Here is a 114,520-nt window from a genome sequence, read left to right as displayed (position 1 = left end):
GCCGGTTCGCGGAAGCACCCGGTTCGGGTCCTCCTTAGTATTGGCCGCCTTCAAATCATCGCTTTCCATGACGATATGCTCGATCAACTGCAGCCCGCTGAAGCTGCGGACATCGATGTTCAGTGTCATGCTTTCTTCCAGATGCCGGTTCACGGCGAAGATGGTCAGCTGGCCCTCTTCCTCGTTGAACACGGCTACCGATTCAAGATAAGGGACATCTGTGAAGTCCTTCGAATCGTATTTCGGCGCGTTGACATTGGAGAGAAGGACGGTCCCTCTGCCGAAATTGGAGGCATGCAGGAACGGATAATAAGTCGTCTGCAGCCAGAGTGCGCCGCCCGTATCGGTCATAACTGGGGCGATGGTGTTGATCAGCTGCGCCAGGCAGGCCATCTTGACCCGGTCGGCATGCTTCAGAATCGTAATCAGGTAGCAGCCGACAGCCAGGGCGTCTTCATGATTGTAATTGTCCTCGAATTCCGGCGGAGCGATCTGCCAGCGTTCATTGGCACGGCTGGTACCGACCGTCTTCCAGACGTTCCATTCGTCGAGGGAGAGCATGATCTTCTTGTTGCTGCGTTTCTTGGCCTGGGCGAAGTCGCATACGGCCGTCACGCTGTCAATGAAGCGGTCGAGATCAAGGGAGCTGGCCAGGAAATTCGCGGTATCACCTGCATTGTTGTTGTAATAGGCGTGCAGGGAGAGATAATCGACCTGGTCATACGACAAGTCCAGCACTGTAGCTTCCCAGTCGGCGAAGGTCGGCATGCCGCGCGATGAGCTGCCGCAGGCTACCAGTTCGATGCTCGGATCGACCCAGCGCATCACCTTGGCAGTCTCATTGGCCAGGCGGCCGTATTCGACAGCGGTCTTGGCACCGATCTGCCAGGGACCGTCCATCTCATTGCCAAGGCACCAGGTCTTGAACTTATGCGGCTCCTGGTAGCCGTGCGCGATGCGCAGATCGCTCCAGTAGGAGCCGGAAGGGTGATTGCAATACTCCACCAGATTGCGGGCGGCATCCATCCCGCGCGTGCCGAGGTTGACGGCCATCATCACTTCGGTGCCGGCCAGCCTGGCCCAATCGGCGAATTCATTGGTGCCGACTTCATTGGTTTCGGTCGTCCACCAGGCCAGCTCCAGCAGACGCTTGCGCTCCGCCTTCGGGCCGACGCCGTCTTCCCAGTTGTACCCTGATACGAAGTTGCCGCCGGGATAACGGATGATCGGCACGTTCAGCGCACGGATGGCTTTCAGCACATCCCGGCGGAAGCCGGCAGCGTCTGCTTCGGGGTGGCCGGGGTCATAAATTCCGCCGTATACCGCCCGGCCCAGATGTTCGATAAAGGAACCGTATATCCGCGGATCTACTGCGGATACGGTGAAGTTGCGGTCGATAAGCATGGTGGAGCGAATAGTCATGGAATAACCTCCAATTAGGATTAGTATATAAGTTAATCGATTATAATTGAATTCCTAATATATTCGTATCATAATAGGGATTAATAAACAAATCTTAATTACAGGATTCGTATAATACATAATTCAACAGGGGTTGATAACATGCAGCTCACCACAAATACCGACTCGCTTCGCGTGTATGAAGCATTGGCAAGCGAAGTGCGCTTGAAGATCATCGACAAGCTGTTTGAGAAAGAAAGCCATGTCAAGGAACTGGCGGGCGAGCTGTATCTCAGCAGCGCCGTTGTCAGCGGCCATATCCGGAAGCTTGAGGAAGCGGGCATTGTCGGAAGCCGGATGGTCCGGGTAGAAGGCGGAACCTACAAGATGTGCTATATCCGGACTGAGTATATGCAGGTCAAATTATCTCCCGCCAGTCCGGAGACATTGTCCTTCCATGAGCTATCCTTACCGATCGGACAGTACACCGACTATGAAGCCTGGCCGACCTGCGGACTTGCAACGATCCAGTCCGTTATCGGCCAGTATGACAATCCGGCCTGTTTTATGGACCCGAAGCGGGTGGATGCAGGCATTCTGTGGTTTGCCAAAGGCTGGGTGGAGTACAAAATCCCTAATTATCTGCATAATGACGAGGCACTGCATGAGATTGAAATTTCCCTGGAACTTGGCTCGGAAGCGCCAAGATTTAATGAGAACTGGCCTTCGGACATCCGCTTCTGGCTTAATGGCGAACTGCTCGGGGTGTGGACAAGTCCGGGCGATTTCGGGAAGAAGCGGGGGCAATTGACACCGGAATGGTGGCATGCGGATGTCAATCAATACGGCTTGCTTAAGGTGCTGCGGATTAAGAAGGACGGCACTTATGTGGACGGGCAGAAAATATCCGGCATTGGCCTCGGGGATATCGACACGGGGGCGATGAAGTGGACCTTCCGCATCGCGGCAGAGGATCAGGGACGCCGGCGGGGAGGTCTTACACTCTACGGCAAAGGCTTCGGCAATTACAATCAGGACATCATGGTACGCATGTATTATGTTTAGCAGGAAATGAACTCATATAGTTCAAAATGAAATAAACGCAAAAAAAGCGGGATTTCCGCTTTTTTTGCGTTCAAACGCGGGGAACTTTATTCCATTATTTGATACACTCTGTGCATATTTGGGAGGCAGGGCTTGGCACATACGTTTACACCAGTATAATCAAGCCTGCTAAATATGCAGAAATGCCCGGATATGCAGTACACCCGGAGGAAGTCATGTGTTGCATTCATAGGGAAAGGGGATGATCTCAAGGCCTGGGAGTAGTTAGCGCAGATGAAGACAGAAAGACGGATGTGCGCAGGTAATGCTGGTTAGGTGTCCGGATGTTCCCCTGATTGCTAAAATGAATTTTAGGTCAATAGGAGGAGTTAAGTAGATGGGTATAAAAGCTGTCTCCATCAAAAAACCGATGGTTGCATTCTGTATGGCATTTCTAATGCTCTTTTCCCTTATCGTTCCCCCGGCTCCGGGATATGCAGCGTCTGGCTCCGGTCTGCCGGCCCGGCAGGCAGAATACCTGGACCGCGGCCTGATTGCGGTTCTGGTTGACAACGGCGTGTATCTTAGCTGGAGATATCTAAATACGGACTCAGATGAAATCGCTTTCAATGTATACAAAAACGGATATAAGGTGAATTCCGCGCCGATCAGCGGCTCTACGAATTATGTGGATACGACCGGCGCAGACAGCTCCCAGTATCAGATATCCACCGTCATTGACGGCAAGGAAGAGATGCAGCCGGCGACGGTACCGGTCTGGCACAATAATTATCTGCCGATTCCACTGGACAAACCGGCTGACGGCCGGACCAAGGACGGCGGAACCTACTCCTACTATGCCGGCGATGCTTCAGTAGGCGACCTGGACGGCGACGGTGAATACGAGATCGTCTTCCTGTGGAGCCCCAGCAATTCGAAGGACAACTCCCAGGCTGGCTATACCGGCAACGTCTATATCGATGCCGTTAAGCTTGACGGAACGAAGCTGTGGCGGATTGATCTGGGTGTCAACATCCGGGCCGGAGCGCATTACACGCAGCTGATGGTGTATGATCTGGACGGCAATGGCAAAGCCGAGGTGGTCGTGAAGACAGCGGACGGCACTAAGGACGGTCAAGGCAAGGTGATCGGCGACGGCAGCAAGGATTACCGCAACGACGGCGGATATATCCTCACAGGCCCGGAATACCTTACGCTGTTCGACGGACTTACGGGTGCGGCGGTTTCTACCGTTGACTACATCCCTCCAAGAGGCGATGTCAGCTCATGGGGCGACGGATACGGCAACCGAGTCGACCGGTTCCTGGGAGGCATTGCTTATCTGGACGGCGTGAAGCCAAGCGTAGTGATGGCTCGCGGCTATTATACCCGCACGGTGCTGACAGCCTACGACTATACCGGCGGGCAACTGGTTCCACGCTGGACGTTTGATACGAAAGATGCCGGCCAGCAATATGAAGGTCAGGGTAACCATAACTTAAGTGTGCTTGACGCCGACGGCGACGGCAAGGATGAAATCATGTACGGCGCCCTGGCCATCGACGACGACGGCAGCCTGATGTACAGCACCGGACTGGGTCATGGCGATGCCATGCATGCCGGCAGGCTCGACCCGAACCGGGACGGCTACCAGATTGTCAGCGTGCATGAGCATTCGAATGCCGAATACGGGCTGGAGATGCGCGATGCCGCGACAGGGGACATTCTCTGGGGGCAGTACACCGGGAAAGATACCGGACGCGGAATGTCGGCGGATATCGACCCGAATTATCCGGGATACGAATCCTGGGCCAGCACCATTGTCGATGGACAAATGGATCCCTTGTCCCGCGTTTATGCGGCTAACGGAGAAGTCATTTATGAAGCGGACGAAGTGCCGAAGAGCGCCAACTTTGCGATCTGGTGGGACGGAGACCTGCAGCGCGAGCTGTTCGACCACGAGTGGGACAACAGTGCAGCCAAGGGCATTCCGCTTGTTTACAAATGGGATTATGAGAGTAAGCAGCTGAAGGAAAACTTCCGGGCAACCGGCACCCTGACGAACAATCACACCAAGGGCAATCCGGCCCTGCAGGGAGATATCCTGGGTGACTGGCGCGAGGAGCTGCTGCTGCGCAGCGAGGACAGCTCGGAATATAGACTGTATACAACAACCATTCCTACAAGCTACCGGATTCCTACGCTGATGCAGGACCCGGTATACCGGTTGGGCATCGCCTGGCAGAACGTCGGCTACAACCAGCCGCCGCACACGGGCTTCTATCTCGGTACAGAAGCGACCGAATTCCCCAAGGCCAATCTGACGCTTACGGGTGGTGAAGAAGCTTTGCAGCCGGTCTATCACTTTGGCTTCGGTACCGATCCGGCAGCAGGTACAACCGCCGTGCAGGATACCCAATATACAACGGAAGCGGGATACGGGTTCGAGAATGCGAGCGGAATTACGGTGGGTGCGGGCAGCGCCACCCTTCCGGAAAATGCTAAATTCGCCGTAGACCTGCCGAATGCCAACTACAAAATAACCCTGAAGCTGGGGGATGAAACACGCGCCTCCAATGTGGGCGTCAAGTCCGAGTTCGTTCAGAAACTGGCTGCGACGAGCGTTAACGCGGGAGAACCGAAGGTCTACTCCTATGATGTTGCGCTGGTAGACGGTCAGCTGGAGTTTATTTTCTCCGGCACAGCCATTGATGTACAGGAAATCCTTATTGAGAAATACCCGGAGAAGACGCCGGGAGCAGCTGCGACCATTTATATGGCCGGCGATTCGACGATGCAGTCCTACAGCGACATGCAGGCGCCGCAGGAAGGCTGGGGCCAGGAGTTCGGGCGTTATTTCGCAAACGGAGTCGTGGTCCAGAATGAGTCGATCGGCGGCAGAAGCAGCAAGTCGTTCATGGTGGACGGCCGTCTCGACAGCATTCTGCAGCGGATCAAGCCGGGAGATTACTTCTTTATTTCCTTCGGCCATAATGATGCCAGCGCAGGTATTCCGGAGCGGTATGCGTCACCGGCGGATTACAAAACCTATCTGGCCCGTTATGTAAACGGTGCCATTCAGCGCGGCGCAATGCCTGTGCTGCTTACTCCGGTAGGGCGCAGAGACTTCAATACAATTACCCAGGAGTTTAATGTCAGCTTCCCGGAATATGTGCAGGCAGCCAAGGAAGTGGCAGAGGAGCTGGACGTTACGCTGATTGATTTGAGCCAGCTGAGCATTGCCTACTACGACAAGATTGGTCTGGCGGCTACGGAGAAGCTCTTCCTGTATGCCAATCCGGGCGAGTATCCGAAGTATCCGAACGGCGTGAACGACAATACGCATTTCAGCGGCTACGGTGCACAGGTCATCGCCGGACTGGTTGCGGGAGCGGTAAAGGAGCTGGAGCTCGGCATCTCGCCGTTTGTAATTGATCCGGACCTGGAAGAGCCGGAGCCGGAACCGGAAATTCAGGTCTACGAGGAAGACTTTGAAGGCGATCAGGCCGCTGTGGAATATGCGATGGTCAATGCCACTGGCATCGCCGGTACGATGGCAGGAACGGTTGTAGACCAGAGCGGAAACAAAGTCCTGTCTGTCGCCGGGTCGGGGTCCGGTAACCGGGCCAAGGTGTTCCGTCTGTTCGATGCGGTGAACGGGGACATTGTTCATGTGAATTTCGACTGGCATTCGGGCAATGTGAGCGCCTTCCCGTCGGAAGGCCATCTGACACTGCAGGACGCGAACGAGAATATTATTCTCACGCTGCTTACGAAGACCGGCACAACGGATCCGGGCACGAAAATCCATTATTATTCCGGCCCGTATACGCCTGATTATGGGACCGGAAGCACAGCTGTTCCGGAAGGCGGAACCGCTACAACCCTTGCGAAGAACCAGTGGGTCAATGTGGATGCAACGATTAATTTTGCCGAGAAGACGATCGACTTGACGTTGACGAGCCTGGCGAATCCGAGCCTCACGCAGACGATCGAGGATATCGAAATGTATCCGGGCGTCTACACCAATAATGTAAGAGCCATCCGCTTCCTCGGTACGAGAAAAGGCGGCGGCGGCACGCTGAACTGGACTACGCAGATTGACAATGTAAAGATTGAAGGCACGAAGCTGGAGCAGGAGGCGGGAGATCAGACGGCGCTGATTGCCCTGCGTGATGAGGTAAAAGCACTCGATCTGTCGGGTTATACCGAAGCGTCTGTAACCGTGCTGAACAAAGCTTTGGCAGCGGCTGAGGCACTCATCGGCACAGAAGCGACGCAGGCCCAGGTCGATCATGTCTTTAACATGCTGACGGTGGCTAAAGACTCGCTGACCAGCGAACCCGCAGGCGAGATCAGCAAGTACCAATTCGATTTTGGTTCCGGCAGCACAGCGGACGGGTATATGAAGGTTGACGCTAAGCGGGCCTATTTGGAAGGCAATGGCTACGGCTTTGCCGACACCGCTCTGGTGGAGGATGAGAACCGGGAAACCGGAGATGCCTTGACCGAGGATTTCACCCGTGTGAACGGTACCTCCTTCCTTGTGGAAATGGAACCGGCCAATTACCGTGTAACAATGACTGTAGGCGACGTGCAGGAATCGACGAATACCGGCGTGACCATTGAGCAAATGCCGAAAATGCCGGTGACCACGGTGGCCAAAGGCCAGTTTACTGAAGTCACATACGATATTGCCTTGATCGATGGGGTGTTCGACTTTGCCTTCTCCGGCGGCACGCCGAAGATCAATGCCTTGACGATCGAGCGTCTTCCGGAGAATGGTGCGGGCGATCAGCCTGTCCTTTACCTGGCGAGCGACTCCACGGTAGCCAATTATGCGGAGAGCTACCGTCCGCAGGCCGGATGGGGCGAAACGCTGGGCGGTTATTTTGACCTGGATGAGATCAGTATCGATAACCGGGCCGTCAGCGGCTTAAGCAGCAAAACGTTCCTCGTGGGCGGATATCTCAACGACATTCTGCTGGACATTCATGAAGGGGATTATCTGTTCATGCAATGGTCCCATAATGATTCCACGCCATCGCGTCCGGAACGATACCTGACACCGGAGCAATTCAAGGTGTATCTGAAGGACTATATCAACGGCACGCTGCAGCGGGGGGCCACTCCGGTCCTGGTAACTCCTGTGAACCGGCGTGATTTCACCGGAGACGTGCTGAACAAGAGCTTCCCGGATTATGTGAAGGCCATGAAAGAGACCGCGCAGGAAACCGGCACCCTGCTGGTAGATCTTAACCAAGCAAGCTGGGAGTACTTCCAGGAGCTCGGTCCTGAAGGCACCAAATCCATCTTCATGTGGGTAGGCACGACCGAGGACAACACCCATCTGCAGATGAATGGTGCGATCAAGGTATCTGAAATGGTGGCAAGGCTGGTGCAGGAGCTGAATATTCCGCTGTCCGAGCTGGTGACTCTGGAAGAGGAGCCGGCGGATGGAAAGGCGCCGCATACAACCGCAGCGGTGGAAGGGGAATCGCAGGGAGAATGGTACACTTCGGCAGTGCAAGTGAAGTTTACCGCGGCTGATGAAGATTCCGCTGTCGAAGCGACATACTACAAGGTCAACGCCGGTGAAGCGGTAAGCGGAACCGAATTGACCTTGAGTGAAGAAGGCAGCCACACCGTGACGTACTGGAGCGTCGATGTGGACGGCAACAAGGAGAACGAACAGACGTTGTCCGTAGCCATCGATCTTGCACCTCCAGCCCTTGAGATTCAAGGGCAGACAGAATACACGATCGACCAGCAAGTGGAAATAGGTTATACAGCCTCCGATTCGGTATCCGGTGTACCGGCGCCGGGCGGCGTAGTGCTGAGTGCTCCGGCCTATACACTGGAGCCGGGACTGAATACTGTAACCGCAGAAGTATACGATCTGGCGGGTCATACGCAGACCGTTGACTTCAGCTTCGGCGTTACGGCCACCTTCGCCAGTCTGGCGGAGCTGACGCACAGCTTTGCCGCCGGGTCGGCAGATCCGGATGCAGCAGCGGTTGCCGGACAGCTGAGCGCAAAGCTGCTGGAGGCGGAACAGGCCGCGACTGCGCATCAAGGCGCGAAGGTGCGGCAGCTGCTGGCAGCCTACAGCAATGACGTCAGCGCTGTCGGCGGAACTGTGTTCACAGCCGAGCAGGCAGCTGCACTGGGCAAGTGGGCGTCCTGGCTGAGCCAAGCGACACCGCTGGCGAGCGGCGCTCCCGGCATGCCGGTGCTGTCTGACAACAACGGCCACGACACAGGACTGAAAGACGGGGATTACACTGTCACAATGAATCTGTGGTGGGGCAATAACGGCAGCCGCTTCAAGCTGTATGAGAACGGCGAGCTGGTGAAGGAGGTCTCGCTGGTTGACCAGTCGCCATCGGCCCAATCCGTCAAGATCGACATTGCCGGCAAGAAGAACGGCACCTATGTCTATACCGGCGAGCTAATCAATGCACTGGGCACAACGAAGAGTGCGCCGCTGACGGTCACCGTTACGGATGCCTCTCCGGGGCAAGCGGTGCTCTCCAACGACAACTGGGACGGTGACGGCAGCTTCAAGGTCACCATGAACCTGTGGTGGGGAACGAATGCTACCGAATATGAGCTTTATGAGAACGGCGTCCTGGTCGACTCGCAAAGCCTGGAGGCCCGCACACCGGGCGCCCAGTCGGCGGTAACCGCCATTTCGGGCAAGGCTAAGGGAACCTATGAGTACGTAGCCGTGCTGCGCAATGCAGCAGGGGAGACCCGCACCGCGAAGATGGTTGTGACGGTGCGGTAGCAGGTAGCTGTAAATATGCGATACACACTGAAGGGCAGCCCGGGATGGGCTGCCCTGTTTTGCAGTATGCGCGGCAAAATGAAGAAACTCTAATAACCCGCTACATGTTAGTGCCTTGGCCGCATCAGTTTGCAGCTATGGACCCACTTACTGGAGCATAAGGGCTGGGGATGTCCGCGCACACAGACCTTGGACTTGGCTCGGTCATGGTATTAGGTGGATAATCGCCAACTAATTTTATCCATGCAGGTGTTATCACTCATCTAGTTGGAAAATCGCTACTTAATAAGGATGAGAATTGATTTCCAAGCCGATTTGACCAATTTAAGTGGCGATAATCCAATAAGTGTGCTGAAACCTCGTAAGAACGGCAGTATTAGTGTGCGGAAATCGAACTAAACTTTGACTGCATAGTAAATCGGTCTTTAAGGGGAAAAGTTAGTAAGCATAATCTGCAATTTTCATGGAGGTAGCATGTACATCATGCCTTAAATCATCCGTTAAGTTCGCGGCATGCCAGATTGATTCTTGTCCAGCTTACGCCTCTATTGGCGCTGATAAAAAGTCTTTAATGGATTCTTCAAATTTAAAAATCTCCAGAATGTCGTAATTTCTATTAGAAATATTGATCCCGTATTCCGGTTTGCTTGTTTGTCCAGGCTTGTCATAAATACGGTCCACAAACACCTCGTTAGGGACCTCCCAAGCCGCAGAAGGAATTAAGAAAAAATCAGGCATTCGGCCTTCTTTGAAAATTAAGAGTGCCAAGTACAAATTAGGATTACTGATATTGAACTTGCTCTTCTGGGCAAAAACGTACCCAGTTCCTCTTAATGACTTGACTTGGATTTCCGAGAATCGACCCATTTTATCTTTCACAATAAAGTCTATTCCCCGATCATCTACCTCTGAAGAAAATACCTCGAGTCCGTATGATGCAAATTCCATCTTGGCAAAGTATTCTGCGTATCTCCCAAGTTGTAATGTGTTAAGTACAGTCCAGTTCATGTTTGGCAAAGGTATTCCACCTTTCTGAATACATTAGTTTAATGCATGAAAATTCTCAACGTTTGGTATCCCCGAGGGTGATAGTCACACTATCCTCCCTACCTATTCCTTGGGCACAACATACTCAGAAAGTTTGATTCCTTTGCTTACTTCTGTGGCGTATGATAGGCTAATCCCCGAAGCGGAAACAATTTCTTTTACATTGAAATCATTTCTGAGGATGACATGCGCATACTTTACGCCGAACAAGTGAATCTTTGCAACTTGATAACCGTGAGGAGCGCTTCGATACATATCACCGAGTATTTTTCCAAGTTCACTAACTGTCATTTGGTTTACCTTCCTTTGGGTTTTTTCTTTTGATTAACGGTAGGCTTCTACAGGTTATATCGCAAATCCTGCCTAACAGGGTAAATTTAAAGCTAGAGTGCCGCCTGCGTTTTCTGATTGCAGTGTCCGCAGCTGCAAGTTGTGCTTCTAATGGGAATTTCATTAAAGTTTCTTGCTGAAATCGTTGGATCTATCTCGAAAAAGAGGAGGTGAGGATCATACGCTTTTTACTTATTGTCAAAGCCACAAAGAACTCGGAAGCCGGAAATCTCCCGAGCTCACAGCTCATTGAGGCCATGACGGAGTACAATGAGGAGTAAGTTAAGGCAGGCGCGCGGGTTATGGCTAGTCTTCATCCAAGTTCAAATGGCATTCGTCTTTCGTTTCCAGAACCGGGGGGAATTCCGGTGGTTACGGATGGTCCATTTACTGAAACGAATGCATGGATAGCCGGGTTTATTCTAATTGAAGTGAAATCAAGAGAAGCAGATCCGTTCAAGAGTGGGACTCCGTAAATAACGGACAATAAACAAAGCTAAGGGCCATCCGGCGCAGGATGGCCCTTAGCTTTGCTGACTTATACTGACCGCAGCCGTCTAATCTACTTCATGCTCTCCCAGAAGTTCTGAAACGCCCCCGGCTCCACCTCAAAGAACACCTGTGCATTGCCGTAACGCACCAGGCCCTGGCCGAAGAGCGTCAGCTCGACGCGGGTCTGATCCTCCAGCGTCAGATAGACCACCTTGCGGTCCTCGCTGTCGTAGATGCCTTGCTCCATCAGCGGCTCGGCGGCCAGCGGCCGAGCTGCCAGCAGGGCTGCCACGAAGCTGTCCAGCGCTTCGCCGGTATCCAGCGGGGCAAGCTGCTGCAGGCCGTTGTTCCAGCTGGCGAAGCTTTCCCACTGTGCCGAGGCGATGCGGCCTTCGAGGTTCAGCTTGCCGATCAGGTCGGCGCCGCTGCTGACGGTGATGCCGTTGGCCTGCTCGTAGAGCTCGGCAAACACCTGGCCGTCCACTTCTGTATAAGACATGATCCGGAAGTTCGTGTCATAGCCCTTCACGGCGTAGATGTCCGTCTCGCCGATATTAGAGGCCAGCTCAATATAGGCGTCCTCGCCGCTCCATTCATCAATGCCGCCGGTGGTGCGGCCGAGCTTGTCGCCGCGCAGCGCCGCTGCATCGGCGGCATCGATGCGGGTGGTCGCCTGGGTATAGACGTTGCCTTGATACACGACCAGCGCGATCATGTTCATCTGCGCTCCTGAACTCATATCCGGCAATTCCAGCTTGGGAATCACTACGGCGCTTCCGGTTGCGTTGCCGCCGCCGGTGCCCGGTGTAACAAGCGCTACCTCGCTGGAAGCCGGCCCCGATCCGTTCATCTGCTTCCATACCGCCGGAGCGGATAATCCGATGCCGGCGGCCAGCACGATGCTGGCTGCAATATATACGCTCTTGCGCGGGCGTTTGGGGTGCTTGCCGCGGCTATTCAATTGTTCTTCCAGTCTTGTCTTCATCTCTTCACTTGGCGTCATCGAATCCACCGCTTTCTTGTATTTTGTGCGAAACTCCTGCTCTTTCATTACACTTCGGCTCCTTCCAGTTCCAGTCTTAGCAGCTGCCGTCCCCGCTGAAGTCTCATCTTCACCGCGGACTCGCTGATCTCCAGAATGCTGCTGATTTCCTGGACGGGAACATCCTCGTAATAATACAAATGGATGACCGCTCTATACTTTACGGGCAGCGACAGCACGAGCTGGAGCAGCTCCAGCTCCTCAGGCCTACCTGCGGCTAGAGCCGGCTCTGCACCGTCAAGCTTAATCTCGCGCTTACGCCAGCTTCTGCCCAGCATGCTTTTGCAGTGATTGGTGATCACCCGGATCAGCCACGCCTTCTGGTGCTCGGCGTCCTTGAAATCGGGTGCTTTTTCCATCAGCTTGATGAAGGTATCCTGTGTCGCTTCCTCCGCATCCTCCCGGTTTCCGAGGTGGGCCATGGCAATGCGGAACAGCATGCTGCCATATGTTTCAAAGCTCTTCATCACATGAGTTTCCGGCCGGGTCATGCTTGAATGCTGCATGTTGCTCTGCCCTCCTTTACCTATAACACTGTTAAGGACGGTGTCCGGTCACATTTTGTTAAAGGAAGGAGGAAAAAATATTCACTGCGGAATCAAGCGCTGCCGTGTGCCCGCCCGCTCCGGTTCATGCAGACCGCGCTAGACTGATGATAGGTCAGGGCAGGGCAGGGTTATTGCCTATCTTCATGGAATATATAGCAGGAGTGGAAAATTATTTATTTACCAGAAGGGGTTGTTGACAGAAGTGATAGGGATACGCAATTCAGTCAGGAATACCATGCGAAGGCCAATTCGAAAGCTCCTCCGCCCGCCATTAGTAGCCGGCTTGCTGGCCGCTATACTTGTACTGAGCCAGGCAGCAGTGCCTGTGTATGCGGAAGACGGAGTGAAGGAGACTATGCCGTCCGGGACAGCGTTGTCTTTACTGGAGACGGTGACCGATCTGTTTGTCCGGAGCAATGAGAAGACGACAGCGGCCGTAGCGGTAGCATACGTTAATGAGGGCCGGACAATTTTTGACAAAGCCTACGGCATGGCCGATATGGAACACGGGACGGAGGCCAATGCGGATACAGTGTTTGAATGGGGTTCATGCACGAAGCTGCTGGTGTGGACCAGTGTAATGCAACTGGTGGAACAAGGAAAGCTCGATCTGAACGCCGATATCCGCGAATATCTTCCCGGGGGCTTTCTGAGCAAGCTGAAATACGATGATCCGATCACCTTATTGAACCTGATGCACCATACTGCAGGCTTTCAGGACCGGATCACGGATATGTATTACAATTCCGAGACGGATTTGCTTGAACTGGGAGAGGCGCTGGACCGCTTTGAGCCGGGGCAGGTGTACCGGCCGGGAGAGACGGTGGCGTACTCCAACTACGGGGCCGCACTGGCAGGCTATATTGTGGAGTTGCAAAGCGGCAAGCCGTTCTATACATACGTGAAGGAGCATATTTTTGACGTGCTGGGTATGGAGCGCACAGCCATTCATCCGGCACAGCACGATAATCCGGCAGTGGCAGAGGCCCGGAACAGCATCCGGGGCTACACAACTGGCCTGAAGTATATGCCTGAAAACAGAGGCTTTATAAATCTTTATCCTGCAGGCGCTGCGATTGGAACGGCGGGAGATGCGGCGAAATTTCTGGCGGCGCTGATGCCGGCCGGCGGCGGTGCCGGTCCGCTGTTTCAGAAGGAAGCGACATTGCAGGAAATGCTGTCGCCAAGTCTGAATTATGACGGTACCTCCATTCCGCGCATCGCACACGGGTTCTTCATTAACCAATATGCGGTTCCGGCGCTGGAGCATGGGGGAAATACCGTCGGATTTTCCAGCAGGTTTGTGTTCGATCCCGCTTCCGGATTCGGAATGGTGGTGATGACCAACCAGAATGGCGAGGAAGTATATAACACCGGGCTTGTCGAAAAAATCTTTGGTGCCAGCATATCCGCCGCACAAGCCTACACCGGTCAGATGCCGGAAGTGGCTGAAGTGGAAGGGGTGTATCTGCGCGCAAGAAGAATGGTCTCCGGCTATGCCAAAATATTGACTATGACTAACTTCCTTACAGTGACAAAAGTCAACAGCCAGTTCTACAAAGATCAGAACGGCGTTAGCTTCATTCAGACCGCACCGTACGAATATCTCCCTGTCGGCCATTCGGGGGTGCAGGTTTTTTCACAGGAAGCAGGAAAGGTCGTGAAGACCTCCAATACCTATGGGGATTATTACAAGGTTTCAAATTTCACGGCGCATATCGCCACAATCTCTTTGTTCGTTCTGGGCATCGGGCTTTTGTATAATGTGGTGGCGCTGCTTGGCGAACTCATTAAATGGATATTCCGTAAAATGAAAACACCAGCTAAACCGCAGATGGGTCCAAGCTTCACCAAGCATCACCTGTGGATGAATGCCGCCGGCGTCATAGTGACCGCTAATCTCGCCGCTTTAGTTTACAGGACCATAAATTACACGGCATATTCGGCAATTCTGATTCACCTGATATTGAACATCCTCTATGTTGTTCTGGCTGCAGCCTATGTGATTCTGCTGGCGCTCAAGCTTAGGCGGGCAGACGGCGGACGCTTCCGCAAGACCGTCTATATCCTGACCGGGCTTACCGGACTGCTCTTTGCCGTATTGATTGTTGGCTGGGATATGTACTATTAATTTCGGACAGGAGTGAAGAGGAATGGCAGACCAAGCTGTAATTGAATTGCTGCAATCGTACGGACTGGACCGGATCGAACAGGAGATCATCGCTTATGCTGCGGAAGCTGTCCGGCTGCGGACTGAACAAGAAGAGGACGAACTCATCGGCATCGGCTGCTCCAAGCTTGGCGGCCGGCCGGATCTGCCTGAAGCGGAGCACTGGCCGCAATACGAAGGCCGGTCTTTGCATTTTCTCGCCCAGATCCATCTGGACCAGGCTGCCGGACTTGGCGAAACGAAGCTTCCCGGCAAGGGCTTGCTCAGCTTCTTCTATGATGCGGTGGAACAGCCGTGGGGATTTGATCCCGGAGACCGGGGAAGATGGAGCGTGCTTTATACGGAGGGACTTCAGGAGCTGGAGCGCAAGGATGAGCCGACGGAGATTACGGAGGCGGGCTCCTTCCCGGCAGCCAGATTCACCTTCTCCAGACAGACCGATCTGCCGGACGGGGAATCGCTGCTTATACACCGGCTGAACCTGACTGCGGAAGAACGGGAACGCTACTGGAAAATGTACGGGAAAGTACGGGAGCTTAACGATGCTTCAGGCTATGTGCATAAGCTGCTGGGGCATCCCGATTCTATCCAGGGCGACATGCTGCTGGAGTGCCAGCTGGTCAATGACGGCCTTTATTGCGGAGATGCCACCGGCTACAACGATCCGCGCCGGGAGCTGCTGGAGCCTGAAGCTGACCGCTGGAAGCTGTTATTTCAGCTGGATTCCGAGGAGGAGAGCGGAATGATGTGGGGCGATGTCGGCAGGCTGTACTTCTGGATTACGGAGAAGGATCTGCTGCAGAGGGATTTCAGCAAGGTATGGGTGGTCCAGCAGTGCTGCTGAATTAGTAAGCTGGAAGACTTTGGCTTCTGTTCTGTTGGGATTTCCTGTATACTCCCGGCAGGGAGGGATTTTATGAAAAAAATTGGTTTTTGTTTCATGATCGGCCTGGTGCTGACAATGCTGATGAGCATCGCGTCCGCCGCCGCGACGATTATGGAGCTTAGTGACAACGGCATCATGATTGCCCAGGGATTGGCGTTTCTGGCCATGGGCGTTGGCGTAACCCTGTATATGCGCAAAAGGGACCGCAGCATGGCAGCCTTCGGATTCGGCAAATGGGATATCCGCGAAGACGGCAAAGCGCTGTATTACCTGCCGCTGCTGGTTATCGCGCTGGTGCAGCCGGTCATGGGCGGTTTCGATCCCAAGCTGACTGCGGCGAAGATATTGCTCGTGCTCGTCTTTTCGGCTCTTGTCGGTTATACCGAAGAAGCGGTATTCCGGGGGATCATGCGCGAGAAGCTGCGCAGCCGCGGCGCCGGATTCTTCATCGTCTTCAGCTCGCTCTTCTTCGGAGTGCTGCATATGGCCAATGCCCTCAGCGGCAAGGATGCACTGAGCACGTCCCTGCAGATCGTTAACGCGCTGCTGATCGGCTTCATTCTGGCTCTGCTGCTGGAGCTTACCGGCCGGATCGTGCCGCTGATCCTGTTCCACTTCCTGTTCGATGCACTGGCCCAGATGACCAATCCGGCGATTGAGAGCCATGAAGTCCTGGTTGTGTCTGTACTTAACGTCATCTATCTGGCGTACGGCCTGTATCTGATATACGCGTTGCGCCGCGGAAAGGCCACTCCTTATACGGTGACGGCAGCCTGACAGCTTTCCGGCTCCGCATTTTTTGTACATACCCGATAAGTAATCAAAACATCCTGTGCCAGCTAGAACGGCACACGCTGGCTGTATCATTTACTGGTGTCAGATCGGCGAGAACAGCATCATCGGCGCCGGAAGCGTGTTCACCAAAGATATCCCACGCAGGTACAAGAGAAAGGAGCGCTCCACGTATGGGTGCGCTCCTTATATACCGGGGTCCCGGCAAAGGAACTGAATCGGTTCATGCCAAAGCCTATAGACTCAGAAAATATAGTTGTAGACGCTTCATTAAGCTAATGGGCAGGATTGCGTAATGGTAGGATCATGATTTCTATAGGTAGTAATCCCAAAAGATGGATGCACCATGGTAAAATACTTATAGAAATTTACATGGGGGAAAACATGCCGATGACACATGATCAGTTTCTCGAGAACGTAAAGCTATTGTTACAAATGCATTCCGAAGGTCATCTTGGCGGTGAAGTAATGCCTGAGGATGTTCTATTAGGTGTTGTTCCCAATGAAGAATTAATGAACGTGCTAACTCTTGGAATGTCTTTAAATTATCAAAGAAACTCGTACGCCTTATGGCAGGCTATTCTTCATACGTATAACAATAATAATTCAAGGTGGATCTTTAATCCACGTTTAGTCTATGAAAACAGTATTGATGATTTGCGAACTGTTTTGGTTTATCACCGAGTTGCTCTACAACCAAATCGTCACCCGGAAATATGGAAAAAGGTATCGAAAGGTATTGTCGATTCTTCTCATAGAGGTGATGTGTTTGGACTAATTGATTCTGTTAACTTCGATATAGCGGTGTTAAAAAACATAATACAGAATAAAAGGAAGTCTGAATTTCCTTATCTTTCTGGACCTAAAATCTTTAATTACTGGTTATATGTGTTGGAGTCTTATACAGCAGTTAAGTGGAGATCTCGTAACCTTATTACAGTAGCTCCTGACACACATATATTACAAGCAACCGTAAAATTAGGATTGTGTACTTCCGAAGTATTAAACGGCTCGGCAGAGGATAGGCAAAGGGTTGCTGAAATATGGGAAGTAGCGCTGTTAGGTAGCGGATTAGCACCAATCGATGTTCATACACCACTTTGGTTATGGAGTCGTGCAGGTTTTCCTGAATTGTCTACAAATGTTTCGTTGTTTCGTTGTTAAGCTAACGGGCGGATTAACGTAAATCAGATCAATCACCCAATGACGGACGTACAGGAATGAATCATATTCGGAATAAGAACTGTCGGAGTTTCAGAAAGGCGGGGGGATTCGATCATGGGTGAAAAGGTTGTTACAGCCATATTAAATAATATAGTTTGGTGCGGAATAGTATGCGAGACGCACGGTATTACTGCAACTTCAAGTAACCATATTTGGAGGACAACATCGAAAGCGCCGACGTTTTACCCGGACTTAATTACATCAAACAGGTGTGTAACTATTGATGAGGTAATGGACATCATTGGTGGTAATAAAGATATATCTTCCATCAAAGATAGTTTTGCTAATCTCGATATGTCACCTTTTGCTTTTGAAATGTTATTTACAGCCGAATGGATCTATCATGCTCCGGTAGCTAAATTGGAGCCCGTTCAACCGGGATGGTGCCATGTCACAACAGAAAAAGATCTAGCAGATTGGACATCCGTCCATGGATCCGAAAATGTGATTAGACCCGAACTTTTAGAGCGCCCTGATGTAAAAATTTATTTAAATAAGAAAAAGGGTGAAGTGGCCGGATTTATAGCTAGCTTAGGTGCAAATGCTGTGGGGATATCCAACGTATTTTCAAGTGTTAACAACGATAATGTGTGGTCTGACATTCATAAAATAGTCGCATTTGATTTCCCGGGGTTACCCATGGTGGGATACGAACGAGGTGATGGTCTTACAGCAACACTTCAATTGGGATGGACAACTGTAGGTTCGCTTAATGTATGGGTGAGATCGAGTGATTGATTGCGCTAACAGGAAACGATAGTTTTATACAGCATGCAGATTAAAACCTCTCCTTAGAAGCAAACTAGAATTAATAGCTTCTAAAGGGAGGTTTTCTTATGAACTTAAATGAATTGTGGAATTTGTATGAGGCTGACAAACGCATTCCTAAGTTTTTGATTGGGGAGGGAGAAAAGATCAACACCTGGACAGCCGTGAGGATTCCTGCCTTTCGACTATACGCACAACTCCGCGGCGAACGAAGGCGCTGATCGACATAATCATCGCTTTGCAGGAGTTACTGGGCAAGCGATTCCAGTCGGAAATGGAAAACATGTACATTTTGTAACAGGACAAACGACATTAAATGATGGTCATGTTCACCAATTTTAATTCGCTACATGAATTCAAGCACCTCTTATTTAATATAAAGCGTTCAGTCTAATACTTTATTTTCACCGAACAATTGCACCTTTTCGACCAAGCTCATCTCGACGCACATCAGAATGAACGCGCCTGCGCCGTGCAGATCGTTCTCGCTGGTCGGGCGGGCGATATAATGGGCGTAGTCGCCGATGCCGGTGCCGATGCAGATGTTGCCGATCACCACATGGCCGTTCTCGTCGAACTTCAGCGTGTCGATGACGCCCTGATAGCCCTTCCAGGCGTATTTCAGATATCCGGCGTCCAGATAACCAAGCCTCACGGCCTTGGCGATGGCATGAACGAACAGAGAGGTGCAGGAATTCTCCAGCCAATTGTCCGGCCGGTCTCCCTTATCGATCACCTGGTACCATAAGCCGGTCGCCTCGTCCTGATAGCGGGTCAGGGCAACCAGCAGGTCCTGCAGAATGCTCACGAGCGCCGGCTTGTCTTTGTGATCCTCCGGCATATGCTCGAACATTTCCAGCAGCGCAACCGGATACCAGCCGATGGCGCGGCCCCAGAACTCCGGCGCCTGTCCGGTGGCCGGATCGGCCCAGAAGGCTTCCTTGGTCTCATCCCATCCATGGTACAGCAGCCCGGTAGCAGGGTCGAGCGTATGCTTGTGCATCAGGAGGGCCTGGCAGGCCATCAGGTCGAAGTATTCGGGTGCGCCGAAGGCTTCGCCGTACTGGACGGCAATCGGTCCCGCCATATATAATCCGTCCAGCCACATCTGGTTCGGATAACGCTCTTTATGCCAGAAGCCGCCGGAAGGATTGGTCGGCATTGCCGGGATCAGCGGTACGAGGTAACGCAGGGCTTGTTCATATCTGCGGTCGCCCGTCTGCTCCAGAAGATTGAACAGCAGAACCCCCGGCTGGATATCATCCAGCTCCTTCGGGTTATGGTGCTTGATGCTGCCGTCCGGAAGCACCTGGCTGTCTACCCATGCCTTAAGATACTCCAGATACTGCGGTTTCTTCGTCGCCCGCCAGCATTTCTCCATCCCCGACAGGAAGACGCCCTGATGGTAATGGAAGCGGTCCGGCGGCAGCAGCTCCGGTTCAAATTTGGCCATCAGCGCTTCGCAGGCCTTCTCCGCCCAGTCGATCGGGCTAAGCTCAGTATGCGGTTCCTGTACGCGGTTTGATTCGGATACATTCATTTTCATGGTTGCCTCCCTCTTGGATTTAAGGCTATAGTAGCACAAGAAAATGTACATATTTTGCTAGAATACTTTGTTTCTTCTTATATCTTGCGGCAATCGCCTGGAAGGTTATAATAAAAGAAAATGCAGAAAAGGTGGACGACCAGTGGCAGATATTCATTATGAGAACGGTGATGGGACGTTTACCGTCTCCCACCGGAAGGCGCGCAGCCATCACATGCCGGTCAGCCATTTTCACAGCACCTATGAAATTTTCTATTTAATGGACGGCAAGCGGGAATTCTTCATCAAAGACCGGACGATGGTGGTCAGCGCCGGGGATGTGATCCTGATCGCGCCGAATGTGCTGCACCGGACGGCCAATACGGAGCTGCCGGGACATGAACGCCTGGTCGTTAATATCCATGAGAGCCATATGGCTGCGGTCAACGGCGCTTATGCGGATGTACTGCAGCCGCTCTTCGAGCATGATTACCTCATTGCCCGCTGTCCGCTGCAGGAGCTGCTGGCGATCGGAACGCTGGCCCAAAGGGTTATTCGGGAGATGCAGGAGATGAAGCCCGGCTATGAGATGTATGCGCAGACGCTGGCGCTGCAGCTGCTGATTATCTGCTGCCGCCATATCGCGGATACCCGTACGGAGCAGCTGGAATCGCCCAGCCCGATGCATGAACGGATTTCCGGGGTTGTCCGCTACATCAACAGCTACTATATGCACGAGCTGTCATTGTCACTCCTGGCGGAACAGTTTTATGTGAGCCCGTATTATTTGAGCCGTTTTTTTAAGGAAGCGACCGGCTTTACGTTCGTGGAGTATTTGAACAGCGTCCGCATCAAGGAGGCGAAGAAGCTGCTGGAGTCATCAGCGCTGAAGGTCCATCAGATTGCCGCCAAGGTCGGCTTTGGCAGCGTCACCCATTTCGGCAGGGTGTTTAAAGAGGTGACGGGGCATGCCCCGCTGTTTTACCGGAAAGGGAGGTAGGGGGCTAACTTTGCCCTATTCGGGTTTCCTCCAAGAAACGGATGAATTTCTTTAAGACCTGGGATTGTGTCTTCCTAAGTTTAATCAAGAAGGTAACTCTAACGGGTTCGCATAACTCCTCGTACTGAATGGATTGCAGTTCCTTGCGGCTATAGGCGATATCTGCCGGAATGACACTGATCCCCAGCCCGTCGTTCACCGCCTGCAGAATGGATTCGAGGGAATCCAGTTCCATCACCGCCCGGTTCTGCATATGTTCATCCTTAAAGATATCGAGCAGTCTATTTCTGTACACACAGCCCGTATCGCTGTTCATGAGTAAAGTCTGCCTGAGAGGCTCCTGACCCGGATGAAGCTTAGGGGAAATGATCACAACCTTCTCTTCATAAGTATATACCGGCTCGAACAGTGCCTTATTATAAGGACCATTTACAAAGATGCCGTCCAACTCTCCGTAAGAGAGCATTTCTTGTAACCGTTCCGCAGAATTCGTTCTCAGCTTTACATCAATAGGGTTATCTCGCAGGAACGAAGAGAGCCACTCAGGAAGGCGGAGCGCGGAAATTGTCTGGGTTGCGCCTATCGCCAAAGAATGCTTCCATTTTGCCGGATTGACCGCCGATTTGGCTTCATCCATCAGCAGCAAAATCTGCCGGGTGTACTCAAGGAATTGATTTCCCTCTTCAGTAAGGGTTACTCCTCTATTGTTGCGTATCAATAACCGGACACCCAGCTCTTCCTCCAGGCTCTTGATTCTCTGGCTGATATTTGATTGCACGTAATCCAGTTTTCCGGCAGCCTTTGAAATGGACTTCAGCTCGGCAACCTGCTTGAAAATCCTTAAATCATGACTTTCCATACCGCATTGCCTCCACGGGTATCATTTGTAATGATATCCTCTTTATTTTTCCGAATTATACCTCACAACCATGCAAAAGTATAATGAACCTATCCAAATGAAGGCGGGGATGAGTGCAATGGATTTGCAGGATAAAGTGATTCTCGTGACGGGCGGCGGAACGGGAGTGGGAAGAGCCACGGCTTTAAAGCTGGCGGCTAAAGGCGCAAAAGTTGCGGTGAATTATAGCCGGTCTGAACAAGAGGCACATGAGGTTGTTTCTGAGATTGAAAAAAGGGGCGGCACCGGCTTCGCTTACCAGGCGGATGTAGCCAGCAAACAAGAAGTCGATGCTTTAGCGGCCTGCATAGCCGGGCGTTACGGTACGATTGACGGTTTAGTCAATAACGCGAGTATTACTGCCCAGATCGCGATGGATAACTTAGAGGCAGCGACGGATGAAGTGTGGGATTCTCTGTTCAGTGTAAATGTAAAAGGGATGTTTCACTGTGTACAAGCGGTTGTCCCTTATATGAAAAAGCAAAAGTCGGGGGCGATTGTGAACATGGGCAGTGTGGCAGGAATTACCGGAATCGGCTCCTCTATCCCTTACGCAGCTACGAAATCCGCTATACACACCATGACAAGGTCGCTGGCTATCGCGCTCGCTCCTGATATCCGGGTGAACTGCATCTCTCCAGGTGCTGTGGATACAAGGTGGTGGGCAGGGCATGAAGAGAAAATGATTCGCCTGGCCGGAAACCTCCCGCTGCAGCGGATTTCCACTCCGGACGATATGGCAGAGGCGGTTATTTTTCAGCTGACCCAGGCTTCGGTTACGGGTCAAGTCTTTACCATTGATAACGGACAAACACTCTGCTAGGTTTAAATCAAACTCTCTATGTTGCCAGCAGAAAAATAAATGCCTTTTTTCAAAAATGGATTCACAATAAAACAAGATAACGGCCATACAATGATTGTAGAGCCAGTGAATGATTCATTCACTGGCTCTTGAAGTGAAACATAACCAATTCACTACAAATAAAAGGATGCGATCAAGCATGCTGCGAGTAAAACATAGCCGGCCCCTGCTTCTGTTGTTATTCACATGTCTATGTATATCAGGCTGTCAGGGGAATGAATCCGCTAACCGCTATACCAAGCCCGAAAATTATATTACTCACGATAATTCACGCTTCAACTTCAGTGTCGATTTCCCCGATGCCTGGGAATATACACTTGATGGAATGGAGAACTACAAGCCTGAAGATACAGGATTACCGGAAGAATTGCCGCAGGCAGGTGTTGAAATTATTTTTGACAATGATCCCGAGCAAAGAATCTTTGTTTATGGCCAAAACGGAACCATTACCTGGGACGCCAGAGAGAACACCGTTGTGGAAGAAATCGTCACAGGCAGCGGTTTAAAAGGGAAGAGTTATACGGATCTGAGTGACAATAACCTCGATATTTATTTTGTGTTTGATGACAATAATTTCCCTGGATACAGATCGCGATCAGTAGGCGGAATTATCCGCATGAATAAAGACGTTTATGATCGAAACAAAGATGATATCGAGCTTATGATGAAGAGTATAAGGATTATTAATAAAGGCAGCTAACAAGCCCCAGATCATGAAGCAACGCCCCGCAATCACAAGCGCTGCCTTTACAGCAAGTCAGCAATTTATGTCCGGTCATTGGGGCCGGGCTGCGGTACACTTTAGGCAAGCTCTCCGGCGGAAGGAGAATGTTTGCTGCGCGGTTGCCGGAGACATGGTTAAGGGGGAATATCATGATCCAAATTGCAGATGCTTCATTGGCAGCGCTGGCGAACCGGTTCGGAACACGTATGGATGACCTTACTTATGTCGGCGGGGGCAAGGAAGAATCGGACGGCGTGCTGTATGCTTACCGGGACCCCGGCGCTTCCGCGGATATGGTGCTGAAGATTCTGGCCATTCCGAAAGCAGATGAGGCTAGGGCCTTCAAAGAAATCGATGAGCGCACCCGATTTGTTTATTTTCTGGGTGAACAGGGGATGGAGATCACTCATCCGGTGCTCAACCGGAATGGCAACCTGCTGGAGACGCTGGAAGCGGACGGACATATTCTGACGGCGTATACGATGCACCGGATTGCGGGGAACACACCGAAACGGGAAGAACGTACCAAGGATTTCTACATAAAATATGGACAGACGGTCGGCAAGCTGCACCGGCTCACGCAAAGCTACCCGAAATGGAAGGGCAATGCTCCGGACGGGGACGGCGAGGTGCTGAACTGGCGCGATGAATGGAGCTTCTTCTACAACTGGTGCAAGGACGAGGAAGTGAAGCAGGGCTGGCAGGAGGTGCGCAAGGAGCTGGAGCGGCTTCCGGTAACACGGGAGAGCTTCGGGTTTATCCACAATGATCCCCATATTGAGAACATTATGCTGGACGGCAGCGGCAATGTCATTCTGATCGACTTTGATGTGGCCAATTATCACTGGTTCGCCAATGATATCGCGATTGCCTCACAGTTTCTGCTGTTCTCGCCCGCAGGCGGGATGAGCGGTCCGTTCCAGGATTTCGGCGCGTTCAAGTCCTTTTATCAGCATTTTATGGACGGTTACGAGCGGGAGAATCACCTCGATGCCCTCTTTCTGGCGCGGCTGGAACTGTTCATCAATTACCGGCGGCTGCTGATGTACACTATATCGCAAGGTTGGCTGGAGAGCCATCCGGAGCAGCAGACCTCATGGAAAAAGATGATTGCCGAAAGCGGGCCGCTGGGAATCTTCGGCTGATGAGTTGAGCTCATGGCAGCAAGCCGGTCCGGCGAGCGGACGATAAGGGAATACAAAGGCGTGAGCAACACAAAGAGGGCTGCCCAACGGACAGCCCTCTTTGTGTTTGCTTATGACAATTAAGAGAATTGGAACCACTGCAGATCAAACCGGCTGCCCGGCAGGAACAGCACGGTTACGGTCTGTTTGCCGGTTACCGGCGGCTCCAGTACAAATTTCCTTTCGGTATACCCCTCAGCCCCGGCGAACTCGATCAGCTGCTTGGAGTCGCCGTCTTCTCCGCTGAACAGGAAATGCAGGGTGTTGTGCTCCAGGGCGGAACGTCCGCAAATGGTCAGACGCGTTGCCCCGCTCTCACCGAAATCCATTCCCTCATACACCAGGGACACGTTGTTGCCGATGCCCTCGATGGCGTTCTCCCTGACGGTGAACGAGTCGCCGTAGATCCGGCTGTTCTCCAGCGCGCTGAGACGCTCGAAGGCTTTCAGCTTCGGCAGGAAGCGGAAGCCTTTGAGATGGATTTTGCGCCGCAGGAGGAAGGTCAGGGAGGTGACTCCGCGCAGACGCCGCGGCAGCCTGTAGGTCTCTTCCTGATACACGTTCCACTGCGTCGGCTTCTGGTAGCGCACCTCGGCCACCAGCTCTGCGCCCGGCTCACCGGGGAGACCCTCCCAGATCTCAATCGGGAATTCCTCGCTGTCCAGCGAGAAGACCGGCAGCACCAGCTCGTCTGCGCCGTAATCGCCGAAATCGATCCGCTCGAAATGGATCAGGCTTTCGCCGTCCCGGGCGGTGGCTGCGCCGCGTTCGTTGCCGTTCGTAAGGTTGCGGCTGGCGGCGCTGTGGTAACCGCCGGACACCAGCTCATACGGATTCAGGAACGGCTGGCCGAAGCCGGTCAGCTTGAATTCCATCTGCGCGTAGAGCCGGACGCCGCCGTCCCCGCCGTTCGCGGTGCCGCAGCGGATATAGACATCGCCGTCTCCCAAAGCGGAGATGACGGCTTCTTCGCCGTTGACCTGGATGGCGGCACTGTTCGCATCGATGCCCGCTGCGTTGGTGATCCGCCACTCCACCTCACGGAAGGTGGCATTCTCCGGATGTAGCTTCACGCGCACTGGCACGAATGGCCGCTCCGGGGTGATGTGATTGCCTTCCGGGCAGATGATTTCCAGCTTGCGTACCGGAATATCCAGCTCGGCCGAAGCTGAAGCAGCGTCCGGCGCGGCATAGGCCTCCAGCGGGCAGTCGGCATAGAGATGGCCGTCCTCATGGTCCGGTTCTTTGCTATCCGGCAGCACGGCCTGGAGCGTCAATTCACCGGCAGTAAGCCCCGGCGAGACAGCACGGACGTTCACAGGACCGGCGTCCCGTGTGGCCGCAATGACGGCGAGCAGCTTGCCGCTGAACATTCTGCGGCTTACGCCTTTATAGGCGTCGTAATCGGTGCTGTCCCCGTTGTCCAGGCCGATCAGACGTCCCGGACCCTCGACCGTAAAGCGGACACGGTTGTTGGCATTCTGGACGATGCGCCCTTCAGCGTCGGCGGCGGTCACGGTCACGAAGATCAGGTCCGAGCCGTCGGCGGCCAGCGTCGTCTTGTCCGGCGTGAGGATCAGGGCTGCCGCATCGCCGAAGGAGGTCTGTTCATCCGTGGCAATGATCCGGCCCTCCCCGTCATAGGCGACGGCGCGCAGCACGCCTGGAGTATAGGGGAGCTGCCAGTTGCCGACCAGCTGCTTGCCCCGGGCATGGTCGATATCGAAGGAACCCTGCGACTCGCCGTTCAGGAACAGCTCGATCCGTGGTGCGTTGGAGGTCACGCGCACATCAATAAGCTGTCCCTCCGAGAAATCCCAGTACGGGAAAATATGAATCATCGGATGACTCCGGTAGTCGGTCCATTCCGCCTGATACACATAGAAGGAATCCTTCGGAAAGCCCGCCGTATCGATCTGGCCGAAGTAGGAATTCTTCGTGTGGTACGGCGTAGGCTCGCCGATATAGTCGAAGCCGGTCCACAGGAACTGCCCCAGCGAGAATGTCGCGTCGCGGTCGGAGATGACGCAGGCTTCGGTGCTGCGGGCTCCCCAGCTGGTCGAGCTGTTGCCGAGGGAGGAGCACTGCTCGTCATCGTCCGCGAGGATCGGCTGGGCCAGCGGAAAATGGTATACGCCGCGGCTTTGCACCGTGGAGCAGGTTTCGCTGCCGTAAATGAACCAGTCGGGATGCTCCCGGTGGTGCTGCTCATAATACTTCTCTCCATAATTGTAGCCGGCGACCTTGACAATATCCGCGCATTTCCGGGCATTCTCCCAGGGCATGAAATTGGAGCCGATCGTGACAAAAGCGTTGACCCGCGGATCGTGCAGGAGCACTTCCTCCATCAGCTCACGGGTAATCTCCTGGCCGCGGGCATCGGCATGGGTATCGTAAATTTCATTGCCGATGCTCCACATCAGCAGACTGGGCCGGTTGCGGTCACGCCGCACCCAGCTGGCGATATCCCGCTTCCACCACTCCGGGAAGAACCGGGCATAGTCGTAAGGCGTCTTCGGACGCTCCCACATGTCGAAGGCCTCGGAGACGATCAGAATGCCCAGCTCATCGGCCAGCTCCATCAGCTCGACCGCCGGCATATTGTGGGCGGAGCGCACGGCGTTAACCCCCATCTCCTGCAGCAGCTGAAGCTGCCGGCGCAGCGCGGCCTTGTTGACGGCGGCGCCCAGGCTGCCGAGGTCGTGATGCTGGCACACGCCCTGCAGCTTGAGCTGGCGGCCGTTCAGGAAGAAGCCCCGCTCGCTGTCGAGCTCAAAGGTCCGGAAGCCGAAGTCCTGCGATTCTTCTTCGATCACTGCTTCCCCGGTGATCAGCTCGGTCCGTAAGCTGTACAGAGCGGGGGCGGCAATATCCCAGAGCTGCGGAGCGCTCACACTCAAGCGCGAGCAGACAACTGCGGCTGGTTCCCTCTGCGGGTCCGAAGCGGGAACCGCCTCTTCCACAGAGGTAACGACAACGCCTGCCCCGTCGAGAATGCTGTGGCGCAGCTTCAGCGAAGCAGGAACGGCGCCGCCCGTAACCAGCTCGCTCTCCACCTCGACGGTCCAAACATCACCGCCGGCTGGTCTGGCCGAGATGTAAATCCCGTCCGGTGCGAGATGGGTATCGGGATAGGACTTCAGCCAGACGGAGCGGTAGATTCCGGCTCCGGAATACCAGCGGGAGTTCGGCGATTCATGGATTACCCGCATCACAATGAGGTTGTCGCCTTCCTGCAGATAGGGGGTAATATCGAACTCGAAGGTAGAGTACCCGTATTTCCACTCGCCCGCCGTTTGTCCGTTGACATAAAGCGTCGAATTCATATAGACCCCTTCGAAACGCAGCGCGTACCTGCGCTGTGCGGGAAGTTCCGGCAGCGTGAGCGTCTTGCGGTACCAGCCCTCGCCGTCCTCATACAGATTAGAGGTGTTGTAGATCAGCCAGTCATGGGGCAGGCTGACCGGCAGCCAGGTCTCGCCGGCAAGCGCTTCCACTTCGGCGGGCTGCGTATGCAGCGGCTGCTTGGTGAAGTGCCAGCCGGTGTTTATTTTGCGTTTGATGCTCATACGCTGGAATCTCTCCTTTATGGTGATCTCATTATTGTCTCTTCTTGTATACAAGATAACTTCGACTTGATGATAAAAGAGCGGTCCGCTTTTGTCAACGAAGGATTTACCGTGGCATACGCGGGGAAGCTCCTCTTTAGAAATAAGGCCGGATTGACGATATAAAAATAAAAACACACTAGGAGACACCATATGGATAACTTGCAAGCACTGATCTTAGCTGCCCCGATGTTCAAGCAGATTCATGCCCAGGATATTATGATCGGCATTACGGACAAAGAAATTTTTCATTATTATGCACCCAGTAAGCTGCTGGATTTCGGCCTGGTGAAAGGAAGCCCCGTCCCGCCTGATGATCCCTCGCTGGGCAATGCCCTGAAAGGGCAGGCCACCACGAATCGGCTGTCTGCGGAGCTGTACGGCGCTACTGTGATTTCCTCGGCCGTGCCGATCCTCGGAAACGACGGGGAAGTGATCGGAGCTTTTGCAATTGCCTATACCCTGGAAAATGAAGATAAAATGGAAGAGCTGACCGGGAGCATCAACCGGATCAGCGGCGAGCTGGTCGATATGGTGCAGAATGTGGCCGCCCAGTCGCAGGAGTTATCCGCAACGACGGCGGAAATTCTGGAGAACTCGCGCAGAACGGTGGAAGAGTCGAATGAGGTCAACAAAGTGGCCGGATTTATCCGTGAAATTTCCGAGCAGACCAATCTGCTGGGACTAAATGCGGCGATTGAGGCGGCCCGCGTAGGCGAACAGGGTGCGGGCTTCGGCGTTGTGGCTGCAGAGGTGCGGAAGCTGTCCGTTAACACCAAGGAAGCGACGAAATCGATCGAGTCCTCACTGGCAGCGGTGCAACGCTCCATCCGGCAGATGGAGCAGGAGATTGAGGCGATTGCGGCTTCTTCCTCGGCACAGGCCGAGCTGGTCGCCGGCTTCAGTGCGGCGATTGACCGGCTGAATGAAACGAGCAGGGAGATGGCGCGGTTCATTTCTTCGATTATTCAATAATAGTGCTGCCCTAGATCACACGCTGTAATCAGGAGACCACTCCCTCTATTTTGCGGAATTCAGCCATACCGGCCGTTTCTGCGGATATAGAGGGCTTTTTTTCATCCAAACCGAAACAGCAATATCATACAATACGGGACCCGGCTGATGTTGTACAATTCTTTTATACGGTAGGTGCAAAAAGGAGGTCAACGATGAAGCAGGAGCAGCGCAGCATCCGGGCCGACGCGGGGCTCGGGCTGGAACTTTACCAGTTTAAAGGGATCAAGCAGAACTTCGCCACCCATTTTCATGAGTATTACACCATCGGCAGCATCGAGGCCGGGGAGAGAATTTTTGTCTGCAACGGTCAGGAGCACCGGCTTCAACCGGGCGACTGTATGCTGATCAATCCGTTTGACAAGCATAGCTGTGCAATGGTGGAGCTGGCGCCGCTGCATTTTTACAGCTTCAATATTGGCCTGGAAAGCATGGGCGGGTTAATGCTGGAGCTTTCGGGACGCCGCAATCTGCCTTATTTCACGGTGAATGCCCTGTACACTCCGGAATGGGGAGAGGCGATGCGGGAGTTGAAACTGATGATTGAGCAGAACCGGCCGGACTCTGTTAAAAAGAAGGCTTACAACTGGCTGATGCAGCGTCTCCTCTCAGCCTATTCACAGCCCGCGCCGGAAGCGGATCACCCGGAGGGTAACCGGACAATCCGTCTGGTATGCGAGTATCTGGAGCGGCATTATGACCGCAATGTGACGCTGGACGAACTGAGCGCGCTGGCGGGCTTAAGCAAATATCATCTGGTCCGACAGTTTACCCGGGAAATGGGCATCCCGCCGGGGCGTTATCAGCAGAATATCCGCATCGGGCAAGCGCGGAGGATGCTGGTACACGGCGCAATGCCTGCAGAAGCGGCGCTCGGGGCGGGATTTGCCGATCAGAGCCATTTTACCAACTATTTCAAAAATACGATCGGATTAACCCCCAAAGTGTACCGGGACTCCTTTCAATAAAGGCAAGGAAGTGCATAGGATGAACAGAAATACCGGCGGACACCTGGTGGCGCTCCTGACGATTCTGGTCTGGGGGACCACCTTTGTCTCGATTAAAATGCTGCTGGAGGCGTTCAGCCCCACAGAAATTCTGCTGTTCCGCTTTGTGTTGGGCTATGCGACGCTCTGGCTGATCTATCCGAAACCGTTAAAGCTTGCACATAAGCGGCAAGAAATTTATTTTATCGGTGCAGGCCTGTGCGGGGTCATGCTCTATTATTTCCTGGAAAATATCGCGCTGACCTATACCTTCGCCTCGAATGTGGGGGTTATTGTCTCGATAGGTCCTTTCTTCACGGGGATTTTTGCTCACTTCCTGTTGAAAGGGGAGAAGCTGAGCGGGAATTTCCTGATCGGTTTTCTGTTTGCAGTAGCCGGAATTATACTGATTGGATTCAATGGAGCTGCGCTGCAGCTTCATCCTCTCGGCGATCTGCTGGCTGTGCTGGCGGCGGCAGTCTGGGCGGTGTATTCCATACTGACCAAGACAATCAGCGGGTTCCGGTACAATATCATCCAGACAACGCGGCGGACCTTCGGCTATGGCCTCATCTTCATGCTCCCCGCCGTCTTCTGGTCAGATTTCTCGCTGAATCTTGAGAGATTTGCAGAACGGGACAACCTGCTCAATCTGCTATTCCTCGGATTTATCGCTTCCGCGATGTGCTTTGTCACCTGGAGTCAGTCGGTCAAAATATTGGGCGTTGTCCGCAGCAGCGTATATATCTACATCGTGCCGGTGGTCACGGTAATTACCTCTGCTATAGTGCTACGGGAGCGGATTACCGGACTCGCCATGCTCGGCACCGCACTGACCCTTCTGGGACTGTTCCTGTCCGGGAGTAAAATCAGGTTCAGGGTGAACCGCGGCGGCGCAGCAGTGGAGCATCCGGAGATGTAATAGTCCCGGTATAAATAACAAAAGGACCCCGGGGGGTCCTTTTTGTCTGAGCTGTAGCAGTACACTTATTTATTATTCGCTGCGCAGGGCGGTCACCGGGTTCTTCTTGGCAGCGAACTTGGCCGGAATGAATCCGCCAAGCATGGTCAGCAGCACGTTGATGATGATCAGCAGAATGGCATGCACCGGATTAAGCTGGGCCACATTGGACAGATCGGTCATCGACTTGATGATCATATTGGCCGGAATCGTCAGCAGATAGGTAATGCTGATCGCCAGAATGCCGGAGAACGCGCCGATGATGAACGTCTCGGCATTGAATACGCGGGTGATATCCTTCTTGCGGGCGCCGAGGGCGCGCAGTACCCCAATTTCCTTGGTCCGCTCCAGAACGGAGATGTAGGTGATAATCCCGATCATAATCAGTGATACGACCAGCGAGATCGAAGCGAAGGCAATCAGCACGAGTGTGATGGCATTCATAATTCCGCCCGAAAGGTTGGTTACAATCGCGGCCATGTCGGTATACACCACCATATCCTCTTCAGGCAGACCCTCATTCCATTCATCAAGATGGGCAACAATGTCTTCCTTGGCATTGAAATCCTTCGGATAAATGGAAATGGAAGACGGAATATCCGTTGCGCCCAGCACGGCGAGCACATCGTCCTGTGTCTGCGGAGCGGCCGTCGCCCCTTGCATCATTGCCGCTTGCCCCATCATGGCGGACTGGCTGGAGGTCTTAGGGAAGACCTCGCCGGTCAGCACATTGACTTCGCTTGAGGCTTCCTGGGCTTTAACGATCTCCGAATTCCGGGCGTCGTCAATGAAACGCAGCGCCAGATCGTCGGAATAGGCGATGCCGGCCGACATGGTGGACATTGGAGAATCTTCCTGTGCCCGGATAATCCCTACAATGTTGACCGGAATCGCACTCCCGCTGTTGTACATATCCGTCAGATTCGCGGAGGCGCCGTTCACCGTGTAGTGGTCGCCGGATTTTACATAATATTCATTGTTCGGAATCAGCCGGAATTCCTGGCCGACAATCTGGTCGAAGGGAATGCTGTCTGCATTGAAATCAAGCCCGAGTGTTTCCACCGTGGACACATTGAGCCGGTTGTATTCATCGACAATCAGCACCAGATCCGTATCCTTAGACGGGAAGGAGCCGGCCAGCAGGTCATAATATTTCTCCAGGTAGCTGCCGGTTTCGCCGTCTACGTTGCTCGGGAAGGAGGAGAAGCTGCCTGCGCCGACAGTCGTCGCGGTTTCCCCGTCCGATTTCAGGATGTTCATATTGACTGTACGGGTGTAGGAGGTGCCATCCACCAGCGAAGGATCTATCTCACCGACGAAGTCCAGATACTCCTGTGTAATTACATTGGTGTGCATAATGGTATTGGCGCTCGGATCATACGGGTAAATCTCCGTGCTGTCGGTGAACTCCGTCAATCCGTCAGTCGGGTCCTCCGACATAGCCGCCGCCCGGTCCATACTGACGGCGGAATGGTTGATCATGACCGGAAAGTTCGATAAAGCGCCGGCCTCGTAGTTGTTGATTTGTTTATTGAAGCCGTTGGACAGGGAGAGGATCAGCGCGATGCCGATAATCCCGATGCTTGACGCAAAGGCGGTCAGCGTCGTCCGCCATTTCTTGGTCAGGATATTCTTGCCGGACAGCTTCAGCGCGGTCAGGAAGCTCATCGATGTCTTCTTGAGCTTATAGGCGGAGCTGATCTTCTGGTCGGGCAGCGGATCGGTGTCGGAGATGATCTGGCCGTCGCGGAATTCCACGGTGCGGTCGGTGTAACGGGCGGCCAGCTCCGGATTATGCGTAACCATGACCACCAGCTTGTCCTTGGCGATCTCCTTGATCAGCTCCATAATCTGTTCGCTGGTTCCGGTATCCAGCGCGCCGGTCGGTTCATCGGCGAGAATGATATCGGGATCGTTCGCCAGCGCCCGGGCGATGGCCACGCGCTGCATCTGCCCGCCGGACAGCTGGTTCGGCTTCTTGTGCAGATGGTCCTTCAGGCCGACCCGCTCCAGCACCTTGCGGGCCTTCTCCCGCTTCTCGGCGGAAGGTACGCCGCTCAGCGTCATGCCCATCTCGACATTATCCATAATGCTGAGGTGGCTGATCAGGTTGTAGCTCTGGAAGATGAAGCCGACGCTGTTGTTGCGGTATGCGTCCCAGTCGCTGTCGCTGAAGTTCTGCGTCGATTTGCCGTTGATGATCAGATCGCCGCTGTCGTACTGGTCCAGTCCGCCGATAATATTGAGGCAGGTGGTCTTGCCCGAGCCGCTGGGCCCGAGGATGGCCACGAATTCGTTCTCCCGCAGATTGAGGCTGACGTTGTCGAGCGCCACCTGCGTGAAATCGCCGGTGGTGTAGCTTTTCTTGATATTTTTCAATTGAAGCATGGGGGTGAACCTTCCTTTCGAATCTGCTATACAAGATGAACGATGAAATAATAACAAGGGAAAGTGGCGGAGGGGAGGTTTGGAACTGGAGGAGCGGCAGCGTCCGCCTTTGTCACCGGATTTCAATCCGAACAGCGGGTTAAAATTAAGAAATCTGGGGACAACAGCGGCCGTAAGTCCAAACATTCCACGCAGCTACGTGCAACCCTAATATATTGTTCAAAGTTCATCTTATAAAGCTGCCTAAGATGAAAGGATCATAACACACAAATATGAACTGAACATCAACTGGCCGCTCCGGCGGCATGATAATATAATTTAGACGATGCTATAGCGAAAAGGGGTGGGCCGGATGATTACCATCCTCGTGGTGGAGGACAATGAGACGCTGTGCGAGCTGATCTGCACGGTGCTGGAGAAGCAGGGGTATAAGGCGGTTGCCGCCGAAGATGGTCAAAGGGCGCTTGATGTGCTGGAAGCGGAGCATATCGATCTGGTGATCTCCGATATTATGATGCCGAATGTCGACGGGTTCGAGCTGATCGGACGGCTGCGCGGTTCGGGTTACAATATGCCGGTGCTCATGATTACAGCCAAGGACAGCTTTCAGGATAAGAAGCGCGGCTTTCTCGTGGGCACGGACGATTATATGGTGAAGCCGATTGATATCAATGAAATGGTGCTGCGCGTAGGCGCACTGCTGCGGAGGGCACAGATTGTGAACGAGCGAAGGCTGACGCTGGGCGAGGTGACGCTCGATTATGATTCCGTTACGGTATGGCGCGGCGGGGAAAGCGTACTGCTGCCGCAGAAGGAGTTCTATCTGCTGTATAAGCTGGTTGCTTATCCGAATAAAATTTTTACCCGTCAGCAGCTGATGGACGAGATTTGGGGCTTAGACTCGGAAACCGACGCCCGGACGGTCGATGTGCATATCAACCGCCTGCGCGAACGGTTCCGGGAGGTTCCGGAGTTTGACATTGTGACGGTGCGGGGACTCGGCTACAAGGCGGTCCGGCAGTCATGAAGAACAGCAGGTTCGGCAATCTCTGGGTCGCGCTTGTGCTGCTGGTCTTTCTCATCCTGCTCATTTCCATGGGCTTCACGCTGATCCTGACCGTGGTCATTGTAAAGTTCAACCTGGTGGAAAAGCGGCTGTTCGACACCTTCTGGTTTCTGCTCGTCATCCTGCTGTCGGGCATTCTCACCGGCACGATCATTACCGCACTGATGGGCAACCGGATTCTGTACCCGATCAGCAAGCTGCGGGAAGCGACCCGCGAGGTGGCCAAGGGCAATTTCGGTGTCCGCCTGTACGAGAATTACAAAATCGAGGAGTTCGCCGATATGTCGCGGGACTTTAATAAGATGGTCCAGGAGCTGCAGGGGATTGAGACGCTGCGCAATGATTTTGTCACCAATGTATCCCATGAGTTCAAGACGCCGCTTACGGCAATCGAAGGCTATGCCACCTTGCTTCAGGACAAGGATGTGGAGGCAGGGGAGCGGGAGGATTACGCCGGCAAAATTATCAGCAGCACCCGGCAGCTGTCCCAGCTGACCTCCAATATTCTGAAGCTCTCCAAGCTGGAAAATCAGGAGATTCTGATCGAACAGGCGTATTTCCGGCTCGACGAGCAGATCCGCGAAGCGCTCCTGCTGCTGGAGCCGGAGTGGAGCCGCAAGCTGCTGAGCCTGGACCTTCAGCTGGCCGATACCGAATATTTCGGCAGCGAGGAGTTGCTCATGCAGGTATGGCTTAACGTCATCGGCAATGCGGTTAAGTTCTCGCATCACGGCGGCAACATCGCGATAACCCTGTCCGAAGAGGAGGGGAACATCCTGGTATCGGTAAAAGACAGCGGCATCGGCATGGATCCCGAAGTCCGCAGGCATGTCTTCGAGAAGTTCTACCGGGGCGACAAATCGCGGACCCGGGACGGCAACGGACTGGGACTTCCGCTCGCCAGACGGATTGTGGAGCTCAGCCATGGCCGCATCACAGTGGACAGTGCGCCGGGGCTAGGCTGCACCTTTACTATAGATCTGCCCCGGGAGACTCCGGATCAGGTGTAGGCGATGCCGTCAGCGCATAATACGGAACGCTATCGACGGCTCTGCTGGTGTCAGGGCCAGTACAGGACCATCTGAAGGCGATCTTTGCCAAGACCGGCGTGGGCAGCCGCCGGGAACTTGTGGCCAAGCTGTTCCCATAAGCAGCCGGGTCCAACAGCAAAGCAGCCTCTGCGTCCGCCAGGGTGGCGGGCAGGGGCTGCTTCGGTGGGTCAGCTTCGGTGGGTCAGCTGTGCTGCGGTACCTTTAAGCAGCGGGCCGTATATTTCCCGCTGCCCGGCAGGTCGTCGAACCATTCGGCGTCCGGCGGACAATCGAGAATCATGAACTTGCCATAGTCGCCGGCTTTGGACTGGTGATATTTGAGATAAGCCTTGCCGTTTTCAATGGCAAGGATTTCGATTTTGCCGGTGGTGTGGCTCATGGAGAGGCGGACTCTTTTGCCAAGTCCCGAGGTCCGGGCCTTCGCTTCCTCCACCACCCGGTATACCTCGGCCAGCGGCAGGGCAAAATCACGGTTCCCGGCGATCGGCCGGTTGATAAAGAAATAGTAAGGCGTAACACCGGCCCAGGATAGCTGGTCGAGCAGCTCGCCCAGCACGCGGGGATCGTCGTTGATGCCTCTGACCACTGGCGTCTGGTTAACGACAATGGCCCCCGCTTCATGCAGTGCGGTGAAAGCAAGGCGGGCCTCCGGCGTAATCTCGCGCGGGTGATCGACATGGGCCATGACATAAATCCGTTTCTCGGCGGTGGAGTGCTCGCGGATCGTCGCAAGCAGCTCTTCGTCCTGGTAAATACGCATCGGGTTAAACACAGGCAGCTTCGAGCCCAGCCGGATGATCCGGACATGCTCAATGGCCCGGAGCTGTTCAATGATCGAGCGGAGCTTCTTTGTTGAGAGCATCAGGGAATCTCCGCCGGTTAGCAGCACGTTGTTGATTTCGGGGTGGGCGGCAATATAGCGGATGCCTGCGGATACATCATTCCGGGCTTCATTGGCTTCGCCCCGGAAAAGGCGTTTGCGGAAGCAATAGCGGCAATAGGCGCCGCAAGCCTCAGAGACGACCAGCAGGGCGGTGGTTCCGTATTTGTGCTGGCAGCCCGGCACGACGTAATTGCTTTCCTCATCGGAAGCATCCCAGCAGCCGTATTCCTGCAGCTCTCCTTCATTCGGGATGACCAGTCTGCGGATCGGGTCCTGCGGGTCCTCCCAGTCGATCAGCGACAAATAATAGTCATTGACCCGGAAATCGAAGCGGTCGGCCACTTTCTTCAGCTTGAACCGGTCCTTTTCCGGCAGCCGATCCAGCTCGGCAACATCCGTTATGTACTTGACTTTCTGCACCTTGCATCTCTCCTTAAGCCGCAAATTTGCGCTCGGGAGGGGAGCCTTACACAGCCAACACGGTTGCCAATAGGGTCTATGGATAGAAACACAAAGAGACCCTTGGCAAGGGTCTCGTACATAACATACATGAAGAAACAGACCCATCCGCTGCTGACGAGGTTAGCTGACGGACTCGGGTAAGATGGTACCCTACACGCGGAACACCGCGCTGATTCGCCCCAAAAGACTGGTTCCCCCGCTTTCCGGCCAGGAAGGCTGGAAATTAAGCGTAATTCCAGTATAACCCAGCAAATTTTGAAAAGTCAAAGCCAAAACTGCCGTACAGGCAGGTTTTATTGCACTTTGTTTGTAGTATTATTTGCACTATTGTTCCGCACGTTTATTTGCTGCCCGTGCTTCATGCCGTGTTACCGGCCGGCCGCGCTTCCAGCCGTTTGCCGATCAGCGGCATAAACAGCTGCAGCAGCAGTCCGCCGATAGCGACCGACAAAAGCGTGCCGATGCCGATCGGCCCGTCGAACAGCCAGGCCAGCGCGAGATAGACGGCATAGATCAGCGTTTTGGCGGACAGCAGGCTCAGCTTGTATTGCTCCTGCAGGAGCAGCATCAGATGATCCAGCGGGGTCGGGGCGAACCGGGCCTGCAGATACACGGCCGTGCCGAGTCCGGTCACCACCAGTCCGGCCGCCAGGCAGGCCAGCCTTCCCGCGAGCTGTACAGGCTGCAGGAAGTCACCGAGCAGCAGCATCCACAGGTCGATGCTCAGCCCGGTAATGACGGAGGTAACGATGCCCAGCAGCAGCGGGCGGCTCCGTGCCAGCAGCGCGTTGCCGAGCAGCATCACTGCGGCGAGGACCATTTCCCAGCTGCCTACAGTCAGCCCGACATTCTGCGCCAGGCCGACGAGCAGCGCATCGAACGGCGAGGTGCCCAGACCCGAGACGATGGTCAGGGCGATTCCCAGCGCCAGCAGCAGAATGCCCGTTATATACAAGCCGCCGCGCAGCCGCTTACCGGGCACCGGAAAGCTCCTTGGTCATGATGTAGTGGGGAATGCCATCCTCCATGAATTCCGGAGAGGCGACGCTGTATCCGAGCTTCCGGTAGAACCCTTCGGCGTGCGTCTGTCCGTGCAGCTTCAGCTGCCGCCATTCCTGCAGGCGGGCTGCATCCTCCAGGGCAGCGACTACGCTCTTGCCCAGACCGTAATTGCGGAAAGGCTGCAGGACGCAGATCCGCTCCAGCTTGCCGTAGCCTGAGGCTTCGCGGATTCTTCCGGTAGCAGCCGGCTGTCCCTCCCAATAGACCAGCAGGTGCCGGCAGCGTCCGTCCAGCCGGTCATATTCGTCGAATTCATCCTCCAGCGGGACGCCTTGCTCAGCGACAAATACTTTCTCACGAATCTCAAACGCTTGCTGCAGCTGCTCTTTCGAATCAATCATTTCCACAGTAATCAATGGTTCCAATCCTTCTTTCTGTACGTAGTACGGGCCAACCCCGGTTTGCATATCGGTATGAACTAAGCTACACTATTATTATTGCAATTGCAACAAAAAAGTGACAGCAGACAGGAGCCAGCCAATGAAGGAAATATTGCGGGAGATCGGCATGATTGCGAGAGCGCTTGATTCCATCAGCAACATCGAGTTCAAGGAAGTAGAGCTTACAAGGGGACAGTATCTGTATCTGGTGCGCATTTGTGAGCAGCCGGGCATTATTCAGGAGAAGCTGGCTGAGATGATCAAGGTGGACCGGACCACCGCCGCCCGGGCTGTTCAGAAGCTGGAGCTGCAGGGGCTAATCGAGAAGCGAAGCGACCCGGATAACCGGAAAATCAAGAAATTGTTCGCAACGGAGCAGGGGATGGAGGTGTACCCTTTTTTGCAGAGGGAGGGGGTGCATTCGGACAAAGTTGCCCTGCGCGGGCTGTCGGATGAGGAAATCGAAACCCTGTACAGCCTGCTGACCCGGGTCAGGCACAATGTCGAGGCTGATTGGGAAGAGGTCAAGAAGGGTAACAAACGGCAGTATTAAGGCCGTCCACAAACGCCGGATGCACATCTGGCTGTATGGATGGAAGACGATTCTGCACGGCCGCCGCCGGAAAACGGTGCTCTAGCATTTACGAAAGCGCATACAAAAATCAATCGAGCTTGCGGAACACCGCCCACAGCAGCAGGAGCAGCAATGCTCCCACCGCGATCAGCGCCCAGGGAATCCAGTAGGCTGCGGAAACTGCAGAGAGACTGGCGGATATCACAGTGTAAATCACCTCCATACCGGCCGGACGGCCGGGAATCAATTGGTAGCGTAGATCAGCGATACCTGGTATTTCTTCAGAAAATCTATCCATTCCTGGGGCGGCTTCTGGTCGGTAACAATGTAATCCACTTTGTCGAAGCTGAACAGCTTGACGAAGGCGATGCGGTCAAACTTGGAATAATCGGCCAAAAGTATGACCTTGCTCGCCTGCTGCTGCATCAGGATCTTCAACTCGGCCTCCGCTTCGTTGGAATCGCTGAGTCCGCCGGACATCGACAGCGCCTTGCAGCTGAACAGAGCCACATCCACATTATACCGCTGAATCGTATGCGAGGCGCTCGGTCCGACAAAAGAATTCGTCTGCGCGCCGAGCACGCCGCCCGTTGAAATCAGTTTATGCCCGGAATGCTGAAATTCTGACAGTACCACCAGCGAGTTGGTGATCAGCGTCAGATTGCTGCGGGCTTCGGTAATCCGCTTCAACGCTTCAAAGGCGGTGGAACTGGTGTCGGTCATCAGGCTGTCGCCGTCTCCGATCAGCTCCAGCACATTGGCGGCGATGGCGCGCTTCGCCTCCAGATTCACCGCATGGCGTTGTGAATAGGAGGGGTCTTCGTTGGTATGGACGTTAAGTATGGCGCCGCCGTAGCTTTTCTTCGCAATGCCCTCATTGTCGAGCTTCTCCAGATCCCTGCGGATCGTCTCCTCAGACACCTCGAAGTCCCGGGCCAGATCGGCGACGAACACTTTCTTGTACTTGTGCAGTTTATTGATAATCAGCTCGCGGCGTTCGAATGCTCTCATGGCTGCCCCCTGAAGAATAAAATCTGTGATTTTATGTTTACTATAACCGATTTCCCGTAAAAAAAGGATATTCCACAATAAAAACCACAAAAATAACTCATAAACCACATAAAAACACATAAAATATGTGGTTTTATGTTGACAGTGGTGGCAGGTCGTTCTATGATGTAGGGGTTGAAAGCGTTTTTATTATTCCTTTTATTCCTGCTGAGGAGGCTGTGAACAAATGGCAACCCATTATCCGAAAATAGGCATCCGTCCGACCATCGACGGCAGACGGCGGGGTGTACGCGAATCACTGGAAGAGCAGACCATGGGGCTGGCTGAGCGCGTGGCCGCATTTCTGCAAGCATCGCTGCGTTATCCGGACGGCACGCCGGTAGAGTGCGTAATCGCCGATACGACGATCGGCGGCGTTCAGGAAGCGGCGGCGGCCCAGACCAAATTCACCGCGGCAAATGTAGGCGTATCGATAACGGTAACTCCCTGCTGGTGCTATGGCTCCGAGACAATGGATATGAATCCTGCGATTCCCCATGCCGTATGGGGTTTTAACGGTACGGAGAGACCCGGAGCCGTCTATCTGGCCGCCGTACTCTCTGCCTACGCCCAGAAGGGCATTCCCGCGTTTGGCATTTACGGCGAGGACGTGCAGGATTCCGGCAGCGAGGAGATTCCGCAGGATGTGGCAGTAAAGCTGCTGCGCTTCGCCAAGGCTGCGCTGGCCACAGCGCTGATGAAAGGCCGTTCCTACCTGTCGATGGGCTCGGTATCCATGGGCATTGCCGGTTCGATTGTGAATGAGCAGTTCTTCCAGGAATATTTGGGGATGCGCAATGAATATATCGATATGTCCGAGTTCGTCCGCCGCTTCGAGGAAGGAATCTACGACCAGGAAGAATATGCCCGTGCGCTTGCCTGGACGAAGGAGAACTGTAAGGTGGGAGCGGACAATAATCCGCCGCAGCTGCAGGTGAGCAATGAAGACAAGGAAAGCCAGTGGGAGACGGTTGTCAAAATGACCCTGATCGCCCGCGACCTGATGGTCGGTAACCCGAAGCTGGCCGAGATGGGTTTCGCCGAAGAGGCACAGGGACATAATGCACTGCTGTCGGGCTTCCAGGGGCAGCGCCAATGGACCGACCACTTCCCGAACGGCGACTTCATGGAGACGATTCTTAATTCGTCCTTCGACTGGAACGGCAGACGGGCGCCGTATATTGTAGCTACGGAGAACGACAGCCTGAACGGCGTGACGATGCTGTTTAACTATCTGTTAACGAATACGGCCCAGATCTTCGCGGATGTGCGCACATACTGGAGTCCGGCAGCGGTGAAGCGCGTAACCGGCCATGAGCTGGAAGGCCGGGCACCCGGCGGTTTACTGCATCTGATTAACTCAGGATCGGCGGCGCTCGACGGCACCGGCGTGCAGACTAAGGATGGCGCACCGGCCATCAAGCCGTTCTGGGAGACGACTGACGAGGAGGTCAAGGCGGCGCTCGAAGCAACGCTGTTCCGCCCGGCCTCGCAGGAATATTTCCGCGGCGGCGGCTACTCCACCGACTTCCTGACCAAAGGCGGGATGCCGGTGACGATGGCCCGGCTGAACCTGGTCAAAAGACTCGGTCCGGTGCTGCAGCTCGTGGAAGGCTATACGGTGGATCTGCCGGAGGAGGTGCACCGCACACTCGACGAACGGACCGACCCGACCTGGCCGACGACCTGGTTCGCGCCGGTGCTGACCGGCACAGGCTCGTTCAAGTCGGTCTACGATGTCATGAATAACTGGGGCGCCAACCACGGGGCCATCAGCTACGGCCATATCGGGGCCGATCTGATTACGCTTGCGTCCATCCTGCGCATCCCGGTCAGCATGCACAATGTGCCGGAGGCGGATGTATTCCGGCCGCGCGTCTGGTCGCTGTTCGGCACCGAGAGCCTAGAGGATGCTGATTTCCGCGCCTGCCGCAATTTCGGTCCGCTGTACTAGCGGCGGAGCGGGGCGGTGCATGAGATGAGCCAATTGAAAAGGGTGCTGGCCGTTGACCTGGGCGCAAGCTCAGGGAGAGTCATTGCCGGAGCCTATGACGGAGAAGGGATCGCGATGGAGGAAATCCACCGTTTTCCCAATATACCGGTAACGCTCGGCGGCCATCTGCACTGGAACGTGCTGGAGCTGTTCCGGCAGATCACGCAGGGCATCAAACTGGCCTGCCGGCGTTATCCGGACCTTCTCAGTGTCAGCGTGGATACCTGGGGCGTGGATTACGGCATCCTCGACAGTGAAGGGCAGCTGCTGTACACGCCGCACCATTACCGGGACCGGCGGATGCACGCCGTCCGTGCGCAGCTGGAGATGCTGCTGCCGCCGGAGGAGCAATTCCGCTTAAGCGGCAATCAGCCGGACCCGATCAATACGGTGTACCAGCTGTTTGCCGACTGGCAGAGCAATGAAACGCTGCGTTCAGCCGCAGGGCGGATTCTGCTCATGCCCGATCTGTTCCATTATTTCCTCTCGGGCGCTGCCGCTGCGGAACGGACCATCCTCAGCACGAGCGGACTGCTTGCCGCAGGTAAGGCGGAGGCGGCGCGCGAGGTGTCCGCCCGGCTTGGTCTGCCGGCGGATCTTCTGCCGGACATCGTGGAAGCCGGAACGGTCGTCGGCACGCTGCGGCCGGACCTGTGCGGGGAGCTGGGCTGTCCTCCGCTTGGGGTCATCGCCGGAGCTTCGCATGACACGGCGGCTGCAGTCGCGGCGGTCCCTTACCGCCGCAAGGAGAATGCCGCATTCATCAGCTGCGGCACCTGGTCGCTCGTCGGCCTGGAGACGGAGCAGCCGGTGTTGTCGGAAGCCTGCTACAGCCAAGGCTTCACGAACGAGAGCTGCTTCGGCGGCGGCAACCGGCTGCTGAAGAACATCACCGGCCTGTGGCTGCTGCAGGAGACCCAGCGCACCTGGGCCGAAGCCGGCGAAGTCATGAGCTTCGCCGAACTGACGGAGCTGGCGGAGCGGGAGCCGTCGCCGGGCATCCTGATCGATCCCGGCGATCCGCTGTTCGCTCCGCCGGGTGATATGCCGGCGCGGATCGGGGAGTACTGCCTGCGCACCGGGCAGACAGTGCCGGAATCGCGCGGCGCGGTGGTCCGCGTCATTGTGGAGAGCCTCGCCCGCGCTTACAGCGGGGCGGTTGCGGCGCTGGAGACGCTGACCGGACGGCGCGTCGACACCGTCCATATGGTCGGCGGCGGCATCAGGAACAAGCTGCTGTGTCAGCTGACCGCCGACGCCTGCGGCAAAGAGGTGGTCGCCGGACCGGTGGAGGCCAGTGCCCTGGGCAACATGCTGGTGCAGCTCGCCGCCCTGGGTGAGCTTGATCCGGCTCAGATCCGGGAAATCGTGGCGTCATCGGAGACGCTGGAAGTGTATCAGCCGGGACAAGGCGGCAGCGGACCGGCTTCAATTAAGCAGGATGTGGAGGGAACGACCCATGGATAAACAGGAACAGCAGCTGCGGCTGCAGATTTGCGACATCGGGCGCAATCTGTTCAACAAGGATTTCATCGCCGCTAACGACGGCAACATTTCGGCACGCCTGAACGAACATGAGATTCTGGCGACGCCGACCGGAGTCAGCAAAGGCTACCTGGAGCCGCATATGCTGGTAAAGGTCAATCTGGAGGGCGAAATTACTGAAGCGCATGAAGGCTACCGGCCTTCCACCGAAGTGAAGATGCATCTGCGGATTTACCGTGAACTGCCGGAAATGAACGGGGTGGTGCATGCCCATCCGCCGTATGCTACCGCATTCGCCATCAAGGGCGAAGCGCTGGATAAGATGATGATGCCGGAATCGGTCATCGCCATGGGGGATATACCACTGGCCGCATACGGTACGCCGTCAACGGAAGAGGTACCTGATTCGATCATGCCGTTTCTGGGCAAAAAGACAGCGGTCCTGTTGGAAAGCCACGGCGCGCTGTCCTGGGGCAAGGATGTCATGGCCGCTTACATGAACATGGAGCGGCTGGAATATACGGCCAAGCTCACCTTCCTGACGCGGATGATTGGCGGCGAACGCGAGCTGCCGCCGGACCGGATCGAGCAGCTGGTAGCGCTTAGATCATTCTACGGCATGTAAGGAAGGAGAATACGGATGCTCTATAATATCCCGAAGCTGCTGGCACCGGAGCTGGTGAAGATCATGATGGAGATGGGCCACGGCGACGAGCTGGTATTGGCCGACGCCAATTTCCCCGCCCACAGCCTGCACTCCCGGGTGGTTCGTTATGACGGCACCGGCATTCCGCAGCTGCTTGCGGCCATCCTGGAGCTGCTGCCGCTGGACCATTACGCGCAGCAGCAGGCGGCGCTGATGGGCGTAGTGCCCGGCGACAATGTGGTACCGGTGATCTGGGACACCTACAAGGAGATTATCGCTGCAAGTGATCCGGAGGCCGTGATCGGCGTAGAAGAACGGTTTGCCTTTTATGAGCGCGCCAAAAGTGCTTACGCAGTTGTCATTACCGGCGAAGAGGCGCTGTACGGCAATCTGATTTTGAAAAAAGGCGTTATCCGCAGTACGAATTAACGCGCCTATTGAGCGGCGTTCATTCGATCATAGGCGGTGGCTGGATTTCGAAGTCCATATCCACACAAATAAAGTGCCCGGAGATGGCTCCCGGCACTTTATTTACGTATCCATAATGATGGCTGCTATGAAGCAGAAGCAAACGGTGCATCGGCTAACTGAATGCAATTCGTCGGGCAGCTGTCCACAGCGTCTTGCAATTCGTCCAGCAGGTCCTCGTTAATTGCAGTCACTCCGCGGTTGCCGTCTCCGGCAAAAATCACTTCGGCGATTCCGTTATCGTCGAGATCAAAGATGTCAGGGGCTGCGGAATTGCAGGCGCCGCAAGAAATACATTCATCCTGGTTTACGGTGGCAAATTGGCTCATTGCTTATATCGCTCCCTTGTTCACAAGAATGTTCAATTGCAATTCTGCAATTATCATGTCACTTGAAAGCGGTAACGGCAAGGAAAAAATTCACATCAATTGCTTTGAATTTACAATAAATCCGCCGGAGCTGCTGCAATCTGGGGAGATGCCGGGACAGCCGCTGCCGGATTCAGTATAATATACTAACTGAACTTGTCTGCGCCACGGTGTGCAAGCATGCATCAGCAGCATGATTGGCGGTGTCCGCGCCAAACTTGTGAGGCTTGCGGACAGGTTGCCAGTAGAACAACCGGGTAATCGCACAAATAACGGCTTTCCAGTCCGTAACGGATGTGCCGCTCACATCGAGGCATTACCTGGAACGGCTCCGGCGTACTGAGGATAACAGAAACAATGAAAGGATACAGCTTATGCCAACCAACGATTTTACCGCTTATTCCGTAAACAAAATGACAGAGAAAGAAGCCCGCAGTATTGCAGAATGGAGATATGAAGCGCCTTACGAGCTCTATAATGTAACGGGAGATTTGGAAGAAATATTGCAGGAGCTGCTGGATGGTTCTTATTATGCCGTGCGCAGCAGCGGGGATGAGCTTGTGGGGTTCTTCTGTTACGGCCGGAACGCCCAGGTTCCAGGAGGATTGCGTCAGGGGCTGTATACAGGTGAGTCAGTGATCGATATCGGGCTTGGCCTCAAGCCGGAGCTGACCGGCCGGGGCCTAGGGCTTGAGTTTCTGCGGGCCGGCATTGCCTATGCCGCCAGAACATTTGCGCCCCGGAAGCTCAGACTAAGCGTCGCCGCATTCAACACACGGGCCATTGCCCTGTACAGCAAGGCCGGGTTTGATCCCGCAGGACAGTTCGATAATACCGCAGACGGGCAGACGATCCGGTTTGTGCTGATGGAGATGGAAGTGCCGGCCTCCGGATAGCCGGCGCAGCACTATGAAAACCAGGTTTTACGCGGCCCTGTGAGATTTGCAAAGGCCCGCTGAATATGTTCTAATTTGAAGTATATTCACCTTATCCATTATTCCAAGGAGGCGGTATCATGTTCAGAAAGCTGATCCAGAAGGTGATGCATTCCGTCGAGCACAGCAGTCACCGGCACTCAAGCAGCCATCGCGGAAGGCGAGGGCACAACCATTATTCCAGCTCCGGGAGGGGGCGGGTAAGCTACCGCCATTCCAGCAGCGCCGGGGCGCGATACGGAAGAGGTTCATCTTCGGACTACCGCCATGGCGGCCACAAAGGGCATAAGTATTATAAGAACCGCTACGGCAGCCATTCGAGCTAAGCATTGTCCGTCAGGCTTTTGAGTTCCGGGAGACTCCGCTGCAAATCGGAGATTAACTCGGAGGTATGGAGATATGGTGTATCCTCGCCAAGCAACCGCAGCAGGATATGCTTAAGCTGTGCCGATAAGGCCAGCTCATCCATCCAGTCCGCCTCTGCCGCATCACGCCCGGGATCAAACCTGGAGTAGAGCATAAAGAGCATCAATTCACCGACGTCGGCCAGATCCGACGGTATACTTGCAGGCCGGGGCATGCCATCCCGGCCTGCTTTGCTGTGCGGATGTCCGGACGGCAGCGGCGAACCCAGCGGCGCTGCCAGTCCGAAATCGATCAGATACAGTTCCCCGCCGCTGATGATGACATTGGGAATCCGGATGTCCAGATGCACATAGCCGCGCTCATGGACATGCTGTACCCGCTCCAGCAGCGTCAAGGTCCAGCGTACGGTGTCCTGCTCCCCGAACGTCTGCCCCTCCCCGAATATCAGATCCTCCAGGGTACGCCCCTCCACGTAATCTGTCACGAGCCAGCAGGAGCGTTGCTCGCGGAAGAAGCCGCGGCACGCCGGTATAAACGGATGCTCCAGCGCTTGCAGCACATCCCTTTCGCATGCCAGCAGCTGCTGACCGATTCCTTTCTTGCTGGGCTTGGCCTGCTTGACCGCCACATCCTGCTCTTCCAGCCGGTCCTTGCAGCGGTAGGTGATGCCATAGCTGCCGGTCCCGAGCGGCGAGATAACGGAGTATCTCCCTGCGAGCACACTGCCCTCCTCAAGAGGGTAGTCCGCCCAGGCCTGCAGGAAATTTTTAATATAATTGTACAAGCCTAATCACCGCCGCCACCGAATTTGCTCCATTATAGCACCGCCGAAGTGCGGCCTGCCACCGCAGCGGGCAATATTGAACCCGGAAGAAGTGCGATTTACCCAGCGTTGACTTCGATAATTGTGCGGATCAGCGTCTTCAGATTCTGATTGGTTGCATTGAGCAGGTCAATGGTGTCCATGAAATCGTTCACCAACTGCGCCTGTTCCTGGGAGGAGCTGGCGATTTCAGCGATTTCACTCTCCATCAGCTTCATGGAATTCTGCACGGCTTGCAGCGACTGCTCGATCCGGCCGGTTGCTTAGCAAACGATTTTTCTACGCCGTTCTGCAAATTCCTGAACTCCTTGTTCTCCTCGTTGAGGAGATCACCCGGTTTAAAATCAAGCGGTAACGATTCGCTGGGGGAGAAGTACAGAAATTTCTCACGGTCAAATAAGGAAATCGCGCAGTCTTCGCGGATGGCTTGCTTGAGATAAGGCATGGCTGCAATAAGAACATCGGTAGTCTTCATGTAATGGGTATCCTTCTTTCCAAAGTTTAGTTAATAAATAATAGTATCTATATGATATCGACCAGATGGGGGCAATTTTTTATGTTTCCTTCCTGTTTCATCGTCTTTGATGTTCTCATACCCGGCCGGATTGAACCTGCGGGGTGCTTGACGGTGACCATTTTTCCGGCACAACATTCCTCTTACTGGAAGCTGCTCATAGGCAAAAGTGGAGAAACAGATACGATCTCTGTTAGAATAGAAGCAGTACCATATACAGGACCAACAGGCATCATTTATAAAAGGAGAAATGAAAGTGAACGACAAACTGAAGCAGGCGTATGAACGATTAGGGTTGCCTGAAAACGCATCCAGGGAGGAAATCAACAAAAGGTTCGATCTGCTGATTAAGCGGCAGCGTTCCAAAAAGAACAAGGATGAGGAAAGGGCGGCGCCGGAAGAGGATTTTCAGACGTTCAAGTTTATTCTGGACACACTGGACAAGCAGGAAATCGCAGAAGCCGAGGAACAGCGGCTGGCCAAATACGGGAAGTTATCGGGGGTTGCCAGCAAGACCGAGCGGTTCTTCCGCCTGTACCGCACGCATGTGATCGTCTCTGTCATTGCCCTCATTGTGCTGGCCGTTGCCGGCAATGCCATTTATAACAATATCCAGCATAAAAAATATCTGGCCTCTCTGCCGCCGCTGGACGCGTCGGTTATGTTCCTCGGCAATTTCGGGGTGCAGGACCCGGACGGTGAGACCGCGCCGCTGGAGCAGGCCTTCATTGAGCAATATCCGGAATGGAAAAGGGTGAGTGCCATGATCACCTATTTGCCGAAGGTCGGAGAAGGCGCAACCGGCTTTGATATGAACTATATGCAGAAAGCCGTGGTGGAGCTGGCGGCCAACCGGCCGAACATTCTGATTCTGGACGAAGAGACGGTGGAATGGATCGGAGGGCAGGAGGGCTTTCAGGACCTGCAGCAGCTGGTCACGGATGGAACACTGGAGAAGGATGACCCCCGTCTGAGATGGGGGACCAACTCCGAGACCGGGCAGGAAGAGCTGTACGCGGTGGATATTACGGACTCGCCGTTCGTTGCGGCGTTGCCGATCAACCGGGCTACCCAGCGGATTCTGATCGGTGTGCTCGCCGATGATGAAGTCAAAGCCAAAGCGCTGGGTCTGATAGCGCACATAGCAACCGAGTCCTCTGCGCAATAAAACGGCAGGACAGCCCGTCTCTTAGAACTTAATGCAAAAAACCGTGTCCCCTGATCAGGAGACACGGTTTCTTTATTTACGGCTTTATTGCTCCAAACGGTAGCCGCCGTGGAAGACGGGGCCTACGTACTGGTTAAAGGCATAGCCGCTACGGATGGCCGCCGAGACGAAATCCTTCGCCTTGGCTACGGCATCGTGAACGGACAGGCCGTTCGCCAGGCCGCCGGTGATGGCGGCGGCGAAGGTGCAGCCTGCGCCGTGGTTATAGGCCGGTTCAATCTTGGCCGTCTCCAGTACGGTGAATTCGGTGCCGTCGAAGAATACGTCGATGGCGGCGTCTCCGCCCAGAGCCTTGCCGCCCTTCACGACGACATTCTTCGTGCCGAGCTTGTGAATCAGGCGGGCGGCTTCCTTCATGTCTTCAATGGTGCTAAGCTTGCCCAATCCGGAGAGCACGCCGGCTTCGAACAGGTTCGGGGTCGCAACGGTTGCCAGCGGAAGCAGCAAATCGCGGATCGCGTTGGCGCTCTCCGGATTCAGCACTTCATCTTCGCCCTTGCAGACCATAACCGGGTCAATGACCACATTCTGCTGCCGGCTTGCCTTGATGGCTTGCTCGGCTACCTGCACGATTTCCACGCTGCCGAGCATCCCGGTCTTCATGGCGTCGACAGGCCCGCCGGCAAAAACGGTCTTGAGCTGCTCGGCGACAATAGCCGGATCGACCGGGTACACATTATGATGCCAGCCGTTGTCCGGGTCCATCGTTACGATCGTGGTCAGCGCGCTGAAGCCGTAAGTGCCATATTCCTCAAAGGTCTTGAGGTCGGCCTGAATGCCTGCGCCTCCGCTGGAGTCACTGCCGGCAATGGTTAACGTTTTGATGATTTTTGACAAAGCAAACGTCCCCTTTTAATTTACGGATTGTTGAATTTTGACTCGGATGAATCAGTAAACTCTCCGCTATTATAACACCAATCGGCGACATCGTCCGCAAAATCACCTATAAAGTGAGCTTTCCTGCCCCCGGCGCGCCTAACGCTGAGCCTCCGCGCTGTCCGCCGGGTTACCGTCCGCAGGGGCGGGAACTTCCAGTGCTCCCCTGTGGGCCAGGAAGAAATCCAGTATGGCTTCCAGCGCTTCGTTCTGTGCGGAGTCCGGGGCGAGCGCAACCTCGATCTGGCGGAGATGATAGCCCCATTCGCCTTCCTCATAATAGATTGCGCCTGCTTTTACATATCCGTCCTCATCCGTCGCCAGGGTATAGCGGACCGTCCGCTGTTCAGCATCCAGAACCTCCCGGCTGGTAAAGTTCATGGGTTCAAAGCTGTAGCCGTATTCTTCGGCCCATTCCGCTTTGCCGGGGTAATAACTGCCGATGGTGACGACTGCACAGCCATGGCAGCTCCAGGCATTGTCGGAGTACCGCAGGGTCTGCAGCGGGTCATCCGGGTCCTGGAAATCGGCCCCGTAGGAGCCGTTCGCCCCGATAAACGCCGAGCCCTGCCAGCTCTTCGGGGCCAGCAGCAGGTAGCCGCTCCCGTCGTTTGCGCGGTAGACCAGCGCTGCTTGCAGTGCGCCCATGAGCCCGGCAGGCACGGGATCGTTCATCTCCGGCAGGGCCGGCGGCCCCTCTGTGGCGGGGCCGCTGCCGTCATCCAGGCTGGGAACCGCTAGGATGGTGGTCAGCGGCAGCGGTACGCTGGCCTTTCCGCCTCCGGCGGCGGGGAAGGCTACCAGCGGCTGGGGCGGCTCCGCATCGGGAGCGGGCGTGCCGGGGCCTTCTTCGCCTCCTATGCCCGGAAGGCTATCGCCGTCTATGTTGCCGTTGTTGCCGGCGCTATCGCCTGCGTCCGTGCTGCCGCCGGTGTCAGCGTTCCCTCCGGCGTTCACACCGTCCGCCGCCGGCGGCACCGCCGCTTCCGGCCCCGGCGCGTAGCCGCCGAACCAGCCGCTGCTGTATCCGGCCAGCAGCAGCACCGCCGTCAGCGGCAGCAGCGCAATGGCATATCTCCAGCGGCGCCTCCCGCCGCGCGGCGTCTCAGCCAGCCGCCGCTCCACGTTCCGCCGCATCTCCGGGGTGAAGCTGCCGTCTCCGAACGGCTTGTCCTTTAAGTGCTCTTCCCATTGCTCATGCTCCTTGCTCATGATTCGTTCAGCTCCTTCTCCAGACACCGGGCCGCCTTCCGGCGTGCCCGCTGCAGCCTGGACTTGACTGCCGGCACCGAGAGGCCCAGGGTACCGGCCATTTCCTCCATCGACAACCCGTAATGGGCGTGCAGCATCAGCACCTCCCGGTCTTTGCGGGGCAGCTTCAGTACCAGCGCCCACACTTCCCCGTGCAGCGACGTTTGCAGAAATTCATCTTCGGCCGAACGGGCCGCGCCGTTCACACCGGGGGCTTCCTGCAGGGTTACCCTGCGGACAAAGCTGTTGCTGCGGAAGGTCAGGAAGCGGCCTCTGGCGATCCGCAGCAGCCAGGTCTTGACCGAGGCGTCGCCCCGGAATCCGCCCATATATTTATAGGCCCGGATGAAGGTTTCCTGGGCGATATCGTCGGCGGCGCTGCGGCTGCCGGAGAGGAAGTAAGCATAGTTCCATACATCGTCCCCGTACGTTTCCATCAGCGCCTGCAGTTCACCGGCTTCCATCAAGGCGTTCTCTTTGCGCGTGCTGCTCATGCGGTTCCTCCTTCTATACACCATATTGACCCCAGCATCTGCGGAAAAGTTTCTTTTTGAATCCTGCTTCGCCAATAAAAAAATTTGCGCCTGCAGATTGCCTCACGTTGTAGGTGAGTACAAGAGTTCCTTGCGGGAGCAGGTGCATATCAATAAAGGGATAATCGCTTTTAAGAATTTCAATAAGCGTGCAGGAGGAACAAGGGACTTATGTTGGAAATCAGCTTGTGCATGATCGTCCGCAATGAAGAGAACAGTCTGCCCCGCTGCTTGTCGTCGGTCCGGAGGATTGCCGATGAGATCATCATCGTCGATACGGGGTCGTCGGACAGGACCAAAGAGATCGCTGCGTCCTTCGGGGCCGTCCTTTACGATTTTGTCTGGATCGACGATTTCTCCGCCGCGCGGAACTATGCCTTCAGCAAGGCGACGAAGGAATATATCCTCTGGCTGGACGCCGACGACTATCTGAAGGAGGAGGACCAGACCCGGCTGGAGGCACTGAAGCGTACGCTTTCGCCCGAGGTGGACAGCGTCAGCATGCAGTATAATCTGGCCTTTGACAGTGAGGGCCGGGTGCTGACTTCCCTCCGGCGCAACCGGCTCGTGCGCCGCAGCCGCAATTTCCGCTGGATCGGTCCGGTGCATGAATACCTGGAGGTGTACGGCAACCTCTACAGCAGCGATGTCTGCGTCACCCATGAGAAAGATAAAGCTTATACAGACCGTAATCTGCGGATTTACCGCAAACGGGAGGCGGAAGGGGAGAGCTTCTCGCCGCGCGACCAGTTTTATTATGCCAACGAGCTGCGCGACCATGGACTTGCCGCAGAGGCGGCCGCTTACTATGAGCGGTTTCTGGACGGGGGGCAGGGCTGGATTGAGGATAACCTGCAAGCCTGCCTGCGGCTGGGAGAATGCCGCCAGCAGCTGGGCGATTACACCGGGGCTTTCTCTGCGCTCTGCCGGGCGCTGCAATACGATAAGCCAAGGCCTGAGCTGTGCTGCCGGCTGGCAGCCTGGCATCTCGACAAAGGTCAATACCATCCTGCCATCTACTGGTACGAGACCGCACTGCTGCTGCCGCGTCCGGCCGATTCCATGGGAATGTGGAATGAGGCATATGCCACCTGGCTGCCCAACCTGCAGCTGGCCTTATGTTATGACCGCACCGGCGAGCGGGAGAAGGCCAATTTCTACAATGAAACCGCGCTGTGCTACCAGCCGAGTCATCCCAGCATGCTCTATAACCGCGAATATTTCCGGAATGTCCTCGGCGATAAGTATGTGTCTTTGCAGCCGGGAGTTTCCGGTTCCGGCAGTAGCGGATAAAGTTTGCCGCTGAAGTCCTGAAACCAAAAGACCTCCCGGCAGCTCATAGGCTTTCGGGAGGCGGGAACGGCGGTACAGCCGCGGTTATTGTCTGTGCACAGGACGGGAGCAGGCAGCCATAAGGGCAGTGCCTGAACTAATATGCGGATGCCGGGTGGAAGCCTCCGTCCTGCAGCAGCTGCGGTTCGCTGCTGCGGATGAAGCTCAGCACCTTGTCATAGATAACGCGGTGCCCTTCCCGGTTCGGGTGAATACCATCTACACAGATGAGCCTGGTAAAGTCCGGCTCCTGGAGGAATGCGCTGCGGATATCGATCAGCCGTGTGCCGGTGCTCTCCGCTACCTTCATAATGGTTGAGTTGTATTTCTCCTGCCACCAGTAGATTTTAGTTACGCTGCCAAGCCATTTCAGAATGTTGCTTTCGGATTTCGGGTTATTGCCGCCCACCCATTTGAAATAGCTCTCCGCATTCAGCGGCGGCAAATTCATCAGGACGGGCACGATGTTCTGTTCCCGCAAATATCCGATCATATCAAGGAGCATCGCTTCGAAAGCCGGAAATGCCGTTTTCGGACTATGCTCCCCGTCTGGATTTATAGCAATCTCTTCCCAATGAAAATCGCAGTCGTTGCCGCCGTATTCAATCAGTACCACATCAGGCTTTTCCTTCGGAACATCCCGCTTCAGGTTGCCGAAGCCCTTGACCAGTGTATTTCCGAACCTTGCCGTGTTGCGTAGTCCACCTTTCAGCTTGTCCTGGAGCAGTGAAACATAATTATCCTCCAGAATGACATATTTGCTTCTTGCCTCATCGTAAATGACACCTTTGGAAATGGAATCGCCGCTGACCATGGTTTTAAAGCTTAGGCCGCCGCTCTCTGCCCGGATATTCATCGTTATCATCGCCTCGTCTTTGTGCTGATCTTCCGTCTGTTTCTATAAGTTTACCCCTGCCGGCGGGTTTATGCCTATAGACAGATGTCATGGTTTTACCGCCGCTCCGGCCTTCTCCTGAATAAACAGGCCCCAAAGGTCCAAACAACTGCAGCAATCCTCCATATGCTGATTGTAAGCTCACTAACCGATATAAGGAGGTTTGGTTATGGTACAGCTAGTTGATTTCAGTAAAAGTACCGTGAACAGCTTTAGCCAGTCGCTCGCCGTCCCGGTTGCTGCTGCGCCCTCCAGTACGCTTCTTACCAACTTTGGGTTGTTTGTCATGCAAGGGGGCAATGTGCTGCTGAATGCTACAATCGGAATGCAGTCTGTTGGCGGCTCGCCGATTCTGATGTTTATACTGGCACGGAACGGAACGCCTATTTTTACAATTCAAAGCCAAATTAACGGCGTAGGAGTATTTGAAGACGTTACTTTCAGCTATGTGGATACTAATATCCCCACCGGATACTACAGTTACACAATGAGTGTCTCGCAGGTCAATTCTGCCGCTGTGAATGCGGCCAATGTGGTGGGTCCCGCCGATTTCTCGGGACTCTCGATGGGGTGAGCGGAGTATGGCGCAGATTATAGATTTCGGTAAAAATGTTCCTTCCAGCTTCAGTCAGACGACATCTTTTTCCGTTCAAACATTGCCCAACAGCACGATTCTGGGTCAGTTTGGCCTTAATGTGGCGGCGGGAGGATACGCTTTGCTGCAGGCGACAATAGGGCTGCAGAACACTGGCGGGACGCCTGGTGCCGATTGTATTTATACTATCGTCCGTAACGGAGCGGCCATCTTTTCGATACGGGCAGGGAGCGTTCCGGCGGGAGGATTCGACGGGGTAAGCTTTTCGTATATGGACAGCGGCCTTCCAGCCGGCTATTACGCCTATGGACTCACCGTTTCCGCTTACTCCGGGGCCACTCCGCCAAACATTGTCGGACCGCTGATCTTCTCGGGTTTGTCGCTGTCCATGTGATTTTTGATGGGGATGCATAAGCATCCCTTTTTTTGCGGCAGAAGTATACCCCGGGGTCCCCGCAAACAATTGAAACAGTTTCCTGCTAAGCCCCACTCATTGGACAAAATCCGCCATCATAATTATATAAAAGCGGTCATTTGAAGATGGGAGGAATATTATGCGAACCATTGTTAGAAGAGCCTTCTCTTCCGGCGGCCGGAGGGGGGTGGAGGAGCATGCCGTATACCACGGGCGCCGTCTATAACCCGCCGGCAGGCCTGAATCATATCGACCGGATACAGGTTTCCTGCCTGAATGATTCCACTATGGTGCCGATCAATTTGAATCTGCAGATTTTTCATTTCCGCGGCGTCAATTTCACCCGTGTCCCGGTCGGAGAGGCACTGTTCCAGATCAACGCCCAGCAATTAATTGTACAGACCTATTCCGTAAATATTGCAGATTATTATGAAGTGCAGATGAACTTCTACAGTGCAGTCAACACGATGATCAACGTATTCGCACTCGATGCCGCAGGCAATGTATTGGACCGGATTTTGCAGCCTGAGCTTACATACATTGACCGGTTGTCCATCATTCCAACGTGAGCCAAGGGGGATAGGCCATGGTAAATGTCAATGTGACCGCAGCGCTGCCGGGTAACCATATCGAGCCTTCGATTGCGGTCAGTTTGCTTGACCCGAACATCATGTGCGTGGTGGCGGTGGATGACAGCACCGGTACGGCACTGACCGGATTCTACCGGTCGCTGGACGGCGGCCAGACCTGGTCAAATACCATTCTGCCGCAGGCACCGGGCTTTACGAGCGCCGAGGCGCCGACGATTGATTATACGTTCCCGAGCACCTTTATCGTCGCCGTACATTTTTTCAATGAATTCGATGACGGTACGATCGCTACTTACACTTCCTTTGATAATGGGGCAACCTTTAATCCGCCGGTAATTGTCCGCAGGGGGTATGGAACTTATCTGCATAATGATGAACCGTTTCTGGCTTCGGATTTCTCACCCTCAAGCCCGTATCTGGGCAATGTTTATGTCGGTTATACACCGCTTTATAATCTGGCGGTGAATTCGGCGATCTTCTTCCAGCGTTCGCTGAACCAAGGCTTGTCCTGGGAGCCGCCGATCCGCATTTCGGACCCGCGCGGCCGGATCGAGCGAGCCGCGCTGGTCGTCGGGCTCGCAGGTCAAGTGTACGCGGGTTATATCCTAATTGGCGGAGGACCAACCTATGCACTGGTGCGGGCCTCACAGGACGGCGGAGCAACCTTCAGTCCGCCAGCCAACCGCGGGGCTACTTTCATTGCCAATACCGTGCCGGTGCCCAGTCCATTGCCCGTGCCGGGGTATGCCTTCCGCGTCCAGACCAATCTGGCCCTCGGGGCCGATATTTCCGATGGCCAGTTCGCAGGCTCTGTATATGCAGTATGGAATGATTTCCGGCAAGGCTATGCCGACATTTTCTTCTCGCGTTCACCGGACGGCCTCCTGTGGTCGACGCCGGTCAGTATCACCGGCTCACCGCCCGGCTCCCAGAATTTCTCGCCGTCCATTACGGTCTCGCCCTCTACTGGAACGATACGTGTGATTTATTATACGAACCGGGTGAACGGTTTTCTGCTGGATGTGTTTGTGGCGGAGTCCATCAACAGCGGCCTGTCCTTCGTTAACCGGAGGCTTACCGATGTGTCCACCAATCCGAACGGCAATTCGCCGACGCCGGTTCCGCTTATCGGCGACTATATTACGGCGGCAACCCAGTTCCCCAATACGCTGGCGGCGGTGTGGAATGACTCCCGCTTAGGGAAGCAGGATGTCATCTTCGGCAATTAACGAAGCCGGATATAAGAAACAGCAGCAAATTCCCCGCCTCAGGGAATTTGCTGCTGTTTGGTTTGTCGGCAGTCAGCCTTTGCCGCCCCAATAGCTGCTGAGCTTACGGAAGCGGGTGGTTTTGGGCGTTTGCGGCGCCGGCGTGCCGGACAGGATACGGCGGATCGCCTCCTCCATTTTCTTCACGCTGTTCTCCCAGGTCCAGGCCGCCGAATCGGCTTCGCCCTTCTGGGCCAGCCGGCTGCGCAGCGAGTGGTCCATGACCAGACGGGCTACATCCGAGGCCAGCCGGTTCTCATACCGGTAAGAGAGCAGGCAATTCTCCTCATGGCGGGCATATTCCAGATTCCCGCCGGAGTATACGGAAGCGAGTGCAGCCCCGCAGCGCATCGCCTCCAGACCCGGCAGGGAGCCGGTATCGAAGCTGCTGGAGCTGACGAAGATATCGGCGCAATTGTAATGGTAGCAGAGCTCTGCGTCATTCTGCGGTGTGAAGAAGCGGTATTTCCCGCTTGCCTTCATCGCCTGCAGGGAAGGGGAAGAATAGAATTCATCCGGCGGGCTGATGAAGTTGATGTTTACATGAGGCAGATTTGCTTTGACGTTATCGAGCTGCTGCACCAGATAGCTTTGCTCACGGTGCCAGGAGAAGCCGTTCTCCTCTTTGCGGAGGATGGCGGTAATGTTCAGCGGTTCCTGAAGACGGTGACGGATGTTCATATTCCGGAAAGCGGCACTGATTCCGACCGGGACAATACTGCCGGTGATTCCATGGTTCAGTTCAATCAGATCCTGCTGCCATTGTGATAAAACTACTAAATTTGCAGTGGTATGATAGGAAGGAAAGGACTTCTCGTTCTCCGGCAGAAACAGCGGCTCATAGCAGAGGGACAGCCGCACATGTACGCCTTTTCCATTTTGGCTGGCCGCTTCGGCAATTGGGACGGTAGTGTAGAAGTTCGAGACGATGACATCGGCATTTGGAAAGTCTGTTTCCCTCAACAGCGTATAATCGGTGCGCAGCAGTGTGGAGTGGACTGTATATGAAACGTCACCTCCCAGCGGCATCAGAATAACAACCTGGTGGCCCATGGCTGTGAGGCCGTTGGTAAGCTCAACCAGCATCCGCTGCGCACCGCCATGACATAAGGTGAGAATGGGAAAGGTAAATCTCAAGGCAGATCGCTTCCCTTCTGGTAATGGGGTGTACAGGCAATTTACACAGGCGTTTTGCTATTATATTATTCACGGGAGGCGTGGAAGGTGAGCGAAATTATAACAGAATGCATGCGGAAGCTGGATCAGTCACTGGGTTATTTGCAGGTTGCGGTGAGGGGATTGCCGGTAGAGAAAATCTGGCACCGGCCAAGGCCGAAGATGAACGCCATCGGTAATCTCTGTCTGCATCTGGCGGGTAACGAAGCCCAGCATCTGGGCGGGGCGATCGGCGGATCGGGGGTGGTGCGTGACCGCCCGGGCGAATTTCTCACCCGTGGGGGAATGAGCGGGGAAGCGCTTCTGGACCGCCTGCGGACAGTCAGGGATGAGAGCTGGAGCGTTGTCCGCGGCCTGACAGCGGCAGACTTGGAGCGGGTTGTAACGGTGTACTATCCGGAGAACTCCGGGGTAGAGAGCTATCAATGGAGCATTCAGAAGGTACTGATCGGTACGGCAGAGCACTTTGCCTACCATACCGGCCAGATTGTGTATGCTTCCCGGTGGCTGCAGGACGAGGACATTCATCTGCTGAACTGGAAGCATTACGATTAAGCAGCGTACTATTCTCACTTCACGGTACATTTTTTATTTACGTAAGCTGTTCAGCAATTCCACCGTTTCCTTAATCTCGCCGCCGGTGATTTCCTCAAGGGATACATCGATCATCGGTTTGCAGGCTTCGAGCTTCTCCAGGAACCGGGCCGTATGGAACAAGCCGTTGCCGGACTTGCCATGGCGGATTTGTCCGCCTTCGGCATAGATATCCTTCAGGTGGGCCAGAATGATCCGGTCGCCGAACAGCTCGAACGACTGGTCGATGATCTGATCCTGCAAGTCCACGTCGGTCCCGATCAAGTTGCACGGATCAAGCACGACGCCGATGGCGCTCGAAGGAACCTCATCGAGAATCCGCCGCATCTTCTCCGGAGTCGAAAGGGTGTGTGTGGATACGCCTTCAAGAGCCAGGAAGACGCCCCATTTCTCCGCCTCTTCCGCCAGTTCCTGGACGGTGGCTTTGAAGATATCCCAACCGATCGTCTCATAGCGTTCTGCATCGAATGGCTTGAAGGTAGTCAGGCCCCCGCTTTCGGTGGCGACCATGGGTGCGCCGAAGTGACGGGCATAACGCAAATGCTCCTTAAACCGGTCAATCTCCGCCCGGCGGATGACGGGGTCGGGATGGATCGGGTCGATATAGCAGCCTAGTACACCGATGCGGATGCCCGCACGCTCGAAATGTTCCCCGATATAGTTGGCAAGTCCGGGGCTGAGCTTACCTGTAGATAAGTCGATATCGGCAATCGCCTTGGAAAGCGCAAGCTGCACAAAGTCAATACCGTAGGTGGCCAGCTCGGCAGTAAGGGTCTTGAGCGGAAGACGACCGGCCGTATGCGCCAAAGTTCCGTATCTGATAGCAAACCTCTCCTTCCACACAGCATAATAGTTTCACAGTATCCATACTAAATTATCCGTTTTTGTACTGGCAACACTAAACTTTTTTACCTCATATGGTGAATTCCGCATCCCGGCGGCAGGAACGGCTCGTTTCAACCGTATGAAACGGCGGTATGTAAGTTTCATAATGGAAGAAGACAGGAGGGAACTAACGATGAAGGAGCATCAAGAACAGCAGCTGCCGGTGGAAGGGAAGGGGACTGAACTGGCTGAGACTTTCAAGTATCAGCGTGAGAATGAAGCGCTGGTCAAAAAAGGCTTCTGGAGCAAGCTGCGCAAGTTCGCCGGCAGAATTCCATTCACCAAAGAAGCGGTAGCGATGTACTATTGCGCCATTGACGCCAAAACCCCCCTATGGGCCAAAGGGATTGCCTTCGGGGCGCTGGCTTACTTCATTTCACCGCTGGATACGATTCCCGATGCGTTCATCGGCCTCGGGCTTACCGACGATGCCGCAATTATCGCCGCCGGTGTCCGGGCGCTGGCCGGCCAGGTGACGGAGGAGCACCGGCAGAAATCGGAGGATTTTTTCACCGAGGATGAATAGTCTGCGGCCGCTTGATGCTGCGCTGCAGACAGAAACCTGTTATAGCTGTACCTTCTCCTCTTCCGGGCAGCTCTCTGCGGAGAGCTGTTTGCTCTGGTATACCAGGCCCCACTCTTTCATCAGCTGGATAATCGGAATCAGCGTCCGACCGAAATCAGTCAGGGAATATTCCACTTTCGGAGGAACCTGCTGATATACCTCACGGTGTACAACACCGTCCTCCTCCAGCTCGCGCAGCTGCAGCGTCAGCATACGCTGGGTAATGCCGGGACAGATTCTGCGGAATTCGTTGAACCGCTTGCTTCCGTCCATTAAATGATAGAGCAGTACACCTTTCCATTTGCCTCCGATAACATCCAGCGTATACTCCACCGGACAGGCAACGGCGCCTTCCGGACATTCGCCAAACCCGCCTTTACGGTCGCGCATAATCATTGCACCCCTTACGGTATCATTTTGTATACTACATATCAAAAATGTGCGTACTTCCAACCTTGCTGTATATATCTTAAGATTAGCTCGTAAGCAGGTGACCGTCAATTCATAAACCTAAACCGGAGCGAAAGGATGTAATGAAAAATGGAAGCAACAGCATCAGCAAGTATTAAAGAAGCTATTTTATCAGCTTTTACATTCAGACATGCGACCAAGGAGTTCGATGGCAGCCGTAAAATCAGCGATGAGGATTTCCGGTTTATCCTGGAAACCGCACGCCTCTCGCCAAGCTCCTTCGGATTCGAGCCGTGGCGGTTCGTCGTAGTTCAAAGCCCGGAATTGCGCGGGAAGCTGAAGCCTTACGCCTGGGGAGCGCAGAAACAGCTGCCTACAGCCAGCCACTTCGTGCTGATCCTTGCCCGGCTGCCGCAAGACATGGCTGCAGGCTCGGCCTATCTGCGCAGTATGACGGAAGAAGTGCAGCAGCTGCCTCCGGAAGTGGCGGCCGGCAAGCAGAAGGCGTTTGCCGAATTTCTGGACCGCGATTTCCGGCTGGCAGGCAACGAACGGGCTATGTTCGAGTGGGCTGCCCGCCAGACGTATCTCGCGCTCGGCAATATGATGACTGCCGCCGCGCAGATCGGCATCGACTCCTGTCCGATTGAAGGCTTCAATAAACCCGCCATTGAAGAAATCCTGACAGCGGAAGGGGTTATGGACCCCGAACATTTCGGAATCGCCTGCATGGCGGCCTTCGGCTACAGACTGCATGAGCCCCGCGAGAAGACCCGGCAAAGTGCTGATCAGGTTATCCAGTGGATATAAACGGCCCCGGGCCCAAGCTTCAAGCTTACAAACCAGCCTTTCTGAAAGTGGATTTTTACGGTCTGCTGTCAGAGAGGCTTTTTTGTTATGAGTATCATTTCCCGTACACAGTTCGGCTGCAAATGGCGAATTTAATTTCAGAAATTCGATTTATGTAATTGAAAATTTACTGAAATGTCTGATACCCTTATAAAGGTAGTTTTCAGAGGAAGCCTTTAGGCTATATCATTCTATTTCCAGATTGAAGGGATTCTTTGCATCATGAAAATATTACGCATCATTGCCCAGGTCGGAGTGCTGTATCTGTTCTTCCTGGCCGGAGAATTTCTGCAGAAGCAGCTGCAGCTCCCGATTCCCGGCAGTATCGTCGGACTGCTGCTGCTGTTTGTACTTCTGCTCCTCAAGATTGTGCCGGTGAAAATGATTGAGGAGGGCTCCTCGTTCATCCTTGCCTATCTGCCGATGTTCTTCATCCCGGCAACGGCGGGCATTATGAACCACTTGGACATCTTCAGCGGCAAAGGCCTGCTGCTGATCGGCATTCTGGTCATCAGCAGCGTAATTACGATGGCGGTGACAGCGCATTCCAGCCAGTGGATTGCCCGCCGCAGCAAAGGGCTCCAGCCCCGTCGCAGAATCGTTGTCGGGATCGGAAAGAAGGAGAAGGAAGCATGAACTTGCTGCTTGCCCTTGCTTTTATTGCGCTGAGTGTCGGTGTCTACCTCCTTATGTCCATGCTCTATAAACGCTACCGGCTGCCGGTGCTGCTGCCCGCCCTGACCGCGACGTTTACAGTAGTTGTTCTCTTGCTGGGCTTACATATTTCCTACGAAACCTATATGATCGGCGGAGAGTGGATCAACCGTCTGCTTGGCCCAGCCGTAGTGTCCTTGGCATATCCCTTGTATAAGCAGCGTCATGTTCTCTGGAATAATCTGCCGGCAGTGTTGGGCGGGACCTTTACAGGACTGCTGGTCGGCATGTTCAGCGGTCTGCTGCTGGCGCTGTGGTTCGGGTTCTCCAAAATCTATGTTCTGTCGGTGCTGCCGAAATCCATTACAACTGCCGTGGCCATTCAGATTTCCGGCAACCTCGGAGGAGATGCATCGCTGACCTCGGTGTTCGTCATGATTGCCGGTTTCACGGGGGCGATTGGCGGACCTTATATCATTAAGCTGTTCCGCATCCGCGGCGAAGCGGGAATCGGGATCGGGCTGGGTACAGCCTCCCATGCCCTTGGCACCGCCAAAGCACTGGAATACGGCGAGCAGGCGGTATCCATGAGCTCGGTGGCGATGACGGTCTCCGCCATTGTCGGTTCCATTGTCGGACCGGTAGCCGCATGGATGCTGTATCATTAGGTTCCGGAAATTTCCTTAGGATTAGCAGGTATAAATTATGTTTGTAAAATTGCCTATCGGGTAACTATAACTAGGGAAAGACAGCAACACCTATATAACCGATAGGAGGGAATTGTCATGCCGGACTACAGTCAAGATGAAGCGAAGATCCGCAACAAGGAAAATAAAGACGGCGATTCGCTGGCCGAACGCAAGAAAATGGAGAATGGTGTGGACATAGAGCCCGAAGCCGATGATTGGGTTGCCAAGCCGGCCGAATCCGCCCATCCCGACCCGCTTCCCAAAAACTAAGATTTTGATCTGCAGACAGGCCATCCTTCGGGTGGTCTGTTTTTGTTGCTGCTGTGCCTTTAATGGAGCATCCGCGTATTGAAGCCTGTGGAAAATCATGTATACTGGATTCAAGTACAACCCCACCAGGAGTCAGCTTCCGGGAGCACCTGCAGCTTTATCCATGGTTAAGTAAATCAGCTTGCGGGGAGGAATGAACATGCGCAGACGGGACAACGGCAGCCGGCACCGCCAGAAACGTTCCGACGGCTACAGCGGCAGTCTGGAGAAAAAGTATCAGTCGGAGGTCGGCGTACGCAGCGAATTAAAGCCGGATTTACAGAAACCGCAATTCGGCGGCTCCACCATGAGCCAGATGGTGAACCAGGCAGACCCTAAAGAATAATACACGTGTCATACTCCGGCAGAGTGCTGTCTGGCCCGGAGCGGCCTGCTGAATTCGTCCAGCCCGTGATTTCCCCCGTATGCCGGGGGTTTTTGTTTGTCCGGAACAATGTATAAGTCTGCCGCTGCATTGGCATACTACTTCGCGACAGCTTGGCTTTGGTAATTATTAGCGGCAGGAGCGGATAAATGATGCTTACACCGGCAGTTTCAACCGGAAGCCCCGCCATCATCATGGTGGCGGGCGAATATTTCTTCTATTTCATGCTTTATTCTGTACTCGGCTGGGGGCTGGAGGGCGCATACAATCGTTACACTGCAGGCACATTCCATAAAGAAGGGTTTCTTAAAGGACCCTATAAGCCGATGTACGGTTTTGCTCCTCTCTTATTGCTGCTCGCGCGTGATCTGCATCTGCCATGGCCGTTCATGCTGGTGCTGGCGCTGGTAATCCCCTCTGCAGTTGAGTATGCCAGCGGCTGGCTGCTGAAGACTGCTTTCCACAGACGGTGGTGGGACTACTCGCAATTGCCTTATCAGCTTGGCGGGCATATCTGTCTGAAGTTCTCTCTCTACTGGTGGTTACTGTCCATTGCCACCCTGTACGGGCTGCAGCCGCTGGCGGAATGGTTCTATAGCCGCATTGTGCCGCTATGGCAGCTGGCTGCCCCATGGGCCGCGCTGGTAATAGCAAGCGACTTGCTCTGGACCTGCTGGGTCCGGCGGCGCGGGATCAAAATATGGGATCTCGGTGAGAGCTGAGCAGGCACATAGATTAGGCCAGTGCAGTATCTGATTGCAGTGATATTCCTTATCCTGCAATGTCTCGGGCAGATGCTGTTTCCTCAGGCAGCTATGCTTCTTCACAAACGGACATACCGTGCATTTTACGGTATGTCTTTTTGATTTTCCCCCGGAATTCACACCAGGCAGAAGAAGGTTCCCGGCAACAGATTACGACAGGCACTAATATACTGGACAAGGAATACAAGACGGCAGTGTCAAATATAGTGGTAGAAGTTGCCATGCGTTGGCGCGGGACGGTAAGCATGAGAAGGTACGCTGCTATAATTATTGTCCTGCGATCATGAAAGGAGAATAATGATGCCCATATCCGAGTATTACCGTAACTTGCGCGAGAAAGCAGGTACAGAGCTGCTTATGGTCCCTTCTGTGGCTGCAGTGATCCGCAATGAAGAAGGCAACATCCTGCTGCTCCGCAAGGGCGGGGGACCCTGGGGCCTTCCGGCCGGCGCGGTGGAGCCCGGAGAGACGCCGTCGCGGGCCGTCCGCCGCGAAGTATTCGAGGAAGCGGGACTGATGGTTACTCCGCAGCGGGTTCTCGGCGTATTTGGCGGTGATAAATATACCTATATCTATGAGAACGGCGACAAGGTGGCTTATTCCATCGTTGTCTTTGCCTGCAGCGTTGTAAAGGGAACGCCGCGCAGCTTCGATGGTGAAGCGGATGAGTTCCGGTTCTTCACAGAAGAAGAGCTGCCCGAGCTGTCCATACCTTACCCGCACAGCATCTTTGTGCAGAACAATGAGAGCGACAAAGCGGTATTTGAATAGAGGTGATGAGAATGGCAGCAAAGCTTGCTTACAGCTGTGCAGTGCTGCTTGTTATGGTGTCGGGACTCGGCGTAAGAGCCTTTGGCAGTCATCTGCCGCCATTTGTAACAAGCCATTTCGGCGACGCGCTGTGGGCAGCGATGATTTATTTCGCTTTCCGTGTGCTGCTCACCCGGCAGCCTATATGGGTTGCGCTTGTGCTTGGAGCCGGGTTCTCCTATCTGATCGAATTCAGCCAGCTGGTTCAGGCTGACTGGGTCAATGAATGGCGCTCCACGCGGCTGGGCGGGCTAATTCTCGGCCGGGGATTTCTGTGGATCGACCTGCTGCGGTACACACTCGGGCTGCTGCTTGCCGGCGCGCTGGATTTCGCTGCCTGCCGCTTACGTAAGCGGAGGCCACAACGTTAGGAGCTGTAAGCATGACAATGATGAATAGCCTGCTTGTTGTCTTTCTGCTGACCATGATCATCAATACATCCGAAACCCTGTCTTATGCGGTCCGGTTCGCCGGTGTGCGCCTGAACAAGATTGCCATCGCGCTTTCGCTTACCGGAATCATAGTGCTCGTATCGCGGACGGCCAATATGATTCAGGCGCCCTTGACCGCCAAGTTTGTCGATCATGCCAAGCTTCACAGCGAGTTCCCGCTGGACAATTATCTGCGCATTATTATGCTGGCTTCTTCATTGGGAACACTGATCGCCATCGCCCTGTTCCCGACATTCGTCGGTCTGTCCGGCAGGGTCATCTCCAGGCTGGAGCTGGAAGGCTCGATTCCCAAGCTGCTGTCCAGCGTCACAATCGGGCAATTGAAGAATACGCGCAAATATATCAGGCGGCCCCGGCTCCGTCTTCCCAGCTTCCGATATCTGGGGATTCCTAAGCGCTTTATCGTGATGAATATCTTCGTCACCGCCTTCTATACGGTAGGGGTGCTGTCTTCGCTGTACGCTGCCAAACTGGTGCCTGAGCTCAGCACCACCGCTTCCCAAGCCTCCGGGCTGATCAACGGCCTGGCTACAATTCTGCTCACCGTGTTCATCGACCCGCAGCTGGGAGTGATTACCCATAAAGCCACGGAAAGTTCGCTGTACCGGGACCAGCTCGGCAAAATCTACATGCTGCTGATGGGCTCGCGCTTCCTGGGCACCTTGCTGGGCCAACTTGCGTTGTATCCGGCGGCTTACGTCATCAGCTTAATAGTGCAGTTGATCTGAGGAAGCCGCCATCAGCTCGGCAGCTTCGCTTCCGCCGCACGGAGGGCGCCGGTGATTTGCTGTTCCCAGGCATAGAGCTGACGAACGATGGCGAGCTCGTTCTGCATCTTCGCACAGGACAGCTTCAGTGCGCCGGCAGCGGAGACGGCATCGCCCGAGCTGACTGCGGTCTTGTAAGTCTTGTCCGCAGCCTTGCGTTCAGCTGCGGCCGCGCTCAGCTGCTTAATCCCTGCGATGATCTGTTTCTTCAGCGCAGCGATGGGAACCAGCGCATCCTTGGAAGGTTTCACCTTGGCGGCAGCGGAAGCCTTCGCCTGCGCCAATTCAGTATTCTTCGCTTTGATTTCGGCTTGGGCCGCCGCAGTGGCGGCCTTCAGCTTGTTGCGCCTGATCTCCAGCAGCGCCGCCTGCTGGAGGTTCTTTGTCTTGCGTGCGGCGGTAATATCCTTGCCGAGCGAGGTGTACTGTTCCAGCAGCGGGGCATGCCGTTTCCGGAGCGCCTCGGCTTCGCTCTTCAAGCAGCCGAGCACTGCTGCATCGGCTGCTTTAATCGCCGCGTTGACGGCTGTGCGGGCCGCATTGTTCTGCTTGCGCAGCGCCGCCGTCTGGGCGTTCGCGTCCTTGATGCTTTCCTGAAGTGCCGTGTAACCGGCATACAGGCTTTCTATTTCCCGCAGCGAGGAATCCCAGTCGGCGGAGGCAAGGCCGGGACGGCCGGCCAGCAGAAGCAGCGCCAGCAGCCCGGCCAGCAGCCTCCAGCTTATCCGGCTGCATGCAGCTCTTCGTCCTGAAGCGTTACTAACGGGTGGCATCGGTGTAATCATACGTTATCATCCTCCTAAAGTGTTAATGGCAAACGCAAAGAAGCACCACGAAGAATGGCGTAACCGCCAATTCTGCGAGGTGCTTCTCCCGCTTGCCTGTATTTATCCCAACTGTAACTTGAAATGATTGGATAGTCAAGGCCAAAAAAGAATATATGTTCCCCTGTGCGACGCCGGACTTTGTGATCTGATAACGAGTCTATGATACAATGGAAGAGATGGATGGAAGAATCATCTGAGAAAATAATTATCCATAGGAGGTTCACTTTGACATCCGATAATCAACCTCCCCGCGCCCCCGTCGCCCTGGTTACCGGCACCTCCAGCGGTTTTGGCCTGCTCGTAGCGCTGCAATTGGCCGCACAAGGCTGCCGGGTGATTGCCGGCATGCGTGATTTGACCCGCGGTGCTGAGCTGTTGAAGCAGGCTGAGCATATGAATATGTCCGGCAGGATACACCCGGTAATCATGGATGTGACGGATGAAGCTTCGGTGATAAAGGCTGTTTCGGAAGCCGAGGCTGCTATGGGCGGGATCGACATTCTGGTGAATAACGCCGGCTTCGCCGTAGGCGGGTTTACCGAAGAAATCAGCATGGCAGAGTGGCGGCGGCAGATGGATACTAATTTTTTCGGCGTGGTGGCGGTCTCCAAAGCGGTTATTCCCGGCATGCGGAAACGCAGGGAGGGCATTATTATCAATGTCAGCAGCGTCAGCGGCTTGACCGGATTCCCCGGCTACGGTCCCTATGCGGCCTCCAAGTTTGCGGTCGAGGGATTCAGCGAGAGCCTGCGCCAGGAGCTGGCCGGCTTTGGGGTCAAGGTTGTCCTTGTCGAGCCGGGATCATTCCGTACGCCGATTTGGGATAAGGGCATCGCAGGCCTTCAGGTCAGGGAGGATTCCCCTTACCGCAGGGAACTGGAAGATGTGCTGCGTTATTCCCGCCGCACGGCCATGACTGCGCCGGACCCTTCCCGGGTGGCGGAATTGATTGGACGCATCGTCCGCATGCGGTCGCCGAAGCTGCGTTATCCGGTCGGCAAGGGAACGCGGCTCCTGATCATCGGCCGGACGCTGCTCCCCTGGAAGCTGCTTGAACGCATCATTGCCAGAGGGCTGCGGACGGGGAAATAAAGATGAAGGTATACATACTTGCAGGATTTGTAAGCGGAGGTGAGGAAGGTGCCGGACATTATGGGCTTGCACATCTGCTTTGATGAGCAAGGGCGTGAGATCGAAATATTGGATGTAACTCCGGTGTCCCGGAATGAATACCGGATTGAGGAAACGCCGCTGTTCCATCCCGCACTGGGCCTGGGGGATATCATCCGGGTGAAAGAGAAGCAAGGTGTTTTCTATTATGTGGAGACTGTACGTAAATCGGGCTACCTGAGACATGCCTGGCTGCTCAGCCAGGAAGCGGCAGAATCGCGGGAGATCAAGGACTTCACCGGCAGAGTTGCCCGGCAGAAGGGCCGCTGGGAACAGATTTTCGGCGGGGTGCTGATTGTGCACCTGCCCGCTGCGGCAGACCTTGATGCGGAAGCCGAGATGGCGCGGATTCTAAGACGCTATAAGCTGTGAATGAACGAAGAGGAGGCAGGTGCACCATGAAATTTATAAAGCAATGGGTACCCAGCATAGTGATCGGAGTCATCCTGGCGCTGTTTATCCGCTCTTATGTGGCGGAGGCCATGAGAGTGCCTACGGATTCGATGGTTCCGACCATCCAGATCAACGACCGGCTCGTCGTGAATAAAATGCTGTCGCTTACAACGCTGGAGCATGGGGATATGGTGGTATTCTATCCGCCCGACGATGCAGAGGGAAACCGATACGTTAAACGGCTGATCGGCTTGCCCGGCGACACGGTCGAAATTAAAGAGGGCGCATTATACCGCAACGGGGCCAAGGTGGATGAGCCGTATATCAAAGAACCGATGAACTATATTTTTGCCGAGGTAACCGTTCCTGCCGGATATTATTTTTTCCTGGGCGATAACCGGAACGTCAGCTTTGACTCCCATTTGTGGAGCACCCCTTTTGTGGCCGAAGACCAATTGGTCGGAAAAGTGCTTTTTGATGTAAACACTCTCTTTTAGAAGAGGCTAAAAGCAGTGATACATAAGGACTAGGGCAGGACGGCGAATGTGACTTTCTCCGTATTGTGGGGCTGAGCGGGATTGACTATGATCAAGTAAAGCATAAGCAAATCATCCCGTACGACGAAGGAGTGCCGATACTTGAAAGTTCATGTGACAGACCTCAAACCCGGCGACTGCCTGCTCTATGACACCTTCAATGCCAACGGTCTGCATGTCCTGCCCAAAGGAGCGGCCATCCGGCGTGAAGATATCGCTTCGCTGCTCAGGCACCGGATCGATTATGTGGATATTGAGCTGCGCAGCGCGGGGGCAGTCGGCGCCGGCAGGGCCACTGATCATGGGCTACACGAAGAATTTGACCAAATTTTGCTCGGTTATGAGTCGGTTTTCCTGGAAGCGCTGGCGCAGGGGAACTTTTCGAAATCGGTGGTCGAGGATACCCTGAGGCCGTTCCTGGAGGTTCTTGACCGGCAAAAAGATGTCGTCTCCCTGCTGTTGCTGCTGGACCGGGACGACCTGGATATCTATGAGCATTCGCTGCAGGTCGGTCTGCTGTCCTATTATTTGGCGTCCTGGCTAGGCTATTCCAAGGAAGAGCGCTACCAGATCAGCTGCGCAGGCCTCCTGCATGATATCGGCAAGAGCCAAATCCCACTCTCCATTCTGAACCATCCCGGTCCCCTGACATCGCTTGAAGCGGAAGAACTCAAACTGCATACCCACTTCGGTTATGATATGATCCGCAGATCCGGGCTGGACGAGACGACGGCGCTCGTTGCGCTGCAGCATCATGAATATGCCGACGGTTCCGGTTATCCGGGCCGGCTGGACCGCTCCCGCATTCATCCTTTTACCGAGATTGTAACGGTTGCGAATGTGTATTTTGGACTCAGCACCTCAAGTCAGGGGTGTTCCAAGCAAGGGCTGGGCACCGTACTGCGGCGGGTTCACGAGCTGGGCTTCGGGCAACTGAACGGAAACGTGGTCCAGGCGCTTACCGGCCATCTGCTGCCCGGCTTTGTCGGCAAGCAGGTGCAGCTCAGCAACGGCGAGACCGGAACCATTGTAATGATCAATCCGCTTGATTTATTCAAACCTCTGGTTAAAGTGAATGACAGGTTCCGGGATTTGTCGCGCGAGCGCAGTTTGTTCATGGACGAGGTGTTTGTAAGTTAGCTGCAGAAAGTTAAATGGCAAGGAAGTGGCGGTAGGGACAAAGCTCCTTACCGCTTTTCTCAATTCATAAGCCGGTCCGGTATAAAGGCCCTGCGCGGCGGGTTATTTGCTGTGTCCAAGGAATTTGAAATGGGCAGGCGGATTGGCTTATGATGGATGAGAGATTACTAATGATTCAGAGCGGCCGGAACGTCAGAATGGAGCCCCTGAAGAAGCAAACCCGAGGAGAGCTTACTATGAGTGCCAATATGCAACTGGAACAGCTGAAACAATTCAAATATGAACTGACCCGGTTCATGATGATCTACAAATTCGCCCTGGAAGAGATGGAGACCAAGATTGAAATTTTGAAGGAAGAGTTCCAGAGCCTGCATGACTACAGTCCGATAGAGCACACCAAATCGCGCCTGAAGTCCCCGGAAAGCATTATTAATAAAATGCTGCGCAAAAACAAAAACAAAGAATTCTCTCTGGACGCTGTCAGAGCCTGCGTCAAGGACATTGCCGGGCTGCGGATTACATGTTCGTTCATTTCGGATATTTACCGGGTCAGCGATATGCTGGCCAATCAGGACGATCTGAAGGTGCTCGGCGTTAAAGATTACATCAAGCATCCCAAAGCCAACGGTTACCAGAGCCTGCACCTGCTTGTGGAGGTACCGGTGTTCTTGTCCGACTGCCAGGAGCATGTGTGCGTAGAGGTGCAGATCCGCACGATTGCCATGGATTTCTGGGCCAGTCTGGAGCATAAAATCTTCTATAACTACAGCAAGTCCAGCAAAACGGTTCCCGAGCATCTGACCCGCGAGCTCAAGAATGCCGCGGACAAGGCTTACGAGCTGGATGTTCAAATGGAGCGTCTGAACCGGGAGATCCAGGATATCAAGGATGCCCAGAGCGAGGATGACCTGCAGGCGGAATTGCGGCGGATCATCGGCGAAGACCGGCAGTTAAGCTTGCCGGCCCAATTCATGAGACTGCTGGGGGAATAGCGCCAGCCCCGGCTTTTTCATATATTGTTGACAAGGGAGAGAGTTTAATGAGCCAAAGCACTTCCCGCACGATTGCCTTAAATCAGTTGGGATACACCCCGGAAGCAGCGAAAGTCGCCGTCTTCCGCGGGGAGGGGCGTGAATTCCGCGTAGTAGAGGAGGAGAGCGGGACGGTCGTATTCAGCGGACGCACGGATTCCCCTAAACAGGATCTGCCCAGCGGCGCCAGCGTACATAGCGGGGATTTCTCCGCAGTGACCGCACCCGGCAGATATCGTCTGGAGAGCGAAGACGGGGGCGTGTCGGCCGTGTTCAGCGTCTCCGGAAAGCCTTATCATGATCTGCAGCAGGGATTATTGAAAGCCTTTTATTTCTACCGCTGCGGCGTCGAGCTGACCGAAGCGTATGCCGGCCCCTGGGCCCATAAAGCCTGCCACACCGCAGAGGGAATTGTCCACGGACAGCCGGAGCTGCGGCTGGACAGCTGCGGCGGATGGCATGACGCGGGCGATTACGGCAAATATTCCGGGCCGGGCGCGAAGGCCGTCGCCGATCTGCTGCTGGCCTATGAGCTGTACCCGTCGGCGTTCGCCGCACCCATCCCGATTCCGGAAAGTGGCCAAGGCATGCCGGATGTGCTTCTGGAATGCAAGGTAGAGCTGGACTGGCTCTTCAAAATGCAGGAGGCCAGCACAGGTGGAGTGTACCACAAGCTGACAACGCTCAGCTTTCCGGGCCTTGATGTGATGCCGGAGGATGACATGGCTGAGCTGTATTTCTCGCCGGTATCCGCCACTGCAACCGGCAATGTTGCCGCCGTTATGGCGCTGGCCGCGCGGATATACCGTGCTTTTGATCAAGCGTATGCGGATAAGTGTCTTGAAGCAGCTGTGCAGGCCTGGGGCTGGCTGGAAAGCCATCCTGAAGCGGGGGGCTTTACCAATCCGCCGGAAATCTCAACCGGTGAATACGGCGATGGTGAAGTGCGCGACGAGCGGTATTGGGCCGCTGCCGAGCTGCTTCGCACGACCGGGGAAGAGAAGTATCATCGGGCATTTCTGGAGCTGGCAACATTGCCGTTTCCCAAGTACGAGCTCGGCTGGGGAGACATGGGCGGTTACGGCACAATAGCTTATTTGCTGCGCGGGGAAGCAACTGCCGACAAGGAAACGTACGGCACGCTGAAGGCCGGACTGCTGACCGAAGCCGACAAGCTGCTCCGCCAAAGCGCTGAGGACGGCTATGGAATCTCGCTGCTGGAGGAAGATTACATCTGGGGCAGCAACATGGTTGTTATGAACCGGGCGATGCTGCTGCTGGCGGCCGAGCATTTCAGCGGCGAAGAGCACTATGCCGTCTGCGCCCTGGATCATCTGCATTATCTGCTGGGGCGGAATGTGCTGGATATCAGCTATGTGACCGGCTTCGGCGACCGGCCCGTCATGCATCCGCATCACCGGCCTTCCGTCGGCGATGGCGTAGATCTTCCGGTGCCCGGTCTGGTGGCAGGCGGTCCCGACCGCGGTCTTCATGACGATTATGTTGCGCAGCATCTGCAGGGCAGACCTGCGGCCGCCTGTTTCGCCGATCATGAAGACAGCTACTCCACCAATGAAGTGACGATATACTGGAATTCGCCGGCGGTATTTGTAACTGCCCGGTTCAACCGGTAACTGCATTACAGGGATTCAACCTATAGAGTCGGGGGCCAACGATTATGAGTCTCGTCAAAGTGATTAGCCTGGATATGTTCCAGACGCTGGTGAACATTCAGGGCCGGAATCCGCAGGTATGGCAGCCTATATTGCAGAGCAGTTACAGCGAGGCGCTTGCAAAAGATTACGGCGCCAAAGTGTTGGCCTGTTTCCTGGAGGAGGTAGAGGCGCTTCGCCTGAGGGAATCCTTCCGGATCTCGCGCGACATCTTTGAGCAAAGCTACAACCAGGTGTTTACCCGGTATTCCATTGCCTATGATCCGGCGAAGGCAGTAGAGCATCTGTTTGCCGAACACCGCCGGGCCGATCTGTATCCGGACACCGAAGCTTTCCTTCAGCGTACCTGTGCTGAGTATGAGGTCTGCATCGTCAGCGATACCGATCTGCTGATGCTGCCGGAATTCTACCGCAATTATCCGCTTACTCTGTTTACTTCGGAACAGTACCAATCCTACAAGAATGACAGCCGCAACCTGATGTTTCATGCGGTTATCGATCATTATGGAGTCCGGCCGGAGGAAATCCTGCACATCGGCGATTCAGCCGGAGATGTGCTGGGCGCAGCCAGGGCCGGGATCCGCAGCTGCTGGATCAACCGGACAGGCGCTGAATGGATGCATGGGGTGAAACCCGATTTGACCGTGACGACACTGGATGATGTATACGGCTGGTTAGCTGCCGGGAGGCAGGCGGGATGAACAGAGAAGCGGGAGTGGAGGAGCGGCTTCGTTATCCCATAGGCAGGTTTGCCGGTTCCGGCAGGCTGACCGGCGAAGAACGAATACAATATATTCAAATCATTCGCGGGCTCAGCGGGGAATTGCGGGCATTGATTCAGCCCCTGACCGGGGAGCAGATGGACACCCCGTACCGGGATGGAGGCTGGAGCGTCAGGGAGGTAGTGCATCATCTGGCCGACTCCGGCATGTATGCGTACCTGCGCTTTAAGCGCGGACTGACCGAAACGGCGCCGGAGATACCGACCTACCGGGAGGATCTTTGGGCGCAGCGGAGCGATTACTCGGAGGAACCCGTGGAGAGCTCGCTGCAGCTGCTGGAAAGCTTGCACCGGCGCTTTGTACGGCTCTTGGATACGCTGGATGGAGCAGAGTTTGAAAGAACTTTAGTCAGCCAGGGGCTTGGCGTCATGACACTGGATACAGCGCTTGAGCGGTACGTGTGGCATAGCCGCCACCATATGGCCCACATCGCAGGTTTAATGGCGAGAAACGGCTGGCACTAGGCGCAGCAAGGCGGCCGGGAGGCTATCCCGGCTGTTTTTTTTCGGAAGACAGCCAATTATTAACCGGGTGCTAAGAGCTCAGCTCTAAGCACCCGGTTTTTTGGGTTTTAGGCCGGTAGGCCAATATACGGTGGCAAGTGTTTGCTTGCCGGAATTGTCAGAGCGGGCGGTTTTTTTGCTTAAAGCTATAACATTCATCACATACAGCCTAAGAAAGCCGGTCCGGCAACCGATAAAAAAGGTATGGACAATGCTAGCTAGCTTTATGTATGCCAGACAAGGAGGTGCAGCATGCCCATACCTGTTCAGCCGGCCCGTACTTCCGGCAGGAAGCTTAGTCTTTCCACATTGCTAATCACTCTTGTGACGCTTGTAGCGGTGATGACTACAACCATTGTACTGGCGGCTTCCTATCAATCCAAGAGGAAATCACTGGTTGAAACTACACTTAACCTCAATCTGGCCAACGCCGAGCGAATGAGCCTGACCGCGGATTCGCTCTTCCGCTCCATGCGCAGCAGCCTGCTGTACAGCGCAAAAATCATTTCAGGGATGAAGCCGGTACAACATGCCGAGATTTCGGCTTATCTGGAGCTGATGCGCAACAGCAGCAACTACTTTAACTCGGTCATTTTGGCTGGCCCGGACGGTGAAGTCTTGAACAGCTCACCGGAGACGCTGGACCTGGACGGCAAGAGGCTGACATCGCCTGCTGCCCTGGAGGCGCTGCGGTTAAAAAAATCATATATCTCCCCGCCGTATGTTTCTGCAACAACCGGCAAGTTGCTGGTCTTTATGAGCGAGCCGCTCTTTGACAAGAAGGGGCTCTATCTCGGACAATTGGGCGGCTCCATCTATCTTCAGGATTATAACATTCTGAGCATGATCTACGGTAACAGCAATATCGATGATTCCGGCTCTTATTTCTTTGTTGTGAGTGAGGAGGGCCATTTGGTCTTTCATCCCGACCAATCGCGCCTGAATGAAGATGTCTCGGCGAATCCGTTCGTGCAAAAGCTGATGCGAGGGGAGAGCGGACGGATGGAGGCGTTGAACCTCAGCGGCGCGGATATGCTCGCCGGCTATTCGGGCGTACCCTCCAGCGGCTGGGGAGTGGCGGTGGTATCACCGGTAAGCGTCATCCAGGAGCAGATTAACGGGCATTTACGCAAAATAGCCGGGCTGATGCTGCTTCCGTTTGCGCTGCTGCTGATCAGCGTGATCATCCTGGCCCACCGGCTGGCTTATCCTTTTGCGGCGCTGGCCAATCTTGTAAGCCGTTTCGGCAAGGAGGATGTGGCGCTTCCGCAGCTGAAGCCGCACTGGAACCGCGAGGTGGATTTGTTGACCAAGGCACTCAGCCTGGCCTGGAAAGATATTCAGCAGCAGACGGATCAATTAACCCAGGAGGCGATGACCGACCAGCTGACCGGACTGGCCAACCGTCGGGGGATGGAATGGAGCGCGAATCAGTGGATCAGCGCCGGTGTGCCTTTTTCGCTGATTGTGCTGGATATAGACAAGTTCAAATTCGTCAACGACAATTACGGTCATCTGGCCGGAGATGAGGTGCTGCGCTGGGTCGGCAGCATTATCGCTGAATCGGTCCGTCCGGGCGATATATGTTGCCGTTTCGGCGGAGAAGAATTTGTTGTGCTGCTGCCGCGGGCCAGGAATGCCCTGGCGGCGGCAGAACGCATCCGCTCCACACTGGACCAGCGCAAAGGGCCGCTGCAGCTGAGAGTTACCTCCTCCCTTGGCATTGCCCATTTTCCGGTCCACGGTGAGACGCTGGAGGAATTGCTGGGCAGTGCGGATGAAGCCTTGTATACCGCTAAGCGCAAGGGGAGAAACTGTACCGTCGTTGCCGGAAACGAAGCCTGAACTAAGGGTTCAGGCCTGGCCACGACACCGGCAGGTTCCCGGACGTTGTCACCCGGATCTGGGCGAATGCATAGTCTAAGTGCAGAACGTTCAATTCCGGATAGGCAGAAGGGAAGGATCACACCGTGACTTCAACCATTGACTACACTTCACCCACGACGCAATTCAGCTTTGATGTGAACGCCAGCACTTTGTTCAAGAAGGATGCATACAACTACATTAATGTTCTGGGAATCAAACAGCTCAATACGCTGGAGAATACGTCGCTGCTTGATATTTTTCTCAGCAAATCTAATGTTGTGGAGCCCCATTATCATCAAAATGCCGCGGAGCTGGTCTATTGCATTACCGGCGCGGCGGTAGTGTCGATTATCAATCCGTTTACCAATGAATTGATGAACTTCCCCATTAATCCCGGCATGGTGGCGAATGTACCGCAGGGCTGGTGGCACTATGAAATAGCAACGGTAGACGGGACGCATCTGCTGGCCATCTTCGATGCCCCGACTCCGGAGGTGATTCTCGGCTCGGACATTCTGCTCAAGACGCCGGCCAGCGTGTGGGCCCATACGTACTGTATGGATGAAGCCAAGGTGAAAGAGACGTTCGCTCCGGTCCGGCCGCGGACCTTTATCGGGCCGCCTAAGGATTGTGCCAAAGGCGTAAAGGGTGTCACCGAGAATGCGGAGAACGTTAACATACCAGCCTATGTGTCTCCTCAGACCCATATCGCTCCTCAGCCCAATGCCGCTCCGCTGCCCAATATGGCCCCGCAGCCGTTCGGGTATTCGCCCTATGCAGCGCAAGGTCATTATGCTCCGCCCTATGTCACACAGTACCGCGAGCAGCCGTATTACCAATCTTATCCCTACTACCCGAGCCAAGCGATAACGGAATAACGTATTGGCCATAGTCTCAGCCCAAGAGGCGGAAATTCAGTGGAAACAGCAAGCCGGCCGGCCAGGGGAAATCCCTTGGCCGGCCGGCTTGTGGTTAAGCGTAGTTGTGACTATGCGTACGGTCCGGTTTAGTCCATGCGGACGAGCACCCGGCCGCGGGTATTTGATTTCATAATGTCCTCCAGCGCCTGCGGCAGTCCGGCCAGTGTGACCTCGCGGTCGACGAGCAGGTCCAGCGCCGCAGGCTTAAGATCGGTGGCCATGCGTTCCCAGACGCGCTGGCGCTTCTCCAGCGGACAGGCAACGGAGTCGATGCCGAGCAGGGAGACGCCGCGCAGAATGAACGGCATAACGGTGGTAGGGACATTCGTCCCGGCCGTCAGGCCGCTGGCAGCAACGGCACCGCCGTAGGCGATTTTGCTGAGCACGGCGGCCAGCGGGCCGCCGCCCACAGAATCCACCGCCGCCTGCCACAGCTGCTTGTCGAGCGGCTTGGCCGCAGCGGCGCCCACTTCCTCGCGGGAGATGATCTCGGCTGCTCCCAGCGCCTGCAAGTAGGAGGCCTCCTCCATACGGCCGGTGCCGGCCGTTACGGTATAGCCCTTCTTGGCCAGCATGGCCACAGCCGAGCCGCCCACCCCGCCGGTGGCGCCTGTTACGAGCACCTTGCCTTTATCCGGCGAGGCGCCGTGTTCCTCCAGCGCCTGGATGGACAAGGCTGCGGTCAGGCCGGCCGTGCCGTAAATCATCGCTTCCCGCAGGCTCAGTCCCTCCGGCAGCGGCAGTACCCATTCGGCGGGAATGCGGGCATATTCGCTGAAGCCGCCGAAATGGGAGACGCCGATGCCGTAGCTGGTCGCGATGACGCTCTGGCCGGGCTGAAAGCGGCTGTCCTCCGAAGAAACCACAACCCCCGACAGATCGATGCCGGGGATAAAAGGATACTGGCGGACAATGTTGCCGCCGGGAATACTCGCCAGCCCGTCCTTGTAGTTTACACTGGAGTAGGCGACCTTGATCAGCACTTCGCCGGCGGGCAGCTCTTCAACCGTCAGCGGCTTAACAGCAACCGAGAAGCTTTCGCCTTTGTCTACGACGAGAGCCTGAAATGATTCGGACATAATAATATACACTCCTGTTCCATGGAAGTCTGTATGTTGTAAGACCGTTATATAATATTTATTCTGACCGGTCAACTTTTTTGATGCTATGATATATAGTACAACCATTTATATCCATGCTCGGGAGGCCTTATGGTACGTTACAAGAAATCCGAAGAGAAACGCAAGCAAATCCTGCACGCCGCCTTTCAGGCGCTGGCCGAATCGGGCTACGACGGCGTTACCCTGCAGACGATCGCCGATCATGCCGGAGTCAGTAAAGGCGTTGTGCATTATTATTTCGCAAGCAAGGAGGCCGTACTGGTGGAGCTGCTGGAGTGGCTGACCGGGAAAATCTCGGCCAGGGAGACCGCCGCCGTGCAGCAGCAGACTTCGGCCGCTGGCAAGCTTGCCGCTTATATCGACTCTGCGTTCGCCGGTCCGGCCAAGAACCGTTCCTTCTACCGGGTCTATCTGGATTTCCTCGCCAGAGCCAGCCGCATCGAGGCGTACCGGGAGATTAACCGGCGCTTCTATGACAGCTGCGCCGCCATCAGCGCCGAGGTGCTGACGCTCGGGCAGCAGGAAGGCATATTCTCCGGCGAGCTGTCGCCGGAGACGGCGGCGCCGCTGATCCGCGCCTTGATTGACGGCTGCCTGATCCAATGGCTGATGACCGGGAGCGACGAAGATCATGCCGTCTTCCGCGATTCCTGCCATGCGGCGGTGTGGAAGCTGCTCCGTGCCTAAAGTTACAGGCGCGGCGTTCCGTATGTGCTAAATTATGGATGATGATTAAGGCAGATACTTGGAAAGCAGGTGAAATCCATGCCGGACCGTAACAAACGCCGGGCGGTCGTAATTATATTGCTCGCGGTCTCCTTGGGGTTCAATGTAACCTATTTCATGCGCAACCGGAGCCTGCAGGAGAACTTGAACTTGTTAAGCTCAAGGATGCGGGCAGAAATTCAGGGAGAAGCCTCGTTGCAGCAAAGCTCAGGGGAGCTGATTCAAAAGGTGGCGCTGCTGGAGCTGGAGTATAACTCCCAAGATGGCCGGATCAGCGGCGAACAGCTATCGGAGCTGCGAAAGGGTGTAATGAGTCTGCCGCATGTTACGAAGAGGCTGGGGTTCATTACTAAGCTGGCAGAAGATGACCAGGGGATTTACCTTGAACTTGATGAAGTCGAGTGGCTCTCGGGAGCGGAAGCGGTCGCTGCAGCCAAAGCAGCAGGCCTTGTTGTCGATGGGGATGAGCTGCCGAATAATTTCTATATCCGCAATGACAGCGGGGAAAGCGTTCGCGTGCCGCTGGACCGTGATGTCCAAATTGCCGTGCTGGACGGGGCCGTCCATAAGCTGATCCCCTATGACGAGCTCATCTCCAGCGAACCGCTGGAACGGCTGTTTCATGTTACTTCTGCCGGAGACAAAGGGGTGCTGCTGGAAGAGCAGTATAGGCCATAGAAGACCAGCGCCTGTAAAGTTAATGAAATCAGTGGATAACATGCAGTAAATGTACAGGCGGAAAAAGAACCCGGAGAATTCCTCAGCTTCCATACTTATGTATTTTGTGTGAACTTATAGTATAGTGGACATAGGGTTGATAGCTGAAGGAGGCCTATGCTATGTCCATTGCGACGACAATGATTATCCGGCTGGAAATCCGCACACGGGAAGCGTCGTTCGGTGAGGTGGCGGCTAAGCTCGCCGCAGCCGGTGGCGATATGGTCGCCATCGACGTTATCCGGGCGGGCAAAGAGACGACGGTGCGCGATATTACGGTCAATGTGCAGGACGCGGGCAATGAAGAACTGATATTCGTTCTCTCCGGCATGCCGGGAATCAAGGTCATCAATGTTTCGGACCGCACCTTTCTGGCCCATCTCGGCGGTAAGATCGAGATCTCGCCGAAAATGCCGATCAAGAACCGGGAGGATCTGTCGCTCGTCTATACGCCCGGCGTGGCCCGTGTCTGTATGGCGATTGCAGCAGACCCGGGTAAAGCCAACTCGCTGACCATTAAAAGAAATACCGTTGCCGTCGTTACTGACGGCACCGCAGTGCTTGGCCTCGGCGATATCGGCCCGGAGGCCGCGCTGCCGGTCATGGAGGGCAAAGCCATGCTGTTCAAGCAGCTGGCGGACGTCGACGCATTTCCTCTCTGCCTGAACACGAAGGATACCGAGCAGATTATCGGTATTGTGAAAGCGGTTGCCCCGGGGTTCGGCGGCATCAATCTGGAGGACATCAGTTCGCCGCGCTGCTTCGAGATTGAGCGGCGGCTCTCAGCGGAGCTGGATATCCCCGTCTTCCACGACGACCAGCACGGAACGGCGGTAGTCGCGCTGGCCGGACTGCTGAACGCGCTGAAGGTGGTGGGCAAACCGCTATCCGATTGCCGGATCGTGGTGGTCGGTATCGGCGCTGCCGGTGTGTCGATCTGCCGGCTCCTGCTGGCGGCGGGGGCAAGCAAGCTCTACGCCGTGGATCGGGAAGGCATTCTCAGCCGGGAACATACCTATACGAACAGTGAGTGGGCGTATTTGGCCGAGGCGACGAATCCCGAGGGTCTCGCGGGCGGGCTCGCAGAAGCGATGAACGGCGCAGATGTGTTCATCGGTGTCTCCGGCGGCAACATTCTTGATGCGGCGCTGCTGGAAGCGATGGCCCCGGAGCGGATCGTGTTTGCCATGGCGAATCCGATTCCCGAAATTGATCCCGAGCTGGCCGAGCCGCGCGTCCGTGTGCTGGCTACAGGGCGGAGCGATTACCCGAACCAGATCAACAATGTGCTCTGCTTTCCCGGAATCTTCCGCGGGGCGCTGGATTGCCGCGCCAAGACGGTGAATTTGGAGATGAAGCTGGCCGCCGCGCAGGCGATTGCCGCTGTCGTGCAGGAGGATGAGCTTAATGAGCAATATATCATCCCGAGTATTTTTAACGAGAAGGTAGTGGAGGAGGTCCGGCTGGCGGTTGTTAAAGCGGCAATTGCGACCGGAATGGCCCGCCGTGTTCCGCCGGATATTTCACAGTGAACGGAGGTGATCGGGTGCTGCGCAGCAGAATTCATATTATGGGCGCCTCCGGCTCCGGCACAAGTACGCTTGCCTATGCTCTTGCCGACCGTCTCCCGCACAGGTCGCTCGACACTGACAACTACTTCTGGGCGCATAAATATACAGAGCAGACACCGGTTCCTGAGCGGCTGGAGCGGATCAAACGGGATTTATCCGGGCCCGAGCCGTGGATTCTGTCAGGGGCGGTTTGCGGTTGGGGAGATGAGCTCCGCTCCTGGTTCGATCTGGTGATCTTTCTGTGGATCTCTCCTGAACTGCGCATGAATCGTCTGAGAGCCAGAGAATACGAGCGCTACGGAAATGATATCTTACCGGGAAGAAGTAGGCATGAAGCACACCGGGAGTTTCTGGAATGGGCTGCGCTTTACGATACAGCCGATAAGCAGGTCAGAAGCCGAAAGCTGCATGAAGGGTGGATGGCACAGCTGAATTGTCCGATTCTGCGGCTGGAGGGAGACCTGACGACCGAAGAGCGCGTGGAAGCCGTTCTCGGCAGGTTATCCCATGATAATTAACGGTTCTGGCCCAGATGGCACAACGGGCAAGAGGAAATGGAGGCTTACGGTATGAAAAAACTTCTACACATATTCATGATGGCTGGATTGATACTCCTGATGATCACGGCCTGCAGCGACGATAAGCTGTATTATAACTATACCTTTACAGGGGAAAGCGAGAGCTGGTCGGCTGAATATATTCAGAAAGCTTCGGAGAAGCCTGCGAAGCAGGACGGCAAGGATGCGTATTATGAGCCGACACAGAGCTATACATTTGAGCTCAAGTACAAAGGCGACCCGGGCGATCTGGAGAATATCAAACAGTTTAAATACGGCTACAAAACAACGGGAACCAGCACGATACTAACTCAGGACGGACCGCCAGCGGCGGGACAACTGGAATCCAAAGGTAATGGAGAAATCATATTGCGTGAAGATGCTGTCATTAGCGTAGATGTGGAATGGGACGGGAAGTCGGAGCAGTTCGAGCTGCGGATCGGGGAGTAGGCTTGGTCGGGGATCAGGGCGAGGGACAAATCTGTATCCAGATCAGGGGGCAAGGCGAAGGAACACAGATTGAAGTGGTCCATTCCGGCGGATTCTAAGCCGGTGGTGTAAGCCGGCCTTCCTAATTTTGGGCAAAAGCAAGCCCACGGGGTATAACGGAGCCGTACGGTGGACAGCTTGTTGAAGAGAGCGGTACAACAATTCATAGAAGGAGAGGCAACAGCAAACATGGCTACGATCAAAGCAGTGGAAGCACAAGAACTGGAGCAGCTGAATCTTCTTTACGGGGAATTAATGGGACAGCCGGCTAATCCGGCGAAGCTGGCCGAAACCTTCGGCCGCATTGCAGGGGATGACAGGTATATTCTGCTCGGCGCCTATGTCGGCGGCGAACTGCTCGGCTCGCTGATGGGTATTATCTGCCAGGATCTGGTCGGCGAGTGCCGCCAGTTCATGGTAGTCGAGAATGTGGTGGTCTCTTCCCGGGCCCGCCGCCAGGGGCTGGGCAAGCAGCTGATGGACCGGCTGGAGGCTATGGCCCACGAGCGGGACTGTTCCTATATTATCCTGGTTTCCGGAGATAAGCGGAAAGAGGCGCATGTCTTCTATGAGGCGCTCGGCTACCGGGAAGAGAAGGTGGAAGGATACCGCAAGCATCTGGTTTCGCATTAAGCTTTGCTAATGGCAGGCAGCTGCTCCGGTTCCGGAGTCAGCTGCCTGTGCTTTTGTAGTGGCGGACGCCGATACGCCAGACAAGCAGCGCACAGCCGAGGAATGCCGCTCCTGCAGGCAAGGCCAGATAACCGGGCCACGCCGGGTAATCCCAGCCGCAGACCGTCGCCGCCGGATAGAAGCTGATGAACAGCATCGGGAGCAGGAAGCTGAACATGGATTTGAGCGCTTGGGGCAGGTAAGGCTCCGGGCAGCGCGTTACCTGGTAGCTGGCGTTGGTGAAGAGATAGATCCAGTCCAGCCCTTTGACGGTAAAGAAGGCGACGCCCGAGGTCAATACGAACACCCCGCAATACATAATGCAGCCTCCTGCCAGTGCCATGACGAGAATGGCAATATTGCGCGGGGACAGCGGCACCTCCAGCTCGGAGAGCGCCCACACCACTGCACAGATTCCGGTAGCCGGGCGGACTAAGCGGTGCAGATGGAACCGGGAGGCGGCCACCTGGACGAACAGGGAGCGCGGGCGCAGCAGCAGCCTGTCGAATTCGCCGGTGCGCAGCAGCTGCCACGGGAAATAGTCGAAGCCCCGGCATAAGGATTCCGCCAGCCCGAAGGAGGCGACTGCCAGCGCATAGACCAGAATAATGTGCGCGACCGTCCACTCCCCGATATTGCCGAAACGTGAGAACAGCAGCACCGTGGATATGGGATCGGTGACGACCACGACGAACACCTGGATCAGCATCAGCCACCAGCCCTTGTATTCCATGCCGGAGAGCAGATGCATCCGTAAATATTTGCCGTAGATTTTAACTTCCGAGATCATGGGCAGGTTCAGCCTCCTTGGACAATAATAGTGTGCAGTTTACGGTTCATGATGATCCGGCCGGCAACGATAAAGATCATGCTCCACATCAGCTGCAGACCGATTCCCGGTAAAGCGGACGCAGGCTCCAGACTGCCGACATAGAGCTGGATCGGAATATCGGCAAAGCCGCCGAAGGGCTGCAGGTACAGAAAGGTCTGCAATTCATCCGGCCACAGCCGCAGCGGCAGATAGGTTCCGGAGAGAATGCCGCTGACCAGAAGCAGAATATAGGTCGGACCGTCGCCCCAGGTGACATTGAGCCGGATGGCGGTCACCAGCATGGCGTATGCCGAGCACAGGATGAAGGCCATGGACACCGACATCAGGAAGCAGAGGAAGCCTGCCGGAGACTCCGGTGCACCGAGTGCATATCCCGCCGGCAAGAGCAGACCGACACCAATGGTCGCCACCGAACGGATCCAGGATGTGCCCAGCTTGGCGGCTGAGCTTTTGACGAACCAGTGGGTGTACAGGTCCAGCGGCCGGCACAGGTCGATGCCGACGTTGCCGTTGTTGATTTTGTCCATCAGCTCGCCGTCGATGTTCATCCGCTGAAACAGAAACAGCGCCTGCCCCAGCCACACATATGAAATCGTCTGCTCCAGGCTGAGGCCGTTGTTGTTCCACCCGTTGTCACTGTATGTATAAAAGACCGTGAACAGCACGCATTCGATAATCCCCCAGAAGACGCTGACGAACACCCCCGAAATGGCGGACGCCCGGTATTGCAGCCCTTCGGCCATGCTGATGCGCAGCAGGGAGCGGCTCGCCCTGCCGGTTTGCTTCCAATTCATGTTACACCTCCATTATTAAAAAGAATCGCAAATTTGACCGGGAGCTGCAGTTGTCCCTAGGGCGGTCAGGTCAGTGCCAGATCGCTATACATCGCGGCGATCATCGCATCGGTATTGACCTTCAATGTCACTTCCGGAGCGTATTTCTCCTGCAAGCCCGCCAGCCGGCCATCATAAAGCAGTTGCCCGTGTCCGATGACCATTACCCGTTCGCACAGCGCTTCAATATCGTCCATATCATGGGTAGTCAGCAGCATGGTGACACCGTGCTTGCGGTTCTCTTCTTTCAGGAAGCTGCGCAGCGCCAGCTTCGAGACGGCGTCGAGTCCGATCGTCGGCTCGTCGAGGAACAGAATCTGCGGACGGTGCAGCAGGGCAGCCACCAGCTCACAGCGCATCCGCTGTCCAAGCGACAGCTGCCGGACCGGCGTTCTCAGGAGGCTCTCCACATCCAGGGTTGCCGTAAGCTCGGCCAGCCTGGACCTGTAATCGCCCGGCGCAATGCCGTAAATGTCCTTCAGTACGTCAAAAGAGTCCTCCACCGGCACATCCCACCACAATTGTGAGCGCTGCCCGAATACCACGCCGATGCGCGACACATGCCGCTGCCGCTCCTTCCACGGCACTCTGCCCATGATGCGGCATTCCCCGCTGTCGGGGGTGAGAATACCGCTCATGATCTTGACTGAGGTTGATTTCCCGGCGCCGTTCGGGCCGATGTAGCCGACCAGTTCTCCTGCGGCGATGTCAAAGCTGATGCCGCCAAGCGCCTCCACCTGCTGTACATTCCGCATAAAAGCGCCCCGCAGCAAGCCGAATTTGCCTTCGGGGCGTTTATACACCTTGAAGCTTTTGCGGATATCCCGCAACTCAATCTGCATCCCAATCTCCTCCTTCGTGCAGAAGATAATAACACGGCCGCTCCGGGGGAATCGAACCGGATTCCGGCCGCTCTGATTCCTTGCTTGTGCAGCTCAGGGGGATTTGGCATTTATTCTCTTGGTTTCCCGCAAAAATGCTTGCATTCTTGACATTTCCATGCTATAGTAACTTTATAGTAAGCGTTGAGGGACACTATGTTTTTTTTATATCGTATAACATAAAAATATTAATGCCGCTGATCTGATCAGCGGCTTTTTTGCGTTTATTTTTACAGTTGTATCCCCTCAGGGATAAAACACTTCTAAACAATCATTACCTGCCTGAGGCTGTTCCTGTTGTGCTAGACTGGGGTCAATGTGAGAATTCAATCCATAAGGAGGATAAGGATGCAGACCCTTTTTCGTTATAACTGGATGGTGCGTGAGCAGTGGTACAAATGGTGTGAGGAACTGCCGGAGGAAGAATTGCTGAAACAAAGAGTCGGGGGAGTTGGGAGCATTCTGAAGACATTGTTTCACATTGCGGATGTGGAATGGAGCTGGACGATGGTTATGCTGGACAAGCCGGATTTCCAGGAGGATTTCGCCGGATACCGCAGCCTGCAGAGCGTCCGGGCGCTTGACGCGCGCTTCCGGCCGGAGGTCGAAGCATTTGTGCTGAGCTGGCATGAGGGGCTGGAGCGCAATATTTTCACGGATATACGTCCAAGCGATGGGGCGGAAGTCACGGAATACTGGGGTGAGATTATGCGGCATATGATTGCCCACGAAATTCATCATATCGGCCAGCTGTCGGTATGGTCCAGGGAGCTCGGCAAGCAGCCGCCGTCCGCCAATTTGATCGGTAAAGGATTAATGGATTAGCCGGAGGGAAATATGGCATCGGAACAGCAATTAATTAATAGCCCGCCTACGGCTCCGGCGGGAACCACAGGCGGCGCAAGTCCACCCAGCCCTGACTGTTGAAGGAGACGCCGCGCACCGTAGGCAGATAAGCCGTTTCTCCGGGCTTCTCGTACAGGATATGCAGCTGGCTGTCCTGGACCAGCAGGTCCTCGATTCCATGGAAGACCGCTGAACGGGCGGCGGAATCCGGTTCCCGGGCGATAAGCTGCAGCCGGCCCTCGATATCCGCCCGCATCCGCGGCTCCATGTGCTCCGCCAGCGTCAGATACAGATCGAACAGCCGCAGCTGTTCATCCTGGTCGCGGAGGAGGGAGAAGACGATCAGATCGGATTCGAGGCGGACCGGGCCTTTGAATTCCTCGGGCGACACCTGCAGCACCCTGCAGATGTGGCCGTACCGGGCCAGCCGCGAAGCGACCAGCTCCGCATCGCCGGCATACTGCGGAATGGTGGCGATCTGCAGCACCGCTGCAGCGTCCCGGATTTCCGCAACTTTCATCCCCGCCAAACCGGCTTTCTCTGCAGCAGCTTTCCGCTCCTCCGCACATCCCGGCACTCCGTCCGCAGGCTTCACCTCAGCACATTCATGGAGACAACTTATAATATTGCTGCGCACCAAGGGATCGCTGAGCGGTCCTTTTTTCTTCGTGTTGCAAGTGACAAATTTGCGCACCGACGAAGGGGAGTAAATGCGGCCCCAGGAGGCGGTATCCTCGGCGGAGGGGTTAGGAATAATGTGGAACGCGGAGCCGGGCTCGCCGTAAGCGCCGGCCGCGCTCCAGGGAACATGCACAATCTCGACGCGGTCCAGATGGGCCCTGCCCTGAAAATAATACGGAAAAGCCTCCAGCACACAACGCTCATCCTCTGCTTCGATCAATCGGAACGGTCCCGTTCCCACTGGCTTGCGGCCGAAGCTGCCCTCCGCCGCGCTGCCCGGATCGCGGGGAACAACCGCCGCCCGGCTGGTGCAGAGAAACGGCAGGAACAGCTCGTTCGGCCGTTTCAGCAGAATCCGTACCGTCAGCGGGTTCAGCGCCTTGATCTCACGGATGTCTCTGATGATATAGCTGTAGAGCAACCGCTGCGAGGAATTCATCATCCGCTCGAAGGAATACACCACATCCTCGGCGGTAAGGACTTTGCCGTGATGGAAGAGGACCTCTTTGCGCAGATGAAAGGTCCAGGAAGTCCGCGCGGCATCGGTGTCCCAGGCATGGGCCAGCCCGGACTGCACAGTGCTTCCGTCCGTCCCCCGCGCCGCCAGCCCGTCAAAAACATGGCTGGATACAAACGATTCGGCCAGCAGATTCATGTACAGCGGATCGAAGGAGTGAAGGCGCTGCGTGACAGGCAGCCGCAGCGTGTCGATCCGCTTGTCGCTGCGGATTTCCGTGTGATGGCCGAAATAGGCCAGCAGCCAGCCCTGCAGCGTGTTCTGCAGCGAAGAGGCCCGCGCATGGCCGCGGATGCCTTCCAGCGCGCCGCTGATGTCTTTGCCGCTGATGGCTTCGCGCATCGACTGCAGCGCAATCTCTTCGGCGGCGGCAAGGAAGACGAGCCGGGAGCGCCGGCCGCGCCCGCGGCTCGGGGTCCAGGAAATCCAGCCCCGGGCGGACATTTTGCTGATAATATGCAGGGCATTGCGGTGGGTACAGCCCAGCGTCGCGGCGAGTTCATCCAGGGTTACAGCGCATTCACCCTCCGGTGTGCAGTGCCGGGAATGCAGCTTCAGAAATTGGGCGTGCAGCTTCATGGGCAGACTCCTTTTGTAAGCCTGAATAAAATAGGAAATAAACAGAAGGAACTTTCTCTTTTTCTTCTTATTTTATCAGCTACAATCAGGATAACCAAGTAAAACATTGGAGGGATTTGGAAATGGAAGAGCCGAATACGGCTAAGCCGGAGCGCGGCGTTGCGGTGCTGGTGGCGGCACTGCTGCTGGCAGGGGCCCATCAGTACCTGTTTTACGGGAAGATGCCGGGAGTATCCATACCCATTTTTGTCGGGCTGCTTTATGTGTTTATGATGTATTACGCCAAGGATGCCCTGCGGGAAATGAACGTGGCCGGCTATGCCGGATTAGGGGTCATTGTGCTGCTGGCGATGACGTTTGCGCTGTTTGCGAACCCGGTGTTCCGGGCCCTGAACATGCTGGTGCTGCCGGTGCTGATTCTTGTGCATATGACGTATATGCTTAGCTACCGCCGGCCTGAATGGAGCGGACTGAAGCTGATCGGTGCGGCGGCGGAGCATCTGTTTCCGCAGACTTTACATCAGATAGGAGCAAGCTTCTCGCAGATTCGCAGGAAGGGCGGAGATGCGGTCCGTGACGAGCGCAAGCAGGTAATGGTCAAGGTGCTGATCGGACTGGGGATTTCCGCACCGCTGCTGATTATCGTCGTCTCACTGCTCTCTTCGGCGGATGGGGTGTTCAGTGAAACGCTGAACCGTGTGCCACAGCTGCTGGAGCGGATTTCCTTCGGGGAAGGGGCGGCCCGCACATTATGGGTGCTTCTGCTCGGCGGAGGCTTGTTCGGGCTTGTGCTCGGCTTTGCGCAGCCAAAAACATTTGACTGGAATACAGGTCTTCCTGAAATGGAGAACAAACAAGCATATGAACCGGTCAGCTTCGGATTTGATCCGGTGGTTATGATTACGGTGCTGGCATCGGTCAATATGGTGTACCTGCTGTTTGTCAGCGTACAGTTCTCTTACTTGTTCGGGGCCTGGGACGGACTGCTGCCGGAGGGCAGTACTTACGCCGACTATGCGCGGAGCGGATTTCTTGAGCTGGTGCTGGTTACGGGAATTAATTTCATCATCCTGCTGCTGTCCCTGTCCGCCTTGTCCAAAGCACGGAGTCTGCTCCACAAGGCGACATCCATCTTATTGTACATACTAGTGCTTTGCTCTCTGGTGATGCTGTACTCTGCGTTTTCCCGGCTGCTCTTATATGAGGAGGCTTACGGCTATACCTATATCCGCTTTCTGGTCCATGCCTTTATGATCATGCTGGGTCTGGCGATGCTGCTGACCGCCGTCCGGATCTCCAAGACGGATTTTCCGCTGGCCAAATGCTATATTGTGCTCGGCCTGTCCTCCTATGTGCTGATGAACTATATTGGAATGGACAATATCATTGCCGCCCAAAATATCAAGCGCTATGAAGACAGCGGCGTGGTGGATGCGGACTATCTGACCCGGCTCTCCTGGGATGCGGTTCCCCGGCTGGCTGAGTTCAGCCGCAGCGAAGGCGGAATACTGGAGCAGGGCTTGCGCGAAAAGTGGGACGGTGAAGCGCAGCGTCATCAGCCGTGGGCCTCGTATAACCTTGCACGGCAGCAGGGAAGGCAGGCGCTGGAGCAGGATTTTAATCCGTGAGTCGTGAGATTGGGTTTGGATTTATCCCTGCAGACTATGCTACAGTTGATTCTAGTATACAGGGCGTTCTGCACCGGGTGAAGAGCGCGGCAAACGAATAACGAAGCATTAAGGGGAGGAATCTGACGTTGCAGCCGATAATCGACGCAAGAGCGGTACAGGAACTGGCAGAAAGGAATGGCTTGCCTGCGATGTTCAGCAGCAGTGTAATCGCGCAGATGGAGCTGCGGCGCTACGGCGACGGTGAAGCGATTTGTACGGTCGGCGAGCGGCTGGAGCATATGTTCATTCTGGTCTCGGGCAAGCTCAAGATCCATACGCTGCAGCGCAACGGCAAGTCGATGCTGGTGCGTTTTGCACGTCCGATGTATATCATCGGGGACGTGGAGCTGCTGCGGCAATATCCGGTCAAGAATGAAGTGGATTCGGTCGGCGAGAGTCTGCTCCTGATCGCAAGCCGGAAGCTGCTGCTGAAGGAAATGGAAGAGAACACGGCGCTGCTGCGCTTCATGGTCGGGGAGCTGAGCCACAAGCTGTACACGCTGGGCCAGACCTCGGCGATGAACCAGCTCTATCCGGTGGAGAACCGCTTTGCCAGCTACCTGATGTCACTCTTCGCCGATAGTGTCGGCAGCCAGCGGGTGGAGGAGATCCGCACCTCCAGTCTTACAGAAACCGCCGAGCTGCTGGGGACGAGCTACCGCCACTTGAACCGGGTGGTGCGCGCTTTGATCGAACAAGGCATAATCGAGCGGAGGAACGGACGGCTTATAGTACGGGATGAAGCCAGGCTGGCCGAGCTTGCCAACGGTAACCTGTATGAATAACCGGTCCGCCGCCTATGAGAGGAGAGGAGTGCCTGTGGCGCTTGAGTGGTACAGTTATAATGAACAAAGTTTGACTGGCGAGGGCATATATTGTCTGCGCAGCAAGCCAAAATCCCCCGGTTTTGTAGCGAAAACAGAATGGACAAGGGCAGAAATGGCCGCAGGGCTGCAATATATTCTTGCAAAAGAGGCGGGCAAACCGGCCGGCTTCATCGAATACACGCCCGGTGAGCAAGCCTGGCGGGCGGTACATGCAGACGGTTACCTTGTCATTCACTGCCTGTGGACCGGGCTGACCGGCCGGGGCATCGGCTCGGCGCTGATCGACTGCTGTGTGGAGGATGCGCGGCGCCAGGGCAAGCATGGGGTAGCGGCCGTGACGAATGCCGATACATCATGGGCGCCCGGTCCGGAGATATTCCGCAAGAACGGCTTTATCCCCGTGGATGAAGCTCCCTTAGGCTTTCAGCTGTATATGTATAAGCTTGTGGATGCGCCGGTGCCGTATTTTCCCCGGGACTGGAATGACCGGCTGCAGCGTCTGGGCGAGGGCTTGACCATCCTGCGCAGCGGACAGTGTCCTTACATCGAGGTAGCCTGTGCCAATGTGCTGGAAGCGGCGGCCGCACTGGATATTCCGGCAGAGGTGGTGCAGCTCCGCACCCGTGAGGCATTGCTCCAGCTCTCGCCCACTCCATATGGCGTGTTCAATGTAGTGTATAACGGCGAGCTGATCGCGTATCACCGGCTGACGCCAAGGTCTTTTGCCAAGAAGCTGCAGAGCCTGAAGAACGGGCACCCTGCTCATCCGCTTAGCTGAAGGAGGTTATGGCACCGTGCAATATCCAGTAGTTACCCAAGCCTTGGCCCGCCGGTTGGCGCAATCCGAAACGGACTATATGCTGTCCCGGATGGCCGCTATCCGGGAACGCGAAGGCAATCCCGAGGGCATTGAGGTGCAGACGTTTGGACAAGCAACCGCATGGTATGCCCGGACGATGCCCTGGGGAGGGTTCAATACGGTGAAAGGGCTGACTTTCGAGGATACCCGCTATGTAGATGAAATCATTGAATTCTACCGCGAGAGGGGACGGCGCGGCCAGTTTGAAATCGTGCCGTCCGGCTGCAGCGGTGAGCTGCTGAGGGCGCTGGCAGAGAGGGGATTTTACCAGAGCGCTTTTCACACGACGATGTATGGTATGCCACGGAGCCCGGAACCGGACTTTGCGGAGGGTATAACCGTCCGCGAAATCGAAGCCGGTGAATTTGCGCTGTACGGCCGGCTGCATTGCCTGGGAACCGGGCTAGATGTAAGCGGAGCGCCTCATGTCGCTGCCAACAATCAGGTGCTGTTCGGACGTCCGGGCTGGCGGATCTACCTGGGCTTTGTGGATGGAGCTCCGGCCGGTGCCGCCTCAATGTATATGCATGAGGGTGTCGCGTCCTGCACCTTCGCTGCCACTTTGCCGGAATTCCGCAGACGCGGGCTGCAGGCGGCTTTCCTGCAGAAACGGATGCACGAAGCCGCCCTGAATCACTGTGAGCTTGTAGCCGCACAATGTGCCTATGCTTCCGCGAGCCAGAAAAATATGGAAAGAGCGGGCTTTCGGATCGGCTATACCAGGGCGACCTGGAGCGAGCTGCATGACGCACACATCAAGCAAGGATGACTTTAAGCTCGATTCATTCCGCCCCATCCGCCTACGTTACATTGCCCTTCCTGATTCCGGCCCACGGCCAGCACCGTGCCGTCCGATTGTAAGCCGACAGTATGAGTGCAGCCAGCCGCAACCGCCACAATGTTGCGCCAGCCGCTGACTTCACACTGGCCATGCTCATTCCAGCCTGCAGCCGCTACTGTACCATCCGCTCGAAGCCCGATGGTATGGTGGCTCCCCGCCGCAATGGCCACAATGCCGCTCCACCCGCTGACCCCGCATTGGCCATGTTTATTCAGGCCCGAGACGAATGCCTTCCCGTCCGCTTTAAGTACGGCGGTATGCAGGTAGCCTGCCGTAACTTCCACGATATCACTCCAGCCGTCCACATTGCACTGACCATACCGGTTGTTACCGGTAACCGCTAGTGTACCGCCTGATTTAAGCCCGGCCGTATGCCAGTCCCCGGCCGCAACCGCCACAATATCGCGCCAGCTGCCTACATTGCACTGGCCCTCATTATTCTGGCCTACAGCCAGCACCGTGCCATCCAATTGAATGCCGACAGTACGCCGCCATCCCGCTGTCACCGCCACAATATCACTCCAGCCGCCGACCTCGCATTGGCCGTGCTTATTCCAGCCCGCAGCCGTCACCGTGCCGTCCGTATGAAGCCCGATAGTATGCGAGTTCCCCGTGTGGGCATTCCCGGCTGCAACCGCCACGATATCCCGCCAGCCGCTTAGATCACATTGACCGTATTTGTTATCGCCCACAGCTCTTACTGTGCCATCCGGCAATAGGGCTACGGTATGGCGGTGGCCTGCCGCTATTCTTTTTTTGGGCCAGCGTCTTATTTGTAACGCCGCTTCGTTCGCTGACATGGCATTCATGGTATCCCTCCCGGAGCTGATTCTTCCCCAGATCATAGCGATTTGAAAAGGAGATTTCAATATCAGCATGGACCGGACAGTTTTTTCAGCCAACGCTCAGTTGAAACTCAGGTCGGCTTAAGGCTAACCGGGTAGGATGAGAGCAGCGGATGGGATTGGCACCCGCAGAATACATAACGGCTATACCGGATTCATCTATGCATATTACATACGGATTTGGAGGAAGCATCTATGTTCAAAAGGACTTACAGAGGCATTCGTGCGAAGCTGCTGCTCGGCTACGTCTTGGTCATCGCCGTTTTTATCGCCGCTATTGCCGGCAATACGCTGTTTCAGGGGAAGGTCACTATGCTGACAGAGCAGGTTAACCGTAATTACAGCAAGCTCTCGCTGGTGCAGCAGCTGACGGATAAGATCCGCCAGGCGGACGGGTATGGCGCCAGATATGTGATGAGCAATACGGATGACGAACGGACCAGTTACTTGAGCTCGTATGAGGCGGTAATTCCCGAAATTACCGAAGCGGTTGCCGGACTGAAAAACGCAGGCCTCAATGAGGCCGAAAGCGGCGGCATAACCCAGCTTGAAAATGAATGGAGTAATTATCTGGCCGTTCTGGAAGACGCCTTCGCTCAGGCCAAGGAAGGGAACTTCCCCGGTGCGCAAAAAGCGTTCACGAATCTGTCGCTCGATACGATTATCGAGTCCCAATTAGTCTTTGAGAATGTGCTGGGCGAAGAGATTGCCAAGCTGCAAAAGGATGCCCAGACGCACCGCAGCACGGCTATGGCCATCAGCCTGGGGGTAACGGGGCTGTCCGTGGTGCTCGCAGTATCCATAGCATTGCTGCTTGCCGCCAGGATTACCCGGCCGCTGCACGACATGAATAAGCAGCTGCAGGAGATTGCCGACGGTGAAGCGGATCTCACCCGTAAGCTGACTGTGCGTACCAAGGACGAAATCGGTGCATTGGCTGCAAATTTCAACAAAATGACCGCTAATCTCGGCGAGCTGATCGGGCTGGTCGGCCAGTCGGCCGGCGGCCTCGCGGATGCTTCGGCCAAGCTTACGGCCGACAGCGCCAAGACTGCCGGTGCGACCGAGCAGATTGCCGGAATCATGGGAACGGTTGCCGAGGGCACGGACCGGCAGATGAACGACCTACAGCTCAATATGACGACCATGACCGAGATGTCGGCCGGTATCCGGCAGGTGGCCGTCAGCATGCAGCGGATCGCCGAGGCTTCGCAGCGTTCCGCGGACTTCGCTGTCGCGGGAGATGATTCTCTGAAGGCTGCCGACCGCCAGATGGAATCCATCACCCATTCGATCGGGACCCTGTCCCGGCAGGTGCTCGGTTTCGTGAACCGATCGCAGGATATTGGCAGCATGGTGGCCATTATTAAGGATATCGCCGCCCAGACGAATATGCTGGCGCTGAACGCCGCCATCGAAGCGGCACGGGCCGGAGAGCAGGGCCGCGGCTTCGCCGTAGTGGCCGATCAGGTGCGCAGGCTCGCGGAGCAGTCCGGGGATTCGGCAAGCCGGATTGCGCAGATGGCCGCCGAAATCCAGGCGGATGCCGATCATGCGGTGCAGGTCATGCGGGGCAGCATGGAGGAGGTGCAGAGCGGTACGCAGGTGATCTCCGCTGCCGGGCAGTCCTTCGCCGAAATTCGCTCCTCCATCGATTCGCTGGCCGGTCAGGTGGAAGAAGTATCCGGCGCCGTCGAGGAGATGACCGCGGCTACGGAAGAAATCGCATCCTCCATCCGCCACGTCACCGGAATCTCTGAGACCACGTCAGCCCATACCCGGCAGGTATCTGCTGCTTCCCGGGAGCAAATGGCTGCCGTAGAGCAGATCGCGACCTCAGCCCACTCGCTTAGCGGACTGGCCCAGGGTCTTCAGGCTCTGGTGGCCCGGTTCAATATATAGCCCTGTAGCCCTGCAATCGACAGCTTCTGCCGCAAGCGTTACAATGGTTGTTATATCAGCCATAGAAATGAAGGAGGCGGAGGATGTCATTGCGAGTGGTTAACCACATTACGGAGCTGATCGGCGATACGCCGGTGCTCCGCTTACACCGCTTGACCGGACCGCAGGACGCGGAGGTATATGTCAAGCTGGAGATGTTCAATCCGAGCGGCAGCGTCAAGGACCGCGCTGCCTACAATCTGATCCGCCAGGCGGAGCTGGCGGGTCTGCTCCGGCCCGGCGGCACGATTATTGAGCCGACGAGCGGCAATACCGGCATCGGGCTGGCGATGAACGCGGCGGCCAAGGGCTACCGGGCGATTCTGGTAATGCCGGACAATATGACCAAGGAGCGCATCAACATCCTTAGGGCATATGGCGCGGAGGTCGTGCTGACCCCGGCGGCGGAGCGGATGCCGGGAGCGATCGCCAAGGCGGTGGAGCTGGGCCGGGGCATACCCGGCAGCTTTATTCCGCAGCAGTTCGAGAACCGGGCCAATCCGGACATTCACCGGAGCACGACGGCCCCGGAGATTCTCGCGCAGATGGAGGGGCGGCTCGATGTGTTCGTCGCCACTTCCGGTACTGGCGGCACGATCACGGGGACCGGCGAAGTACTGCGGGCCGCGCTGCCGGAGCTGCGGATCGTCGTCGTAGAGCCGCAGGGCTCGCCCGTGCTTTCCGGCGGCCAGCCCGGGCCGCACAAGCTGGTCGGGACCAGCCCGGGCTTCGTGCCGGCCATTCTGAACACGGACGTCTACGATGAGATTGTCCAGGTGGCCGATGAAGCTGCGCTCGATACGGTGCGGCGTCTGGCCGCCAGCGAGGGCCTGCTGATCGGCCCGTCCGGCGGCGCCGCTGTCTGGACGGCGCTGCAGGAAGCGCGCCGCCTCGGACCCGGCAAGCGGGTGCTGTGCATCGCGCCGGATACGGGAGAGCGGTACCTGAGCATGGGGATTTTCTAAATTGTCTTGGGGAGGAGAGAGCATGCTCAGGACGCTAAGAATAGGCGCGCTGGCGGCTGCTGTCCTGCTGCTCGCAGGCTGCACGCAAGACAGCGGCGGGGGTTCCGGCGCTGACGGCGCACATGAGACGGCGGAGCAAACGCAAAGCGCAGAACAGGTGCCATCAGCTTCAGAGGCTCCATCCAGCACATCCGGCGCACCTTCAGCCCAAACCTCCGGGCAGCCGGGCACCCCGTCAGGCAACCCGGCAGCGGGCTCAACATCCGCTCCGGAGCAGACGGTTGTGATTTCCGAAGCGTTGGCCCCGGTGTTCGGCTTTGCCGATGCTGCCGGCACCCGCATTCTGGTGCCGCAGCCGGAAGAGGACCATGCAGAGGGGCTGAAGCGTCTCGACACCGCTATCGGCAGCAGCGGCCGGACGCTGTCCGTGAAGCTGGAGCAGTGGCAGCCGGGCACGGGGAACAGCAACGGCCGGGATCTGGCGCTTAATCTGGCCAATATCCCGGGTTATCTGTTCATCGTGGATGGCGGAGGAGCCGTACCTGACGACACATATGCATTAGTCGATTCCTCCGCCTTCAGCCTGGAAGCGCTGCTGCCGATCCGGCCTTCAGGTATGGACGGGGAGCGCTTGGACGCCGAGGACAGCACCGCCCGAAGCATCGCCGCAGCCAAAGGGCGTGACATTCACGCCGCCTGGAAGCTCGCTGATCTGGGGGAAGACCGCACGTTCTATCTTGTGCAGTTCGTCAGACAAGATAAGGATATGCTGTTCAGCCTGGCCCTGCAGGCAGGAGAGGACCTGATCTTCATGGATTATTCTGCGGTTATTCAGGACAATGAATATTCGGTCTGGCGGGTAGATGACGGCGGCGAAGTGCATCCGCAAATGTTCTCGCTGCTGTTCGCCGCACGGACGCCCGACGGGATCCTGCTGGCGGTGAACTGGCGGGGAGCGGAGGGGATCAACTCCTTCCTGCTGAAGCAGGAGGGGACAGTGTTCAAGGAACTGGAGGCGGGCTACAGCCGCTATACCTCACCCATCTAATGTCACTTCTGAAGAGAAACGTCCGGCGCGCTCAGGCTTCACGCGCCGGACGTTTCTTGCTGTGCTGCGGCAGCAGCCGCCATACACCATATCCCAAGAGGCCGCCCAGCGTGTTCAGCAGCAGATCATCGACATCAAAGGTGCCGATGCCCAGCAGTGCCTGGGCGCATTCCAGGACCAGACTGAGGCCTAGAGCGCGCAGCAGAATACCGGATACAGAGATGCGCCGCCCCCCGGACATTGAACCTGAGGAGAGATAATAGGTAAAGATACCAAACGGGATAAACAGAGCGATGTTGCCCGCCAGGTTCACCAGGGAGTGAACGGACAGGTCCCGGAGCGAAACGGAGATCGTAGCCAGCGGAGCGAAATTGCCCCATTGCAGCTGGCGGGCCACGTTGTCCGGACTCTGCCGGAGCTGCTCCCACAGAAACCCGGGATTGACCGAGCCAAATTTGAACAGGATGATCTTCAGCAGTATGAAAATATAGATCGCATATAAGAATTGCATTCCGGCACTCTTTAGCGTTAATGCTTGTTTCAAGGTGATGCCCCGCTTTCTCATAATTGGAGACTTTATTCTTGATTCTCCGGGAAGATGGTCACGATTACCCCGCCGACATTATCTCCCGACAGCTCGTACCGGCGGTCCGCAGGTACCGGGATCACTGTATTCCCGGATACGGCATGATACGTGATCAGATAGGCTTTTCCCCCGACCGTTGCCGCATAGGACTTGCGTTCCTTCAGAAATTCCAGATACTCTTCCAGCGTGAAGTTCTTCTCCTGCATGATTAAGCTGTGCGGCAGGCCGACATAGCGGAAATGCCAGGGCTCATAGGCAATGCCGGTGATCCCCGTCTTGTCCTGCGGATAGCGCAGAACAAAGCCGAATTCGGCGGCATGCTGCCGCAGCCAGACTCCCTCGGGGGCGCGGCTCATTTCCTGCCTTGACGAGCCGATATCCAGCGACAGGCCCAGATTGTGTTCACTGTATCCGGGAGGCAAAGCGTAATCGGAGCCTTTGTCCGCATATAGCTGCTCCTGCTCCTCCGGGCTGCGGTAGCCGCTGCTGATCAGAAATTGCGACACCCCGTCCCGCCCGGCCGCTTCCACCATCTCCACGAACCGTTCAGCCACACGCTCCGAGAGCCGGATGCTGTTGTCCAGCAGCCCGTAACCGTACAGCAGCTCCCGGTGACCGCTCAGCTGCACAACATCGCCGGTTACACCCTCCGGATGAACGGGATAATCCCGGTTGACGAGCACGAGATTTCCCCGGTATATTTGGCTCTTTCCTATGGCCAGCAGCTCATTGCTCCCGGTACCCGATGTCATCAGCGCTCCGGAATCCGCCAGCTCGCGGACCTTCCCCGCAGATCCCGCAGTGTCATGCAAAGCATCCGCAGCAAGCAGCAGCAGCAATGTAAGCCAAAAAACCCACTTCCGCATGTTAAACGTTCCCCCTTGTCTTCATGACTACAAGATACAGGGCAACATTTAAAAAGAAGTGGGGGTAAATCTAAAGTTTTTCTTAACCTATAAAAATCCAGGCTCAGGCGAGGGGCAGCCGGACTTCAAAGCAGGTGCGCAGCAGATCGCTTTCGGCAGCAATGGAGCCGCCGTGCTGCTCTACAATATTTTTGGCGATGAAGAGTCCCAGACCTGTTCCGCTCTGGCCTTCCCGGTGGGTGCGGGCCTTGTCGCCGGTGTAGAACATTTCGAATAGATGGGGCAGCTCCTCCGCAGCAATGCCGCCGCCGTAATTTACGACCCTGACCACTGCTTCGTGTTCATCTGACGTACCTGTAATATCAATGTATTGACCGTCAGCCCCGTACCGGGCCGCATTTGTCAGCAGGTTCTCGAAGACCCGGGCCAGCAGCTCGCCGTCCCCGTTCATCAGGAGCTGCGGAGGAAGCTGCAGCCTTGCAACTAGACCGCTATTCTCGAACACGGGATACAGCTCCTCGCTTAACTGGTGCAGCAGCTCACTGAGGTCAAACGGCGCTTTGCGGACAGAGACCATGCCATAGTTCATTCTGGTGATTTCGAACAGCTCATCGATCAGTTTCTCCAGCCGCCGGGATTTAGTATAAGCGATTGTCGTATAGTGTCTCGCTTGTTCCGGGGTTAAGCTTCCATCCTTCAGCACGAAGTCGAGATATCCCAGCACTGAGGTCAGCGGCGTCCGCAGATCGTGGGCGAGGTTCAATACCAGACGGTCCTTGCTGCTCTCGGCAAAATCCCCCCGTTCCACCGCCTCCCGCAGCTTTGCGGATGCGAGATTCAGCTCGCCAGCGATATCCGCGAACTCGTCGCGGGACGGGATAGTCAGCGGCTGGCCGCCGAATTCCCCGCCGGCCAGCCGGTGAATATGCTCCGAAATGCTGCGGAAATAGCCGGCATACGGCTTGGTAAACAGAAAGAAGAAGAGGATTGCCAGCGGCACGAAGATCAGCAGGAAGAAGTTGAAATCCCCGATCGTGCCGATCAGGAAGCGGATTCTCGCCAGCGGGTCCTCCACTTTGACATTTGCGTACATAGACTGCAGAATCTTATACAGTACAAAGGTAACGGCACCCGCCGCTCCCATACTCAGGACAAGCAGCAGAATCATCCGGAACCGGAAGCTGCGAAAAGGCTTAGCCATTGAATGTATAACCTACTCCCCAGATCGTCTTGATCCATTTATTCTTGTCCGGATCGTTGCCGAGCTTCTTGCGCAGGGTGCGGATGTGCACCATCACCGTATTTCCGCCCTCATAATAGGCTTCGCCCCAGACCTGGCGGAAGAGGTGCTCACTACTGAACACTTTGCCCGGATGGCTGGCCAGGAGGTAGAGGATATCGAATTCCTTGGGGGTCAGCTCCAGCGGATTTCCGTACAGCGAGGCGGCACGGCGGTCCAGGTCAACCATCAGGCCTCCCGCTTCAAGGATAGGCGCCTGATCTCCCGTCGGCTGGTTCAGCAGCCGTGAGCGGCGGAGCTGGGCATTCACCCGCGCGACGAGCTCCAGCGGATTAAACGGTTTGGTGACATAATCGTCCGCGCCGATGACAAGGCCGGTGATTTTGTCTAGATCGGAGGTCTTGGCGCTGACAAAAATAATCGGCAGCGCCCAGCGCTCCCGGATCTGCCGGGTCACCTCATGCCCGTCCAGCCCGGGCATCATAATGTCGAGCACGGCGAGGTCTATGTGGTGGTTCTGCACAGCCTGAATGGCCGCCGCCCCGTCGTAAACTTTGATGCAGCGGTACCCTTCCTGCTCCAGATGCAGCGCGAGCAGTCCGGCGATGTCCGCATCGTCGTCGGCAATCAGTATCGTAATCGGCTTCATTTATAATCGCTCCTGCTTGAAAGATGGCGTGGTTATCGTGGTAGAACAGCTATAGGAAAGTTAAGAGTAAGAGATGCTTCCAGTGTACATGATCCGGCGGTGTTTCGCGAACAGAGAGTGATTGATTTATTTTTAAAATACTTATTTTCGTAACAATATCCATGTCTCTATAGCCCGAAAGAGTCATGCCGGTCAAGCGGCGGCAATGCTATGGTTAGACTGGAGTCAGGGGGGAACGGCCACGTATACAAGAATCAAGCTGAGCATTCTGCTGCTGCCTACCGTAATGGTCGGTATTTGGGAGGTGGTGCGCCACCAGTTTCTGATGCCCTACATCTCCATGGATATGGGCAATTACTTGACGCCGCTGCTGGTGCTGGTATCCAGCATGGCGCTGCTGCTGCCGCTGTTCTCACTCCTGGAGCGGAACCAGCGGGAGCTGGAGCGCAAGCGTGCCGAAATGCTGGCACTCGAAGCCCGCGAGCAGTTGGCCGGCGAGCTGCATGACGGGATCGCCCAGTCGCTGTTCCTGTTGTCCGTGCGGATCGACAAGCTGGAGCACAGCCGCCGGAAGGGTGAAGTGACGAACGAAAGCATTGAGCAGCTCCGGCAGACGGTTCATGAAGTGAACCGGTATGTGCGCCAGGCCATCGCCAACCTGAAGCTGCCGTTATCCGGCGAGCAGAGCTTCACGCTTGCGGAGTCGGTCAAGGCGCAGCTTGCGCGGCTCGCCCGGGAGGCGATGATTGAAGCGTCGCTCGACTGGAAGCTGGACGATGCGGCGCTATCGGCCAAGGACAAGGCGGAGCTGCTGTCCTGCATCCGCGAAGCGATGATTAATGTGCGCAAGCATACGCGAGCCGACAAGGTCGCCATCAGCGGATACGGTGACGAGAGAAGCTGGAGCGTAACAGTCAGCGATAACGGGGCCGGGATCGGGCATGCCGATCCTTTTGCCGTGCAGGGCAGCTACGGCCTGCGGATTATGAGGGAACGTGCTGAGCGGATGGGCTGGAAGCTGGCTCTGACCAGCGGACCGGAAGGCACCACTGTGGAAATTGCCAAAGGAGGGGAAGCGCCATGAACCGCTGCCGGGTGTTGATCGTCGACGACTCCGCGTATGCGCGCGAGGCGATGTGTGAAATCCTGGGCATGGATGAACGCTTTGAAATGATCGGGGCCGTGGGAAGCGGAGCTGAGGCGATACTCTGGACGGAGCAGTGGATGCCCGACCTGATCCTGATCGACATTGAGATGCCGGGCATGAACGGCCTGGAGACGACGCGGCGCATCAAGCTGACCCACCCGTATGTGAGGATCGTCATCGTCACCGTATCGGATGAGGTATCCCATCTGTTCGAGGCGCTGAAGCAGGGGGCGCAGGGCTATCTGCTGAAGAATCTGGCGCCCTCGACCTGGATCGAGTATCTGCTGGCAATCGTCAGCGAGGAGGTTCCGCTCAGCCGCGAGCTGGCTTTTCAGATTCTGCAGGAGTTCGCCGTCCCGTCCCCCCGCGAGGAGCATGAGGCATTAACGGCGCGGGAGAAGGAGATACTGGGCTGTGTATCCTCCGGCGCCACGAACCGCGAGATTGCCGGCATGCTCGGAATTTCCGAGCACACGGTCAAGAACCATCTGAAGAATATCCTGCACAAGCTTCAACTGCAGAACCGTACACAGCTAACCCGCTATGCCTTGGAGCAGGGCCTTGCTCCGCGCAGCCGGGATTTTGCACCAGATGAACCTATCAGGAAGAAGAGGAGAAGACAATAAATGATGAAGATGCTTCGTAAAATTATAACCATGACCGTCCCGCTGACGGCGGCCTTCATGCTGTTCGCAGCCGTAGCCAGCGCCCATGTAACCGTTGCTCCGGCGGAATCGGCTACCGGGGCCTGGGAGACTTATACCCTGAAGGTGCCTTCGGAGAAAGATATTGCGACCGTACAGGTGGACCTGCGCATTCCCGAAGGGGCGGCGTTCAAGCAATTTGAGCCGACGCCCGGCTGGGAAGTGACAGTAGAGGGCAACAAGGTGAGCTGGAAAGCCACCGGGGAAGGCATCCTGGCCGGTCAGTTCCAGCGGTTCTACTTCACTGCCCAGAATCCGGCCGAAGCCAGCGAGATCGCCTGGGATGCCTACCAGCACTACGCTGACGGCAGCAAGGTAGAGTGGTCCGGCGAGGAAGGCTCGGAGACGCCGCATTCCGTCACTGCGATCATTGAAGCAGCCGGCGGAAGCGGGGGGCATTCCCATGGCTCGTCCGGCACAAGCGGCAGCGATACCATGACCATGGATGAGCACAACCAGATCATGGCCGAGCAGGGGGACGGCGAGTCCGCCAAGATTTCCCCGCTGGTCTACATCGCGCTGGGCATTTCGCTGCTGGCATTTCTGTTGTCCGTGGTCGGGGTGCTGAGAGGGCGGAAGGAGTAAAGGCTACGCCCTTCCCGCATTGGGGGAACGGATAATGCCCGCGCATTCGTATAGCAGTGAACTGAGACAGATAGAAACTTATATAACTGCGGTTTACTTTATCTTGATGAAAGATAGAGGGACCGCAGTTTTTTTGTATAAAGAAGTGAAGAATGGTGCAGACGCTGTTAGAGCGGCTGGGAGATAATGAGGTCAGTTTACCCGTTGAGCGGGGATATCGATGGAGTGCCGACCTAATTCCGTATTGCGACTGAACCGAAGTTACGCTGGATAGGCAGATCAGAGATGTTAATCCGTCAGCTGAACCGTTACCGTTGCACCATTCATCCCCGTTCTCTTCTTAGTCATGAGTCTGCTCGTGCGTAATCAGCTTGCCGTCCTCATCAAAAGTAAGCCTGAACAGCAGATCGTCAACCCCTAACCCGGCTCTGCCCAGATAATAGACATATTCGGTCGGATCACTCTTGATCTGCTCCGGTTCGCCGAGCAGCTCCTTCACTTCCGCTACGGTCATGCCTGTCAGCTCATGCTTCTGCAGGAGGCTGGACACCATACCGCTTCTTTCTTCCCGTTTATCGAGCCAACTCTCTTTAGTAAATTCATTGCCGCAGGCACTGAGAATGAGCAGCAGTAGGATTGCTAGAACGATTTTTTTCACAAATGGCCTCCTTCGCTGTATCGATAAGATGTTATAATCTGGATGGTGTAATTATAGCTTTATAGACCTTAGCAGAAAGGAATGGCATAGCGAGTAATTCCTTTACTAAGTCTGATCTGTCACAACAGGGTCCATTTCTAGATTAAGATCGGATGGTGACAAGTTGATTTCCTTCTATAGTTCATTTTCCTATACTGAAGAAATTATATTCACTTTTGGCTCAGGAGCTCTGTTGTTAATATTTTCTTTCTACTTCACTAGGTTTAATAAATTATTTGGTTTAAGCATAATTATTCTTGGCGTATCAACTATCGGAATGGGAATTACGCGGATACTGGAAGAGCGAGGATATTTGAATCATAAGAGTATTGCAAGCTTATCTCCTGCTATTGGATTCCTTATATTTATAATTATGTTATATTATTCAGCCAGGCAAATGGGCAAAGATAACCCTCGTTTACTGAAAATGATGAGAGTAGCCTTTATTTTGTTCCTGATTTGCTTTCTCCCTATGGTATTGATGTTAATTTATCTAAATTACTTTGATTGAAGAAGTTAGAGGAGATGACTACGATTATTGGGTTTGGCTTGCTTATCATTGGGTTCTTCTATGCCTTTTTTCCTCGCCACGTATTTTACTTGGGGACTTTTGGATTAAAAATTGAAAAAAAGAAGGTAGAAATTAAAGGGGAGGAGATTTCAAAGGGACTAGAGCTTTTTTATCGTGTATTAGGTACTATATTTATTGTTTCAGGTGTTGTGATGGTTGTTGGCCAACTGTTTGGTTCGCTGATTTAAGCAAAAAGACATTTCAGATACGCTGCTGGAAATTAATGAAATTGAGGAGCTGCTAAAGGTTGTAGAATTATCTACAAGGGAAGTTGCACTCTCCAATTTCTTCACAGAAGTTGTAGAGTTCAAGGGAACTTCGATCTTTCCTTTCCAGTGTACTGCCGTTCGGAATCAGCAAAGGGTTTAATTAACAGGTATGCAGCGGAAGTAGGACTGTATTTACGTTGATAATTGGCAAAGTATAAAAGGACATGTGTCACGTACACTCACTGCACAGATAGTAAAATCCAAACTGGTCACATGATTTTCTAAAGAATGGAGTTGCATTTATGAAACGGTTAGTGGTCATTACAGTCGGTAAAACACATAGCGGGAAAACTACGTTTGCTAAAAAATTGGAACAGCACTTAAACCATTCAGTTGTGATTGACCGGGACAACCATGCTGAATTTATTCATACATATTATAAGAGCTTGCTGCCTAAACAAGGAGTCAACACACTTAAGGACGCCATCTCTCGGACCATCATAGATTTTGCTGCTAATCAAACAAACTTCCATATCATATTATGTAACGCCAATCGCGGGCGGAAAGGCCGGTTGGATTTGCTGGAATGGTTTCGTTCAAAAGGGTTTGTAAGCATTATCGTTAACTTTGATATTCCCGATGCTATTCTTCTTTCTCGTATTGCCGACAGTCAGCGTAGCACAGCTATTCTCAGGAATGCTTCTACTTTTGAAGAAGTGCTTAGCCGGCAGTTAGCAGGTTCCCATAATGACGATGTGTTACCACCGACAAGCGACGAAGCACACCATTTACTTGTAATTAAGGACAGCAATGAAGTTCAGTCTACCATTCAGGAGATTGTGCAAATTGCCCGGAGCTTGGCAAATGACCAAACGCTAATGAACCCATACCTATGAAAGCGCCGTAGTTATAACTGTGCTTATGATTCTATGGAAATGGAGTGAAGAAGATGAATGTGTCAAAGCTTCGCAAGCGCCTGCCCTTTTGGACGAGGCCCCTTCTTGCCGCTGCCCTGATGTTGTCCCCAATGCTTCCTGCGGTTCAGGCATCGGCGGCTCCCTCTGCGACTGCTCCGGAACAAGCCAAGCCTCTGACGCAGGAGAACGCGGCGGCGTTCCTCAAGCAATTCTTCAGCCTGGATGAGGTGAAGGCCCAGCTTGCCGGGGCGGTTGTCATTGTGGTCAAGGATGGCAAGACAGTGATTGAAGAAGGCTTCGGTTATGCGGACAAGACCAAGAAAACTGCGGTAGACCCGGATGACACTGTCTTCCGTATGGCTTCGGTATCCAAAACCTTCACGGCTGTTGCCGCTATGCAGCTGGCGGAGCAGGGAAAGATCGATTTGAAGGCGGATTTTCAAACCTATACCGGGCCGATTGATTTCGACAATCCGTTCGGTGTTCCGGTCACGGTGGAGCAGCTGCTGACCCACACTACAGGCTTCCGGATCCAGGACCCTCTGCCGGAGGATATCAACGATAATTTCCAAGCAAAGGTTTCGATTGAGGATTATGTGCTGCAGCATATGCCGCCGGTTGTCCGTGAGCCGGGGACTTCCTACATGTATGACAATTTCGCATCGATGCTTCTCGGCCTGGTGGTGGAAAAGGCCAGCGGGATGCCCTACGAGGACTATATGGAGAAGCATGTGTTTGACGTGCTAAATATGGATAAAAGCGGTTTCCTGCTGGAAGGTGACCTAAAAGAAGACCTTGCTACGGCCTATGATGCTGCAGGTGAGCCCATTGACCTGTATACCGTTACTCCAACTGTCATGCCGCAGGGAGGGATGCTTTCCACGGGAGAGGATATCGGCAAGTTCATGACCGCTTTTTTAAACGGGGGAGCTGTGGGCAACAGCCGCATTCTGTCCGCAAACACAGTGGATGCCATGGAGGAATACCGGTCCTCGATCCACCCGCTGCTGCCGGATACCACCTATGGCTTTGAAGCACCCATTCAGCTTCCTGAAGCGGGCAGCAGCTCCAAGATTATCACCAAGGCAGGCGATTTGGTCGGCTTCAGCACCTATATGTTCCTGATCCCGGAGCAGAACACCGGAGTCTTCATTGGCTATAATCAGCAAAGTGTGCTGCGCGAGCTGTTCTATCCGGCATTTATCCAGACTTTTTTTCCGCAATATGCCGCACCTGCGAAGCTTGATGCCTTCCAGCCGCTGAGCGCCGAAGCTATGGATGCGTTCACCGGTTATTACGCCGATCTCCGGCTTAAGAGCCTGGTTTCTACGGTTAGTGTAAACGAAGGAGCCCTCCATATCAGCGATGCTTTGCTCGGCAACCGCCAGCTGCGCCAAGTGGATGATAATCTATTCATAGATGAGCTTACCCGGAAATTCACCGGCTTTGCGCAGGATTCGAGCGGACAGATCACCTATTTCAAGGAACCCTACCTTAATCCTTACGGCTATGGACAAAAAGGTCCGGAAGGCGCCGGTTATGCCGATGTTACTCCGGGTCATCCCTATGCCACCCCGGTTATGATGCTGCAATCCCTGGGCTATTTACCTAATGATGCTTCGCTGTATTTTCAGCCTGAGGCGGGAATTACGCGGGCCGAGTACGTGCGGCTGATGCTGGAGAGCAGCGGTGTAAAGGAGAGCAAGACGGAGAAGCTGGCTTTCCCTGATCTGCAAGGCCATCCGGCTGCCGGTTATGTGCAGATGGCCGTGGAGCTTGGTATGGTTCAGGGAACGCAGGGGGGAGAGTTCCAGCCTGACCGAGTCATTTCCCGCCAGGAGGCGGCGGTTATGTTGTGGAGACTGCTAAGCCCGCAGTACCCGGATGAGCTGTTCCGTGATGTAAAGCTGGCCGGCAAGACGGACAAATGGGCCGTTCCGGCAGTGAAGATGTCTGTGGCCTTTGGACTGTACGGACCCGATATTCAGGCTGATGCCGATGGGGCCGTTGATTTCAAGTCCAGAGAAGCGCTGAGCAAGAAGGAAAATGCAGCAATCCTGTACGCTTTATTCACCCATCCAATGGATCAGATCGTTGCCGGGTTAACGGAGAAATCCAAGGGAGCGGGTAACTGATTGAGGTTTTATATCAGAAGAGGCTGTCCCATAAGTAGTTCTCATATTACCTAAGACAGCTCACTGAGAAAAATAGGTTACAAAAAATAGCCGAGCAGCAATTCTCCTATTCATTAGAGAATTACTGCTCGGCGTTTTTGCTCTGATGCCGCTTATTCCAGAAGGCTGTAAATGACATATCCGCTCTGACTTTCCTTGCTTTCTTTGCGGAAATACAAGGATCGCTTCCTTCTCTAGAAAGGCATAATTCTCTTCACTGCCAAAGCAGGCATCTGCAATGACGGTCTGAGGAAATGCCCTCTATATTTTAATAAACTTTTCATATGCTGTTTTAGGCAGCGGGTATCCGGGGGTTTTGGTGTACAGTGTTTGGCTTAGATGAATTGATTATCTGTGCCGGTCTGCACATTGTATCCAGGATTGAGTTAGCCGTTTCACATGTTGTCGTCCTTCATCCGCATGTAGGTGGCGTCCGTATAATTTTTGCTGAGGCTGTTCCGGTCCGGTCACCGGCAAGGTTTGGTATTGCTCGATGACCGGAACAGCCTTGCCAGCAGATTCCTTGCAGAGCTAACGGACATTGTTTTGCGTCTTCAATGTTTAAGAAATAACATGTGGACGATTTTTTGAAGTTTTGCTTTATTGATTTAGTTGGAAAATCGCAACCTAATTTCACCTATATGAAGCTTACGGTAAATCTAGTTGGATATTCGCCACTTAATATGAACGACAATCAATGATGACGCCTATATCGTCCAAATTAAGATGCGATAATCCACTTAGATGTTACCAATTGCTAAAAATAGCTATATTAGTGTGCGAATATCCAACTATATAAGTGGTACGTTTGAGAAAGTAAGAGATTTGGTCGCTAATGAGGGTTTTTAGATAAAAAGCTAAGCTTTCCCAAGCCATTTCATGGCTTATGGGACAGACTCTTTTGTCTGTAAATGCGGCTTGCTACAGCCGCTTCCGCTTATATAACGTAACGAACGCTGCGGCTAGCAGCAGCGCTACAAGGGCAATGCCCGTGGCAGCGGCTTCACTGGCGCTGCCCTGCGGCTGCGCGGCACCCGGCGCGTCGAAGCCGCCGCCGAAGCCGCCTCCCGCGCCGGGCATGCCGCCGCCGCGGCCGCCCATCCCGCCGCCGTCCATGCCGGCGGCGCCAAAGCCTCCGCCGGGCATGCCCCCGGCGAAGTCACCGCCCGGACCGGCTCCCCCCTCGGGGATCGCCGGTCCGCCCATGGCGCCGGGCTCGCCTCCGGCGCCGCCGTATGGCGCGGCCAGCCCCGCCGCGCCGCCGTCGCCGCCAAACCCGCCGGCGCCAAACCGCCCGCCGCCGCCCATGCCCCCGCCGCTGCCGGAGCCGTCGCCGGAGGAGGCGATGGTGCCGCTCAGCTGTTGCGAGACGCTCTGGGCCATGGTGGACATGAAGGTCTTCACGGACTCTACGCCGCTTTGATACTGCTCGAACGTGTAGAAGGCCGAAGGGTCGGCTTCGACATAGCTGGAGATCATGGCATCCAGCTCATCCATCCGGGCCTGGAAGTTCTCGTCCTTCAAGTAGCCGTTAATCATCTCAGAGATCATCTCATGATATCTCTCTTTATACTCATCGTTCGCCAGCAGCTTCGCCACCAGCGGACGTTCGGCGAACGCGCCTTGCGTCGGCTCATCGATCAGCACATCGGAGCCGCCCATGCCGCCGAAAGCCATGTTGTAATCCCAGGGCAGAATCGAGAAGATGCCGTCGTCCTCATACAAGTAATAGTTCTGCTTGTTGCTGCCGAGATAGCTGTCCATGTTGCCGGTCACCGCATTGAGCGCGATATAGCCGAGCGCATCGTCAATGTCGATATATTTTTCAAAGTCGGTGCCGTTGTTCAGTTCATTCAGCATATCGACCAGAATATCATCGTTTGACTTCTCGGACTTCATCTCAAGCCCGGTATACAGTGAAGCGTCGTCGCCCAGCCAGGTCAGGTCGCTGCCTTGTCCGGTCATAACGCCCTTGTAGAGCGCTCCGTATGCATTGCCGAAATTCCGCTCCAGATAAGCGTCGCCGATCTGCTCCACCGCCAGATAGAAGCCCTTCAGCTCCCCGTTCACATATACATTAACATAAGAGTATTTAGGGGTCGGCAGACCCATCGTCTCCGCCAGCTCATACGTCAGAAATTCGCGCATATACGTGGGGTCACTGTAATTGTTGTTCAGGTTGATTTTGCTCAGGCCGTACAGGTTCTGGTTCACATACTCGTCAAAAGACAGCTTGAAGCTGTACCGGTCCGAATCCTCCATCTGCACGACGCTGCGCAGACTCAGGTTGCCTTTGGTCCGGATACCGACATGATCCAGCTTGATGCCGTTGTATTCCACCGTAGCTTCTTTATATTCCTCGGCGCTGGCGTTGTCCAGCATGTCCTGGAAGTCCTCCGGGTCGAGCGTAATTTTGACGTCCACGACCTTGTCTTTCGGGAAGACTTCTTCATCCAATTTCTGCTCCTCGCCGGATACCGCCATTGATTCTGTACCCGCAGCTTGGTTGTTGCCCCCCGTGGAACCCGTCAGCTGACAGCCGGTTACAGCGAGCAGCAGCAGCAAGGAGCCGAGCACCAGCAGAGCCGATTTACCGCGCGCTTTCATTCGGGCACCGCCTTTCTTTGCATGATTGAGTGAATAAGTTATCGGGGTCCCCGCAAGTAGCTGAATCAGCATCAATGCAAGACTTCACTTTGTGGGGTTATTTTCATCAGGGCTTTAGGAGACATAATCGCCGCTGTAGCTGATCAGGAGCGCGTTCTTAACTCCGGCGATGTCCGAGATCGTATTGACGAACCCGCCGGCCTTGTCGTCCAGCCGCAGCTCCAGCGTCAGCTCGATGTTGCCAGCACTCACCGTTTTCTGCTTCACATTGTAGCGCTTGACGGACTTGTCCAGGTGGCTGTGGACCTGACGCTCCGTGTCGTCCCCATCGCAGTTCACGACCAGCAGATATGGAGTTTCCAGGGAAGAGCGCTTGATGAAGAGGAACAGGATCAGGCCGATGATGATCGAGCCGATAATGGCCAGAGTGAAGAAGCCCGCCCCGGTGACAATCCCGGCAACCGCGGCCCAGAACAGGAAGATCAGATCGGTGGGGTCCTTGATCGGGGTCCGGAAACGGACGATGGACAGCGCGCCGACCATCCCGAGCGACAGCACCAGGTTGGAGTTAATCGCAATAATGACGGTGGCTGTAATCATCGTCATGCCGATGAGCGAGACGTTGAAGCTCTTGGAGTACAGCACCCCGCTGAAGACGCGTTTGTACAGCACGTAGATGAAGAAGCCGATCACAAAAGCGATAGCGAGTGTAATCAGAATTTTGGAGATGCTGATGTCGGAGACGAAGTTGTCCAGCACCGAATTTTTGATCATATCGGAAAAGGTTGTTGCGTCGTTGCTCTCTGCCGTTGTTTGCGCGGCGGCCGCCAGCGTGACGAAATGGCTCATTTCAATAATCCTCCCACGTATTCGTTTTTAGAAATTTGCGGCAAATGACATATTTGGATGCCGATTGCCGGGTCAGCCCCTCAAGCTGCAGCGCGATTTTAATGTAGTCCGGAATGTACTCATCGAATTTGACCTCGAAAATAATCAGATCATCATCAAGCGCCTTCACCGGCCGCAGCTCCGGGTCAAAAATATTGGTCGCATGCAGACCGGTCCGCAGCTCCTTGTCAAAGGTAATCCGCACATTGCCGTTATGGCAGACATAAGGCTCACGCACGTAATCCACGATCACTTTGGGGCGCAGCAGACGGTGGCGCATCTGGCCGTAAAGCTCCATGAACAGCGGTTTGCCGGGTACGTTCAGCACCTCGTAGTTGCCCGCCATAAGCTCGTCGTACATGCCCCGGGTCAGCGGCTCCTTGATTTTGGCGATGTAGTCGTCCATTTTAATTTTTTTCTCAAAATGAATGATATCGTCCTGCACATTGTAGATCCGGATCCGGTATTTGGCCCGTTCCCTCAGTCCGCCCAGCTTGTCGGCCAGCGCCGAATTGTCGATATCGTCAAAATACAGGCTGCGGATATGGTATTCGCCGCTCTCATTGGCGTTGTCATCTGCATCGATCAGCCGCTGCAGGCGCTGGCGCAGGATCAGGTATTGCGGGTAACCGATCATAAATTTCAGTTCGTGCCGGAATTGCAGCTTCTTATTCATCTCACACCCCATTTCTCTCTGTAATCACCGTTCAAACCGGCTGAGCCAGCCGCTCCGGTGCTTGCCCGCTGCTCCCATGGTAAGGGACAGACCTTATGCTTTTCTTAAAATTGCCTGAATGTTAGCTGAAAGTTTTTACACTGCGTTAACAAATGACATGGGATGTAAGGTGCGGTGATGCCTGTTTGACTTTCGCGTGGGGAGCGGGATATCTTTGTATAAAAGCAGGGGATGTCCATTATACCTAAGGACATGGTGTGAATTGCTTGCCAGGTATGGTGAATCTGGTGGTCAAGAAGTGATTAACCGTATTGGAGTACAACGGAGGAAACCTATGAAAGATATGAAGACTGTAGTCATCATCGGCATCATTGTCCTTATTCTGATTCTGCTGGTGATCGGGCTGGAACGGGTGAGGTCGAGCCAGCGGGCGGGGAACGTTCCTGCAGCCGCCGGGCTGCCGTATGATCTGGTTACCACCTTTAAGGGGGATGCCGGCAACAGCCGTGCGTTTACCTGGTATACCCGGGAGCCGTCCGCGAAAGGCTGGCTGGAGGTTGCCGAAGGGGAGACGGAGGATTTTACGGGGCCGGATGTGCTGAGAGTTCAGGCGGAGAACAGCGTAATTAAGACTGATGCAGGCGCAAGAGGCGTTCACAAAGCTGAAGCGGCCGGCCTGAAGCCGGGAACGCTGTATTCCTACCGGGCGGGCAGCGGAAAGGAAGGTGAGTGGAGCGGTGTGTACCGTTTTCGGGCAGCCGCAGCGGGCAGCGGGGAGGTCACTTTCATTAATGTGACGGATTCCCAAGGGGCATCGGCAGGCGATTTTCAGCTCTGGGGCCGTACACTGAACCGTGCGCTCGAGACCTTTCCGGGCGCGCAATTCATTGTGCATAACGGCGATTTTGTGGAGGAGCCGGAGGATGCAGCGGCCTGGGATGACCTGTTCGGCAATGCGCAAGATATTGCAGCTTCCGTTCCGCTGATGCCGGTGGCCGGCAATCACGACGAAGTGGACGGGAAGGCGGACCTGTTCTCCTCGCATTTCAATGTGCCGGATAACGGAGCGGGCGGCTCGAACCCCGGAACCAGCTATTCATTTGAGGTAGGTCCGGTGCATGTGACCGTGCTGAACACCGAGAGCAACCTGAAGAAGCAGACGGAGTGGCTGAAGCGGGATCTGGCCGGGACGGACAAGCCATGGCGGATTGTGGCGATGCACCGTCCGGTTTATGGCGGCAACAGGTACAAGAAGGTGGAAGACCTGGCGGAGATTTTTGACAAGTATAACGTGGATCTCGTGCTGCAGGGGCATAATCATGAATACTCGCGGTCCTACCCGCTGTATGATGGCCAAATCGTTACGGACGGGACAGCGAAGAGTAGTGGAACGGTCTATGTGGTTACCAATGCCTCCGGCGGTAAATTTAACGAGAAGAAGGCGGATCAATTCTATCATCAGGTGCATTTTCAGAATAATAAACAGATGTTTGCCGGCATCGTGATCCGTGGGGATGAACTGACTTATCAGGCGTATGATGTGGACGGGCTGCTGCTGGATGAAGTGATTATACGGCACTGAGCGCGGGAGGGTAATGGCGGATAGGATGACTGAAAGTAATTAACCGGATATGCAAAAATAGTGTGAAAATGGTTCGATAACAGGTGACAGATTTCCCTGGAATCGAACCATTTTCTCATATAATAATATAAATATTTCCATTATAATGAAAGCGTTACCATATATTTTGCAGAAGATTTATAGATTCATAGATTCGCAGAGAGGAGGATGACGGCAGGTTGGCCGTCAAGCTTGGGGATTGGCTATAAGGAGCAGAAGATCAATTAAGGAGGGAATATGATGATGCGAAAGCGTATCCGGAAAATAGGTTTATTTGTTGTGCTGGCCGCCATGACAAGCTCGATGTTTGCCGCAATGCCGGCGGCTGTGGATGCTGCGGCAAGCGAAGCGTATACCTGGAAGAGCGTGAACACCGGCGCGGGCGGCGGCTTTGTGCCGGGGATTATTTTTAATGAGAGCGAGCCGAATCTGATCTATGCCCGCACCGATATCGGCGGAGCTTACCGCTGGAACCAGGCCACCGGCAGCTGGATTCCGCTGACTGATTCCGTTGGCTGGGTGGACTGGAACAAGAACGGCGTGGATGCGCTGGCCACGGACCCTGTCAATCCGGACAAGGTATACATGGCTACGGGGACCTACACCAACAGCTGGGACACGAACGGCCAGATTATGCGGTCCAGCGACCGGGGCAACACCTGGCAGACGACTCCGCTGCCCTTCAAGGTCGGCGGTAATATGCCCGGCCGTTCGGCGGGGGAGCGCCTGGTCATCGACCCGAACAAGAACAGTATTCTGTTCTTCGGGGCCCGCAGCGGCAACGGTTTATGGAAGAGTACGGATTCCGGCGTGACCTGGTCGAAGGTGACCTCCTTCCCTAATCCCGGAACCTATGTCCAGGATCCGACCATTGAATACGGCAGCGATATTGTCGGCTTGTCCTGGATTACGTTTGACAAAAGCACCGGATCTTCCGGCAGTGCCACCCAAACGATCTATGTAGGGGTTGCGGATACCGCCAGCAGCGTCTACCGCAGCACCGACGGCGGCGCCACCTGGGCGGCGGTTCCCGGACAGCCGGTTGGGTTGCTTCCGCATCACGGTGTACTTGCCTCCACCGGCAATCTGTACATTACGTACAGCAACGGCGTAGGTCCCTACGACGGCAGCAAGGGACAGGTATGGAAGTTCAACACCGCCAGCGGAGCTTGGACGAACATCAGCCCGACGGCCGGTGAAGACAACTGGTACGGCTTCGGCGGGCTGGCTGTGGATGCCCAGCACCCGGATACTCTGATGGTATCCAGTCTAAATGCCTGGTGGCCGGATGAAGTGATCTTCCGCAGCACCGACGGCGGGGCGACCTGGAGCCGGAACTGGGATTGGGGCTATTATCCCGAGCGCAATATGAAATACAAGATGGATATTACGGCGGCGCCGTGGCTCGATCACGGCCAGA

General features: G+C 55.2%; 112 protein-coding genes, 2 pseudogenes and 1 riboswitch (2 of these 115 running past the window's edge). Of the genes and pseudogenes, 74 read left to right on the top strand and 40 right to left on the bottom strand.

Annotated features, from left to right (window positions below):
- Nucleotides 1-1,422: the 5' portion of an arabinosylfuranosidase ArfA gene (gene arfA / locus F1381_RS11320; protein WP_151734943.1), read on the bottom strand. It extends 90 nt beyond the left edge of the window; the window shows 1,422 of its 1,512 coding nt (coding positions 1-1,422); its start codon is at nt 1,420-1,422; the stop codon falls past the left edge of the window.
- 141 nt (nt 1,423-1,563) lie between these two features.
- Here arfA and F1381_RS11315 point away from each other — a divergent pair, with 141 nt between their 5' ends.
- Complete coding sequence (locus F1381_RS11315) at nt 1,564-2,466, top strand: ArsR/SmtB family transcription factor (RefSeq protein ID WP_151734942.1); 903 nt, start codon at nt 1,564-1,566, stop codon at nt 2,464-2,466.
- 376 nt (nt 2,467-2,842) lie between these two features.
- Complete coding sequence (locus tag F1381_RS11310) at nt 2,843-9,235, top strand: rhamnogalacturonan lyase family protein (RefSeq protein ID WP_151734941.1); 6,393 nt, start codon at nt 2,843-2,845, stop codon at nt 9,233-9,235.
- 537 nt (nt 9,236-9,772) lie between these two features.
- Here the strand turns inward: F1381_RS11310 and F1381_RS11305 are convergent.
- Both F1381_RS11305 and F1381_RS11300 read right to left on the bottom strand, forming a co-directional pair.
- On the bottom strand, nt 9,773-10,243 hold the full coding sequence (locus tag F1381_RS11305; RefSeq protein WP_187355295.1) for a DUF4365 domain-containing protein: 471 nt from the start codon (nt 10,241-10,243) through the stop codon (nt 9,773-9,775).
- A gap of 102 nt (nt 10,244-10,345) precedes the next feature.
- Complete coding sequence (locus F1381_RS11300) at nt 10,346-10,573, bottom strand: HTH-like domain-containing protein (protein WP_151734940.1); 228 nt, start codon at nt 10,571-10,573, stop codon at nt 10,346-10,348.
- 218 nt (nt 10,574-10,791) lie between these two features.
- Between F1381_RS11300 and F1381_RS28800 the strand changes: the two are divergent.
- Nucleotides 10,792-11,058, top strand: a pseudogene (locus tag F1381_RS28800) (YciI family protein); the annotation flags it as partial.
- A 116-nt stretch (nt 11,059-11,174) separates the two neighbouring features.
- On the opposite strand, the gene F1381_RS11290 reads toward F1381_RS28800, so the two are convergent.
- Both F1381_RS11290 and F1381_RS11285 read right to left on the bottom strand, forming a co-directional pair.
- Nucleotides 11,175-12,155 (bottom strand): hypothetical protein, encoded by a 981-nt coding sequence (locus F1381_RS11290; RefSeq protein WP_151734939.1) that lies wholly within the window; start codon nt 12,153-12,155, stop codon nt 11,175-11,177.
- Nucleotides 12,155-12,652 (bottom strand): RNA polymerase sigma factor, encoded by a 498-nt coding sequence (locus tag F1381_RS11285; RefSeq protein WP_151734938.1) that lies wholly within the window; start codon nt 12,650-12,652, stop codon nt 12,155-12,157. Before F1381_RS11285 ends, F1381_RS11290 begins: the two co-directional genes overlap by 1 nt.
- 325 nt (nt 12,653-12,977) lie before the next feature.
- On the opposite strand from F1381_RS11285, the gene F1381_RS11280 reads away from it, so the two are divergent.
- The 6 genes and pseudogenes from F1381_RS11280 to F1381_RS11255 all read left to right on the top strand — a co-directional run.
- Nucleotides 12,978-14,825, top strand: coding sequence for a serine hydrolase domain-containing protein (locus F1381_RS11280; protein WP_187355294.1), 1,848 nt, complete (start codon nt 12,978-12,980; stop codon nt 14,823-14,825).
- Nucleotides 14,826-14,847: 22 nt separating this feature from the next.
- The gene (locus tag F1381_RS11275) at nt 14,848-15,708 is read left to right on the top strand and encodes a YwqG family protein (RefSeq protein WP_151734936.1); all 861 of its coding nucleotides are present in this window, start codon (nt 14,848-14,850) and stop codon (nt 15,706-15,708) included.
- 72 nt (nt 15,709-15,780) lie between these two features.
- Nucleotides 15,781-16,527 carry a CPBP family intramembrane glutamic endopeptidase gene (locus F1381_RS11270; RefSeq protein ID WP_151734935.1) on the top strand — a complete coding sequence of 249 codons (747 nt, stop codon included), beginning with the start codon at nt 15,781-15,783 and terminating at the stop codon, nt 16,525-16,527.
- A 387-nt stretch (nt 16,528-16,914) separates the two neighbouring features.
- Nucleotides 16,915-17,706, top strand: coding sequence for a hypothetical protein (locus F1381_RS11265; protein WP_246187990.1), 792 nt, complete (start codon nt 16,915-16,917; stop codon nt 17,704-17,706).
- A gap of 114 nt (nt 17,707-17,820) precedes the next feature.
- Complete coding sequence (locus F1381_RS11260; RefSeq protein WP_151734934.1) at nt 17,821-18,504, top strand: hypothetical protein; 684 nt, start codon at nt 17,821-17,823, stop codon at nt 18,502-18,504.
- Nucleotides 18,505-18,738: 234 nt separating this feature from the next.
- Nucleotides 18,739-18,876, top strand: a pseudogene (locus tag F1381_RS11255) (YmaF family protein); the annotation flags it as partial.
- 43 nt (nt 18,877-18,919) lie between these two features.
- Here the strand turns inward: F1381_RS11255 and F1381_RS11250 are convergent.
- Nucleotides 18,920-20,080, bottom strand: coding sequence for a glycoside hydrolase family 88/105 protein (locus F1381_RS11250; protein WP_246187989.1), 1,161 nt, complete (start codon nt 20,078-20,080; stop codon nt 18,920-18,922).
- 142 nt (nt 20,081-20,222) lie between these two features.
- On the opposite strand from F1381_RS11250, the gene F1381_RS11245 reads away from it, so the two are divergent.
- On the top strand, nt 20,223-21,059 hold the full coding sequence (locus F1381_RS11245) for a helix-turn-helix transcriptional regulator (RefSeq protein WP_151734933.1): 837 nt from the start codon (nt 20,223-20,225) through the stop codon (nt 21,057-21,059).
- A 4-nt stretch (nt 21,060-21,063) separates the two neighbouring features.
- Here the strand turns inward: F1381_RS11245 and F1381_RS11240 are convergent, their stop codons facing one another.
- Nucleotides 21,064-21,918 (bottom strand): LysR family transcriptional regulator, encoded by an 855-nt coding sequence (locus F1381_RS11240; RefSeq protein ID WP_151734932.1) that lies wholly within the window; start codon nt 21,916-21,918, stop codon nt 21,064-21,066.
- A 118-nt stretch (nt 21,919-22,036) separates the two neighbouring features.
- On the opposite strand from F1381_RS11240, the gene F1381_RS11235 reads away from it, so the two are divergent.
- From F1381_RS11235 to F1381_RS11225, 3 genes are all read left to right on the top strand, one after another.
- Entirely contained in the window at nt 22,037-22,780 is a 744-nt protein-coding gene (locus F1381_RS11235; protein WP_151734931.1) for an SDR family NAD(P)-dependent oxidoreductase, read from the top strand.
- A gap of 178 nt (nt 22,781-22,958) precedes the next feature.
- Complete coding sequence (locus tag F1381_RS11230; protein WP_151734930.1) at nt 22,959-23,519, top strand: hypothetical protein; 561 nt, start codon at nt 22,959-22,961, stop codon at nt 23,517-23,519.
- Nucleotides 23,520-23,692: 173 nt separating this feature from the next.
- Nucleotides 23,693-24,688, top strand: coding sequence for a phosphotransferase enzyme family protein (locus tag F1381_RS11225; RefSeq protein ID WP_187355293.1), 996 nt, complete (start codon nt 23,693-23,695; stop codon nt 24,686-24,688).
- A 119-nt stretch (nt 24,689-24,807) separates the two neighbouring features.
- On the opposite strand, the gene F1381_RS11220 is transcribed toward F1381_RS11225, so the two are convergent.
- Nucleotides 24,808-28,296: a glycoside hydrolase family 2 TIM barrel-domain containing protein gene (locus F1381_RS11220; RefSeq protein ID WP_151734928.1), complete on the bottom strand. Its 3,489-nt coding sequence runs from the start codon at nt 28,294-28,296 to the stop codon at nt 24,808-24,810.
- A gap of 192 nt (nt 28,297-28,488) precedes the next feature.
- On the opposite strand from F1381_RS11220, the gene F1381_RS11215 reads away from it, so the two are divergent.
- The 3 genes from F1381_RS11215 to F1381_RS11205 all read left to right on the top strand — a co-directional run bounded on the left by F1381_RS11215 (nt 28,489) and on the right by F1381_RS11205 (nt 31,257).
- Entirely contained in the window at nt 28,489-29,310 is an 822-nt protein-coding gene (locus F1381_RS11215) for a methyl-accepting chemotaxis protein (protein WP_151734927.1), read from the top strand.
- Between the two features lie 194 nt (nt 29,311-29,504).
- On the top strand, nt 29,505-30,317 hold the full coding sequence (locus F1381_RS11210) for a helix-turn-helix domain-containing protein (protein ID WP_151734926.1): 813 nt from the start codon (nt 29,505-29,507) through the stop codon (nt 30,315-30,317).
- 19 nt (nt 30,318-30,336) lie between these two features.
- Nucleotides 30,337-31,257, top strand: coding sequence for a DMT family transporter (locus F1381_RS11205; RefSeq protein WP_151734925.1), 921 nt, complete (start codon nt 30,337-30,339; stop codon nt 31,255-31,257).
- Nucleotides 31,258-31,329: 72 nt separating this feature from the next.
- Here F1381_RS11205 and F1381_RS11200 read toward each other — a convergent pair whose 3' ends face one another.
- Nucleotides 31,330-33,684: an ABC transporter ATP-binding protein/permease gene (locus tag F1381_RS11200; RefSeq protein ID WP_151734924.1), complete on the bottom strand. Its 2,355-nt coding sequence runs from the start codon at nt 33,682-33,684 to the stop codon at nt 31,330-31,332.
- A 352-nt stretch (nt 33,685-34,036) separates the two neighbouring features.
- Between F1381_RS11200 and F1381_RS11195 the strand changes: the two genes are divergently transcribed.
- Nucleotides 34,037-34,711, top strand: coding sequence for a response regulator transcription factor (locus tag F1381_RS11195; RefSeq protein WP_151734923.1), 675 nt, complete (start codon nt 34,037-34,039; stop codon nt 34,709-34,711).
- Nucleotides 34,708-35,760: a sensor histidine kinase gene (locus F1381_RS11190; protein WP_151734922.1), complete on the top strand. Its 1,053-nt coding sequence runs from the start codon at nt 34,708-34,710 to the stop codon at nt 35,758-35,760. Before F1381_RS11195 ends, F1381_RS11190 begins: the two co-directional genes overlap by 4 nt.
- A 223-nt stretch (nt 35,761-35,983) precedes the next feature.
- On the opposite strand, the gene F1381_RS11185 is transcribed toward F1381_RS11190, so the two are convergent.
- The 3 genes from F1381_RS11185 to F1381_RS11175 all read right to left on the bottom strand — a co-directional run bounded on the left by F1381_RS11185 (nt 35,984) and on the right by F1381_RS11175 (nt 38,562).
- A complete protein-coding gene (locus F1381_RS11185) occupies nt 35,984-37,105 on the bottom strand; it encodes a KamA family radical SAM protein (protein WP_151734921.1) in 1,122 nt (373 codons plus the stop codon).
- A 136-nt stretch (nt 37,106-37,241) separates the two neighbouring features.
- A riboswitch (cyclic di-AMP (ydaO/yuaA leader) is annotated at nt 37,242-37,387 on the bottom strand.
- Between the two features lie 118 nt (nt 37,388-37,505).
- A complete protein-coding gene (locus F1381_RS11180) occupies nt 37,506-38,129 on the bottom strand; it encodes a YczE/YyaS/YitT family protein (protein WP_246187988.1) in 624 nt (207 codons plus the stop codon).
- Nucleotides 38,119-38,562, bottom strand: a complete 444-nt coding sequence (locus tag F1381_RS11175) for a GNAT family N-acetyltransferase (RefSeq protein WP_425495262.1) — start codon at nt 38,560-38,562, stop codon at nt 38,119-38,121. Before F1381_RS11175 ends, F1381_RS11180 begins: the two co-directional genes overlap by 11 nt.
- Nucleotides 38,563-38,689: 127 nt before the next feature.
- Between F1381_RS11175 and F1381_RS11170 the strand changes: the two genes are divergently transcribed.
- Nucleotides 38,690-39,142 carry a MarR family winged helix-turn-helix transcriptional regulator gene (locus F1381_RS11170; protein ID WP_151734920.1) on the top strand — a complete coding sequence of 151 codons (453 nt, stop codon included), beginning with the start codon at nt 38,690-38,692 and terminating at the stop codon, nt 39,140-39,142.
- 109 nt (nt 39,143-39,251) lie between these two features.
- Here the strand turns inward: F1381_RS11170 and F1381_RS29065 are convergent, their stop codons facing one another.
- Nucleotides 39,252-39,386, bottom strand: coding sequence for a hypothetical protein (locus F1381_RS29065; RefSeq protein ID WP_281349899.1), 135 nt, complete (start codon nt 39,384-39,386; stop codon nt 39,252-39,254).
- A gap of 20 nt (nt 39,387-39,406) precedes the next feature.
- Nucleotides 39,407-40,174 (bottom strand): DeoR/GlpR family DNA-binding transcription regulator, encoded by a 768-nt coding sequence (locus F1381_RS11165; RefSeq protein WP_151734919.1) that lies wholly within the window; start codon nt 40,172-40,174, stop codon nt 39,407-39,409.
- Between the two features lie 226 nt (nt 40,175-40,400).
- Between F1381_RS11165 and F1381_RS11160 the strand changes: the two genes are divergently transcribed.
- Genes F1381_RS11160 through fucU form a run of 4 tightly spaced genes read left to right on the top strand, consistent with a single transcriptional unit; the run spans nt 40,401 to nt 44,766 of the window.
- On the top strand, nt 40,401-42,167 hold the full coding sequence (locus F1381_RS11160) for an L-fucose isomerase (protein ID WP_151734918.1): 1,767 nt from the start codon (nt 40,401-40,403) through the stop codon (nt 42,165-42,167).
- A gap of 24 nt (nt 42,168-42,191) precedes the next feature.
- Nucleotides 42,192-43,673 (top strand): rhamnulokinase, encoded by a 1,482-nt coding sequence (locus F1381_RS11155; protein WP_151734917.1) that lies wholly within the window; start codon nt 42,192-42,194, stop codon nt 43,671-43,673.
- Entirely contained in the window at nt 43,666-44,316 is a 651-nt protein-coding gene (locus F1381_RS11150; RefSeq protein WP_151734916.1) for a class II aldolase/adducin family protein, read from the top strand. Before F1381_RS11155 ends, F1381_RS11150 begins: the two co-directional genes overlap by 8 nt.
- A 15-nt stretch (nt 44,317-44,331) precedes the next feature.
- Nucleotides 44,332-44,766, top strand: a complete 435-nt coding sequence (gene fucU / locus F1381_RS11145) for an L-fucose mutarotase (RefSeq protein ID WP_151734915.1) — start codon at nt 44,332-44,334, stop codon at nt 44,764-44,766.
- 125 nt (nt 44,767-44,891) lie between these two features.
- On the opposite strand, the gene F1381_RS11140 is transcribed toward fucU, so the two are convergent.
- The gene (locus tag F1381_RS11140) at nt 44,892-45,134 is read right to left on the bottom strand and encodes a ferredoxin (protein WP_151734914.1); all 243 of its coding nucleotides are present in this window, start codon (nt 45,132-45,134) and stop codon (nt 44,892-44,894) included.
- A 413-nt stretch (nt 45,135-45,547) separates the two neighbouring features.
- Between F1381_RS11140 and F1381_RS11135 the strand changes: the two genes are divergently transcribed.
- Together F1381_RS11135 and F1381_RS11130 are read left to right on the top strand one after the other, a co-directional pair.
- Nucleotides 45,548-46,069, top strand: coding sequence for a GNAT family N-acetyltransferase (locus tag F1381_RS11135; RefSeq protein ID WP_151734913.1), 522 nt, complete (start codon nt 45,548-45,550; stop codon nt 46,067-46,069).
- Between the two features lie 119 nt (nt 46,070-46,188).
- Nucleotides 46,189-46,434 (top strand): hypothetical protein, encoded by a 246-nt coding sequence (locus F1381_RS11130; RefSeq protein ID WP_151734912.1) that lies wholly within the window; start codon nt 46,189-46,191, stop codon nt 46,432-46,434.
- Here F1381_RS11130 and F1381_RS11125 read toward each other — a convergent pair.
- The 3 genes from F1381_RS11125 to F1381_RS28790 form a co-directional block, all read right to left on the bottom strand.
- Complete coding sequence (locus F1381_RS11125; protein ID WP_151734911.1) at nt 46,431-47,258, bottom strand: serine/threonine protein kinase; 828 nt, start codon at nt 47,256-47,258, stop codon at nt 46,431-46,433. The two genes, F1381_RS11130 and F1381_RS11125, sit on opposite strands and share 4 nt — an antisense overlap.
- A gap of 98 nt (nt 47,259-47,356) precedes the next feature.
- The gene (locus tag F1381_RS28795; protein WP_246187987.1) at nt 47,357-47,527 is read right to left on the bottom strand and encodes a hypothetical protein; all 171 of its coding nucleotides are present in this window, start codon (nt 47,525-47,527) and stop codon (nt 47,357-47,359) included.
- A complete protein-coding gene (locus F1381_RS28790) occupies nt 47,512-47,772 on the bottom strand; it encodes a hypothetical protein (RefSeq protein WP_246187986.1) in 261 nt (86 codons plus the stop codon). Before F1381_RS28790 ends, F1381_RS28795 begins: the two co-directional genes overlap by 16 nt.
- Before the next feature lie 295 nt (nt 47,773-48,067).
- On the opposite strand from F1381_RS28790, the gene F1381_RS11115 reads away from it, so the two are divergent.
- Nucleotides 48,068-48,979, top strand: a complete 912-nt coding sequence (locus F1381_RS11115) for a hypothetical protein (protein ID WP_151734910.1) — start codon at nt 48,068-48,070, stop codon at nt 48,977-48,979.
- 84 nt (nt 48,980-49,063) lie between these two features.
- Here the strand turns inward: F1381_RS11115 and thiD are convergent, their stop codons facing one another.
- From thiD to F1381_RS11100, 3 genes are all read right to left on the bottom strand, one after another.
- Nucleotides 49,064-49,876 carry a bifunctional hydroxymethylpyrimidine kinase/phosphomethylpyrimidine kinase gene (thiD, locus tag F1381_RS11110; protein WP_151734909.1) on the bottom strand — a complete coding sequence of 271 codons (813 nt, stop codon included), beginning with the start codon at nt 49,874-49,876 and terminating at the stop codon, nt 49,064-49,066.
- Nucleotides 49,877-50,014: 138 nt separating this feature from the next.
- Complete coding sequence (locus F1381_RS11105) at nt 50,015-51,127, bottom strand: DUF4850 domain-containing protein (RefSeq protein ID WP_151734908.1); 1,113 nt, start codon at nt 51,125-51,127, stop codon at nt 50,015-50,017.
- Nucleotides 51,124-51,660, bottom strand: coding sequence for an RNA polymerase sigma factor (locus tag F1381_RS11100; RefSeq protein ID WP_151734907.1), 537 nt, complete (start codon nt 51,658-51,660; stop codon nt 51,124-51,126). Before F1381_RS11100 ends, F1381_RS11105 begins: the two co-directional genes overlap by 4 nt.
- Before the next feature lie 210 nt (nt 51,661-51,870).
- Here F1381_RS11100 and F1381_RS11095 point away from each other — a divergent pair, with 210 nt between their 5' ends.
- Nucleotides 51,871-52,992: a glycosyltransferase gene (locus F1381_RS11095; protein ID WP_151734906.1), complete on the top strand. Its 1,122-nt coding sequence runs from the start codon at nt 51,871-51,873 to the stop codon at nt 52,990-52,992.
- Between the two features lie 136 nt (nt 52,993-53,128).
- Here F1381_RS11095 and F1381_RS11090 read toward each other — a convergent pair whose 3' ends face one another.
- On the bottom strand, nt 53,129-53,887 hold the full coding sequence (locus F1381_RS11090) for an SGNH/GDSL hydrolase family protein (RefSeq protein ID WP_151734905.1): 759 nt from the start codon (nt 53,885-53,887) through the stop codon (nt 53,129-53,131).
- Between the two features lie 208 nt (nt 53,888-54,095).
- On the opposite strand from F1381_RS11090, the gene F1381_RS11085 reads away from it, so the two are divergent.
- The 4 genes from F1381_RS11085 (at nt 54,096) to F1381_RS11070 (ending at nt 56,755) form a co-directional block, all read left to right on the top strand.
- The gene (locus F1381_RS11085) at nt 54,096-54,500 is read left to right on the top strand and encodes a hypothetical protein (protein ID WP_151734904.1); all 405 of its coding nucleotides are present in this window, start codon (nt 54,096-54,098) and stop codon (nt 54,498-54,500) included.
- Between the two features lie 82 nt (nt 54,501-54,582).
- Entirely contained in the window at nt 54,583-54,915 is a 333-nt protein-coding gene (locus F1381_RS11080) for a hypothetical protein (RefSeq protein ID WP_187355292.1), read from the top strand.
- 218 nt (nt 54,916-55,133) lie between these two features.
- The gene (locus F1381_RS11075) at nt 55,134-55,505 is read left to right on the top strand and encodes a hypothetical protein (protein WP_151734902.1); all 372 of its coding nucleotides are present in this window, start codon (nt 55,134-55,136) and stop codon (nt 55,503-55,505) included.
- 17 nt (nt 55,506-55,522) lie between these two features.
- Nucleotides 55,523-56,755 (top strand): beta propeller repeat protein, encoded by a 1,233-nt coding sequence (locus tag F1381_RS11070; protein ID WP_151734901.1) that lies wholly within the window; start codon nt 55,523-55,525, stop codon nt 56,753-56,755.
- Nucleotides 56,756-56,827: 72 nt separating this feature from the next.
- Here the strand turns inward: F1381_RS11070 and F1381_RS11065 are convergent, their stop codons facing one another.
- Nucleotides 56,828-57,931 (bottom strand): glycosyltransferase family 4 protein, encoded by a 1,104-nt coding sequence (locus tag F1381_RS11065; protein WP_151734900.1) that lies wholly within the window; start codon nt 57,929-57,931, stop codon nt 56,828-56,830.
- Nucleotides 57,932-58,018: 87 nt separating this feature from the next.
- Here F1381_RS11065 and F1381_RS11060 point away from each other — a divergent pair, with 87 nt between their 5' ends.
- Nucleotides 58,019-58,525 carry a DinB family protein gene (locus F1381_RS11060; protein WP_151734899.1) on the top strand — a complete coding sequence of 169 codons (507 nt, stop codon included), beginning with the start codon at nt 58,019-58,021 and terminating at the stop codon, nt 58,523-58,525.
- A gap of 33 nt (nt 58,526-58,558) precedes the next feature.
- On the opposite strand, the gene F1381_RS11055 is transcribed toward F1381_RS11060, so the two are convergent.
- Complete coding sequence (locus F1381_RS11055) at nt 58,559-59,371, bottom strand: sugar phosphate isomerase/epimerase family protein (RefSeq protein ID WP_246187985.1); 813 nt, start codon at nt 59,369-59,371, stop codon at nt 58,559-58,561.
- Nucleotides 59,372-59,582: 211 nt separating this feature from the next.
- Between F1381_RS11055 and F1381_RS11050 the strand changes: the two genes are divergently transcribed.
- Nucleotides 59,583-59,975, top strand: coding sequence for a YkvA family protein (locus F1381_RS11050; RefSeq protein ID WP_151734898.1), 393 nt, complete (start codon nt 59,583-59,585; stop codon nt 59,973-59,975).
- A gap of 39 nt (nt 59,976-60,014) precedes the next feature.
- Here F1381_RS11050 and F1381_RS11045 read toward each other — a convergent pair whose 3' ends face one another.
- A complete protein-coding gene (locus F1381_RS11045; RefSeq protein WP_151734897.1) occupies nt 60,015-60,404 on the bottom strand; it encodes a winged helix-turn-helix transcriptional regulator in 390 nt (129 codons plus the stop codon).
- 150 nt (nt 60,405-60,554) lie between these two features.
- Here F1381_RS11045 and F1381_RS11040 point away from each other — a divergent pair, with 150 nt between their 5' ends.
- The 9 genes from F1381_RS11040 (at nt 60,555) to F1381_RS11005 (ending at nt 66,065) form a co-directional block, all read left to right on the top strand.
- Nucleotides 60,555-61,235, top strand: a complete 681-nt coding sequence (locus tag F1381_RS11040) for an NAD(P)H-dependent oxidoreductase (protein WP_151734896.1) — start codon at nt 60,555-60,557, stop codon at nt 61,233-61,235.
- A gap of 261 nt (nt 61,236-61,496) precedes the next feature.
- Nucleotides 61,497-61,910, top strand: a complete 414-nt coding sequence (locus F1381_RS11035; protein WP_151734895.1) for a CidA/LrgA family protein — start codon at nt 61,497-61,499, stop codon at nt 61,908-61,910.
- A complete protein-coding gene (locus F1381_RS11030) occupies nt 61,907-62,596 on the top strand; it encodes an LrgB family protein (RefSeq protein ID WP_151734894.1) in 690 nt (229 codons plus the stop codon). The genes F1381_RS11035 and F1381_RS11030 overlap by 4 nt, the downstream gene beginning before the upstream one ends.
- A gap of 117 nt (nt 62,597-62,713) precedes the next feature.
- Entirely contained in the window at nt 62,714-62,887 is a 174-nt protein-coding gene (locus tag F1381_RS28225) for a hypothetical protein (protein ID WP_187355291.1), read from the top strand.
- Nucleotides 62,888-63,086: 199 nt separating this feature from the next.
- Nucleotides 63,087-63,272, top strand: coding sequence for a hypothetical protein (locus F1381_RS11025; protein ID WP_151734893.1), 186 nt, complete (start codon nt 63,087-63,089; stop codon nt 63,270-63,272).
- Between the two features lie 188 nt (nt 63,273-63,460).
- Nucleotides 63,461-64,033 (top strand): putative ABC transporter permease, encoded by a 573-nt coding sequence (locus tag F1381_RS11020; protein ID WP_246187984.1) that lies wholly within the window; start codon nt 63,461-63,463, stop codon nt 64,031-64,033.
- A 342-nt stretch (nt 64,034-64,375) separates the two neighbouring features.
- Entirely contained in the window at nt 64,376-64,846 is a 471-nt protein-coding gene (locus F1381_RS11015) for an NUDIX domain-containing protein (RefSeq protein WP_151734994.1), read from the top strand.
- A gap of 11 nt (nt 64,847-64,857) precedes the next feature.
- Nucleotides 64,858-65,256: a ribosomal maturation YjgA family protein gene (locus F1381_RS11010; RefSeq protein ID WP_151734892.1), complete on the top strand. Its 399-nt coding sequence runs from the start codon at nt 64,858-64,860 to the stop codon at nt 65,254-65,256.
- A 17-nt stretch (nt 65,257-65,273) separates the two neighbouring features.
- Nucleotides 65,274-66,065, top strand: a complete 792-nt coding sequence (locus tag F1381_RS11005; protein ID WP_151734993.1) for a lipid II flippase Amj family protein — start codon at nt 65,274-65,276, stop codon at nt 66,063-66,065.
- 11 nt (nt 66,066-66,076) lie between these two features.
- Here the strand turns inward: F1381_RS11005 and F1381_RS11000 are convergent, their stop codons facing one another.
- Entirely contained in the window at nt 66,077-66,889 is an 813-nt protein-coding gene (locus F1381_RS11000) for a hypothetical protein (protein ID WP_151734891.1), read from the bottom strand.
- 267 nt (nt 66,890-67,156) lie between these two features.
- Between F1381_RS11000 and F1381_RS10995 the strand changes: the two genes are divergently transcribed.
- The 10 genes from F1381_RS10995 to F1381_RS10950 all read left to right on the top strand — a co-directional run bounded on the left by F1381_RS10995 (nt 67,157) and on the right by F1381_RS10950 (nt 76,903).
- A complete protein-coding gene (locus F1381_RS10995; protein ID WP_246187983.1) occupies nt 67,157-68,023 on the top strand; it encodes an SDR family oxidoreductase in 867 nt (288 codons plus the stop codon).
- Between the two features lie 48 nt (nt 68,024-68,071).
- Nucleotides 68,072-68,473, top strand: a complete 402-nt coding sequence (locus F1381_RS10990; RefSeq protein ID WP_151734889.1) for a DUF4265 domain-containing protein — start codon at nt 68,072-68,074, stop codon at nt 68,471-68,473.
- Between the two features lie 26 nt (nt 68,474-68,499).
- Nucleotides 68,500-68,991, top strand: a complete 492-nt coding sequence (gene lepB / locus F1381_RS10985) for a signal peptidase I (protein WP_151734888.1) — start codon at nt 68,500-68,502, stop codon at nt 68,989-68,991.
- Between the two features lie 141 nt (nt 68,992-69,132).
- On the top strand, nt 69,133-70,170 hold the full coding sequence (locus tag F1381_RS10980; RefSeq protein WP_151734887.1) for an HD-GYP domain-containing protein: 1,038 nt from the start codon (nt 69,133-69,135) through the stop codon (nt 70,168-70,170).
- Nucleotides 70,171-70,418: 248 nt separating this feature from the next.
- Entirely contained in the window at nt 70,419-71,162 is a 744-nt protein-coding gene (locus F1381_RS10975; protein ID WP_151734992.1) for a GTP pyrophosphokinase, read from the top strand.
- A gap of 47 nt (nt 71,163-71,209) precedes the next feature.
- Nucleotides 71,210-72,835: a glycoside hydrolase family 9 protein gene (locus tag F1381_RS10970; RefSeq protein WP_151734886.1), complete on the top strand. Its 1,626-nt coding sequence runs from the start codon at nt 71,210-71,212 to the stop codon at nt 72,833-72,835.
- 44 nt (nt 72,836-72,879) lie between these two features.
- Entirely contained in the window at nt 72,880-73,575 is a 696-nt protein-coding gene (locus tag F1381_RS10965; RefSeq protein ID WP_151734885.1) for an HAD family hydrolase, read from the top strand.
- Nucleotides 73,572-74,120, top strand: a complete 549-nt coding sequence (locus tag F1381_RS10960; protein ID WP_151734884.1) for a YfiT family bacillithiol transferase — start codon at nt 73,572-73,574, stop codon at nt 74,118-74,120. Before F1381_RS10965 ends, F1381_RS10960 begins: the two co-directional genes overlap by 4 nt.
- A 291-nt stretch (nt 74,121-74,411) precedes the next feature.
- Entirely contained in the window at nt 74,412-76,004 is a 1,593-nt protein-coding gene (locus F1381_RS10955; protein WP_151734883.1) for a sensor domain-containing diguanylate cyclase, read from the top strand.
- 125 nt (nt 76,005-76,129) lie between these two features.
- A complete protein-coding gene (locus tag F1381_RS10950; RefSeq protein ID WP_151734882.1) occupies nt 76,130-76,903 on the top strand; it encodes a cupin domain-containing protein in 774 nt (257 codons plus the stop codon).
- Between the two features lie 128 nt (nt 76,904-77,031).
- On the opposite strand, the gene F1381_RS10945 is transcribed toward F1381_RS10950, so the two are convergent.
- Nucleotides 77,032-78,024 carry an acrylyl-CoA reductase family protein gene (locus F1381_RS10945; protein ID WP_151734881.1) on the bottom strand — a complete coding sequence of 331 codons (993 nt, stop codon included), beginning with the start codon at nt 78,022-78,024 and terminating at the stop codon, nt 77,032-77,034.
- A 132-nt stretch (nt 78,025-78,156) separates the two neighbouring features.
- Between F1381_RS10945 and F1381_RS10940 the strand changes: the two genes are divergently transcribed.
- The 6 genes from F1381_RS10940 to F1381_RS10915 all read left to right on the top strand — a co-directional run bounded on the left by F1381_RS10940 (nt 78,157) and on the right by F1381_RS10915 (nt 82,759).
- Nucleotides 78,157-78,753 (top strand): TetR/AcrR family transcriptional regulator, encoded by a 597-nt coding sequence (locus F1381_RS10940; protein ID WP_151734880.1) that lies wholly within the window; start codon nt 78,157-78,159, stop codon nt 78,751-78,753.
- Between the two features lie 78 nt (nt 78,754-78,831).
- On the top strand, nt 78,832-79,470 hold the full coding sequence (locus F1381_RS10935) for a hypothetical protein (RefSeq protein ID WP_151734879.1): 639 nt from the start codon (nt 78,832-78,834) through the stop codon (nt 79,468-79,470).
- A gap of 161 nt (nt 79,471-79,631) precedes the next feature.
- Nucleotides 79,632-81,041 carry an NAD-dependent malic enzyme gene (locus tag F1381_RS10930; RefSeq protein ID WP_151734878.1) on the top strand — a complete coding sequence of 470 codons (1,410 nt, stop codon included), beginning with the start codon at nt 79,632-79,634 and terminating at the stop codon, nt 81,039-81,041.
- A gap of 17 nt (nt 81,042-81,058) precedes the next feature.
- A complete protein-coding gene (locus F1381_RS10925) occupies nt 81,059-81,598 on the top strand; it encodes an AAA family ATPase (RefSeq protein WP_151734991.1) in 540 nt (179 codons plus the stop codon).
- Nucleotides 81,599-81,649: 51 nt separating this feature from the next.
- A complete protein-coding gene (locus F1381_RS10920; RefSeq protein ID WP_151734877.1) occupies nt 81,650-82,087 on the top strand; it encodes a hypothetical protein in 438 nt (145 codons plus the stop codon).
- Nucleotides 82,088-82,315: 228 nt separating this feature from the next.
- Entirely contained in the window at nt 82,316-82,759 is a 444-nt protein-coding gene (locus F1381_RS10915) for a GNAT family N-acetyltransferase (protein WP_151734876.1), read from the top strand.
- A 37-nt stretch (nt 82,760-82,796) separates the two neighbouring features.
- On the opposite strand, the gene F1381_RS10910 is transcribed toward F1381_RS10915, so the two are convergent.
- The 3 genes from F1381_RS10910 to F1381_RS10900 all read right to left on the bottom strand — a co-directional run bounded on the left by F1381_RS10910 (nt 82,797) and on the right by F1381_RS10900 (nt 85,305).
- On the bottom strand, nt 82,797-83,588 hold the full coding sequence (locus F1381_RS10910) for an ABC transporter permease (RefSeq protein WP_151734875.1): 792 nt from the start codon (nt 83,586-83,588) through the stop codon (nt 82,797-82,799).
- An 8-nt stretch (nt 83,589-83,596) separates the two neighbouring features.
- The gene (locus F1381_RS10905) at nt 83,597-84,424 is read right to left on the bottom strand and encodes an ABC transporter permease (protein WP_151734874.1); all 828 of its coding nucleotides are present in this window, start codon (nt 84,422-84,424) and stop codon (nt 83,597-83,599) included.
- Between the two features lie 65 nt (nt 84,425-84,489).
- Nucleotides 84,490-85,305 (bottom strand): ABC transporter ATP-binding protein, encoded by an 816-nt coding sequence (locus tag F1381_RS10900; protein ID WP_151734873.1) that lies wholly within the window; start codon nt 85,303-85,305, stop codon nt 84,490-84,492.
- Nucleotides 85,306-85,692: 387 nt separating this feature from the next.
- Between F1381_RS10900 and F1381_RS10895 the strand changes: the two genes are divergently transcribed.
- Nucleotides 85,693-86,169, top strand: a complete 477-nt coding sequence (locus tag F1381_RS10895; RefSeq protein ID WP_151734872.1) for a DinB family protein — start codon at nt 85,693-85,695, stop codon at nt 86,167-86,169.
- A 46-nt stretch (nt 86,170-86,215) separates the two neighbouring features.
- Here F1381_RS10895 and F1381_RS10890 read toward each other — a convergent pair whose 3' ends face one another.
- Complete coding sequence (locus tag F1381_RS10890; protein ID WP_151734871.1) at nt 86,216-87,967, bottom strand: ABC transporter substrate-binding protein; 1,752 nt, start codon at nt 87,965-87,967, stop codon at nt 86,216-86,218.
- A gap of 122 nt (nt 87,968-88,089) precedes the next feature.
- On the opposite strand from F1381_RS10890, the gene F1381_RS10885 reads away from it, so the two are divergent.
- The 4 genes from F1381_RS10885 (at nt 88,090) to F1381_RS10870 (ending at nt 92,092) form a co-directional block, all read left to right on the top strand.
- On the top strand, nt 88,090-89,595 hold the full coding sequence (locus F1381_RS10885) for a DUF4153 domain-containing protein (protein ID WP_151734870.1): 1,506 nt from the start codon (nt 88,090-88,092) through the stop codon (nt 89,593-89,595).
- Between the two features lie 128 nt (nt 89,596-89,723).
- The gene (locus F1381_RS10880) at nt 89,724-90,422 is read left to right on the top strand and encodes a Crp/Fnr family transcriptional regulator (RefSeq protein WP_151734869.1); all 699 of its coding nucleotides are present in this window, start codon (nt 89,724-89,726) and stop codon (nt 90,420-90,422) included.
- A complete protein-coding gene (locus F1381_RS10875; protein WP_151734868.1) occupies nt 90,415-91,242 on the top strand; it encodes a GNAT family N-acetyltransferase in 828 nt (275 codons plus the stop codon). The genes F1381_RS10880 and F1381_RS10875 overlap by 8 nt, the downstream gene beginning before the upstream one ends.
- A gap of 16 nt (nt 91,243-91,258) precedes the next feature.
- Nucleotides 91,259-92,092, top strand: coding sequence for a GNAT family N-acetyltransferase (locus F1381_RS10870; RefSeq protein WP_246187980.1), 834 nt, complete (start codon nt 91,259-91,261; stop codon nt 92,090-92,092).
- 2 nt (nt 92,093-92,094) lie between these two features.
- On the opposite strand, the gene F1381_RS10865 is transcribed toward F1381_RS10870, so the two are convergent.
- Complete coding sequence (locus F1381_RS10865; RefSeq protein ID WP_151734867.1) at nt 92,095-92,973, bottom strand: RCC1 domain-containing protein; 879 nt, start codon at nt 92,971-92,973, stop codon at nt 92,095-92,097.
- Between the two features lie 231 nt (nt 92,974-93,204).
- Here F1381_RS10865 and F1381_RS10860 point away from each other — a divergent pair, with 231 nt between their 5' ends.
- From F1381_RS10860 to F1381_RS10850, 3 genes are all read left to right on the top strand, one after another.
- Nucleotides 93,205-94,911, top strand: coding sequence for a methyl-accepting chemotaxis protein (locus F1381_RS10860; RefSeq protein WP_151734866.1), 1,707 nt, complete (start codon nt 93,205-93,207; stop codon nt 94,909-94,911).
- Nucleotides 94,912-94,994: 83 nt separating this feature from the next.
- Nucleotides 94,995-95,915 (top strand): cysteine synthase A, encoded by a 921-nt coding sequence (gene cysK / locus F1381_RS10855; RefSeq protein ID WP_151734865.1) that lies wholly within the window; start codon nt 94,995-94,997, stop codon nt 95,913-95,915.
- Nucleotides 95,916-95,937: 22 nt separating this feature from the next.
- Nucleotides 95,938-96,963: a hypothetical protein gene (locus F1381_RS10850; RefSeq protein ID WP_151734864.1), complete on the top strand. Its 1,026-nt coding sequence runs from the start codon at nt 95,938-95,940 to the stop codon at nt 96,961-96,963.
- 31 nt (nt 96,964-96,994) lie between these two features.
- Here the strand turns inward: F1381_RS10850 and F1381_RS10845 are convergent, their stop codons facing one another.
- The 4 genes from F1381_RS10845 to F1381_RS10830 form a co-directional block, all read right to left on the bottom strand.
- Nucleotides 96,995-97,474, bottom strand: coding sequence for a VanZ family protein (locus tag F1381_RS10845; protein WP_151734863.1), 480 nt, complete (start codon nt 97,472-97,474; stop codon nt 96,995-96,997).
- A gap of 65 nt (nt 97,475-97,539) precedes the next feature.
- A complete protein-coding gene (locus F1381_RS10840) occupies nt 97,540-98,415 on the bottom strand; it encodes a M15 family metallopeptidase (RefSeq protein WP_151734862.1) in 876 nt (291 codons plus the stop codon).
- Between the two features lie 103 nt (nt 98,416-98,518).
- The gene (locus F1381_RS10835; RefSeq protein ID WP_151734861.1) at nt 98,519-99,616 is read right to left on the bottom strand and encodes a HAMP domain-containing sensor histidine kinase; all 1,098 of its coding nucleotides are present in this window, start codon (nt 99,614-99,616) and stop codon (nt 98,519-98,521) included.
- Nucleotides 99,609-100,304, bottom strand: coding sequence for a response regulator transcription factor (locus F1381_RS10830; protein ID WP_151734860.1), 696 nt, complete (start codon nt 100,302-100,304; stop codon nt 99,609-99,611). The genes F1381_RS10835 and F1381_RS10830 overlap by 8 nt, the downstream gene beginning before the upstream one ends.
- Nucleotides 100,305-100,509: 205 nt before the next feature.
- On the opposite strand from F1381_RS10830, the gene F1381_RS10825 reads away from it, so the two are divergent.
- The 3 genes from F1381_RS10825 to F1381_RS10815 are packed head-to-tail and all read left to right on the top strand — an operon-like array spanning nt 100,510 to nt 102,740.
- Nucleotides 100,510-101,388 (top strand): sensor histidine kinase, encoded by an 879-nt coding sequence (locus tag F1381_RS10825; RefSeq protein ID WP_151734859.1) that lies wholly within the window; start codon nt 100,510-100,512, stop codon nt 101,386-101,388.
- Nucleotides 101,385-102,077 carry a response regulator gene (locus tag F1381_RS10820; RefSeq protein WP_151734858.1) on the top strand — a complete coding sequence of 231 codons (693 nt, stop codon included), beginning with the start codon at nt 101,385-101,387 and terminating at the stop codon, nt 102,075-102,077. The genes F1381_RS10825 and F1381_RS10820 overlap by 4 nt, the downstream gene beginning before the upstream one ends.
- Nucleotides 102,078-102,740, top strand: a complete 663-nt coding sequence (locus F1381_RS10815) for a YcnI family copper-binding membrane protein (RefSeq protein WP_151734857.1) — start codon at nt 102,078-102,080, stop codon at nt 102,738-102,740.
- Nucleotides 102,741-103,080: 340 nt separating this feature from the next.
- On the opposite strand, the gene F1381_RS10810 is transcribed toward F1381_RS10815, so the two are convergent.
- On the bottom strand, nt 103,081-103,398 hold the full coding sequence (locus F1381_RS10810) for a lipoprotein (RefSeq protein WP_151734856.1): 318 nt from the start codon (nt 103,396-103,398) through the stop codon (nt 103,081-103,083).
- A 546-nt stretch (nt 103,399-103,944) separates the two neighbouring features.
- On the opposite strand from F1381_RS10810, the gene F1381_RS10805 reads away from it, so the two are divergent.
- The 3 genes from F1381_RS10805 (at nt 103,945) to F1381_RS10795 (ending at nt 107,269) form a co-directional block, all read left to right on the top strand.
- The gene (locus F1381_RS10805) at nt 103,945-104,196 is read left to right on the top strand and encodes a DUF6199 family natural product biosynthesis protein (RefSeq protein ID WP_187355290.1); all 252 of its coding nucleotides are present in this window, start codon (nt 103,945-103,947) and stop codon (nt 104,194-104,196) included.
- Nucleotides 104,197-104,519: 323 nt separating this feature from the next.
- Nucleotides 104,520-105,113, top strand: a complete 594-nt coding sequence (locus F1381_RS10800; protein ID WP_151734854.1) for an AAA family ATPase — start codon at nt 104,520-104,522, stop codon at nt 105,111-105,113.
- 131 nt (nt 105,114-105,244) lie between these two features.
- Nucleotides 105,245-107,269: a serine hydrolase domain-containing protein gene (locus F1381_RS10795; RefSeq protein WP_246187979.1), complete on the top strand. Its 2,025-nt coding sequence runs from the start codon at nt 105,245-105,247 to the stop codon at nt 107,267-107,269.
- 960 nt (nt 107,270-108,229) lie between these two features.
- On the opposite strand, the gene F1381_RS10790 is transcribed toward F1381_RS10795, so the two are convergent.
- From F1381_RS10790 to F1381_RS10780, 3 genes are all read right to left on the bottom strand, one after another.
- Nucleotides 108,230-109,915 carry a CotH kinase family protein gene (locus F1381_RS10790; protein ID WP_151734852.1) on the bottom strand — a complete coding sequence of 562 codons (1,686 nt, stop codon included), beginning with the start codon at nt 109,913-109,915 and terminating at the stop codon, nt 108,230-108,232.
- 114 nt (nt 109,916-110,029) lie between these two features.
- Nucleotides 110,030-110,764: a DUF4956 domain-containing protein gene (locus tag F1381_RS10785; RefSeq protein ID WP_151734851.1), complete on the bottom strand. Its 735-nt coding sequence runs from the start codon at nt 110,762-110,764 to the stop codon at nt 110,030-110,032.
- 1 nt (nt 110,765) lies between these two features.
- On the bottom strand, nt 110,766-111,479 hold the full coding sequence (locus tag F1381_RS10780) for a polyphosphate polymerase domain-containing protein (RefSeq protein WP_151734850.1): 714 nt from the start codon (nt 111,477-111,479) through the stop codon (nt 110,766-110,768).
- A 334-nt stretch (nt 111,480-111,813) separates the two neighbouring features.
- On the opposite strand from F1381_RS10780, the gene F1381_RS10775 reads away from it, so the two are divergent.
- Nucleotides 111,814-113,061 carry a purple acid phosphatase family protein gene (locus F1381_RS10775; RefSeq protein WP_151734849.1) on the top strand — a complete coding sequence of 416 codons (1,248 nt, stop codon included), beginning with the start codon at nt 111,814-111,816 and terminating at the stop codon, nt 113,059-113,061.
- Between the two features lie 279 nt (nt 113,062-113,340).
- On the top strand, nt 113,341-114,520 hold the beginning of the coding sequence (locus tag F1381_RS10770) for a X2-like carbohydrate binding domain-containing protein (protein WP_187355289.1). It continues 2,180 nt past the right edge of the window; only the first 1,180 of its 3,360 coding nucleotides appear in the window; its start codon is at nt 113,341-113,343; the stop codon falls past the right edge of the window.

Origin of the sequence: Paenibacillus tengchongensis (assembly GCF_008973665.1) — a bacterium.
Taxonomy (GTDB): domain Bacteria; phylum Bacillota; class Bacilli; order Paenibacillales; family Paenibacillaceae; genus Paenibacillus_AQ; species Paenibacillus_AQ tengchongensis.
This window is presented reverse-complemented; position numbering and strand designations above follow the sequence as displayed.

Bases quoted from the DNA above. Each gene is read 5' to 3' on its own strand.
- F1381_RS11285 (WP_151734938.1), bottom strand. From the start codon at position 12,652: ATGCAGCATTCAAGCATGACCCGGCCGGAAACTCATGTGATGAAGAGC.
- F1381_RS10800 (WP_151734854.1), top strand. From the start codon at position 104,520: ATGAAACGGTTAGTGGTCATTACAGTCGGTAAAACACATAGCGGGAAA.
- F1381_RS10820 (WP_151734858.1), top strand. From the start codon at position 101,385: ATGAACCGCTGCCGGGTGTTGATCGTCGACGACTCCGCGTATGCGCGC.
- F1381_RS11075 (WP_151734902.1), top strand. From the start codon at position 55,134: ATGCCGTATACCACGGGCGCCGTCTATAACCCGCCGGCAGGCCTGAAT.
- F1381_RS11315 (WP_151734942.1), top strand. From the start codon at position 1,564: ATGCAGCTCACCACAAATACCGACTCGCTTCGCGTGTATGAAGCATTG.
- F1381_RS11030 (WP_151734894.1), top strand. From the start codon at position 61,907: ATGAACTTGCTGCTTGCCCTTGCTTTTATTGCGCTGAGTGTCGGTGTC.
- F1381_RS10865 (WP_151734867.1), bottom strand. From the start codon at position 92,973: ATGAATGCCATGTCAGCGAACGAAGCGGCGTTACAAATAAGACGCTGG.
- F1381_RS11140 (WP_151734914.1), bottom strand. From the start codon at position 45,134: ATGAGCCAATTTGCCACCGTAAACCAGGATGAATGTATTTCTTGCGGC.
- F1381_RS11220 (WP_151734928.1), bottom strand. From the start codon at position 28,296: ATGAGCATCAAACGCAAAATAAACACCGGCTGGCACTTCACCAAGCAG.
- F1381_RS11010 (WP_151734892.1), top strand. From the start codon at position 64,858: ATGGCAGCAAAGCTTGCTTACAGCTGTGCAGTGCTGCTTGTTATGGTG.
- F1381_RS11300 (WP_151734940.1), bottom strand. From the start codon at position 10,573: ATGACAGTTAGTGAACTTGGAAAAATACTCGGTGATATGTATCGAAGC.
- F1381_RS10885 (WP_151734870.1), top strand. From the start codon at position 88,090: ATGGAAGAGCCGAATACGGCTAAGCCGGAGCGCGGCGTTGCGGTGCTG.
- F1381_RS10860 (WP_151734866.1), top strand. From the start codon at position 93,205: ATGTTCAAAAGGACTTACAGAGGCATTCGTGCGAAGCTGCTGCTCGGC.
- F1381_RS11005 (WP_151734993.1), top strand. From the start codon at position 65,274: ATGATGAATAGCCTGCTTGTTGTCTTTCTGCTGACCATGATCATCAAT.
- F1381_RS10890 (WP_151734871.1), bottom strand. From the start codon at position 87,967: ATGAAGCTGCACGCCCAATTTCTGAAGCTGCATTCCCGGCACTGCACA.
- F1381_RS10825 (WP_151734859.1), top strand. From the start codon at position 100,510: ATGCTATGGTTAGACTGGAGTCAGGGGGGAACGGCCACGTATACAAGA.
- F1381_RS10900 (WP_151734873.1), bottom strand. From the start codon at position 85,305: ATGCAGATTGAGTTGCGGGATATCCGCAAAAGCTTCAAGGTGTATAAA.
- F1381_RS11205 (WP_151734925.1), top strand. From the start codon at position 30,337: ATGAACAGAAATACCGGCGGACACCTGGTGGCGCTCCTGACGATTCTG.
- F1381_RS29065 (WP_281349899.1), bottom strand. From the start codon at position 39,386: ATGGAGGTGATTTACACTGTGATATCCGCCAGTCTCTCTGCAGTTTCC.
- F1381_RS10875 (WP_151734868.1), top strand. From the start codon at position 90,415: ATGAATAACCGGTCCGCCGCCTATGAGAGGAGAGGAGTGCCTGTGGCG.
- F1381_RS11090 (WP_151734905.1), bottom strand. From the start codon at position 53,887: ATGAATATCCGGGCAGAGAGCGGCGGCCTAAGCTTTAAAACCATGGTC.
- F1381_RS10795 (WP_246187979.1), top strand. From the start codon at position 105,245: ATGCTTCCTGCGGTTCAGGCATCGGCGGCTCCCTCTGCGACTGCTCCG.
- F1381_RS11230 (WP_151734930.1), top strand. From the start codon at position 22,959: ATGCTGCGAGTAAAACATAGCCGGCCCCTGCTTCTGTTGTTATTCACA.
- F1381_RS10790 (WP_151734852.1), bottom strand. From the start codon at position 109,915: ATGAAAGCGCGCGGTAAATCGGCTCTGCTGGTGCTCGGCTCCTTGCTG.
- F1381_RS11215 (WP_151734927.1), top strand. From the start codon at position 28,489: ATGGATAACTTGCAAGCACTGATCTTAGCTGCCCCGATGTTCAAGCAG.
- F1381_RS10915 (WP_151734876.1), top strand. From the start codon at position 82,316: ATGGCTACGATCAAAGCAGTGGAAGCACAAGAACTGGAGCAGCTGAAT.
- fucU (WP_151734915.1), top strand. From the start codon at position 44,332: ATGCTCTATAATATCCCGAAGCTGCTGGCACCGGAGCTGGTGAAGATC.
- F1381_RS11155 (WP_151734917.1), top strand. From the start codon at position 42,192: ATGAGCCAATTGAAAAGGGTGCTGGCCGTTGACCTGGGCGCAAGCTCA.
- F1381_RS11195 (WP_151734923.1), top strand. From the start codon at position 34,037: ATGATTACCATCCTCGTGGTGGAGGACAATGAGACGCTGTGCGAGCTG.
- F1381_RS10830 (WP_151734860.1), bottom strand. From the start codon at position 100,304: ATGAAGCCGATTACGATACTGATTGCCGACGACGATGCGGACATCGCC.
- F1381_RS11085 (WP_151734904.1), top strand. From the start codon at position 54,096: ATGGTACAGCTAGTTGATTTCAGTAAAAGTACCGTGAACAGCTTTAGC.
- F1381_RS10955 (WP_151734883.1), top strand. From the start codon at position 74,412: ATGCCCATACCTGTTCAGCCGGCCCGTACTTCCGGCAGGAAGCTTAGT.
- F1381_RS10975 (WP_151734992.1), top strand. From the start codon at position 70,419: ATGCAACTGGAACAGCTGAAACAATTCAAATATGAACTGACCCGGTTC.
- F1381_RS11270 (WP_151734935.1), top strand. From the start codon at position 15,781: ATGAAAAAAATTGGTTTTTGTTTCATGATCGGCCTGGTGCTGACAATG.
- lepB (WP_151734888.1), top strand. From the start codon at position 68,500: ATGAAATTTATAAAGCAATGGGTACCCAGCATAGTGATCGGAGTCATC.
- F1381_RS10785 (WP_151734851.1), bottom strand. From the start codon at position 110,764: ATGAGCCATTTCGTCACGCTGGCGGCCGCCGCGCAAACAACGGCAGAG.
- F1381_RS10815 (WP_151734857.1), top strand. From the start codon at position 102,078: ATGATGAAGATGCTTCGTAAAATTATAACCATGACCGTCCCGCTGACG.
- F1381_RS10850 (WP_151734864.1), top strand. From the start codon at position 95,938: ATGCTCAGGACGCTAAGAATAGGCGCGCTGGCGGCTGCTGTCCTGCTG.
- F1381_RS10905 (WP_151734874.1), bottom strand. From the start codon at position 84,424: ATGAATTGGAAGCAAACCGGCAGGGCGAGCCGCTCCCTGCTGCGCATC.
- F1381_RS11050 (WP_151734898.1), top strand. From the start codon at position 59,583: ATGAAGGAGCATCAAGAACAGCAGCTGCCGGTGGAAGGGAAGGGGACT.
- F1381_RS10970 (WP_151734886.1), top strand. From the start codon at position 71,210: ATGAGCCAAAGCACTTCCCGCACGATTGCCTTAAATCAGTTGGGATAC.
- F1381_RS11210 (WP_151734926.1), top strand. From the start codon at position 29,505: ATGAAGCAGGAGCAGCGCAGCATCCGGGCCGACGCGGGGCTCGGGCTG.
- F1381_RS11070 (WP_151734901.1), top strand. From the start codon at position 55,523: ATGGTAAATGTCAATGTGACCGCAGCGCTGCCGGGTAACCATATCGAG.
- F1381_RS11190 (WP_151734922.1), top strand. From the start codon at position 34,708: ATGAAGAACAGCAGGTTCGGCAATCTCTGGGTCGCGCTTGTGCTGCTG.
- F1381_RS11150 (WP_151734916.1), top strand. From the start codon at position 43,666: ATGGATAAACAGGAACAGCAGCTGCGGCTGCAGATTTGCGACATCGGG.
- F1381_RS10940 (WP_151734880.1), top strand. From the start codon at position 78,157: ATGGTACGTTACAAGAAATCCGAAGAGAAACGCAAGCAAATCCTGCAC.
- F1381_RS11235 (WP_151734931.1), top strand. From the start codon at position 22,037: ATGGATTTGCAGGATAAAGTGATTCTCGTGACGGGCGGCGGAACGGGA.
- cysK (WP_151734865.1), top strand. From the start codon at position 94,995: ATGTCATTGCGAGTGGTTAACCACATTACGGAGCTGATCGGCGATACG.
- F1381_RS11250 (WP_246187989.1), bottom strand. From the start codon at position 20,080: ATGAAAATGAATGTATCCGAATCAAACCGCGTACAGGAACCGCATACT.
- F1381_RS11020 (WP_246187984.1), top strand. From the start codon at position 63,461: ATGATGCTTACACCGGCAGTTTCAACCGGAAGCCCCGCCATCATCATG.
- F1381_RS11200 (WP_151734924.1), bottom strand. From the start codon at position 33,684: ATGCTTCAATTGAAAAATATCAAGAAAAGCTACACCACCGGCGATTTC.
- F1381_RS10845 (WP_151734863.1), bottom strand. From the start codon at position 97,474: ATGCAATTCTTATATGCGATCTATATTTTCATACTGCTGAAGATCATC.
- F1381_RS11035 (WP_151734895.1), top strand. From the start codon at position 61,497: ATGAAAATATTACGCATCATTGCCCAGGTCGGAGTGCTGTATCTGTTC.
- F1381_RS11165 (WP_151734919.1), bottom strand. From the start codon at position 40,174: ATGAGAGCATTCGAACGCCGCGAGCTGATTATCAATAAACTGCACAAG.
- F1381_RS11265 (WP_246187990.1), top strand. From the start codon at position 16,915: ATGGGGGAAAACATGCCGATGACACATGATCAGTTTCTCGAGAACGTA.
- F1381_RS11310 (WP_151734941.1), top strand. From the start codon at position 2,843: ATGGGTATAAAAGCTGTCTCCATCAAAAAACCGATGGTTGCATTCTGT.
- F1381_RS10960 (WP_151734884.1), top strand. From the start codon at position 73,572: ATGAACAGAGAAGCGGGAGTGGAGGAGCGGCTTCGTTATCCCATAGGC.
- F1381_RS11100 (WP_151734907.1), bottom strand. From the start codon at position 51,660: ATGAGCAGCACGCGCAAAGAGAACGCCTTGATGGAAGCCGGTGAACTG.
- F1381_RS11000 (WP_151734891.1), bottom strand. From the start codon at position 66,889: ATGATTACACCGATGCCACCCGTTAGTAACGCTTCAGGACGAAGAGCT.
- F1381_RS10920 (WP_151734877.1), top strand. From the start codon at position 81,650: ATGAAAAAACTTCTACACATATTCATGATGGCTGGATTGATACTCCTG.
- F1381_RS28790 (WP_246187986.1), bottom strand. From the start codon at position 47,772: ATGAAGACTACCGATGTTCTTATTGCAGCCATGCCTTATCTCAAGCAA.
- F1381_RS11130 (WP_151734912.1), top strand. From the start codon at position 46,189: ATGTTCAGAAAGCTGATCCAGAAGGTGATGCATTCCGTCGAGCACAGC.
- F1381_RS11105 (WP_151734908.1), bottom strand. From the start codon at position 51,127: ATGAGCAAGGAGCATGAGCAATGGGAAGAGCACTTAAAGGACAAGCCG.
- F1381_RS11160 (WP_151734918.1), top strand. From the start codon at position 40,401: ATGGCAACCCATTATCCGAAAATAGGCATCCGTCCGACCATCGACGGC.
- F1381_RS10895 (WP_151734872.1), top strand. From the start codon at position 85,693: ATGCAGACCCTTTTTCGTTATAACTGGATGGTGCGTGAGCAGTGGTAC.
- F1381_RS11260 (WP_151734934.1), top strand. From the start codon at position 17,821: ATGGGTGAAAAGGTTGTTACAGCCATATTAAATAATATAGTTTGGTGC.
- F1381_RS10965 (WP_151734885.1), top strand. From the start codon at position 72,880: ATGAGTCTCGTCAAAGTGATTAGCCTGGATATGTTCCAGACGCTGGTG.
- F1381_RS11240 (WP_151734932.1), bottom strand. From the start codon at position 21,918: ATGGAAAGTCATGATTTAAGGATTTTCAAGCAGGTTGCCGAGCTGAAG.
- F1381_RS11290 (WP_151734939.1), bottom strand. From the start codon at position 12,155: ATGAAAGAGCAGGAGTTTCGCACAAAATACAAGAAAGCGGTGGATTCG.
- F1381_RS28225 (WP_187355291.1), top strand. From the start codon at position 62,714: ATGCCGGACTACAGTCAAGATGAAGCGAAGATCCGCAACAAGGAAAAT.
- F1381_RS11275 (WP_151734936.1), top strand. From the start codon at position 14,848: ATGGCAGACCAAGCTGTAATTGAATTGCTGCAATCGTACGGACTGGAC.
- F1381_RS11225 (WP_187355293.1), top strand. From the start codon at position 23,693: ATGATCCAAATTGCAGATGCTTCATTGGCAGCGCTGGCGAACCGGTTC.
- F1381_RS11040 (WP_151734896.1), top strand. From the start codon at position 60,555: ATGGAAGCAACAGCATCAGCAAGTATTAAAGAAGCTATTTTATCAGCT.
- F1381_RS10945 (WP_151734881.1), bottom strand. From the start codon at position 78,024: ATGTCCGAATCATTTCAGGCTCTCGTCGTAGACAAAGGCGAAAGCTTC.
- F1381_RS10775 (WP_151734849.1), top strand. From the start codon at position 111,814: ATGAAAGATATGAAGACTGTAGTCATCATCGGCATCATTGTCCTTATT.
- F1381_RS10835 (WP_151734861.1), bottom strand. From the start codon at position 99,616: ATGGCTAAGCCTTTTCGCAGCTTCCGGTTCCGGATGATTCTGCTGCTT.
- F1381_RS10930 (WP_151734878.1), top strand. From the start codon at position 79,632: ATGTCCATTGCGACGACAATGATTATCCGGCTGGAAATCCGCACACGG.
- F1381_RS10935 (WP_151734879.1), top strand. From the start codon at position 78,832: ATGCCGGACCGTAACAAACGCCGGGCGGTCGTAATTATATTGCTCGCG.
- F1381_RS11095 (WP_151734906.1), top strand. From the start codon at position 51,871: ATGTTGGAAATCAGCTTGTGCATGATCGTCCGCAATGAAGAGAACAGT.
- F1381_RS11135 (WP_151734913.1), top strand. From the start codon at position 45,548: ATGCCAACCAACGATTTTACCGCTTATTCCGTAAACAAAATGACAGAG.
- F1381_RS10780 (WP_151734850.1), bottom strand. From the start codon at position 111,479: ATGAATAAGAAGCTGCAATTCCGGCACGAACTGAAATTTATGATCGGT.
- F1381_RS10910 (WP_151734875.1), bottom strand. From the start codon at position 83,588: ATGATCTCGGAAGTTAAAATCTACGGCAAATATTTACGGATGCATCTG.
- F1381_RS11170 (WP_151734920.1), top strand. From the start codon at position 38,690: ATGAAGGAAATATTGCGGGAGATCGGCATGATTGCGAGAGCGCTTGAT.
- F1381_RS11045 (WP_151734897.1), bottom strand. From the start codon at position 60,404: ATGCGCGACCGTAAAGGCGGGTTTGGCGAATGTCCGGAAGGCGCCGTT.
- F1381_RS10840 (WP_151734862.1), bottom strand. From the start codon at position 98,415: ATGCGGAAGTGGGTTTTTTGGCTTACATTGCTGCTGCTGCTTGCTGCG.
- F1381_RS11305 (WP_187355295.1), bottom strand. From the start codon at position 10,243: ATGAACTGGACTGTACTTAACACATTACAACTTGGGAGATACGCAGAA.
- F1381_RS11025 (WP_151734893.1), top strand. From the start codon at position 63,087: ATGCGCAGACGGGACAACGGCAGCCGGCACCGCCAGAAACGTTCCGAC.
- F1381_RS11015 (WP_151734994.1), top strand. From the start codon at position 64,376: ATGCCCATATCCGAGTATTACCGTAACTTGCGCGAGAAAGCAGGTACA.